Genomic DNA, 115,343 nt, shown 5'->3' with positions numbered 1-115,343 from the left:
GGCGATGTTGTCCTGCACCCAGCGCAGTACGGCGGCCTGGTCCTGGGCGCCGAGGTTGGCCGCGCCGATGTGCGGCAGGTAGAGGTAACCCAGCGGTCCCACACGGTAGTTGGCGGTGACGACCACGATGTCGCCCAGGGCGGCCAGGCGGGCGCCGTCGTACCAGTCCCAGCCGCCGGAACCGCTGGTGAAGCCGCCGCCGTGCCACCAGACCAGGACCGGGCGGGCCGCGCCGTCCGCCGGCGCCCGTCGCGGAGCGAAGACGTTGGCGGTCAGGCTGCCGTCCTCGTTCCAGTCCGGTACCCGCTTGCCCTGTACCTTCTCCAGCCGGGAGGCCGCCTGCGGCACGGACGGTCCGGCCTGCGCCGCGTCCCGCACGTCCGTCCAGCCCGGGTGCGACCGCGGCGGCGCGAACCGCAGCTCCCCCACCGGCGACGCGGCGTACGGGATGCCCCGGAAGGAGACCGCCCCGCCCTCCACGACTCCCCTGACCCTGCCCCGGTCGGTTTCCACGACCACGCGCTCGATACCGGTCACCGTGCTCACCTGCTCTCTCTCGTCTCGGTTGCTCCGGGACCTTTCTAGGCAGGCATCGAAATCTGAGCCAGAAACGCCCGCTCGAATCGAGAAAGAAAGACATAGAATCTCGAAACATGGAGAAAGCACGCCACCGATTGGATGAGACGGACAGCCGGATCGCCGCCGCGATGATGGCCGCCCCACGTGCCTCCTGGCGCACGGTCGGCCGCGTCCTCGGCATCTCGGAGCGCACCGTCGTACGCCGTGCGGCACCGCTGTTCGGCGACGGGTCCCTGCGGGCCACGGCCGTCCGCAACCCCGTGCACTTCCCCGACCTGATCCCGCTGGCCCTGCGCATCCGCTGCAAGCCCAACCGGATCAGCGCCATCGCCGCCACCCTCGCCCGCCGCCCCGACACCATCTGGGTGGACGTCCTCGGCGGCGGCGACGAGATCTGCACCATCCTCTTCCTGGACGGCCCGGACGCCCGCAACAACCTGCTGCTGCGCGACCTCCCCGCCACCCCCGCCGTCCAGTCCTGGACCTCACACGTGCTGCTGCGGGTCTTCCCGGCCGCCTTCGACTGGAGCGGCGGCCTGCTGACGGAGACCGAACTGGCCGCTCTGCGGCCCGACATGCCCCAGGCAGCCGCCCGGCCGTCCCTCCAGCCCCTCGACCACCAGCTGATCTCCGCACTCGTCGAGGACGGACGCGCCTCCTACACCGACCTCGCCCACCGCGCCGACACCACCGCCCTCACCGCCCGCCGCCGCCTCGAAGCACTGACCGCCGGCCAGATCCTGCGGCTCGCGACCGAGGTCGACCTCGCCCGGCTCGGCATCCGCGCCGAGGCAGTCCTGTGGATCACCGTCGCCCCCGGCGGCCTGGAGGACACCGGCCGGCAGCTCAGCCGCCACCCGCAGGTCCGCTTCGCCTCCGCCGTCACCGGGCCCGCCAACCTCCTCGTGGCCGTCGCCGCAGCCGACCTCGACGCGCTCTACCTCTTCCTGAGCGAGACCATCGGCGCCCTCCCTCACGTCACCACCATCGACGTCACCCCCATCCTGACCGGCGTCAAGAGAACCGGCCTGGTCCGCCCGGGCAGCCTCTGAGCCCGCCGCAAGCCGTACCGTGGCCCGGTGTCAGCAGGTGGCCCGGGCGGCGTCCTCGATGAGGCGGGTGGTGATGTCCGGGTGGCTGATCATGGCGACGTGGGACGAGGTCGGCACTTCGACGACCTCGCGGAAGTTCGCCCGGCTGTACATCCAGCGTTCGGCGGCGGGCGGGATCGCCTTGTCCTGGCCGGCGACCAGCCCCCACGACGGGATCGTCCGCCACGCGGCGGCCCGGGTCGGGTAGGTGAAGGAGTCGGCGTCGAAGGGCCGCTGGGTGGCCTGGAGGACGCGGAACGCGGCGGCGGGTATGTCGGCGGCGAAGGCGGCCTGGCCGTCCTTGCTCAGGTAGAGGTCGGTCCCGGTGGTGCCGTCGGGCTTCCTGTAGGAAACCGGCACGCTCACGGGCAGGACCTCGCTGCCCGGGAACTTGTCGATGAGTTCCCCCTGGGTCTCGCCCACGTCGGGCACGAACGCCGCGATGTAGACCAGCGCCTTGACGTTGCTCTTTCCGGCGGCGGCGTTGGTGATGACGGTTCCGCCCATGGAGTGCGCGACCAGCACGACAGGGCCGCTGACGGAGTCCAGCAGGCTCGCGATGTACGGGGCGTCGGTGGGGATGCCCCGCAGCGGGTTCGACCCGGCGATCGTGGTGTACCCCTTCCCCTGCAGCTTCTGGACGACTCCGTTCCAGCACGACGAATCGGCGTAGCCGCCGTGCACCAGCACGACGGTCGGCTTGGCCTCGGAGGTGTGGCGGCCGGCCGCGGACGCGGTCCGGGCGAACGGTCCGGTCAGCCCGGTCAGCGTGGCCGCGCCTGCGACGGCGGCACCGGTGGCGAGCACAGTGCGGCGGGTGGGACGGCGGGTGAGGTCGGAACTCATGGACGCTCCTGTGGTTGTCGGGTGTCGTGCGCGGGGTGATGGGGCGAACAGCCGGGCGGGGGGCCGGCCGTGGGGTGACGGGGCGCGGCGGCGCGACCTGCCCCGCGTGTCACGACTGCTCGTCGGGTCCTTGTGCCGCTTGGGCGATGACGGCGGCCACGACGGCCGGCCGGGACACGTAGACGGCGTGGCTGCCGGGTGTCTCGGAGACGGTCGCCCCGGCTCGCTGGGCCATGGCGCGCTGCGCGGCCGGGGGGATCATGTGGTCGTCGGTGGCGACCAGGTACCAGGACGGCCTGGTCTGCCAGGCGGGCTGGGTGACCGTGCCGTCGAGCGCGTCGACGCCCCACGGGACCTGGGAGTCGGCCATGAACGCCGCCTCCTGCCCGGGCACGTCGGCCGCGAAGGAGGCGGCGAACCTCTCGCGGTCCAGGAACAGGAACCCGTCCCGGGGAGGCAGGATCGGCGGGACCGGTGCGCCCGGCGGCGGGTCGGCGATCAGAGTGCTGACCGACTCGCCCTTGTCCGGGGCGAACGCCGTGATGTAGGCGAGTGCCGCGACGTTCGGGTGGTTGCCGGCCTCCGTGATGACGGCCCCGCCGTAGGAATGACCGACCAGCACGGCCGGGCCGTCGAGGGCGTCGAGGATCTGCCGGGTGGCGGCGACATCGCCGGCCAGCGACAGCGTGGGGTTCTGGACGACGGCCACCTGGTAACCGTCGGCGCTGAGGTGGTCGTAGACCCCCTGCCAGCCTGATCCGTCCACGAAACCGCCGTGCACGAGCACGACGTTCCTGATTGTCGTCATGGGCTCTCCTGACCGGATGGGCAGGCGTCGCACCTGCCCGGTGCGCCCATCAAAGTGATCCGCAGCGCGGGTGAACACGCAGAACAGCACGCAGAACCGGGGTCCGACCACGTCCCGGGCGGCGTCCGGCTCGGACGGCGCCCGGCCCAGGCGGCGCCCTGCCCAGACGGCGCCCTGCCCAGGCGGACGTACACTTCGCGGCATGCCGGGCATTCTGAGCTTCGAGGGCGTTGTCGCCGGTGACCGGGCCGAGTTCTGGCGCGATGCCTGCACCCGGACCTTCGTAGGTGTCGAGCCCTCGGGAAAGCCGGGCGCGGCGATCGGGGGCAGGGTCCGGGCCCATGAGGTCGGCGGACTGGCCGTGGGGGACATCGCGGCGACCGCGCAGTCGATGACGCGCACGCAGCGGCTCGTGGACGAAGCCGATGCCCACTACGTGCTGCTCGGCATGCAGGTGCAGGGGACGGGCGGGATCACGCAGGGCGACAGCCGGATCCGGCTCGATCCGGGTGACTGCGTGATCCTGGAGTCGCGCCGGGGATTCGAGTTGGACTTCACCGACTCCTTCAACCTGTGGGTGTTCGCGTTTCCGCAGCACCTGGTGCGGCTCGGCGAGCAGGATCAACGGCGGCTCGCCGCCCGGCGGGTGGACGGCCGCAGCGGGCTGGCCGGGGTCTCCCGCCGTGCGCTGCTGGATCTGGCCAGGAACGCCGACGACCTGAGCCGGTCGCCGGACTCCGGTGCACTCGCGCTGGCGAACGATCTGCTGGTCACGCTGCTCGGCGAGCCGCTGGCCGAGAGCCGGCAGCTGGCCGGCTCCCTGCAGCGGACCCTGCCGGTACGGATCAAGGACCACATCGACCGGAACCTGGCCGACCCGGGACTCGATCCGGTCCAGGTGGCGGCCACGTTCGGCATCTCCACCCGGTATCTGCACAAGCTCTTCCGACCCGAGCGGGAGACGGTGGCCCATTACATCCGCGACCGGCGGCTCGAACAGGTCAGGCTACGGCTGCTGGACGCGTGCTTCGCCGACCGGCCGATCTCGGCCCTCGCGTTCGACGCGGGCTTCGGCGACCTCAGCGGCTTCAACCGGGCGTTCAAGGCCAAGTACGGGGTCAGCCCCCGGGAACTGCGACAGGGCGGGTAGCCGCCGGGGTGCGCTCCGGTCCCGGCCGGGGTGCGCTGCCGTCCGTGTCCGCGCGGTTGTGGGCCTTCCATCATGGGAGCCCGTTGTCGCGCAGGTGCCCGGCAGGAGTGACCCATCACCACACAGAACGGCTTCGCCGCACTGCTCCGCGGCCATCGGCGTGCGGCGCGCCTGACGCTCGAACAACTGGCTGAGGCGTCGGGGGTGAGCGCCCGCACGCTGTCGGACATCGAGCGCGGCCGGAGCAGAGGACCACAGCACCGGACCGTCACCGCGCTGGCCGACGCCCTGGCACTCGACGGCGACACCCGTACCCGTTTCCTGGAGCTGGCCCGCGACGGCAGGCTCGAAGACCACTGGAACCGTCCGGCCTCCGGACTCCACGAACTGCCCTGCGGGGTGGCGGACTTCACCGGCCGCTCGCAGGAGCTGATCTGGATGAGCGATCTGGTCTACACGGAAAGCGCACCGGGCGTCGGCGTCGTCGGGCTGATCACCGGTTCCGCGGGCCTGGGCAAGACCACGCTGGCCGTCCGCGCGGCCCACACCTTACTGCCGAGCTTCCCCGACGGCGCCGTCCTCCTCGACCTGTTCGGCCTCTCGCCACACCCGCTGCCCGTCCCCGACGCCCTGCGTCGGCAGGGCATCGGTGCTCGCCTCATGGACGAACTACGCGCCTTGGCCGCCGCGGGCCCAGGATGCAGCCGGGTGGAATGGATGACTGACCGCGACAACCCGGGCACACGCGCCTTCCACGAGTCGCGCGGGTTCACCGAGTCCGACGGGAAGATCGTCTACCGGATCGACTCCGGCACCACGTGAGGGTAGGGCGAGACCAGGAGAAGAAGAGCACTACACAAATTGCGACAGCAACATCGCTATCAGGCCCGGACGTGGATGTCGGCCGGATTCGTCTGCGTCGGGATCCCCGCGCCTCGTGGACGTTTCCGTAAAGGGGCTGTGGCGTAAAGGAAGGGCCTTCGCACCCCATTGGGAGTCTGCACGAGTGGGGGCCAGTTGCTCCATGCTTGGAGGTCATTCACGTCAGCAACGGTATGCGCGATGGAGCCCGGGGCGTCGTGGTCCAGCCGCCGACAGAGGCCGAAGTGTCGCGTTACGGATATTCCGGAACTCTTGCGAGCGGCCCAGGCCGAGCAGTGTCTTGGCGTGCCTGGCGCGAGCGGCTGCGTACTCCTTGGAAAGTTCTTCCCGCAGCCCCTCGGGCAGCTTCAGCCGCAGCATGTTCGGCCTCTTCGCCGCGCTCCATAAGGACAGGAACTGCCCCTGTTGTCCAGCGCGATCGGCAGACCTCTGACGCAGGTTGGGCCCTCGCGAAGCATGACTCGGAAGTCCTAGGCGGCTTTGTTGTTCACCCGGAAGGCTACCTGTCTGCACGACGCGGCAGTCAGCGCCCGGTGCCCGCCAACCCCGTGAGCAGTGATCGAGTACACACTTGCACTTGACTTGTGCATGCGTATCTACTGACCCCCGAAGGTAAGAATTAGGTGAGAAAAACGGGGGGTGTGCGTATGTCGTGGCGTGCTGCATTCAGGGTAGACCGGCGAAGAACACGCTGGTGGACGACCGGAATTACGTCAATGGCTCTGCTCGTGTCGCTGCCGACGTTCGCAGCGACCGCCTCGGCGGCGACATCCGCAGACACGCCCTCCGCGTCCGTCTCCCCGGAGACGACGTACCGCACAGCAGCGGAGCGCGCGGCTGCCACTGGGGAGCAGGTCGAGGTCACCAGCGAGCGCACTGAGTACTCGACCACGATGGCCAACCCGGACAACACCTACACGCTCGTGCAGTCGGCAGTGCCGCAGCGGGTGAAGGGCGACGACGGTTCCTGGGAGTCGGTGGACGCCACCCTCGAACGTCGGGCTGACGGTGCCGTGGGCCCTAAATCCGCCGTAGTGGACCTGTCCTTCTCCGGGGGCGGCGAATCTCCGATGGTCACGCTGGGCAACGACAAGGGTGCCATGCAACTGAGTTGGCCGGGCACCTTGCCCGAGCCACGACTCGATGGTGCCAAGGCCGTCTACCCGGAGGTTCTCAAGGGCGTCGACCTGGAGCTCACCGCGACGGCCGAGGGTTACCGCGAGGTGCTCGTGGTCAAGTCCGCGGCCGCGGCGGCTGATCCGGCCCTCGAACGGATCGTGCTGCGGGCGTCGACTTCCGGCCTGGATGTCGTACCAGGTGCGGGCGGCGGCCTTCGCGCGGTCGATGCGGACGGCAACACGGTCTTCAAGGGCCCGGCGGGACAGATGTGGGACTCCGCCAGCCAGGTAGAGGGATCGGCAGCCGGTACGCGCACTCAGTTCGTGACGTCCGACGAGGCATCCGCTCCCGCCGAGGTCCCCGACCCGGTTGAGGAGGGCACCCAGCCGCGCGCCGGTGACACGAGTGCTGTGATGCCAGTGCAGGTCGACGGCGATACCGTCTCGGTCAAGCCGGACCTGCATCTGCTGCGCGGCCAGGACACCGTCTACCCCATCTACATCGACCCGTCGGTCGGCCTGGGCGTCTCTGAGCGGACCGTGCTCTCCTCCGACGGCGACAAGTTCTGGCAGTTCAACGGCGACTACGGTGTCGGCCGATGCAGCGTCTCCGGCCCGTACTACTGCGGCAACAACTACACCAACCGGATGTACTTCGAGTTCTCGCCCTCGAAACTGGCGGGCAAGTACGTTCTCGACGCGACTTTCCGTGCTTACGAGACCTGGTCGTTCAGCTGCGACGCCAAGTGGGTTGACTTGGAACGCACCGACAACATCTCCGAGGGCACCAGGTGGCCCGGCCCCACTCAGCTGGACCAGATGGGCGACCGATACGTCTCGGCAGGCCGCGGCACCCAGTGCTCGCCCGAACAGCCGGACTCGTGGGTCGAGTTCAATGACAACCCGGACGAGACAGACGAGAACCTCACCTCAACCGTGCGTAGCTTCGCCGACGGCAAGATCAGCCGTCTGACGTTGATGCTGCGGGCGAAGGACGAGTCCGACGCCGCGGCCTGGAAGCGCTTCGACGACAACGCCGAACTCAAGGTCAACTACGCCTTCAAGCCCGGCGTACCGACCGACGTCGGCCTCATCCCGGGCGACGGCACCACCGCCTACTGCAAGACGTCCTCCTCCGACCCGCTGATCGTCACCCGTGTCGACCCGATGGTCCAGGGTCGGGTGCAGACCAAGGTCGAGTCCAACATGGGCGACGAAGAGGGTGATCTCCAGGCCGAGTTCGTGGTCGAGCGCGGTGACGACGCCGCCTGGCACCAGGTGTGGACCGGCTACCGCCCGGACACCGGCTGGGACCCGGACGGCACCCTGGAGAAGATGCGCACCTCCAACCGGGCCGACGGCGGCCTGTACCGGCTGCGCTCACGCACCCAGTCGCACTGGTCGTACGGCGGCAAGAGCGGTGATCTGTTCTCCTCCTACTCCGGCTGGTGCTATTTCAAGATCGACTCGACGGCCCCGAAGGCCCCGACGATCACCTCGCTCAGCCCGTACACCGCGTGCACCGCCAACCTGTGTGACGGCAAGGGCGGTCCGGGCGTGGCCGGCAGCTTCACCTTCAAGCCCAACGCCGCCGACCCCGACATCAGCGGCTACCGCTGGCGGCTGCTGACCAGCTCCGCCGCGCAGACCAAGAGCGTGGCCGGATCCACGGTCACCGTCACCGACGTCACGCCATCGCTCGCCGGCACCCAGGTACTGTCGGTAGAAGCCAAGGACGTGCGCAGCCGCTGGGGCACGCCCGCCGAGTTCAGCTTCAAGGTCGCCCCGGCCCTCGGCCCGTCCGGTACCTGGCACTTCGACGACAGCGTGCCCGGCTCGGGCGCCACCGTCGCCAAGGACACCGCGACCGAGGGCACCCGGCACGACGCCACCCTCTACACGGACGGCGCCGGCTGGTCGTCGCTCGCCCGCCGCGGCGACGCGGACTACTCCCTGTGGATGGACAGCACCGACCCGGCAAAGCAGCAAGCTTACGCGGGCACCTCCGGCCCGGCCGTGAACACCAAGGACTCCTTCACCGTCTCGGCCTGGGTGTACCTGACGGACGCCTCGCAGACCCATGTGGTGATGGCTGCCCCGGGCACCTCCGGCTCGGCGTTCACGCTGTACTACTCGGCGTCGTACAAGAAGTGGGTGTTCAACCGTACTGCTGCCGACGTCAGCAGCGGCGCGGTATACATGCGTTCCCTGGGCGACGCGACGAGCCCGCCGCTGAAGGTGTGGACGCACCTGTCCGCCGTCTTCGACACCAAGAACGACACCGACAAGACGAACGACAGCATCCAGCTGTTCGTCAACGGCCGTCCCCAGGGCCAGCCCGTGGTGCTCAACTCCCTGTCGACCGCCTACACCCCGTGGGTCGCCACCAGCGGTCTGCAGTTCGGCCGTTCCCTGACCGGCGGTAACTACGGCGAGTTCTTCCGTGGTCGTCTGGACGAGATCAACGTGTGGCAGCGCGTGCTGACGCCTGGCGAGATCGCCCAGCAGGCCATGCTCCTGGAGAACGGAGTCCCCGCCAACGAACTGGTCGCCCAGTGGGACGCCGCGTCATCCACCGGCACCGAGATCAAGGAGCTCTCCTCCTACCCGGTGCCGAACATGGCACTGTCGTCCTCCGGCGCGACCCTGGACGCGGAGAACAACGCCCTGGTCCTCGACGGCACCTCCGGCTACGCCACCGCCACCGGACCGGTCACCGACGAGAGCGGCTCGTTCACCGTCACCGCCCGGGTCCGGCTGGACTCCGCGAAGCTGGCGGCCAAACCGGTCGGTTACCAGGCGCAGGTCGCGGCACAACAGGCGAGCACCGGTGAATCCTCATGGGCGCTGTGGGTGGTCAAGCCCGCCGACGGGATCTACCAGTGGAAGTTCACCCGCAGCGCCCTCGGCAGCGACGGCAAGGTCGCCCAAAGTGCCGAGGTGCCCGGCGGCGATGTCGCTGAGACCGACACCTGGGTGCAGGTCACCGGCGTCTTCGACGCCCAGGAGGCATGGGAGTGGACCGACCCCGCCGACGCGACCAAGACAGAGACCCGCTACGGCCGGCTCCACCTGTACGTGGGTGAGTTCGACCAGCCCTCCGACACCGCGTCCGGATTCACCGCCCCGCAGTACGGCAGCGGCGCCCTCACACTCGGGCGCGGCACCAAGGGCGGCACTACCGGTAACTACCTGCCCGGCTCACTGGAGGAGCTGCGCGTGTGGACCGGCGCGATGACTGCCGACCAGATCCGCTCGCAGGTCCTCGGCAGCGTCTGATCCAGACCGCCCGTCATGGGCGGAACTGCACTGATCCGGCCCGGAGCGCACCACACCGCGCCCGGGCCGGTTCGGCTCGCCCGCACGCCGGCCGGCGCGCCTCATGAACGTGCTGACTGCCGACCGCCGACCGCGGCCTTCGGCGGCCTGCGCTCTTTCCGACCATTCCCTCGCGTCCTTTCGGACTTCTCAGAAAAGGGACTCCATGCGACACCAACCCCGGGTCCGGCCTGCCCCGGACCGGACCGGACCAGCCCGGATGCCGTGGCTGCGGCGCGTCAGCGCCGTCGTCGGCCTCGGTATGCTGCCCGGCCTGCTCGCCCCCTCGACGGCGTTCGCCGCCGACCCACTTGGCCGGCCCGCACTGTCCAAGCCGCGCGCCCAGAAGGTTCAGCCCTTCACGGGCAAGCCCGACCCGAAGACCGCTGCCGTCGTGAAGGCGGCGGCCCAGGCCGACAAGAGGGCCGCCGAACGTGCCGTCAAGGACCGGGCCCGGACCACCACATGGCCGTCGAGTGGTTCGGCCCGCCTCACGCTGCCCGCCTCCGGCTCCGCGAAAGCCGAGCCGGGTAACCTGCCGGTCACCCTCACCCCGCCCGTGTCCGGCGCGCGCACCTCGACAGTCACTGTCGAGGTGCTGGACCAGAAGGCAACCAAGGCCCTCGGCGTCAAGGGCGTCGTCCTGAAGGTGTCCAGCCCCGAGACAGGCGGGCGGGCCAGGCTCGGCATCGACTACTCGGCCTTCGCCTCAGCCTATGGCGGCGACTGGGCCGGCCGGCTCACCGTCCTGCGCCTGCCGGACTGCGCCGCGCAGAGCCCGGAGAGTGCCAAGTGCCGGGTAGCGACGCCGATCGGCTTCACCAACTCCCGCGCCAAGGAACGCATCACCACGGACCTGACGTTCGCCAAGAAGCCGACGAAAATCAGGAATCCCGGCAGAACCGCGAAGCCCACGCCGACGGCTACCCCCACCTCGTCGACCACCACCAAGGCGACTTCCGGTCCGACCATGATGCTGGCCCTCGCGGCCGGCAGTGCCTCCGTCGACGGCGACTACAAGGCGACCTCGCTGGCTGCGTCGTCCACCTGGGAAGCGGGCACCAGCTCCGGCACCTTCACCTGGAGCTACCCGCTCAAAGCGCCCGAGCCCGCCGCGGGCCAAGCTCCGAAACTGGAGATCTCCTACGACTCCGGCAGCGTGGACGGCCGCACCGCCACCAGCAACAATCAGGGGTCCCAGGTCGGTGAGGGTTTCGACATCACCTCGTCGTACATCGAGCGCAAGTACGGCTCCTGCTCCGACGACGGCCACACCGAGCTCGACCTGTGCTGGAAGTACGACAACGCCTCGCTCGTCCTCAACGGCAAGGCCACCGAGCTGGTCAAGGACGACACCACCGGCGAGTGGCGGCTGAAGAACGACGACGCCTCCAAGGTCACCCTGGACACCGGGGCGGAGAACGGCGACGACAACGGCGAACACTGGACCGTCACCACCAATGACGGCACCACGTACGTCTTCGGCCTGAACAAGCTGCCGGGCGCCGGCACCGAGGACCGCACCAAGTCGGTCTGGACCGCGCCGGTCTTCGGCGACGACGAGGGAGAGCCCGGCTACTCCTCCGGCAGCAGCTTCGCCGAGCGCGCCAAGAAGCAGGCGTGGCGGTGGAACCTCGACTACGTCGTGGACACCCACGGTAACGCGATGAGCTACTGGTACGAGGACGAGACCAACAACTACGACAAGCTCGGCGACGACGACACCGGCACCCAGTACACCCGCGGCGGTTACCTCAAGGAGATCCGCTACGGGCAGCGCGTCGACGCCCTGTTCAGCGGCGCCCCGGCCGCCTCCCACAAGATCGCCTTCAGCTACTCCGAGCGCTGCCTGGCCTCCGGCACGGGCTGCGACTCGCTCACCGAGGACACCCGGGACAACTGGCCGGACGTACCGTTCGACCGGATTTGCAAGGACGGCGACAAGTGCCCGTACCTGGACAGCCCGACGTTCTTCACCCGCAAGCGGCTGACCGGGGTCACCACCTACGCCTGGGACGCGTCAGCGGCCACCCCTGCCTTCGCGCCGGTCGACGCCTGGACTCTCAAGCACCTCTACCTCGACCCGGGCGACACAGGCGACTCCACCGACCAGTCGCTCTGGCTGGACGAGATCCAGCACACCGGCAAACACGGGACCGATCTCTCCCTCGACCCGGTCAAGTTCTCACACGTCTTCCTTCCCAACCGTGTGGACAGCCCGAGTGACGACATCCTGTCCTTCGAGCGGCCGCGACTGAAGACGGTCGTGTCCGAGACCGGCGCGCAGACCATCGTCGACTACATGCCGGCCGACTGCGTAGCCGGACAGACCATGCCCAAGATCGACACGAACACCTCGCGCTGCTACCCGGTGTACTGGTCGCCCTACGGCGCCGAGGACCCGATCCTCGACTGGTTCCAGAAGTACCCGGTCAGCGCGGTGCGCACGACCGACCCGCTCGGCGGCTCGGAAGCGGTCCAGCACACCTACCAGTACTCCGGCGGGGGCGCCTGGCACTACAACGACGACCCCTTGACGCCGGCCAAGGAGCGCACCTGGTCCCAGTGGCGCGGCTACGAGAAGGTAACCCACCTAACCGGCCCCTCCGGCGGCACCCAGACGAAAACGGTCACGGTGTTCCTGCGAGGCATGAACGGTGACCGGGTCCTCGGCTCCGACGGCAAGACCCCAGACCCCGACAAGCGCAAGACAGTCACGGTCACCGGCGTCAAGGCCGCCGCGATCACCGATTCCGAGCCATTGGCCGGCTTCACCCGGGAAACCGTCTCCTACGACGGCACCACCGAGGCGTCCGGCACGGTCAACGACCCCTGGTCGCAGCGGACCGCCACTCAGCACAAGTCGTACGCCGACACCGAGGCTTACTACGTCCGCGTCGGCGCCTCGCACGCGCGCACCAATGTCACCAGCAAGCTCACGCCGTTCGACCGGGTCCGCACCACGAAGACCACCTACGACAGCTACGGCCTGCCCACCACCACGGAGGACCTCGGCGACGACTCCGTGACCGGTGACGAGAAGTGCACCCGCACCTGGTATGCCCGCAACGACGCGGTCAACGTGACCGCGCTGGTGTCGCGCACCCGGATCGTCGCCAGGGCGTGCTCCGTCGCGGACACCTCCCTGGACCTGCCGGCGGAATACACCCGCACCGGTGACGTGGTCTCCGACACGGCGACCGCGTACGACACCCTCACCTGGTCAGCCACCCAGACGCCCACCAAGGGCGACGCCCGCTGGAGTGGCCGCGCCAAGGGCTACGGCAGCGACGACCAGCCGCTGTGGCAGCAGACCGCGGTCACCGAGTACGACACGCTCGGCCGTCCCACCCAGGTGAAGAACACCAACAACGTCGTCACGTCCACCACGGACTACGTGCCGACGGCGGCCGGCCCGCTCACCCAGACCGTCGTCGGCAACGCCAAGAGCTACAAGACCACCACGGTCAAGGACTTCGCCACCGGCGTCGACTTGAAGGTCACCGACGTCAACGGCAAGGTCACGGAGTCCGAGTACGACAGCCTCGGCCGCGTCACCAGTGTCTGGCTACCCAACCGGCTGCGCGCGCTCGGCAAGACCGCGAACTACGTCTACGCCTACAGCGTCAAGTCGACCTCGCTGCCGTGGGTGTCGAGCGCCTCGATCAAGGGCGACGGCTCCGGCTACAACACCACCTACGAGATCTACGACTCGCTTCTGCGCACCCGCCAGGTGCAGGCGCCGTCCGCTGCGGGCGGCCGGGTCATCGCTCAGACCCTGTACGACGGCCGCGGCCTGCCCGTGACCGCACAGGCCGACATCTGGGACAACACGGCCGCGCCGTCCAGCACGATCGTGCAGATCGACGGCGGCCAGGCACCCAAGCAGACCGACAGCGTCTACGACGGCATGGGCCGGGTGAAGAAGGCCGTCACCAAGACCTACGGCGTCACCAAGTGGTCGGTCGACACCACCTACCAGGGCGACACGGTCCTTACCAGCGCCCCGGCCGGCGGCTCGGCCAACGCTGTGGTCAGCAACGTCGCGGGCAAGAGCGTCGAACGCCGCGAATACGCGGGCACGTTGCCGACCGGTACCACGTACACGACCACCCGCTACGCCTACGACGGTGCCGACCGGCAGAAGACGATCACCGCACACGACCAGTCCGCCTGGACGTACACGTACGACCTCTTCGGTCGTCAGGTGTCGGAGACCGACCCTGACAGGGGCAGCACCACCACCGAGTACAACGAGCTCGACCAGGCGATCAAGTCCACCGACAGCCGCAGCAAGGTGCTCCTGTTCGACTACGACGTCCTGGGACGCAAGACCGGCATGTGGCAGACGTCCAAGACCGACGCCAACAAGCTGGCGGCCTGGACGTTCGACACACTGGCCAAAGGTCAGCAGGACACGGCTGTGCGCTACGAAGGCGGTGCCGCCGGCAAGGCATACACCCAGAAGGTCACCGGCTACGACGCCCTGTACAAGGTCACCGGCAACCAGCTGATCCTGCCGACCGACGACCCGCTGGTCACCGCGGGCGTGCCCAGCACTATGTCCTTCTCCACAGGCTGGAACCTTGACGGCACGGTCAAGCAGGCGGCCTCACCCGCCGTGGCCGGGCTGGCCTCGGAGACCGTGTCGTACACCTATGACGCGCTGGGTCAGGTGCTGACCGCCAAGGGCACCGCCGGTTATCTGCAGGGAGCTGCCTACTCCCCGTTGGGTGATGTGCGCCAGCTGACTCTCGGCACCGATCCGGCCAGCACGAAGAAGGCGTATGTCAACTACGACTACGAGGCCGGCACACGCCGACTCACCCGGTCGTACGTCACCGACGACGTCCACGGCTACATGCTCCAGGAGCTGAAGTACACCCAGGACAACGCCGGCAACATCACCTCGATCCACGACGGCACCACCCTGGGCGGTACCGGCAAGGAGGACTACCAGTGCTTCGCCTACGACGGCTACCGCCGCCTGAGCGAGGCATGGACCCCGAAGACCGCTGACTGCGCCGCGTCCGGCCGCACCACCGCCAACCTCGGAGGGGCCGCGCCGTACTGGACGAGCTACCAGTACAACGACTCGGGTCTGCGCTCCCAGCAGATCGTCCACAGTACGACGGGGGATGTCACCACCGACTACCACTTCGGTACCGCCAAGGGCCAGCCACACGCACTGTCGTCCACGACATCCGGCTCGACGACCGTGTCGTACGGCTACGACAACACGGGCAACACCGAGACCCGGCCCGGCACCCAGGCCACCCAGACCCTGACCTGGAACAGCGAGGGGAAGCCCGCCACCGCGAGCGAACCCGCCGCAGGCACCAAGCCGGCCACCGGCACCGGATACATCTACGACGCCAGCGGTGAGCTGCTCATCCGGCGGGCCACCACCACCGACGGTGAGACCGTGCTCTATCTCGGTGTGACCGAGGTCCACCTCAAGGTCAGCGGCGGCGGCGCCACCAAGGCACTGTCCGGCACCCGCAACTACAAGGCGGGCGACACGGTCATCGGTGTCCGCACCTCCACCGCAGGCGTCACCGGCACGAAGCTGACCTTCCTCGCCGGTGACCACCACGGCACGTCGAGCCTGGCGATCGCCTCGGACACGCTGGCCTTCGTCAAGCGCTACACGTCACCCTTCGGCGCCCAGCGCGGCACGGCGTCCGGCACCTGGCCCGACGACAAGGGCTTCCTCGGCAAGACCGCGGACCAGACGACGGGGCTCACCCAGCTCGGCGCCCGCCTGTACGACCCGGGCCTCGGCCGGTTCCTGAGCGTCGACCCGATGCTCGAACCGGACAAACCGCAGACCCTGAACGGCTACGCGTACAGCAACAACAATCCGGCGACGTTCACCGACCCCACGGGCCTGTTCTTCCTGGACCCGCCCGTCGTCATCACCGGCATTTTGCATCAGTCCCCGGGTGGAACGGGCAGCGGCACCGGCACCGGAGGGACGGGCGGCACCGCATCCAGCGGCAGCAACGGCGCAGTACAGAGCAACGGTTGGGTGCCCGGGGCAACGTACAACTACATCACCAAGTCCTGGGACCTGCCGTTCAACCCGCCGTCCAAGAGCCTGGAGGAGATGCTGGCATCCCTGCCCGACTGGGGCATCGTCCAGGACCCGAAGGCGATGAACCAGTGGGAGACGTCACGTTCCCTGTTCTTCGGCTGGCTGTGGGGCGGCGGGTACCCGCTCAGCGACCACCAGGACTTCCGCGGTGGCGACGCCTTCACCTCGATCCTGGCCCAGGACGAAACCATCTCCGGGTGGCGGACCAAGATGGTCGGCCAGGCTCGCGAGGGCACCAAGGGGGTGTTCGCCAACGAAGTCGACATCCAGTACAAGGATCGGGGCCCGGAGCCGGGCAGCCCCTGGTGGAAGGCGAACTCGCTGCGCGGCGCGGCCAATGACGTCCTCGGCGTCCTGACCAACGGCGGTGTGGGCACGAAGAACTCGGCCGACGCCTACCTGGGCACCTGGTCCGGCAAGGCCAAGATCCAGTCGATCAACAAGAAGGAGGGTTCGGTCACCCTCAAGTTCACCGCCTGGAATCTGTCCGACTGGAATTCCGCTACCCACGTCATTCCGCGGTCGTGGAATCCCGCCTTCACCGACACGTTCGGAGCGGCGACCCGGCAGGACTTCTCGTGGGAGGAGAAGTGGCCGATCAACCAGTCTGTCAACTATTCGGCCTGGCTCGAATAGCCGAGACGCACCCATAGGGAACTGCGGGCCGGGTCCGGCACCGGACCCGGCCCGCAGTCCTGATCCCCTCACGCCACAGATAGGATCCCATCGTGTTCAAGACCCCACTGAAGCGAGGTCGGATACTCGCGATGTCGCTGGTGCCAGTCCTGGTGCTTACCGCATGCACCTCCGAGAACCCGAAGAGGACGAGGGTTTCGGCGGACCGGATCGTCGGCGACTGGACCGGGTCGAGCGGCGAACGACTGTCGTTCTCCGCCGACCGAGCGTTCACGTCCTCGGGACTCGACTCGAAGAACCTCGCGGACGAGAGATGCCCGGGCGAGAAGGCCACCGGAAGCTGGGCCTTCTTCGCCGATCAGGGCGACGGTCTGTACGGTACGTCGGAAAAGGCGGGCTCCGGCGACGAAATCGGTCTCGCCTTCGGCAAGGAGTCACAGGAAGACTGCACAATCAATCTCAGCGTAGTGGACGACGGCAAGACCCTCTGCGCATCCAACGACCCCGACCTCTCCTGCGGCCTCGACGTCCGGTTCACCCGGAAGAAGTGAGCTGGCGTCAACCGGCCGGTTCCAACTCCCGGGCGATCAGCAACCGCTGCACCTCGCCAGCGCCTTCGCCGATCTCTGACATCTCGGATTCACGCCGCATACCGACGGCCGGGTGCTCGTTTCATGTAGGTCTTCGGACGGGGCGTAGGCGGGCGTCCTTCCGCTCGCGCGGAGAGCGCTCATCAGTGCGGTTTCTCCCTCAATCAAAATCATTCCACCAGGATTTGCGGGTGCTCAGTCGGCGGCCACCACCGTAGGCGACCCGAGCCGACAGGCCGTGCGGTGCACTGACTGTGGGTCGAACCTCGCGCTGAACTGAACAGCGTTCCGGCGCCGCTCTGTTCGCGTTTCGGTGGCGCGGCCGCGACTGCCGCCGGCCGGGCGCGGCCTGCGTCAGTAGGCGATGACAATCCGCACGGACGGCCGGTCATTCACGGCTCCGTCGGCGAGGTCGCTGTCCGGTGTGTCCGCGGGGTAGGCGGTGACCGCGGGTTCGACGGTCCTGGCCGGGCTCCAGGCACGGATCTGCGCGCAGATCCGCTCGGCGAGTTCGGCGCCGGCCGGGCCGTAGCCGACGGCTCCCAGCCGGAACCGGGGTTCGGCGGCCTGAGGCTCGGCGGTGCGCTCCAGAGTGAGGTAGGCGATGGAGTCGGCCTCGACGAGGGCTGGGCTCAGGGCGGGTGAGGCGGGGCGGTGAAGGCCAGCCTCCATCGCCTCGGCCTTCGCGGTGATGCGGCAGGTCGCTCGTTCCGTGGCGCTCAGGCGCAGCCAGACGCCGTCGAAGGACTCGACGGAGCCGACCGTCGCGTCGGTCCAGACGACCGACTTCGGTTGGTTGAGGGCATCGCACAGCAGCTCTGGGGCGATGGGCTGGCCACGTCCCAGTAGAGCCTGACGAGCCGGTTGTCGTCGATGTAGCCGTTCCGCTCGCCATCCTGGCCGATCACCGAGAGGAAGCCGCACATCCTCACGGAGTCGGACCGCATCAGGTCCTTCTCCCGACGGAACGCCACGGACCTGGACAGCCCGCGCCATCGCAGCGGGGCCACGAGTCGTCCGCCGACCGCGAGCTGGTCCCATCAGGCCGTGGGGAGGTCCCACATGCCGACCGCCGCGATCATTCGGTCGTAGGGACCGAACTCCGGAGCGCCGAGCGCGCCGTCCCTCGTGACCACGCGAACGTCGGCGTGCCCGTTCGCGTCCAGCATCCGGCGTGCGTAGGCCGTCGCGTCGGGGGCGATGTCGCACATGGTGACCTGGCCGGACTTCCCGGTGAGGTGCTTGAGTAGGGCGGCGTTGTAGCCGGTGCCGGCCCCGATCTCAAAGACGTTGTCGCCTTCCCGGACCGCGAGCTGGACCAGCATGAAGTGCACGACGTCGGGCGGGGAGCCACAGCTCAGCGGGAGGGTGTCCTGGTCAGGGTTCTCCTTGATCGTCACCCTCTTGTTGGCGTACGCCTCCTCAAGAGGCGCGTCGGGGAGGAAGGCGTGGCGAGGTACGGCCCGCATGGCGGTTTCGACGCGTGCGTCGCGAGGGCCGGAGACGTCCTGCTGCAGGATGGCGTCGACAAGGCGGTTGCGCAGGTCCTCGGGGGAGGCGCCGGTGGTGGTGTTCATCGCGTCCTTCCGGAAGGTGCCCGGCCGTGCGTACGGCAGGGGCAGAGCGTACTCAGGTGATCTGGTGTGGGGTGCGGTTCACGAGCGTCATCCCGCCAGGAGCAGGCAGCGGTCCCAGGGGGCGGTGGTCGCCGTGTTGACGGGGTCGGTGAGACGGACCAGGTGAATGCCCGACGTGCCGTCCATCAGGCCGACACCGTCCGGCAGTCCGCTGTGGTCCAGGTGCTCATCGAGCCGGGCCCGTAGGCGGGGCATATGCGCCGCGAGTTCGTCGTCGACGGCGTCGGCGGCGGCCCGGGAGGCGGTCTGTATGAGCCCCGCCCAGCCGTGGCAGATGGATGCGTCGGTGAGTTGGGCGAGCTGCTGGTCGTCGGCCAGGCATCCGGCAAGGGCCTGTTCGGCCCGGCGTTGCCGGTCGCGGTCGCAGAGAGCGATGCCGGCGAGTTGTTGGGCGCGGGCGATGCCGGGAGTGCCGTAGCACCAGGACGGGCGTCCGGGTATCGGGTGTTGGAGAGCGCCGCGTCGGTGTTCGGCCCGGGTGACCAAGCCCGGCCACCAGGCGCGCGAGCCGGTGCCGTCACGCCATTGGTCGAGCCAGCCACATATCCGGATGATGGCTCGTTTCCGTCCGGGCACCGTGTGGCCGTGTCGCACGGCGGTGGCCAGCAGCGCGAGGGGTCCGCTCATGCCGTGGGCCAGACCGAGGTTGCCGTGTCCGCCGGGCCATCGCGGCGACGGGCGCAGGTCGGGGCTGTCGCTGGTCCACCAGCCGGGCAGGAGCTGGGACTCGATGGTGATCGGTTCAGTCAGGCGTACCAGGTAGGCGAGGACGTCTCGTAGTTCCGTCCGGTGACCGCGGTGCAGGTGGTAGGCCCCCAGGCCGGTCAGTCCGCTGATGAGGTCGTACTCGCCCAGGTTGGGCGGCGCGCCGCGGTCGATGCGGACGTTCGCCCGCTTGAGGCGGTCGCGGGTGACGTCGGCGAGGTGTGCGTCCAGGGTCGCCAGAGCGCGGGTGGCGGTGTCCGTGTGCGTGAAGCTGAGGACGTACGCGACGGCTGGCGCGCCCTCGTACAGGCCGCATGCCTCCGGGGCGGCCTGTATCGGGCCCTTGACCATGGCGGCGGCCCACGGCCGGAGCGCGTCCGTGTCGTCTTCGCCGGTGTGGGTCCTGACGGCGTGCAGCAGGGCGGCTCCCGCCGCGCCGGAGTACAGGGACTGGCCCCAGCCGGGCCTGGTGGGTGTGGGTGACGCGTCGTGGTTCATGAGTGGCTCTCCCCCGCCCGGGCGGCCCACGCGAGAGCTGACTGACGGACCGAGCGACGACAGATCCGCTCGTCCTCCCGGTCCAGGCCGCGCAGTCGGTTGTGGTGCATGTGCAGCAGGGATTCCAGAACCGAGTCGAGGTCCATGTCCTCGGCGAGGTGCTCGCGATACAGCGTCAGGGACACGGCGCGGCGGTGCCACGCATGTGCGAGCGCTTCGCCCCAGCCGCGGGCGCGGGGCGTGGTGTTGCGAACGAGTTCGACGGTCTGGTTTCTGACGCCTCGCTCGACTCGGGCCGGAGGCGCGGGACGGTTGGCCAGCCAACGCATGCCCTCGTCCGGACCGAGCAGACCGCAGGCGATGTCCGCCATGCCGACCGCGGCCAGCGCGCGTCCGTCGACGCCGTCGGCTCCCAGACCCCACAGGACGGCGAGGGAGTCGGCCGAGTCGGCCGTGAACACCGCTTCCGCCCCACGCAGGGCGGCGCCGGGGCCGGGGCCGGGGCCGATCTCCGGGGTGTATGTGTCGAACAACCCCGGAGAGCGTCATTTCAGCGTCAAGATATCGCCCGTAACGCCCACACCGCACACCACTCGAACCCGCAGGTCAGACGGCTTTTCCGGCCGGTTCGAGGATGGCGACGCATTCCACGTGGTGCGTCATCGGAAACAGGTCGAACGCGCGCAGGGTGCGGACCCGGTATCCGCCGTCGCGGAAGTAGGCGATGTCGCGGGCGAGGGCTGCAGGGTCGCAGGCGACGTAGGCGATGCGGCGGGCGCCGAGGGAGGACAGGTGGGCGACCGTCTGGCGGCCCGCGCCCGCGCGGGGCGGGTCGAGGACGATGAGGTCGACCTCCGTGATGCCCGTGCGCGGGAGGACCGACTCGACCTTGCCCTGTTCGACACGGACCCGGGGGAAGTCGGCGAGGTTGTGGCGGGCGTCCTCCACCGCGCGCTTGCCGGACTCGATGCCGAGGACCGCGCCCTTCTCACCGAGGCGGTCGGCGAGGGCGCCGGCGAAGAGGCCGACCCCGCAGTAGAGGTCCAGGGCCATCTCGCCCTTGCGCGGGAGAAGGCCCTGCATGACGGCCTTCACCAGGGTGTCCGCCGCCATCGGGTGGACCTGCCAGAAGCCGCCGCTGCCGACCCGGTGGGTGCGGCCGTCGGCGCGTTCGCGGACGAAGGCGCGGCCGTGGACGCGGTGGATGCCGCCGTCGTGCTCGTCGACGCGCATGACCGAGACGGGCCGGTCGAGTTCGACCAGGGGGAGGCGGGCGCCCGGGCGCGGCTCCAGGATGACCATGCGGTCCTGGGAGCCCGTCGCGGCGATCGCGTCGATCGAGACCATGCCCGACCAGTCCCGCTCCTCGATGCCCAGCTCGCTGACGCCCGGCGCCGCGATCATGCAGTGCTCGATCGGCTCCACCTCGTGCGAGCGGTGCCGGCGAAGTCCCGCGTTGCCGTCGGCGTCGACGGCGTACTGCACGCGCGTGCGCCATTGCGGCACCTCGCCCGCCGGCAGCTTGTCGCCCTCGGCGGGCATCACCGTGCCGTCCCAGCCGGCCTCCTCGGGAGTGAGGCCCGCGAGCCGCTGGAGCTGTTCGGCGATGACCTCGCCCTTGAGCCGGCGCTGGGCGCCCGGCTTGGCGTGCTGCCAGTCGCAGCCGCCGCAGCGGCCGGGGCCGGCGTAGGGGCAGGGGGCCTCGACCCGGTCCTTGGACGCGTCGAGGATGTCGACGGCGTCGGCGCGCAGGAAGCGGGCTCCTTCCTCGCCCTCGGTCACCCGGGCCACGACCCGCTCGCCGGGCAGCGCGTGCCGGACGAACAGCACCTGGCCCTCGGCGGTCCTGGCGATGCAGTGCCCGCCGTGCGCGACCGGGCCGACCTCGACCTCGTACTCCGTCCCCACCAGCGATTTCTTCGGTTCTGCCTGCATGGCGGGGTGACTCCAGATCAAGGGGGAGGGAAACGGCCCGCACGAGGGCCGACGACAGCCCACCAGTCTACGTGGTCACCAAGGCCTGCCGCGTCCACAGAGGAGTCCGTAGGGAAGGCCGTACGGGAGGCCGCACGGCAGTCCATACGGGACCACGGGACCACGGCAGCAGGGCAGGAGGCGGGGGCCGGCGGCGTCCGGCCGTGCGCACGCGGTCTTCCGGCCGTGCGCGCACGGCCGGAAGGACGTGCGCTCGCGCTCGCCCGCCCCGTCAGCCCCCGCTGTGCTCCTTCGGCCGGTGCTCCGCAGGACCCCGCCGGACCGCACCCGGCGCGTTCCACTCCTGGCGCTTGCGGGCGCGGATCTTGGCCGCCTCGGAGGACGCCAGCTGGTAGGGCACCGACGTCACCATCACGCCGGGGGTGAACAGCAGCCGGCCCTTGAGGCGCAGCGCGCTCTGGTTGTGCAGGATGTGCTCGTACCAGCGGCCGACGACGTACTCGGGGATGATCACGGAGACCGCGTCGCGCGGCGACTGGGCGCGCAGGCCCTTGACGTACTCGATGACCGGCCGGGTGATCTCGCGGTAGGGCGAGTCGAGGACCTTCAGGGGTACGTCTATGCCGCGCCGCTCCCACTCCTCGCGCAGCGCCTTCGTCTCGGCCGGGTCGACGTTGACGGTGAGCGCCTCCAGGGTGTCCGAGCGCATCAGCTTGGCGTAGGCCAGCGCGCGCAGGGTGGGGCGGTGGATCTTGGAGATGAGGACGACGGAGTGGACCCGGGAGGGGCGGACGAGGTCGTCGTCGGGCTCCTCGGGGGCCGAGATCTCCTCGGAGACCCGGTCGTAGTGCTTACGGATCGCGGTCATCGTGGCGTAGAAGATGCACATGCCGAGCAGCGCCACCCAGGCGCCGTGGGTGAACTTCGTGACGAGGACGACGACCAGCACCAGGCCGGTGAAGAAGGCGCCGAAGGCGTTGATCGCGCGGGAGCGGATCATGTGGCTGCGCTTGGCCGGGTCCTTCTCCACCGCGAGGTGGCGGTTCCAGTGCCGGACCATGCCGGTCTGGCTGAGCGTGAAGGACACGAACACGCCGACGATGTAGAGCTGGATCAGGCGGGTCGAGTCGGCGCCGTAGATGACCACCAGCAGGGCGGCGGCGCCGGCGAGCAGGACGATGCCGTTGGAGAAGGCGAGGCGGTCGCCGCGGGTGTGCAGCTGGCGCGGCAGGTAGCGGTCCTGGGCAAGGATCGAGCCGAGCAGCGGGAAGCCGTTGTAGGCCGTGTTCGCGGCCAGGAAGAGGACCAGGGCGGTCGCGGCGGCGAGCAGCACGAACAGGAAGCTGCCCTTGCCGAAGACGGCCTCGGCGACCTGGGAGATGACCGGGTTCTGGACGTAGCCGGAGCCGATCGGGACGCCGTTGTGGATCAGGTCGGTCGCCGGGTTCTCGGCCATGCGGACCTTGGTGACCGCGGCGAGCGCGATGATCCCGCAGAACATGGTGACCGCCAGCAGGCCCATCATGGCCAGCGTGGTCGCCGCGTTCTTCGACTTCGGCTTGCGGAAGGCCGGGACGCCGTTGGAGATGGCCTCGACGCCGGTGAGCGCGGCACAGCCGGAGGAGAAGGCCCGCAGCAGGAGGAAGACCAGGGCGAAGCCGGCCAGGCCCTGGTGCTCGGCCTTGATGTGGTAGTCCGCGGTCGGGGCGCGCATCGTGTCCCCGAGGACCAGCCCCCGGAACGCACCCCACGCGATCATGATGAAGACGCCGCCGACGAACACGTACGTCGGGATCGCGAAGAGCTTGCCCGACTCCTTCACGCCGCGCAGGTTCATCAGGGTCAGCAGCACGATCACGGTGACCGCGCAGAACACCTTGTGCTCGACGACGAAGGGGATCGCGGAGCCGAGGTTCTCGATGCCGGAGGCGATGGAGACGGCGACGGTCAGGACGTAGTCGACGAGCAGCGCGCTCGCGACGGTCAGGCCCGCCTTGGGGCCGAGGTTGGTGGTGGCGACCTCGTAGTCGCCGCCGCCGCTCGGGTAGGCGTGCACGTTCTGCCGGTAGGAGGCGACCACCGTGAACATCAGCACGACGACCGCGACGGCGATCCAGGGGCTGAAGTGGTACGCCGACACGCCCGCGATGGACAGGACCAGCAGGACCTCCCCCGGCGCGTAGGCGACGGAGGACAGCGGGTCGGAGGCGAAGACGGGCAGCGCGATGCGCTTCGGCAGGAGCGTTTCACCCAGTCTGTCGCTGCGCAGTGCGCGCCCGATCAGGATCCGTTTGGGCACGTCGGTCAGTTTGGACACGAGAGAGGATCGTAGGCCTTCCACCTGGCAGGTCTCCAGCCGCAGTACGGGATCTGCCTCCCGAGTGAAAAAGGTGACGGCTGGAACTGCGGATTCCGCAGCTTACGCCCGATCCGTGCCTAGATGGCAGACCCCGCCTGTCTTCGCACTTCGGAGGTCCCATGCCCGCGACCGCAGAGCTCATCGGTGCCACGGTCGCCCTCGTCGGCCTCGGAATCCTCACCGCCTGGAGCGTGCGCAGCATCACTCGGCGCTGAGCGCCGGTGAGCGGCGATGAGCATGGCACGGGGGTGCCCGGCCGGGACGGTGCGTGTGTAGCTTGGGCCTCGGTCTGAGAACCTGATGGGGCTGAGCAGTAACTTTTGGACACCGGAAGGACGGTCGTGCACATCGTCATCATGGGCTGCGGCAGAGTGGGTTCCGCTCTCGCCCAGACCCTGGAGCAACAGGGGCACACGGTCGCCGTGATCGACCAGGACCCCACCGCCTTCCGCAGGCTGGGCCCCGGATTCGGGGGCCGGCGGGTCACCGGAGTCGGCTTCGACCAGGACACCCTGCGCGAGGCCGGCATCGAGGAGGCGGGCGCCTTCGCCGCCGTCTCCAGCGGTGACAACTCGAACATCATCTCCGCTCGGGTCGCCCGCGAGATGTTCGGGGTGGAGAACGTCGCGGCCCGGATCTACGACCCCCGGCGCGCCGAGGTCTACCAGCGCCTGGGCATCCCGACCGTCGCCACGGTCCGCTGGACCGCCGACCAGATGCTGCGCCGGCTGCTGCCCTCGGGCGCCGAGCCGCTGTGGCGCGACCCCACCGGCGGGGTCCAGCTCGCCGAGGTGCACGCCTCCCCCAAGTGGGTCGGCCACAAGATCAGCAAGCTCCAGGAGGAGACCGGGGTCCGGGTCGCGTTCCTGACCCGGCTCGGCGAGGCGATGCTGCCCACCTCGCAGACGGTCCTCCAGGAGGGCGACCTGGTGCACGTGATGATGCGGACGGACGACGTCGACAAGGTCGAGGCCGCCTTCGCCGGGGGTCCGGAAGAGGAGGGCGGTCACTGATGAGGGTCGCCATTGCCGGGGCCGGTGCCGTCGGCCGCTCGATCGCGGGCGAGCTGCTGGAGAACGGCCACGAGGTCCTGCTGATCGACAAGGCCCCGACCGCCATCTCGGTGGAGCGGGTCCCGCAGGCGGAGTGGCTGCTGGCCGACGCCTGTGAGATCACCTCTCTCGACGAGGCGGCGCTGCAGCGCTGCAACGTCGTGATCGCCGCGACCGGCGACGACAAGGTGAACCTGGTCGTCTCGCTGCTCGCGAAGACGGAGTACGGCGTTCCGCGGGTCGTCGCCCGGGTCAACAACCCCAAGAACGAGTGGCTCTTCAACGAGTCCTGGGGCGTGGACGTCGCCGTCTCGACGCCGCGTCTGATGTCGGCCCTGGTGGAGGAGGCGGTGAGCGTCGGCGACCTGGTCCGGCTGCTGCGCTTCAGCCACGGCGACGCGAACCTGGTGGAGCTGACCCTGCCCGAGGAGTCGGCGCTGGCCGGCACCCAGGTCGGCGACGTGGAGTGGCCCGAGGACACCTCGCTGGTCACGATCATCCGCGGCACCCGGGTGCTCACCCCTTCCAAGGAGGACTCCCTGGAGGCGGGCGACGAGCTGCTGTTCGTGGCGGCCCAGGCCCGGGAGGAGCAGCTGGAGGACCTGCTGTCGGTCCGGCGCGAGGACATCTGACGCGAACAGCTGACGTACGACGGGAACGGAGAAGGGCGCCCCCCGCTGCGGAGGGCGCCCTTCTCTCGTGCCTACTTGCGGTGGCGTCCGCCGGAGATCTCACCGCTCTCCGCGGCCGTCGCGGCCCTGCGCTCCTCCTCGGCCTTCTCGGCCTGCTCCGCCGCCTCCATCTCCGCGAACACGTCGATCGGCGCCGGTGCCTTCGCCAGGAAGACCCAGGTGAGCCAGACCGCGAGCAGGAACGGCGGGATCTTCAGCGCGACGAGCACCCAGCCGAGCTGGGCGGTGTTGGCCCACCAGTACAGCGGGAAGAGGATCGCGCACTTGGCGAGCAGGATCAGGCCCCACGCCCAGCTGGCCTTGGCGTACGCCTTCTTGCGGCCGGGGTTGCGGGTGCGCCAGGAGAGGTTCTCCTTGAAGACCGGGCCGAGGATCAGGCCGATCAGCGGGACCCCGCACAGGGTCGTGACGATGTACGCCAGCGCCAGGCCCAGCGTGTAGAGCATGCCGGGGAGGTAGAAGTCCTTGGCGTTGCCGGTCATCATCGCGAAGACGACGCCGAAGGCGACGCCGAAGACCCCGCTGAAGGCGTGCTTGACGGTGTCCCGCATGGCGAGGCGGACCACGACCAGCACCACGGAGACCGCGAGGGCGGCGATCGCCGACCAGTGCAGGTCCTTGTTGATGGTGAAGATCGTGACGAAGAGCAGGCCGGGCAGGACCGTCTCGACCATGCCCCGGACACCGCCGAACGCCTCGAAGAGCGCGGCCTCGGTCACCGCCCGCGCGTCCTCCGCCCGGGCGTCCTCCGCCTGTGTGTCTTCGGTCGGCTTGTCGAGCGACGTCACCGGCTACTCCCTACCGAGGGGTCTCAGTTCGTACTTGGGATTGAACAGCACCCGGCGGCCCCGGCTCAGCGAGATCCGGCCCGATGCGATCAGCCTGCGTCCCGGTTCTATGCCGACGATGGAACGCCTGCCGAGCCACACCACGTCCAGCGCGGCGGACCCGTCGAACAGCTCGGCCTCCAGGGCCGGGACTCCGGCGCGCGGTCGCAGGGTGACCGTGCGCAAGGTACCAGTAACGGTGACGATCTGCCGGTCCTGACAGTCGCCGATCCGGGTGCAGCCCGCCGTGTCGGCGTCCTCGCGCAGCTCCTCCGACTCCAGGTCCTCCTGGGACGAGGAGAGCCGGTCGAGCATGCGCCGGAACCGGCCGGCCGGCTTTTCGGAACGAGGAACAGCACTCATGTCTGAAGCGTACCGGGGCACACCGACACCGCCGTAGTCCAGCTCACGTCCTGCCCGACGGCCCAGCTCATTTCTCGAACCGGTACCCCATCCCCGGCTCCGTGATGAAGTGCTTCGGGTGGGACGGGTCGGTCTCCAGCTTCCGGCGCAGTTGCGCCATGTACACGCGCAGGTAGTTGGTCTCCGTGCCGTACGACGGCCCCCACACCTCCTGCAACAGCTGCTTCTGGCTGACCAGACGGCCGGTGTTGCGGACCAGCACCTCCAGGAGGTGCCACTCGGTCGGGGTGAGCCGGACGTCCCGGCCGGCCCGGTTGACCTTCTTCGCGGCCAGGTCGACGGTGAACCCCTCGGTCTCCACCAGGACGTCGTCCTCGCCGCCCCCGGCGACGGGTTCGGCGCGGCGTACGGCGGCCCGCAGCCGGGCCAGCAGCTCGTCCATGCCGAAGGGCTTGGTGACGTAGTCGTCGGCGCCCGCGTCGAGCGCCTCGACCTTCTCGTCGGAGGAGTGCCGGGCGGACAGGACCAGGATCGGCACCCGGGTCCAGCCGCGCAGCCCCTTGATCACCTCGACGCCGTCCATGTCGGGCAGGCCGAGGTCGAGGACGACCACGTCGGGGTGGCGGGAGGCGGCCAGTTCGAGGGCGCTGCGGCCGTCGGGGGCCGCGTCGACCTCGTACTTGCGCGCCTTGAGGTTGATCACGAGGGCGCGCACGATCTGCGGCTCGTCGTCGACCACGAGCACACGGGTCATGAGGCCTGCCTTTCCGGTTCTGCCAAGGGTTGTGCCACGGCTCGCGCCGCTTCGTTTCGGGGCGCTTCGTTTCCGGCCGCTTCGGTTCGCGCCGCTTCGGTGACCGATCCTGCCGCGCGGAGAGTGAGGACCATGGTGAGTCCGCCGCCGGGCGTGTCCTCCGCGTTCAGGGTGCCGCCCATCGCCTCCGCGAAGCCCCGCGCGACCGCGAGCCCGAGTCCGACCCCGGCGCCGCGCGGAGCGTCACCGTAGCGCTGGAAGGGCTCGAAGATGCGTTCCTTGGCCTCGTCGGGCACGCCGGGTCCGCGGTCCACGATCCGTACCTCCACCCGGTCGGCGATGGCGCTGGCGGAGACCAGCACGGGCCGGTCGGACGGGCTGTACTTGACGGCGTTCTCGACCAGGTTGGCCACCGACCGCTCCAGGAGCCCGGCGTCGGCCGCCACCATCGGCAGGGTCTCGGGGACGTCGAGGTCCACGCTGCCGTCCGGTACGCCGACCAGCGCCATCGGGACCACCTCGTCGAGGTCGGTGTCGTGGACGATCGGGGTGACGGTGCCGGTCTGCAGGCGGGACATGTCGAGCAGGTTGCCGACGAGGTGGTCCAGGCGGTCGGCGCCCTCCTCGATGCCTTCGAGCAGCTCGGCCCGGTCCTCCTCGGACCAGTCCACGTCGTCCGAGCGCAGCGACGTGACCGCCGCCTTGATACCGGCCAGCGGGGTGCGCAGATCGTGGCTGACGGCGGCCAGCAGGGCGGTGCGGATCCGGTTGCCCTCGGCGAGCGCGCGGGCCTGCTCGGCCTCCTCCTGGAGGCGTCTGCGGTCCAGGACGACGACCGCCTGGGCGGCGAAGGCGGCGAGCACCCGGCGGTCCTCGGCGGGCAGCACCCGGCCGGTCAGCGCGAGGGCCATGTGGTCGCCTATCGGCATGTCGACGTCGCCGTCCTCGGGGCGCTCCAGGGCGGGTCCGAAGCCGGCGCGCCCGGCGCAGCTCCACGGCTCGACGTCGCTCGCCCGCTCCAGGAGGGCGGCGGACTCCATGCCGAAGGTCTCCCGGACCCGCTCCAGCAGTTCCTCCAGGCTGGTCTCGCCGCGCAGCACGTTGCCGGCGAGGAAGGAGAGGATCTCCGACTCGGCGCGCAGCCGGGCCGCCTGGTGGGTACGGCGGGCGGCGAGGTCGACGACCGAGGCGACGGACAGCGCGACCCCGAAGAAGATCACGATGGCCACGATGTTCTTCGGGTCGGCGACGGTCAGCCGGTGCAGGGGCGGGGTGTAGAAGTAGTTCAGGAGCAGCGAGCCGAAGGCCGCGGAGGCCAGCGCCGGGAAGAGCCCGCCGAGCAGCGCGGCTGCGACCGTGAAGGTCAGGAAGAGCAGCATGTCGTTGGCGAGGCCGAGGGCGACGGTGTTGAGCAGCACCGCCATGACCGCCGGGCCGACCAGGCCGACCAGCCAGCCGGCGATGATCCGGCCGCGGCCGAGCCGGGCGCCGCGGGCCACCGGCAGCCCGCGGCCCTTGCCTGCCTCGCCGTGGGTGACGATGTGGACGTCCAGGTCGGGTCCGGACTCGCGGGCGACGGTGGCGCCGACGCCGGGTCCGAGGACGTACTGCCAGGCCTTGCGGCGCGAGGAGCCGAGGACGATCTGGGTGGCGTTGACCCCGCGCGCGAAGTCGAGCAGGGCCGCGGGGATGTCCTCGCCGACGACGTGGTGGAAGGTGCCGCCGAGGTCCTCGACGAGGGTGCGCTGGACGGCGAGTTCCTTCGGGGAGGCGGAGGTCAGGCCGTCGCTGCGGGAGATGTAGACGGCGAGCACCTCGCCGCCCGCGCCCTTCTCGGCGAGCCGTGCGGCCCGCCGGATCAGCGTCCGGCCCTCCGGTCCGCCGGTGAGGCCGACGACGATCCGCTCCCGGGAGCCCCAGATCGCCGAGACCTGGTGCTCGCTGCGGTACTGCTTCAGGTACTCGTCGACCCGGTCCGCCACCCACAGCAGCGCCAGCTCGCGCAGGGCGGTGAGGTTGCCGGGGCGGAAGTAGTTGGACAGGGCCGCGTCGACCTTGTCGGACTGGTAGATGTTGCCGTGCGCCATGCGCCGGCGCAGCGCCTGGGGCGACATGTCGACCAGCTCGATCTGGTCCGCGCGCCGTACCACCTCGTCGGGCACCGTCTCGCGCTGGCGCACGCCGGTGATGGACTCGACGACGTCGCCGAGGGACTCCAGGTGCTGGATGTTGACGGTCGAGATCACGTCGATCCCGGCGGCGAGCAGTTCCTCGACGTCCTGCCAGCGCTTGGCGTTGCGGGAGCCGGGGACGTTGGTGTGGGCGAGTTCGTCCACCAGGGCGACGGCGGGGGCCCGGCGCAGGACGGCGTCCACGTCCATCTCCGTGAACGTGGCGCCCCGGTACTCCAGTTCCCTGCGCCGGACCTGCTCCAGACCGTGCAGCATCACCTCGGTGCGCGGTCGCTCGTGGTGTTCCACGAAGGCGACCACGCAGTCGGTGCCCCGCTCCACCCGCCGGTGCGCCTCGGAGAGCATGGCGTAGGTCTTGCCCACGCCCGGTGCCGCACCGAGATAGATCCGAAGCCTGCCGCGTCCCATGGTCCTATTGTCTTCCTGCAACTGCCGTCAACGCAGCGTCGACCTTACGGCCAACAATCCCGGCGAATCGTGCAGGACCCCCGGCAGCGGGCATCTTTGACACAACCCTGATGGGCGCCGGTGCCGCGGCTCCGGCGCCCGTGCCGCCCGCTCAGTTGGGGTTGTCACCGTGGGTGAGGGTCTCCCAGGCGACGAAGAGGTTGTTGCTGCCCGCGGGACGGTTGTTCAGGGTGAGCGTCTGGGTGTTGGTCATGGCGATGCCGAGTCGGTTGTGCAGGGCGTTGTAGCCGACCTCGGTGACGGGACCGAGCCCCAGGTTCAGGGAGCCGCCGCAGAGCCAACTGGGGACGGCGGTGCCCAGCTGGTACTTGGCCTGGAAGCCGAGCGCCTGCCGCAGCCGCTCGCCGACGTCCGTGCCGTACAGGTCCTGGCCCTGGATCCGGCTGGTCTCGGCGATGTGCGAGATCGCGGAGATGCCGTACCCGGTGTGCGTGAGGTCCCGGCAGGTCTCCTGGGTGAGGCCGGTGACGAAGGTGGACTGGCCCTGCCAGTAGGAGACGATCTTGGCGGTGGTGTCCAGGTTCTGGCTGGGCACGGTCTTGGGCACCGACCCGTCGGAGGCCAGGTAGACGTAGGCGGCGGCGCGGGTGCGGAACTTCGCCATGGCCGTGTCGTACGACGTCTTGTCCTCCAGGAAGACGGAGATGCCGACGGCGGCCTCCATCATCGACAGCTCCCAGTTGCCGTTGGAGTTGGAGCCCTTGATGACGGTGGGGAGGTAGACGTTGCGCAGCATGGTGGCGAAGCGGGCCTCGTTCGCCCAGGTGCCGGTGTAGGTGTACCTGATGATCTCGGCGGCCTTCGGCCAGGAGGAGCCCGCCCAGCCGGTCTGCAGGGGCGCGTTGCTGTTGGTGTGGGCGGTGATGGTGGCCGACCAGGCGTCCATGATCTGGATGGCCTTCTGGGCGTAGCGGGCGTCCTTGGTGATGTACCAGGCGAGAGCGTCGGTGTAGGCGGCGATCGCGTCCTCGCGCTCGTCGGTGCAGCCGTAGTTCGGGTTCGAGTACGACCCGCACTCGACCGTCGCCCGGGGCGCGGGCGTGCGGTTCAGGTCGGCGTACTTGCTCGCCATCATCTGGTCGTAGGCCGCCTTCCAGGGCTGGGCCCCGGCGAGCACCTCGGTGCGGGCGAAGTCCAGCTGGCTCCTGGAGACGGTGACGCCGGGGTGCACGAAGGTGCTGGGGGCGGCCTGCGCCGGCCAGGAGAGGGCTCCGGCGAGGAGGGCGACGACGGCCACGAGGAGTCCGGTTCTGCGCATACCTGAAGGCCTTTCGTTCATATATCTGAACGTGAGGCGCCTTTATGAACGGCGCGTTGAGCCGTGACCGTAGGTACAGACCAATTCGCCGTCAAGGGGTCGCGCACGCAGAAGAGCCGCACCCCGAAGGGTGCGGCTCTCGAACGGTTCTGCTCGCGGAGCGCCTAGCGGACCTCGGTGATCTCCGGTCCGCGCTGGAGCTGGCCCATGCCGCCGGAGAAGCGCGAGGACTCCTCCTGTTGGACGCCCTCGGGAACCATCTGGGCGTCGTTGGGCAGCTTCAGGACGATCGGGTCGCGGGGCGCCATCGGGCCCTCGCCACGGACCACGACGGTGTCCCGGAAGATCTGCTCCAGGAGGCCGGCCGCCTGCGGCTGCACCGCGCCCTGCCCGGAGATCACCCCGCGCAGGAACCAGCGGGGGCCGTCCACGCCGACGAAGCGCACGACCTGGAAACCGCCCGTGCCGTCCGGCAGCTGCACCGGCACCTGGGCGCGCAGCTCCCAGCCCAGCGGACCCTCGACCTCGTCGACGATGCCGCCCTGCTGGGTGATGCCGGTCGCGATCTCCTCGCGGACCTCGCCCCAGATGCCCTCGCGCTTGGGCGCGGCGAAGGCCTGCAGCTGGATGGCGCTGTCGCGCAGTACGACGGTCGCCGCGACGATCGCGTCGCCCGCGACCTCGACCCGGAGCTCCATGCCGTCCACGCCGGGCACGAACAGACCGCCCAGGTCCACCCGGCCCTCGCCGGCCTCGCGCACCTCGGTGTCGTCCCACGGCCCGTCGGGCCGGGGCTCCGGCTCCAGACGAACGCGCTCGCGCTCGCCCTCTTCCTCGTCCGCCTCGGTGTCGACGCTGTCGACGACCTGCTCGGCCTCGCCGGCCGCGTCCTCGGCGGCACCCTTCTTGTTGCGACGTCCGAACACGTCACTGTCCTTCCCGGTCGGATACGACCGAAGCGTATCGATTCCCACCCGTCCGACCGCCCTCGGCGGCCTGACCGCTTGTGCCGCTCTCGTCGCCCACCGAGGCATGACCCCCGGTGGACCCGAAGCCCCCCTCGGCCCGCGCCGAATCGGGAAGCTCCGCCACCTCCTGGAAGCGGACCCTCTCGACCTGCTGGACGACCAGTTGGGCGATCCGGTCGAAGCGCTCGAACCGCACCGCCTCGCGCGGGTCGAGATTCACCACGATCACCTTGATCTCCCCACGGTACCCGGCATCAATCGTCCCCGGGGCATTCACGAGGGCCACACCGCACCGGGCGGCGAGCCCCGAACGGGGGTGCACGAAGGCCGCGTACCCCTCCGGGAGGGCGATCGACACCCCCGTGGGCAGTACGGCCCGTTCGCCGGGCTTCAGCTCGCACGCCTCGGTGGTGCGCAGGTCGGCTCCCGCGTCACCGGGGTGCTCGTACGCCGGAAGCGGTACGCCGGGGTCGACACGGCGCACGAGGACGCCGAGCGGGCTCGCGGTGCGGGCCGGCGTCAGGGGGTCTGCGGGGGTCACGGGTTCACCTCGAAGGCGCGGGCGCGCCGGGCCTGGTCGGGGTCCTTCATGGCGGCCTGGATCTCTTCCTGGCGGCCGTTGTCGACGAAGTGCTCGACCGGGACCTCGATGAAGAGGGCGTCGGCTCGGACGGCGACGGGTCCCGTGGGACCGCCCACGCGTCCGGTGGCGGTCGAGTAGATCTTCCGGCCGGCCACGGCGACCACCTCGGCCGCCAGGTGGAGCGTGGTGCCCACCGGCACGGGCCTGACGAAGTCGGTCTCCAGCCGACCGGTCACGGCGATCTTCCGCAGCAGCCAGTTGAGCGAGCCGAGCGTCTCGTCCAGGGCGGTGGCGAGCACCCCTCCGTGCGCGAGGCCCGGGGCGCCCTGGTGGGCGGGGCGCACGGCGAACTCGGCGGTGAGGGAGACTCCCTCACCGGCCCGTACCTCCAGGTGCAGGCCGCTGGCCTGCTCGTGCCCACACCCGAAACAGTGTTCGTAGTGTGCACCGATGAGCTCACCGGGCGCGGGCGCGTCGGGGTGCCGCTCCGGTTTCCGGGCACTGGCAGGGGGCTGAAGAGCTGCGGAACTACCACTCACAGCCGCAGACCTTACCCGCGCGTCCGGTGAATCCGGACACCGTGCCAAGCTTGGCTCCATGCAGCTCTCCGCCACCCCGTACGAAGAACGCCTCACCGCCCCCCGGTCGTGGTGGTTCATCAGCTTCCTGGTCGGCGTCTCGTTCGCCCTGATCCTGCTGCCGTTCGGCACCCTGCCGATGCTGGGCGGCCTGGCCGGCGGCACCGCGGCGGCGGCTGTGGTGGCCAGCTCGTACGGCTCCCCGCGGATCCGGGTCGTCGGCGACTCGCTGATCGCGGGCGAGGCGAAGATCCCGGTGTCGGCCCTGGGCCCGGCGGAGATCCTGGACCCGGACGAGGCGCGCGCCTGGCGCACGTACAAGGCCGACGTCCGCGCCTTCCTCCTGCTGCGCTCCTACATCCCGAGGGCCCTGCGCGTGGAAGTCACGGACCCGGAGGACCCGACCCCGTACCTGTACCTGTCGACCCGGGAGCCGGAAGCCCTGGCGGCGGCGATCGAGGCGGCGAAGAGCAGCACGAAGGCGTAGCTCCCCGGCACGGGGCGCCCTTCCCTGCGGCGCCTGCACGGGGGCCCTGCGGCGCACGGGACGGCCGTCAGCCCCCGGCCGTCAGCCTCCGAAGTCCTCCGGCAGCTCGGCGATCGGCAGCGGTTCCGCCGGCTCCTCCAGCGGCGGCAGCTCGGGCAGCTCCTCCCAGGGCACCTGGATCTTTCTCAGGTCCGTCCGGATCCGTGCCGCGAGCCTCCTGGTGTCCCGGCGGTTCATGACCGCCCCCACCGCGGCGCCCACCATGAACGGCATCAGGTTGGGCAGGTCCCGCACCATCCGCTTCATGATCTGCTGGCGCAGCTCGCGCTTCATGTGCCCGCCGAGGGCGTTGTTGATCGTCGACGGCTTCATCACGTCGATGCCGCGCTCCCCCGACCAGGAGGAGAGATACGCGGTGCTGCGGGTCTTCAGGTTCCCCGGCGGTCGCACCCCGTACACCTCGTGGAGCTCGGCGATCATCTTCAGCTCGATCGCCGCGACCCCGGTGATCTCCGCGGCCAGCTCGGTCGGCATCGCCGGCGGCACCGGCAGCATCGCCGCCGCCCCGACTCCGGCCCCGACCGCCGAGGTCGCGCCCGCCGCGCCCGCCACCAGCTTGTCGGCGAGCTGCTCGGGCCCGAGACCCGGGAACTGCCGGCGCAGGGCCGCGAGGTCACGTACGGGGACACGCGGGGCGATCTCGATGATCCGGTCCGCCAGGTACCCCAGCCCCGCTTTCGCCCGGCTGCCGCCCTTACGGGCGCCTTCCCGGGCCATGTCCACGGCCTTGTCGCGGATGGCCGCGGCCCGTCGCCTTGCGACGGGCGCGGGCCGGTCCGTCGGCGCCGGGAGGTCACCCCGGCCGGCCGCCGGTTCGAGCGAGGCTCCCGGATCGGATGAGCCTCGCCCGTCATCACGCGCGCGTGGGCCGTCGGACGGCCCCGAGTCCGCTCCCCCCAGGGGGAAGCGGCGCTTCCGAGGTGGGGTCGAGCCGGTCATGCCCGACCCGTCCTCAGTCGCAGTCGCGGCAGATCGGCTGACCGTTCTTCTCCCGGGCCAGCTGGCTGCGGTGGTGCACCAGGAAGCAGCTCATGCAGGTGAACTCGTCCTGCTGCTTGGGCAGCACCCGGACGGCCAGCTCCTCGTTCGAGAGGTCCGCGCCGGGCAGCTCCAGGCCTTCCGCGGCCTCGAATTCGTCGACGTCCACCGAGGACGTTGACTTGTCGTTCCGCCGGGCCTTCAGCTCTTCAAGACTGTCCGAGTCGACGTCGTCGTCGGTCTTGCGTGGAGTGTCGTAATCGGTTGCCATGTCGCTCTCCCCCTCTGGGTGTCTGCGGTGTCTCCAGCGCACGTAACGCGTGAGAGGCCGGACTTGTGCCCGACCCGAGGCGGAGATTTTGCCTCACATCAAGGTCTGTTACTCAATCGACACCCAACCGGACCCCTCGAGAGTGATCGGGTTGAATGGCGATGGGGACCGTACACGGTCCTGTCGGGGCAGTTCAAAGGCGCCTCACCCTGTACTTCCCGTGATCAAGACCCCTGAAAACAGGGATTTTCCCGGCTTTATTCCCCTACTCATGATCACGGAGAGTAGATGGCCGGAAATCCGCCCTTGTGATCGATCACACAGAGGGGAATGTGCCGCGCCGCCGGAAAATTCAGCGCAAAGCGAACATCCCCCGCGTGTGTCGCGATCTTGTAACGGCGTCACACCGGCAACGTGACCCGCATCACGAGTCCGCCGCCCTCCCGCGGCTGGGCCACGATGTGCCCGCCGTGCGCCCGGGCCACCGACCGCACGATGGACAGGCCGAGGCCCACCCCCTTGTCGCTGTTCGTCCGCTCGGTACGGAGCCGTCTGAAGGGCTCGAAGAGGTTGTCGATCTCGTACGCCGGGACCACCGGCCCGGTGTTCGCCACGTAGAGCACCGCCTGCCCGTGCTGGATCTCGGTGTTGACCTCGACCCAGCCGTCCTCGGCCACGTTGTAGCGCACGGCGTTCTGCAGGAGGTTCAGGGCGATCCGCTCCAGCAGTACGCCGTTGCCCTGGACCACCGCCGGCTTCCGGGTGCCCCGGAGCTCCACGCCCTTGGCCTCCGCCTCGGCGTGCACCTGGTCGACGGCCTGGGAGGCCACCTCGGCCAGGTCGACCGGTTTGCGCTCGACGATCTGGTTGTCGCTGCGGGCGAGCAGCAGCAGGCCCTCCACGAGCTGCTCGCTGCGCTCGTTGGTGGCCAGCAGCGTCTTGCCGAGCTGCTGGAGCTCCACGGGCGCGCCGGGGTCCGAGAGGTGCACCTCCAGGAGCGTGCGGTTGATCGCCAGGGGCGTGCGCAGTTCGTGCGAGGCGTTGCCGACGAAGCGCTGCTGGGCGGTGAAGGCCCGCTGCAGTCGCTCCAGCATGTCGTCGAACGTGTCCGCGAGTTCCTTGAGTTCGTCGTCCGGGCCGTCCAGCTCGATCCGGCGGGACAGGTCCGAGCCGGCCACCGCGCGGGCGGTGCGGGTGATCCGGCCGAGCGGGGACAGCACCCGGCCGGCCATCGCGTAGCCGAACGCGAAGGCGATCAGGGCCAGGCCCAGCAGGGCGAGGAGCGAACGGCTGAGCAGGTTGTCCAGGGCCGCCTGGCGCTGGTGGTCCACGCACTGGGCGATCGCGTTGTTGAAGTCCCCCAGCGACAGGGAGCTGGTCGTGCCCGCCACCATGTTGATCGCGGGGCAGTTGCCGCTGGAGATCGACAGCTTGTCGTAACCGACGATCTTGAACAGCGGCTGGTTGCCGGTGCTGATCGCCTGGGCGGCGAGCAGGTAGATGATCGACAGCAGCAGGATGCCGGCGATCAGGAACATGCCGCCGTAGAGCAGGGTGAGCCGTATCCGGATGGTCGGGCGCAGCCACGGCAGGACCGGCTGCGGCCTTCTCGGGTCCCAGGTCGGCTTGGGGGGTGCCTGCGGGGGTGCGGGAGTCGTGGCCACGGCCATCAGATCCGGTAACCCGAGCCGGGAACGGTGACGATCACCGGAGGCTCGCCCAGCTTGCGGCGCAGGGTCATCACGGTCACCCGCACGACGTTGGTGAAGGGGTCGGTGTTCTCGTCCCACGCCTTCTCCAGGAGCTGCTCGGCGGAGACCACGGCGCCCTCGCTGCGCATCAGCACCTCCAGCACCGCGAACTCCTTCGGCGCGAGCTGGACCTCCTTGCCGTCCCGGAAGACCTCGCGGCGGTTCGGGTCCAGCTTGATGCCGGCGCGCTCCAGGACGGGCGGCAGCGGCACGCTGGTGCGACGCCCGAGGGCACGCACGCGCGCGATGAGCTCGCTGAAGGCGAAGGGCTTGGGGAGGTAGTCGTCGGCGCCGATCTCCAGGCCCTCGACGCGGTCGCTGACGTCACCGGAGGCGGTCAGCATCAGCACGCGGGTGGGCATGCCGAGCTCGACGATCCTGCGGCAGACGTCGTCGCCGTGCACGAGGGGGAGGTCACGGTCGAGGACGACCACGTCGTAGTCGTTGACGCCGATGCGCTCCAGGGCTGCCGCACCGTCGTACACGACGTCGACGGCCATGGCCTCCCGGCGCAGTCCGGTGGCCACCGCATCGGCGAGCAGTTGCTCGTCCTCGACGACGAGTACGCGCACGTCGCTTGTCCTTCCTCTGTCCACCCGCGCAGCGCGCACCGGCGCACCCGGGCAGGGGGTCTCCTTGGGATGTGTGACCTCCATCCTGCCCTTTTCGGCCATAAGTCGGCAGTAAGACGGGGGCCGGGGCAGCCGGATCGGAGGCCGCCGGGCGGGAATGCGAGATTTTCTCCTGCGGTTGAGGTTTCCACGGAGAGGAGCGGGGGGAGGACGGCATGTACACCCCGCGATCACGCTCTGCATGTGCCGCAGCACCATGCGGTACGTACATCGCCGCTACAGCAGAGTGGACGATGGGGGTGTCCAGGCACCGTCGCCGCCCAGCAGGGCAGCGCTGGGCACCCGCGAGAGACGTGATCGCCCCTTCCGACGGCACACCCCCGTGCCACCGACCCACGACCCAGGACGAGGGGGCGCAGCATGGACGCATTCACCGCAGGACTTCTGCAGCGCATAAAGGCGACCGAGTCCGACATCACCCGGGCTCGTGACGAGGGTGACGACTTCCTCGTCGAAGTGGAGCAGGCCGAGCTCGACGACCTGCGCCGCCTCGCAGCCGAACACGGTGTGGAAGTCGGCGCGACCAGCGTCTGACAGTCCCGCAGCACCGCACCCGCGAGAACAGGGCCCCGGCGAATCCAGCGCCGGGGCCCTGCTCGTACCTGATCCCTTCCCACGCAACGGCGTTCGATTCCTGCCGCGGGCGGGGAACGGGATCTTTTCCGCTCAGTCGTGCCACGCTCCGAAGTCCTCCAGGAGGCGCTGGAGGGGCTCGAAGACGCCCGGGGTGCCGGCGACCGTCAGGTCGCGTGCGGGGCGCTCTCCGGGACGGCCACCGGTCAGGGCGCCTGCCTCACGGGCGACGAGGTCGCCCGCGCCCCAGTCCCAGGCGTTGAGGCCGCGCTCGTAGTAGCCGTCCAGCCGGCCGCAGGCCACGTCGCACAGGTCGATCGCGGCCGAGCCGCTGCGCCGGATGTCGCGGAGCAGCGGGATCAGCCGGGCCGCGACCTCGGCCTGGTGGGTGCGGACGGCGGTGACGTAGTTGAAGCCGGTCGACACCAGCGCCTGGTCCAGCGGCGGCGCGGGCCGGCAGCGCAGCTCCCGCTCGCCCTCCCAGGCCCCGGTCGCCCAGGCACCGCCGCCGCGTACCGCATGGTACGTCTCGCCGCGCATCGGGGCGGCCACGACGCCGACCACGGTCTCCCCGTCCTGCTCGGCGGCGATGGAGACCGCCCAGGTGGGCAGCCCGTACAGGTAGTTGACCGTGCCGTCGAGCGGGTCGATCACCCAGCGGACGCCGCTGGTGCCCTCCGACGACGCGCCCTCCTCGCCGAGGAAGCCGTCGTCGGGGCGGTGCCCGGCGATCAGGTCGGTGATCAGTTTCTCCGCCGCGATGTCCATCTCGGTCACGACGTCGATCGGGCTGGACTTGGTCCGGGCCACGGCGAGGTCGGCCGGGCGGCCGTCCCGCAGCAGCTCGCCCGCGCGGGCGGCTGCCTCCCGGGCGAGGTCCAGCAGGTCGGTGTGCAGGGCGTCGGTCACGGGGTTCCTCACGCGTAGGGGCTGTCGGCGCCGGCCGCTGCCGGGCGCGGGGCGCGGGCCGGGCAGCAGCCGACCGGGCAGAGGTCGTGGCTGGCGCCGAGGGCGCCCAGGGCGCACGGGGTGACGTCCCGCCCGCTCTCCGCGGCGGCGCGCTCCAGGACCAGCTCGCGGATCGCGGCGGCGAACCGCGGGTCGTCCCCGACGGTCGCCGACCGCCGGACCGGCAGGCCCAGCTCGGCGGCCTTGGCCGTGGCCTCCGTGTCGAGGTCGTAGCGGACCTCCATGTGGTCGGAGACGAAGCCGATGGGGGCCATGACGACGGCGGGGACCCCGGCGCCGTGCAGCGCCTCCAGGTGGTCGCAGATGTCGGGCTCCAGCCACGGGACGGTCGGGGCACCGGAGCGGGACTGGTAGACGAGCCTCCAGGGGTGGTCGACGCCGGTGCGCTCGCGGACCGCGGCGGCGATCAGCTCGGCCACGTCCAGGTGCTCCTCGACGTACGCGCCGCCCTCGCCGTGCGTCCCGACCGGGCCGGAGGTGTCGGCGGACGCGGTCGGGATGGAGTGGGTGGTGAAGGCGAGATGGGCGCCCGCGCGGACGTCCTCGGGGAGGTCGGCGAGGGATGCCAGCACCCCGTCGATCATCGGGTCCAGGAAGCCGGGGTGGTTGAAGTAGTGCCGCAGCTTGTCGACCCTGGGGAGTTCGAGGCCCTCGGCCGCCAGCTCGGCCAGCGAGTCCGCGAGGTTCTCGCGGTACTGGCGGCAGCCCGAGTAGGAGGCGTAGGCGCTGGTGGTGAGCACCAGGACGCGGCGGCGGCCGTCGGCGACCAGCTCGCGCAGGGTGTCCGTCAGGTACGGCGCCCAGTTGCGGTTGCCCCAGTAGACCGGCAGGTCCAGGCCGTGCTCGGCGAAGTCCTTGCGCAGGGCGTCCAGCAGGGCGCGGTTCTGGTCGTTGATCGGGCTGACCCCGCCGAACAGGAAGTAGTGCTGCCCGACCTCCTTGAGACGTTCCTTCGGGATACCGCGCCCGCGGGTCACGTTCTCCAGGAACGGGACCACGTCGTCCGGGCCTTCCGGGCCGCCGAAGGAGAGCAGGAGCAGGGCGTCGTAGGGGGTGGCATCGAGCGCGTCTGACATGTGCCGATCCTGCCACCCGGCACTGACGGCCCGGAAACAGGAGCGTGAAGAGTCGGATTCGGGAGGTTTATCCCCGGCGCCGGGCGGGTGCGGGACGGCGCCACCGCTCGTAAGCTGTATCAGCCGCCATCACGCCTTACTCGCACATCTGTCGGAGACCCCCGTGCCCAGCCCCTATCGCGCCCTGTTCGCCGCCCCCGGCAGCAAGGGCTTCTCCGCCGCGGGCTTCGTCGGCCGGATGCCGCTGTCCATGATGGGCATCGGCGTGGTCACGATGATCTCCCAGATCAGCGGTCGGTACGGGCTCGCGGGCGCGCTGTCGGCCACCATGGCGCTGTCCGCCGCCGCGCTCGGGCCGCAGGTGTCCCGGCTGGTCGACCGGCACGGCCAGCGCCGTGTCCTGCGCCCCGCGACCCTGCTCGCGCTCGCCGCGGCGGCCGGGCTGCTGCTCGCCGCCCGCTACGGGGGCCCGGACTGGGTGCTGTTCGTGTGCGCCGCCGGGATCGGCGCGGTGCCGAGCCTGGGCGCGATGATCCGGGCCCGCTGGGCCGCCCTCTACCGGGGCACCCCGCAGCTGCACACCGCCTACTCGTTCGAGTCCGTCGTCGACGAGGTGTGCTTCATCTTCGGGCCGATCCTCTCCATCGGCCTGTCCACGACCTGGTTCCCGGAGGCCGGGCCGCTGCTGGCCGCCTGCTTCCTCGCCGCCGGTGTCTTCTGGCTGACCGCCCAGCGGGCCACCGAGCCCGAGCCGCACCCGCGCGACCACCACGCCGACGGCTCGGCGCTGCGCGCGCCCGGCCTCCAGGTACTCGTGGCGACCTTCGTGGCCACCGGAGCGATCTTCGGGGCGGTCGACGTGGTGACCGTCGCCTTCGCCGACGAACGCGGCCACAAGGCCGCCTCCAGCGTCGTCCTCGCGCTGTACGCGGCGGGTTCCTGCGTCGCCGGAGCGGTCTTCGGGCTCCTGCGGTTCGGGGGAAAGCCGGAACGCAGGTGGCTGCTGGGCATATGCGCGATGGCCGTGAGTATGATCCCCCTCCTACTGGTCGGAAACTTGCCGCTTCTGGCCGTGGCGCTGTTCGTTGCGGGACTGTCCATCGCACCGACGATGATCACGACGATGTCCCTCATCGAAAAGCACGTACCTCGCGCGAAACTCACCGAGGGCATGACCTGGGTGAGTACCGGCCTCGCGGTCGGGGTGGCGCTCGGCTCCTCGGTCGCCGGCTGGGTGATCGACGCTGCCGGGGCCCGTGCCGGGTACGGGGTTCCGGCCGTGTCCGGGGCCGTCGCGGTCGCGGTCGGTTTCCTCGGGTACCGCCGGCTCAACAGGCCGGTCACGGGTCGGGGAGGCACCGTTGAGCAGTACAGCGAGCGGGAAGAGCGGCACGTGGCGTAACTGGGGAGGGAATGTCACCGTCCGCCCCGCGCGGGAGGTCGTGCCCGCCTCCGTGGACGAGCTCGCGGCGGCCGTACGGCAGGCGGCCGAGGACGGCCTGAAGGTGAAGGCGGTCGGCAGCGGCCACTCCTTCACCTCGATCGCCGCGACCGACGGCGTCTCGATCCGCCCTCAGCTGTTGACCGGCATACGCAACATCGACCGCAAGGCCATGACCGTCACGGTCGAGGCCGGCACCCCGCTCAAGCGACTCAATCTGGCCCTGGCCCGTGAGGGCCTGTCGCTGACCAACATGGGCGACATCATGGAGCAGACGGTCTCCGGGGCCACCAGCACCGGCACCCACGGCACCGGCCGCGAGTCGGCCTCGCTCGCCGCGCAGATCAGGGAACTCGAACTGGTCACCGCCGACGGGTCGGTGCTCACCTGCTCCGAGAAGGAGAACCCGGAAGTCTTCGCGGCGGCGCGCGTCGGGCTCGGCGCGCTGGGCATCGTCACCGCGATCACCTTCGCCGTGGAGCCGGTCTTCCTGCTCGCCGCGCGCGAGGAGCCGATGCCCCTGGACCGGGTGCTCGCCGAGTTCGACCAGCTCTGGACCGAGAACGAGCACTTCGAGTTCTACTGGTTCCCGCACACCGGCAACACCAACACCAAGCGCAACAACCGCAGCGCGGGCCCGCCGCAGCCGGTGGGGCAGCTGGCCGGCTGGTTCGAGGACGAGTTCCTCTCCAACGGGGTCTTCCACGGCGCGCAGCTGCTCGGCCGCGCGGTGCCCGCCGTCGTCCCGACGGTCGCCCGGATCTCCAGCACGGCGCTGTCCGCGCGGTCGTACACGGACATCCCCTACAAGGTCTTCACATCGCCGCGCCGGGTGCGGTTCGTGGAGATGGAGTACGCGGTGCCGCGCGAGGCGCTCGTGGACACGCTGCGGGAACTCAGGGCGATGGTCGACCGTTCCGGTCTCAGGGTGAACTTCCCGGTGGAGGTCCGCACCGCCCCCGCCGACGACATCGCCCTGTCCACCGCCTCCGCCCGGGACAGCGCCTACGTCGCCGTGCACATGTTCCGGGGCACGCCGTACCAGGCGTACTTCACCGCCGCCGAGCGCATCTTCACCGCGCACGAGGGCCGTCCGCACTGGGGCAAGGTGCACACCAGGGACGCGGACTACTTCGCCGAGGTCTACCCGCGCTTCGGCGAGTTCACCGCGCTGCGGGACCGGCTCGATCCTGACCGGCTGTTCCAGAACGACTATCTGCGGAGGGTGCTGGGGCAGTAGCGGAGGAGCCGTCGGGCGTGGGGGTCGCACTCGGCTCCCCGTCCGCGGACCCGCCCGTGGACCCGTCCGCGGATCCGCTCGGGGACGGTGCCGGTGTCGCGGTCCCGTCGCTCCCGGAGGCACCGGACGTGCCCGAGGAGGACGACGGCGACGGAGTGGGCGAAGCGGCCGTGCCGTCACCGGAGTTGGCGCCGGAGGAGCCCGAAGTGTCCGGAGAGCCCGTGGCGTCGGAGGAGCCGGGCGAGCCAGATGAACTCGACGAGCCCGACGACGTGGTGTCGCCGGTGACCGCACTCCCGACCGTCGTACCGGAGCCGCCGCCGAAGGCGTCGCCGGAGACCAGCTCGTAGGCCGTGATGCCGGCCATGGTCACCGTGAACACCAGGGTGGCCGCGACCAGCGGGCGGCGCCGGGTCCGCACCCGGGCGCGGTAGACGGTGCCCTCGGTGAACTCCCCCGACTCCCCGAACTCCCCGAAGGCCGGGGGCGCTTGCTCCCGGGGACGCGGGGTTCCGGACCCGGTCGCCGCCGCGTCGCGGAACTGTTCGCCGGTGCGCCTGAAGAAGTGCTGGAACACCGAGCCGCCGCAGGTGGCGACCACGCTGACGAGTCCGGCGCCGAGGATCGTCCCGTACACCCCGAAGTAGGAGGCCAGTTTGGCGGCCACCACCGCGGCCACCGCGCTGCCCGCGACCTGGGGCACGCTGAGGTCGATCCGCTTCGCACGTCCCTTCACCTCCTCCCCCGCACTCGTCTCGTCACCGGAACCGGGCCTTTCACGCATTACCGAACCTTGCCTGCCCTTCCCGTACTTGTTCGATCGACTGCATGAGAAAGGGACGTACGGACGAAACCATTAGTTCCGTTTCTGGTGATTGCGTGAAATACGCCACGTTCAAGATCGCCCGATACGGGCAAACAACGGCCGGGGAGCGGTTGTTGCCGGAAGTTGGGCGGCGCGCCAATCCACGCACGTGGCCCGAATGGAGTACTGTTGCGAGCCCTGGGTCCGGTCTCCCGCCAGGGCGTCCGAGGCCTTGCAGGACCGCCGGGAGGGGGCTAGTTGCACAGGGTGACGGAGTTGGTCACTTAGCGTTGCGAATAGGTAACCGTGCCATAACGGCGGTGCAGGGCCCGTGCCCGACACGCCGGGCAACTCGGCAAGGTTGTGGCAGGCTGCACCCGGGCAGGCCACACTCGACTAGCGGAAGCAGCGACGCACGTGACGTCGGCAGGCACCACCCGGGAGGTCCCCATGCCCGAACTGCGTGTCGTGGCCGTCTCCAATGACGGCACACGGCTGGTGCTCAAGGCTGCCGACTCTACGGAGTACACCCTTCCGATCGACGAACGGCTCCGTGCCGCCGTACGCGGCGACCGGCCCCGGCTCGGGCAGATCGAGATCGAGGTCGAGAGCCATCTCCGGCCCCGAGACATCCAGGCGCGGATACGAGCGGGCGCGACGGCCGAAGAGGTCGCCCAGCTCGCCGGGATCCCCGTCGACCGGGTGCGGCGCTTCGAGGGTCCGGTACTGGCCGAGCGCGCCTTCATGGCCGAGCGGGCCCGCAAGACGCCGGTCCGCCGGCCCGGCGAGAACTCCGGACCGCCGCTCGGCGAGGCCGTACAGGAGCGGCTGGTGCTGCGCGGTGCCGAGAAGGACACCGTGCAGTGGGACTCCTGGCGCCGCGACGACGGCACCTGGGAGGTCCTGCTCGTCTACCTGGTCGCGGGCGAACCACACTCGGCGAGCTGGACCTACGACCCGCCGCGGCGGCTCGTCCAGGCGGTCGACGACGAGGCGCGCTCGCTGATCGGCGAGTCCGAGGACCTCGCCGTACCGGAGCCCAGCTTTCCGTTCGTGCCGCGGATCGCGCGGCTGCCGCGCGACCGTCCGCTGGACCGTTCCGGCGACCGGGACCGCGAGCGGCCGGCCCTGCCCGCGCAGTCGTCCGATCCGGTCGAGGAGACGGTCGGCGAACGGGACTCCCTGACCAGCCTGCTGGAGGCGGTACCGAGCTTCCGGGGCGACATGGTGGTCCCGGAGCGCCCGGCGGAGGTACCGGAGGAACCCGCTCCGGAACCGGCCGCGGAGGAGCCCCCGGCTCCGGCCGCCTCGGCCGGCTCCGCCTACGCGGACGTCCTCATGCCCCGCTCGGTGGGCAGCCACCGCGACCGGCTGATCGGTGCCACCGACCGCCAGGCCGAGGCCGACGGCGTCCGCCCCGGCCGCCGTGCCGCCGTGCCGAGCTGGGACGAGATCGTCTTCGGGACGCGGCGCAAGAAGCAGGAGTAAGAGGCCGAAGCAGGAAGGAGGGGGCACGCACGCGTGCCCCCTCCTTTCGCTGCCCTACTGCGGGTCGGCGCCGACCGCCACCGGACGGGACGGGTCGGCGGACCACTCCGACCACGAACCGACGTACAGCGCCGCCGGAATGCCCGCGACGGCCAGCGCCAGCACCTCGTGGGCGCCGGAGACGCCCGAGCCGCAGTACACGCCCACCTCGGCCCCCTCCGGGGCGCCCAGGACCTTGAAGCGGTCACGGAGTTCGGCGGCGGGCAGGAAGCGGCCGTCCGGGCCGACGTTCTCGGTGGTCGGCGCCGACACGGCGCCCGGGATGTGGCCGCCGACCCGGTCGATCGGCTCCACGTCACCCCGGTACCGCTCGCCCGCGCGGGCGTCGAACAGCACACCCGAGCGGGCCAGCGCCGCCGCCCCGTCCGCGTCGAGCAACTGCCCCACGCCCGGGGCCGGTTCGAAGTCACCCTCGGCCGGCTCGGGCACGTCGGCCGAAAGGGCGCCGGTCCAGGACGGCAACCCGCCGTCGAGGACCCGCACGTCCGGGTGACCCGTCCAGCGCAGCAGCCACCAGGCGCGCGCCGCCGCCCAGCCCTGTCCGCCGTCGTACACGACGACCGGCCGGCCCGCCGAGACCCCCGCCCGGCGCATCGCCGCGCCGAAGACGGCCAGGTCGGGCAGTGGATGACGGCCGTTCCCGCCGGGCGGCGAGGCGAGTTCGCCGTCCAGGTGCACATACACGGCACCCGGCAGGTGCCCGGCCGCGTAGGCCGCCCGGCCGTCGAAGGGCGGGGTCCCGGGCGGGGTCAGCTGCCAGCGGACGTCCAGCAGGACGGGCGGATTCGGCCCGGTCAGCTCGTCGGCGAGTTCGGTTGCGTCGATGATGGCTTCCATGGCCCCATCCTTACGCCAGGGGTGGCCGCATCGTCCAGGTACGACTACTCTGCTCGGCCGGACAGGCTCGATCACCGGGCGTACGGGATCGAGCACATGCTGTACAGCTGATGGACACCCGACGGCAATCGACCGGAAACGGGCGAGAAACGGCAGACCAGGCATCCTCGCGGCGGAGCCGCCCCACGGCCGTGGCCGCAGGTCGCCACGGAGGGTGCGAGCATCGGCACGGGGTGTGCCCGCGGCTGCGGCACAGCCGGTCCGGACAGCGGAAGCGACACGGCCACCGCGAGGGGCCGAGGAGAGAGTGACGATGACCGAGGTACGGGGATCGGCGGGCGCGAACGGCGGCACGCACACTCGGCGCGCACCCGGCACCCCCTGCTGGGTGAGTCTGATGGTGCACGGCTTGACGGCGACCGAGGAGTTCTACGGCACCCTGTTCGGCTGGGAGTTCGAGCCCGGCCCGCAGCAGCTCGGCCCGTATGTCCGGGCGCTGCTCGACGGGCGGGAGGTCGCGGGCATCGGCCAGCTGTCGCCGGACCTGCATCTGCCGATCGCGTGGACGCCGTACTTCGCCTCGGACGACGTGGACCTGACGGCCGAGACGGCGCGGTTGTGCGGCGGCACGGTGGGCGTCGGCCCGCTGGACGCGGCCGAGGCCGGACGGATGGCCATCGCCTCCGACCCGTCCGGTGCGGTGTTCGGCATCTGGCAGGGCTCGGCCCACCTCGGCACCGCCCTGACCGGCGTCCCGGGCACACCGGTCTGGGACGAGCTGCTCACCTTCGAGACGTCGAATGTCGCCAAGTTCTACGGGACGGTTTTCGGTTACGAGGAGGAGCCGCTGGTCTCCGCCGGCTTCGACTACGTGACCCTGCACGTCGGGGGCCGCCCGGTGGCCGGCATCCACGGCGTCGGTCTCTCGCTGCCCCGGGACCGGGGGCCGCACTGGCTGACGTACTTCGAGGTGGCCGACGCGGACGCGACCCTGCGGGAGGTCGCCGAACTGGGCGGGCGGGTGCTGAAGCCGGCCCGGGACAGCGCGCACGGGCGGGTCGCCACGGTGGCCGACCCGGAGGGCGCGGTCTTCTCGGTGGTCGAGAGCCCGCACTGAGCCGGGTGCCGGCTCGGGCGCCGGCGTGGGACGGTGCGTGCCCGCCCGTCCCACGCCTCGGTGCGGTCGGTCAGTGCTTACGGCACTTGTCGACGTCGATCCGAACGATCTGCGGGTCGTGGTCGCTCGCCTGGTCGGCGAACTCGGCGTTGATGTGCACCACGTCGTAGTCGACGTGGGTCACCGCCGGGCTGGTCAGGATGTGGTCCAGGGTCTGCGAGTTGCCGTCGTACACGTAGGTGTAGCGCTCGGCGGCCGGCAGGGTGGTGATCAGCGGGGTCAGGACGCCGCCGTCCGTCAGGGCGGCGACCGTCCGCGAGAACTCGTAGTCGTTCAGGTCGCCGAGGACGACCGCCTTGGCGTCCTTGTCCGCCTTGAGCAGGGACTTGACGAAGGTGTTGACCTCGGTGGCCTGGGCCGCGCGCTGGGTCTCCGAGCTGCGGGCCGGCGGCTGGTAGCGGCCGTGCAGGGGCTGGTCGCCGCCCTTGGAGACGAAGTGGTTGGCGACGACGAAGACGGTCTGGCCGTGGAAGACGAACTCGCCCACCAGCGGCTTGCGGCTGCTGTCCCAGGCGTCGCTGGTCGGGTCGATCCGGCCCGGGGAGTACGTCAGCTGCGCGCCCTTGCGGGTCTTGACCACGCTGGTGCCCGTGGTGGCGTCGCCGCCGGCACGGTCGGTGAAGGAGACCCGCTTGGGGTTGAAGAGGAAGACCTGGCGGATGTTGCCGCCGGGCTCGCCGCCGTCCTGGTCGTTCTCCGGCGAGATGTAGCGCCAGGAGTAACGCGGGCCGCCGGCCGCGCGGATGGCGTCCGTGAACCGCTTGAGGGTCGCCTCGGCGGTGACGGTGCCGTCGTCCGTGGCGCCGTTGTCGTCCTGGATCTCCTCCAGGGCCACGATGTCGGGCGAGTTGAGGTTGACCGCGACGCCTTCGGCGAGCCGGTCGAACTTCTCCTGGTCGTCCAGCGCGTCCAGGTTCTCCACGTTGTAGGTGGCGACCGCCAGTTCGTCGCCCTTCTGCCGCCGGGTCACCTCCCGCTTCAGGCCGTTGTCGACGAGGGTGCCGAGCTGGGTGGCCTGGACGTTGTAGCCGCCGTAGGTGGAGTAGTCGAGCGGCCCGGTGGTGGTGCCGGACAGCTCGTCGCCGACGTTCGCCGCCGGGAAGGCGGTGGTGGTGTCCAGGGACATCACCTCGATACGGCCGGTGTTGGGCTGGTCGTAGGAGGAGTAGAGGGTGCCGCCGCGGGGGGTCGGGTTCTCGTCGGGCTTGACGGTCACCCACAGTTCGCCGTAGGCGTCGCTCGCGCCGACCACCCGGGCGTCGGCGAACGTCGTCCGCATGCCCTCCAGGGACTCGTAGAAGTCCTGGGCGTAGACGTCCGGCTGCAGGGCGAGGGACTCGATGCTGCCGCCGTCGGCGGTGGGGATGTACCCGTCCGGTACGGAGGCCGCGTCCAGGGTGACGGCGGCGGGCAGCGCGTTGCCGCTGGAGAGCACGGTCGCGGTCGGCCCGTCGATCTCGGTGACCGACTGGCTGGTGCTGCTCGGGTAGTACTCGCTGACCTTGCCGCTGACCAGCACCGAGTCGCCGACCGCCACGGTGGGGACGGCCGAGCCGGTGTAGACGAAGACGCCCTCGCTGGTGCGCGGGTCGGCGTCCGGCGTCGGGTCCTGGATCCAGTAGCCCTTCGAGCCGGTCGTACGGACGCCGGTGACGATGCCCGGCACCTTGGCGACGGTCTGCCCGGCCAGCGGGGACTTGCGGGTGGTGCCCTGGATGTCGTGGATGCGGACGGTGCCCGGCTGGGTCGGGTCGCCGTCGCCTCCTCCGTCGCCGCCGCCCGAACCCGGCGTCTCACCGGCCGAGTTGACCGGCGAGGGGGTGCCGGCGGTGAGGTCCGCCGCGTTGTCGTCGGTGTCGGCCAGGGTGTCGGCCCGGGACACGGAGGCGGTGTTGGAGGCGCCGGTGACCGGGCCGCTGCCCTCGCGGACCACCGCGGTGCCGTAGCCGACCACGTCGACGATGCGGCTGTCGGCCGCGCAGTCGGCGGCGGTCTTGCAGGTCAGCGCGGTGGTGCCGGAGACGAGGGCGATGGTGCCGGTGGTCGCGCTCATCGCGATGGTGCCGGTCGCGTCGGGGGTCGGCAGGGCCGTGGTGCCGCCGCTGCCCTGGGACTCGGCGACCAGGAAACGGCCGCCGGGCGCGACCGCCCCGCTGAGGGCGGTCACCTGCCACTGCGAGGACGCCGACGGCGACCCGGGCAGGTACTGCACGCTGTAGCCGGCCAGGCTGTAGGCCGCGGACCCGGCGTTGCCGAGTTCCACGAAGTCCCGGGTCAGGGTCGCGCCGGAGTTGCCGCCACCGCCGTACACCTCGGCGATCACCGCCGTGGCGGACGGCGTGGCGTAGGCGGCGGGAAGTGCGGTCATCGCGAAAGCGCTCGCCACGCTCACGGAAATCAGCGGGTAGGCGGCGCGGCGCATGCGGGATCTGCTCGCTGCGGGTCTGGACACGCTTGCGGTCTCCTCGGACGTCGGATGCTGCAACACGCCGCGGACGGGCGGCGCTTGAACCGGGCGTGTGGGGGGAGGCCGACTCAAGTTACGCGTGTAGATGCGGAATCGCCAAGGTGTCCTGGGTTAAATCCAGGGAACGGAGGGGTGGTTGACGGGATCTGCCGGCGGGGTCAGCTGGTGACGCCGCCGTCGACTACGAGGTAGTGACCGACGACGGGTGGTCCTCGGCGCATGTCGTGGCGGGCGGGAATTCGGGGTGGCGTCCCGGCGCGGCACCGGCGTCAGTCGGAGGTCACCGGGAGCACGTCCGGCGAGAGCGCGCCCGCGTGGGCGGAGGCGCTCGTCACGCGGCGGCGGTGGTGGCGTCGGCACAGCACCTCGTAGCCGACCTCCGCCGCCGGGTTGCTCACGTCGCCGACGACGACCTGCTCGCCCTCCACCACCATCTCGCCGCCCACCGTGCGGGCGTTGTGCGTGGCCCGTGCCCCGCACCAGCACATCGCCTCCACCTGGAGCGTCTCCAGGCGGTCCGCCAGCTCGATCAGCCGCCGCGAGCCGGGGAAGAGCTTGGTGCGGAAGTCGGTGGTGATGCCGAAGGAGAAGACGTCCAGACCCAGGTCGTCCACGACCCGCGCCAGTTGGTCGATCTGCTCCGGCTCCAGGAACTGCGCCTCGTCCACGATCAGGTAGTCGACCCGGCCGCCCTGCGACACCCGGTCGACGACATGGGCGTACAGGTCCATGCCCGGCACCGCCTCGACCGCGTCGGTCACCAGCCCGAGCCGCGAGGAGAGCTTCCCCTCCCCCGCCCGGTCGTCCCGGGTGAAGATCAGCCCCTGCAGCCCCCGCGCCGACCGGTTGTGCGCGATCTGCAGCGCCAGCGTCGACTTCCCGCAGTCCATCGTTCCGGAGAAGAACACCAGCTCGGGCATGAGGAGTTGAGCACCTTTCGGCGAGTCGTGGGGGCAGGGTGTCAGGAGCGTACTTCGAGCAGCGGCACGAGCTGCTCGGCGGGGGTCATCGAGCCGTGGTTGCCGACCATCGCCGACTCCTTGGGCTCCCGCTCGGAGGCGATGATCAGGACGTCGTCGTGCGCGGCCGCGACCACGTCGCCGATCCGGTCGTACACCCGCTCCTCGAACCGGTCCGGCGGGCCGAACCAGCCGGCCGCGATCGCCTCGTCCCGCGAGGCCACCCAGAACTGCTCGCCGAGCACCTCGCGCCAGCAGGTCAGGACGTCGTTCGCGGCGCCGGGCACGGCGTAGACGTGCCGGGCCCGGCCCTCGCCGCCGAGCAGGGCGACGCCCGCCTTCAGCTCCCAGTCCTCGTCGAAGTCGATGCGGTGCTGTTCGTCGAACGGGATGTCGACCATGCCGTGGTCCGCGGTGACGTACAGCGCGCTGCGCGCCGGAAGCTGCTCGGCGAGCCGCTGCACGAGCCGGTCGACGTGCATGAGCTGGCCGCGCCAGGTGTCGGAGTCCACGCCGTAGCGGTGCCCGGCGCCGTCCAGTTCGGCGTAGTACGTGTACACGAGGGCGCGGTCGGCGGCGGCGAGCTGCTCGGCCGCGAGGTCCATCCGCTCCTCGCCGGTCAGCCGTCCGTGAAACGTTCCGCCGCTGAGCGCGACCTTGGTGAGCGGGGTGTGCTCGAAGTGCGGGGAGGAGACCTGGGCCGCGTGCACGCCGGCGTCGTGGGCGAGCTGGAAGACGGTGGGGTACGGCTGCCAGGCGGCCGGGTCGGTCCAGGGCTGCCAGCGGAGCTGGTTCATCAGCTCCCGGGTCTGCGGGTTGCGGACCGTGTAACCGGGCAGGCCGTGCGCGCCCGGGGGCAGGCCGGTGCCGACGGAGGCGAGGGAGGTCGCGGTGGTGGCCGGGTAGCCGGCGGTGAGGGGCCGTCCCGTGCCGCCGCGTGAGCTGCCGAGCAGCGAGGTCAGGTAGGGCGCCTCGTCCGGGTGGGCCTTGATCTGCTCCCAGCCGAGCCCGTCGACCAGGAAGACGCAGTTGCGGTCGGCGGGCGTCAGCTCCGTGATCGACGCGGTCGTCCCGGGTACGGCCATGCCCGCGGCCAGGGTGGGCAGCAGGTCGGCGAGGGAACCGCTGCCGTACTCGGGCAGCGGCGCGGAGCCGAGGGCGAGGGGTTCGGGATGGTCCCAGGCGGCGTACGCCATCAGCGGGTGACGTCCGCTGTCGCCTCGGAGATGGCCTGCGCGAAGGCGAGCGCCTGGCGCACCGTCTCCGGGCCGTCCCCGGCCTCGCTCACCCGCAGGCTGAGGTCGTCCGCCGTGGAGTTGCCGGTGTAGCCGTGGTCGGCCTCGCAGTTGGGGTCGCCGCAGGCGGCGGGCTCCAGGTCGATGCGGGAGACGGCGCCCCAGCCGATGGTCAGCACGATCTCGCGGGGCAGGGTGCCCGGCGTGTACTGCTCCGGGTTGGCCACGACCCGGCTCACCACGACCGACGAGATCCGGCCGAGCTTGACCGACTCGGTGGAGGTGGTCGCGTACGGCGTCGGGGAGGTGCTGTCGGCGGCCTGCTCGTCGGTGTGGCTGACGATGAAGCGGTTGCCGGTGAGGACCAGCACGGTCACGTGCCGCCGCACCTCGTTCTGGTCGAACGTCGTCTCCTGGTGGACCAGGTACGACCGGATCGGCTCGCCGCCGATGGCGGCCTCCACCGCCTCGGCCACGAGGGCCGGGTAGTAGCCGCTGCGCTCGATCGCGACACGCAGCCCCTGGGTCGTCGTACTGGTCTTGGCCATGGCGTCCATCTTAATCCGTGGGCAAGGGGACCCGGGCCAGTCGTGCGCGGCCGGGTCCGGCGTCGCCGCCGTCCCGTGCGAACGCCGCTGGGGCGTGCGGGCGTTCGACTCGGGTGCGCGTCCCGGGTCGGTGGGCGGGTCAGTAGGCGGGCAGGGTGCGGGGGCCCAGATCGTCACGGGCCGGTGGTGGCGCGAGACGCACGGTGGCACCCAGGACGCTCACGCCCTGCCGGGCGACCACGACCGGCTCCAGGGTGACCGCGACGACCTCGGGATGGTCGTCGACCAACCGGGAGACCCGGAGCAGCAGCTCCTCCAGGGCGGGCGTGTCGACGGGGGCGGAGCCGCGCCAGCCGAACAGCAGGGGCGCGGTCCGGATCGAACGCACCAGTGAGGTGGCGTCCCGGTCGGTGACCGGAACCAGCCGGTGCGCCATGTCCCCGAGCAGCTGCGAGGCGGCCCCGGCGAGCCCGAAGGACACCACGGCCCCGGCGGCCGGGTCGATCACGGCACGTACGACGGTGTCGACACCCCGGGGTGCCATCCGCTGCACCACCGGCCGCAGCTCCTCGGGCGGCCCGTACAGCTCGCTCAACTCGTCGTACGCCCGCCGCAGTTGCTCCTCGTCCGCCAGGTCGAGGCGGACGCCCCCGAGGTCGGCGCGGTGGCGCAGGTGGGGGGCGGTGGCCTTGAGGGCCACGGGGTAGCCGAGGTCGCGGGCGGCGTCGACGGCGGCGCCGGGGCTGGGGGCGGGCAGCGCGCGGTGCACGCCGATGCCGTACTTGCCGAGGAGCCGGCAGGTCTCCTCGACCCCGATGGTGAGCCCCTCACCGCGCTCCAGCAGCCCGCCGATCAGCTCGGCGGCACCCCGCTCGTCGACGTCGTCGTACTCGGGCACCTTCCCGGGCTCGGCGGCCTCCCGCCGCCACTGCGCGTACTTCACCGCCTCGGCGAGCGCCCGAACGGCCCGCTCGGCGGCGGGGTAGGCGGGGATGAGGCGGGAGTAGAGGTGGGGGGTGGGGGTCTTCGGGGGCCGCGGCGGCGTGACAGACGAAGCCTCCGCTCCTGCCGTTACCGCGGCGGGCAGGCGTTCCGATCCCGCGGTGGGCAGGCGTTCCGATTCCGCGGTGGGCAGGCGTTCCGCAGGGCGATGGGGGTCCCCCCGCTCGAGCGAAGCCGAGAGTGGGGGAGGGTGGGCACCGCTACCAGTGACGGGTGCCGTTGCGCCGGCCGAAGGTGCGGTACGGCCCGCGGCCGACAGCGCCTCCGCCAGCCCTCCGAGTTCCACGTGCACCACGAGCACCGGCTTGCCCGGCACTTCCTCGGCCGCCGACCTGAGCGCCTCCGCCAGCTCCGCGTCCCCCACCGCCCCCTCCCCGATCGTCGGGATCGCGGTCACGACCACCGCGTCGCACGACTCGTCCGCCAGCGCCTGCGACAGCGCCCGGTGGAAGTCCCCCGCGGTCGCCCGCGTGGTCAGGTCCAGCGGCCGGGCAGGCCGCAGCCCCTCGGCCAGGCACCGGTCGTACGTCAGCAGCCCGAGCGACTCCGAGTTGCCGAGGATCGTCACCCGCGGCCCGGCCGGCAGCGGCTGCCGGGCGAGCAGCAGCCCCGCGTCGACCAGTTCGGTGATCGTGTCGACGCGGATCACCCCGGCCTGCCTGAGCAGCGCGGACACCGTGGCGTGCGGCAGCCGCGTCGCCCGTACCGCGTGGCCCGGCGGCGCCTGCCCCGCGCCCTGCACCACGACCAGCGGCTTCGCCGCCCCCGTGCGCCGCGCGAGGCGCGTGAACTTGCGCGGGTTGCCGATGGACTCCAGGTACATGAGGACGACGTCGGTCTCGGGGTCGTCGTACCAGTACTGGAGGACGTCGTTGCCGGAGACGTCCGCGCGGTTGCCGGACGACACGAAGGTGGAGACGCCCGTGGTGCCGGTGACGCCGCCGCCGCGCCGGTGCAGCCGGGAGAGCAGGGCGATGCCGATGGCGCCGGACTGGGCGAAGAGGCCGATGCGGCCGGGGCGGGGCATCTCGGGTGCGAGGGAGGCGTTCAGCCGGACGTCGTCGGCGGTGTTGATGATCCCGAAGGCGTTGGGGCCGATGATGCGCATGCCGTAGGTGCGGGCCTGCCGGACGAGCGCGCGCTGGCGCTCGCGGCCGTCGGGGCCGCTCTCCGCGTATCCGGCGGCGAGGACGACGAGCCCCTGGACGCCGTGTTCGCCGCACTCGGTGACGACCTCGGGCACGCGCTCGGCGGGTACGGCGACCACCGCGAGGTCGACGGGGCCGTCGATGTCCCGCACGGAGCGGTGCGCGGGCACCCCGTCGACCTCCTTGAGGTCGTCCGGGAAGGCCCGGTTCACGGCGTGCAGGCGGCCGGTGAACCCGGCCTCCCTGAGGTTGCCGAGGACGCTGCGGCCGACCCCGCCGGGCGTGCGGCCGACGCCGATCACGGCCACCGAGCCGGGGGCGAGGAGCCGTCGTACCGAGCGGGCCTCCGCGCGCTGCTCGCGGGCGCGCTGCACGGCGAGGGAGCGGTCCGTGGGCTCCAGGTCGAACTCCAGGCGGACGACGCCGTCCTCGAAGCTGCGCTTCTGGGTGTAGCCGGCGTCCATGAACACCTTGATCATCTTGGTGTTGGCGGGCAGCACCTCGGCGGCGAAGCGGCGGATCCCGCGCTCGCGGGCGACGGCCGCGATGTGTTCGAGGAGGGCGGAGGCCACACCCCGCCCCTGGTGGGCGTCCTGGACGAGGAAGGCGACCTCGGCCTCGTCGGCGGGCGCGGAGGCGGGCGTCCCGGCGGGGCCAATGCGGTCATAGCGTACGGTTGCGATGAACTCGCCGCCGATGGTGGCCGCGAGTCCCACCCTGTCCACAAAGTCGTGGTGCGTGAAGCGGTGGACGTCCTTGGCGGAGAGCCTGGGGTAGGGCGCGAAGAAGCGGTAGTACTTCGACTCGTCCGAGACCTGCTCGTAGAAGCTGACCAGGCGATCGGCGTCATCAACGGTGATGGGCCGGATGCGCGCGGTACCCCCGTCGCGCAGCACCACGTCAGCCTCCCAGTGGGACGGGTACTCGTGCCGGTCCTGCGGGTCCGCCGGGGTCTGCATGGGCCCCAGAGTACGGCTCGCGTCCGACAACGGCGCGAGGCAGTCTGTGGAGGACGGACGCCGGACCGAGGCCGCGGTCCGGCGACACATCCGGAGGGGGCTCCCGCCCGCTCCGGGGATGCTTCACGATATGGGAAACTGGTCTAGACAACCCTGAACACCGAAGGGCAGCATCACATGGCTGAGCGCCGCGTCAACGTCGGCTGGGCCGAGGGTCTCCACGCCCGCCCCGCTTCCATCTTCGTCCGGGCCGCCACGGCCGCAGGTATCCCGGTGACGATCGCCAAGGCCGACGGCAACCCCGTCAACGCGGCCTCCATGCTGGCTGTCCTGGGGCTGGGCGCCCAGGGCGGCGAGGAGATCGTCCTCGCCTCCGAGGCCGAGGGCGCGGACGCCGCTCTCGACCGCCTGGCCAAGCTGGTCGCCGAGGGCCTCGAGGAACTCCCCGAGACCGTCTGAGCGACCCGCGCCCGCACGTCCGGGGCCGCGCCACTCCCACGGGGGGTCGGCGCGGCCCCGCCGTTTCCCCGCCGCCCGTACCGGGCCCGCGTCATGTGCCGCAATTCCATGACGGCCGCACATGACTTCCCGACCGGGCCGCGTACGACATTACGAGGGCCCGCCCCGCAGTTTGTGAAGGCCCCGGCGCCCGGCTTTACCGCGGGCACACACGGGGAGCGCGACGGTGAATTCCCGACGCGCGTGAATTCGGGCAGCAAAAACACGCCCCGCCGAATAACACCTCTTTGTATACGGCGTGCGTGTTAATGCCGCAGGCCCGACATGTTTACGGGATGTTGCGAAGTCCTCACACCGTTCGCCCGTTCGGTGGCGCCGGGAAATCGCAGCCGGTGGGAGACCGTCGAGCGCTCGGTGTGCAGGGCCGTGACGGCCCGGGCGCGGTCGGCGTCGCCGCGCGCCACCGCGTCCACGATGGCGCCGTGCTCCGTCCAGGACTCCGCGGGGTTGGCGGGCGTCTCCACGGTGTACATCCAGGCGATCTTGTGGCGCAGCTGGGTGAGCGTCGAGGTCAGGGCGTGGCTGCCGGAGGCCTGCGCAAGGGTCTCGTGGAACCAGCCGCCCAGGGAGCGCAGGTCCTCGCTGTTGCCGCGCCTGGCCCGCTCCTGCCCCAGCCTGACCAGCCCGCGCAGCACCTTGAGGTGGGCCTCGGTGCGGCGCTGGGCGGCCCGGGAGGCACCGAGCGGCTCCAGGAGCATGCGCATCTCCAGCAGGTCGGCGGCCTCCTGCTCGGTCGGTTCGGCCACACACGCGCCCGCGTGCCGACGGGTCACCACGAAGCCCTCGGCCTCCAGGGTGCGCAGGGCCTCACGGACGGGGACGCGTGAGACCCCGTAGCGGCGGGCCAGGAGTTCCTCGGTGAGCCGGCTGCCGCGCTCGTAGACACCTGCGACGATGTCGTCCCGGATCGCCGTGCATACCGAGTGCGCCGGAATACGCATGACCGACCTCCGCCTTAATCCCCGTGAAACGCCGCCGAGTGGCGTCCGTTCCGTGACTCTATTGCAATGGGCCGCAATTTCCGACGGGGGGCCGGAATCCAGGGATATATTTTGGACACCGGGGGCACGAAAACGACGAAAGCCCCGGCGCGGGGGCCGGGGCTCCGGAACATCTCAGAAGTTGTTGTCGCGCGGTGGTCGGGTGCGGGTGCGTCGTGGCCGGTCGCGCAGTTCCCCGCGCCCCTTTCAGGGGCGTCAGCGCAGCGCCCCTTCAGGGGCGCGGGGAACTGCGCGAGCAACCCCCGCGCACCCGCACCCGACCACCGAGGCCACGCCGACCCCTGCGCGGGTCAGACGTTCACGCCGTGCTTGCGGAGGTAGGCGACCGGGTCCACGTCGGAGCCGTACTCGGCGGTCGTACGGGCCTCGAAGTGGAGGTGGGGTCCGGTCGTGTTGCCGGTCGAGCCGGAGAGGCCTATCTGCTGGCCCGGGGTGACCTGCTGGCCCACCGAGACGCCGATGGACGAGAGGTGGCCGTACTGGGTGTACATGCCGTCGGCCATCTTGATGACGATCTCGTTGCCGTACGCCCCGCCCCAACCGGTGGAGACGACCGTGCCGGTGCCGACCGCGTGCACGACCGTGCCGCTCGCGGCGTGGAAGTCGATGCCGGTGTGGGCGCCGGAGGACCACAGGGAGCCGCCGGTCTTGTAGCCGGTGGACACGTAGGAGTCGCTGATCGGCGCGACGAAGGTGTTGAGGCGCTTGCGCTCGGCCGCACGGGCGGCGCGCACCTCGGCCGCGCGCTCCTTCTTGGCCTGCTCCGCGGCCTTCTTGCGGGCCGCCTCCTCGGCCGCCTTGCGCTCGGCGACGGCCTTCTGGGCAGCGGCCTGGGCGTCGATCTGCTCGGCGACGGAGTCGCTGATCGTGATGACGGGGGTGAGGCCGGTCTGCTCGACGGAGTTCTCGGCGGCGAGCGCCGGGGCGGCGGAGACGGTGCTGATGACACCGGTGGTGGTGAGGGCCGCGATACCGGCGGCCTGCGCGGTGGTGCGCTTCACCCGGCCGGGACGACGGTGCTTCCCGGAGGCGCACATGAACGCCATGTAGAGGCTGGTCCTTTCCTTCCCTCTCGCCTACCGGGTTAGCTGACGGGTTCGGAGCAGGAAGGTCTCCTACGGGCCCCCTCGCGACACGCGCGGGCACCCGATTCACCCCAGGGACTTCGTGGGTCCCCGGCTCCCCTGGCTCGCGCCGTAGGGGGACTCGGCGATGGCTGTCCGGTGCCGCGGACGCGGCGCGATGCCTGACGGACAGCCCGGAAGAACCTACGAGGGCACGCCTTCCATGCTCAAACGGATCACTGCTTTTGTCGCGTATCCCACAGGGCAGACAGGCAACCTCCGCCCCAATTCGGACATTCCAGAGCCCTGGTGGCCGGGGGTCACCAGGGCTCCGCACACGCGCGTACCGCTACTCGGCGGTGACGACCGTGACTTCGCCGATCCCGAGCGCCTCCACGGGCTCCTTGATCTGCGCCGCGTCCCCGACGAGGACGGTCACCAGGTGGTCCACCGGGAAGGCGTTCACGACCGCCGCGGTGGCCTCCACGGTGCCGGTGCCCGCGAGTTGACGGTAGAGCGTGGCCTGGAAGTCGTCGGGCAGGTACTGCTCGACCTGGTCGGCCAGGGTGCCGGCGACCGCCGCGGCCGTCTCGTACTTGAGCGGCGCCACCCCGACGAGGTTCTGCACGGCCACGTCGCGCTCGGCGTCCGTGAGGCCCTCGGCGGCGAGCGTGCGCAGCACCGTCCACAGGTCCGACAGGGCCGGGCCGGTGTTCGGGGTGTCCACGGAGCCGCTGATGGCGAGCATCGAGGCCCCGGTGCCGTCGGGGGCGGACCGCAGGACCTGCCCGAAGGAGCGGACGCCGTAGGTGTAGCCCTTCTCCTCGCGCAGGACGCGGTCCAGGCGGGAGGTGAGGGTGCCGCCCAGGCAGTAGGTGCCGAGCACCTGGGCGGGCCAGACGCGGTCGTGCCGGTCGGGGCCGACGCGGCCGATGAGCAGCTGGGTCTGGACGGCGCCGGGGCGGTCCACGATGACGACCCGGCCGGTGTCGTCGGCGGACACCGACGGGACCGGGCGGGGCTGCGCGGTGGAGCCGTGCCAGGCGCCCAGGGTCTCGCCGAGCAGCTCGTCCAGGTCGATGCCGGTCAGGTCGCCGACGACGACCGCGGTGGCCGTGGCGGGGCGCACGTGCCGGTCGTAGAAGGCGCGGACGGCGACGGCGTCGATCTTCTCGACGGTGTCCTCGGTGCCCTGGCGCGGACGGGACATCCGCGCGGTGGACGGGAACAGCTGCCGGTAGAGCTCCTTGGCGGCCCGGCGGCTCGGGTTGGCCAGCTCGTGCGGGATCTCGTCGAGGCGGTTGCGGACCAGCCGCTCGATCTCGCTCTCGGCGAACGCGGGGGCCCGCAGGGCGTCGGAGAGCAGCCCGAGGCCCTTGGCGAGCCGGGAGGCCGGGACCTCCAGGCTGACGCGGACGCCGGGGTGGTCGGCATGCGCGTCGAGGGTGGCGCCGGCCCGCTCCAGCTCGGCGGCGTACTCCTCGGCGGCGTGCTTGTCGGTGCCCTCGGAGAAGGCGCGCGCCATGATGGTGGCGACGCCGTCCAGGCCGGCCGGTTCGGCGTCCAGGGGCGCGTCCAGGAGCACCTCGACGGCGACGACCTGCTGGCCGGGGCGGTGGCAGCGCAGCACGGTCAGGCCGTTGTCCAGGGTGGCGCGCTCTGGGGCCGGGAAGGCCCAGGGCTTTGCCTCGCCCGGCTGCGGCTGGGGGTGGAAGTCCATGGTGGCGAGCTCGGTCACTTGGCCGTCTCCTCGTCGTTGTCGCCGGCTTCGACCGTGGCCTCGGCCTCGGGGTCCTCGGGTACGTCGGCGTCCGCGACGGTCTCCGGGGACTTGGGTTCGTAGACGAGCACCGCGCGGTTGTCGGGGCGCAGGCGGGCCTTGGCGACCTCCTGGACCTCCTCCGAGGTGACCGTCAGGACCCGCTGGACGGCGGTCAGGGCGAGCTGCGGGTCGCCGAACAGGACGGCGAAACGGCACAGTTCGTCGGCGCGGCCCGCGACGGTGCCGAGCCGGTCCAGCCACTCGCGCTCCAACTGGGCCTGGGCGCGCTCCATCTCCTCGGGCGTCGGGCCCTCCTCGGCGAACCGGGCGAGCTCCTCGTCGATGGCGGCCTCGATGACCGGCACCTCGACGTCACCGGAGGTCTTCACGTCCAGCCAGCCCAGGGACGGCGCCCCGGCGAGCCGCAGCAGGCCGAAGCCGGCCGCGACGGCCGTACGGTCGCGCCGGACCAGGCGGTTGTAGAGGCGGGAGGACTCGCCGCCGCCGAGGACGGTGAGGGCCAGGTCGGCCGCGTCGGACACGCGCGTGCCGTCCTCCGGGAGCCGGTAGGCGGCCATCAGCGCCCGCGCGGGGACCTCCTCGACGACGACCTCGCGCAGCTGTGCGCCCATGATCTCGGGCAGCGCGCCGTCGCGCGGGGTGGGCTTGCCGTCGTGCGCCGGGATGGAACCGAAGTACTTCTCGATCCAGGCGAGGGTCTGCTCCGGGTCGATGTCGCCGACCACGGAGAGCACCGCGTTGTTCGGCGCGTAGTAGGTGCGGAAGAACGCGCGCGCGTCCTCCAGGGTGGCCGCGTCCAGGTCGGCCATCGAGCCGATCGGCGTGTGGTGGTAGGGGTGGCCCTCCGGGTAGGCGAGCGCGGTCAGCTTCTCGAAGGCCGTGCCGTAGGGGACGTTGTCGTAGCGCTGGCGGCGCTCGTTCTTGACGACGTCGCGCTGGTTCTCCATCGACTCGTCGTCCAGGGCGGCGAGCAGCGAGCCCATGCGGTCGGCCTCCAGCCAGAGCGCGAGCTCCAGCTGGTGGGCGGGCATGGTCTCGAAGTAGTTGGTGCGCTCGAAGCTCGTGGTGCCGTTGAGCGAGCCGCCGGCGCCCTGGACCAGCTCGAAGTGGCCGTTGCCCTTCACCTGGGCGGAGCCCTGGAACATCAGGTGCTCGAAAAGGTGAGCCAGGCCGGTACGGCCCTTGACTTCGTGCCGGGAACCGACGTCGTACCAGAGGCAGACCGCCGCGACCGGGGTCAGGTGGTCCTCGGAGAGCACCACGCGCAGACCGTTGGCCAAGCGGTGCTCGGTCGCTGCCAGGCCCCCGGAGCCTGTCTCGGCCGTGGTCGTGTGACCCATGGGCATGTACGTCCCTTCGCTCGCGGAAGCGGTCCCGAACCGCGGTTTTCCTGCCGGTCCTGCCACTGTATGCAAGCGTGCGGGGGCCGGGCGAAGTTCCCGCACGACGTACGCCCACAGCGGATCGCGCGGGTGGATCGCGTAGCCTGCGTCCGACCCGCCTCGAATGTCTCCGGGCCGCGCTCCGGGCGGCTTCCGGGCACCGGGGCGGGCCGCGGAGACCGGGTCCTGGCCCGGGTTGTCAGTGCCGCGGTCCACAATGGTCCGCGTCAGATCCCGTTCACGCATGAGCAAGGAGCCGGCAGCGATGGCCCGCCGCAGCACGAAGACCCCGCCGCCCGACGACTCGTTCGAGGAGAGGATCCTCGACATCGACGTCGTGGACGAGATGCGCGGCTCCTACCTCGAGTACGCGTACTCGGTCATCTACTCGCGCGCCCTGCCGGACGCCCGCGACGGCCTCAAGCCGGTGCACCGCCGGATCGTCTACCAGATGAACGAGATGGGTGTGCGCCCCGACCGCGCCTACGTGAAGTGCGCGCGTGTCGTCGGCGAGGTGATGGGCAAGCTGCACCCGCACGGCGACTCGTCGATCTACGACGCGCTGGTGCGCATGGCCCAGCCGTTCTCGATGCGCGTCCCGCTGGTCGACGGCCACGGCAACTTCGGCTCGCTGGGCAACGACGACCCGCCGGCCGCCATGCGGTACACCGAGTGCCGGATGGCCGAGGCGACCAGCCTGATGACCGAGTCGATCGACGAGGACACGGTCGACTTCGCGCCCAACTACGACGGCCAGGAGCAGGAGCCGGTGGCCCTGCCCGCCGCCTTCCCGAACCTCCTGGTCAACGGCTCCTCCGGAATCGCCGTCGGCATGGCGACGAACATGCCGCCGCACAACCTCGGCGAGGTCATCTCCGCCGCCCGGCACCTGATCCGCTACCCGAACGCGGACCTGGACACGCTGATGAAGCACGTCCCCGGTCCCGACCTGCCCACCGGCGGCCGGATCGTCGGCCTGGAGGGCGTCCGGGACGCGTACGAGACGGGCCGCGGCACCTTCAAGATCCGGGCCACGGTGGCGGTGGAGACGGTGACGGCCCGCCGCAAGGGCCTGGTCATCACCGAACTGCCCTTCACGGTCGGCCCCGAGAAGGTCGTCGCCAAGATCAAGGACCTGGTCAACGCCAAGAAGCTGCAGGGCATCGCCGACGTCAAGGACCTCACCGACCGCGAGCACGGGCTGCGTCTGGTCGTCGAGATCAAGAACGGCTTCGTGCCGGAGGCGGTCCTGGAGCAGCTCTACAAGCTGACGCCGATGGAGGAGTCCTTCGGCATCAACAACGTGGCCCTGGTGGACGGTCAGCCGCTCACCCTGGGCCTCAAGGAGCTGCTGGAGGTCTACCTCGACCACCGCTTCGAGGTGGTCCGCCGGCGCAGCGAGTTCCGCCGCACCAAGCGCCGCGACCGCCTGCACCTGGTGGAGGGCCTGCTCACCGCCCTGGTCGACATCGACGAGGTCATCCGGCTGATCCGCTCCAGCGAGAACAGCGCGGACGCCAAGCAGCGTCTGATGGAGCGCTTCTCGCTGTCGGAGATCCAGACGCAGTACATCCTGGACACGCCCCTGCGCCGCCTGACCAAGTACGACCGCATCGAGCTGGAGTCGGAGAAGGAGAAGCTCACCGCGGAGATCGCCGAGCTGACCCGGATCCTGGACTCGGACGCGGAGCTGCGCAAGCTGGTCTCGGCGGAACTGGCCGCGGTGGCCAAGAAGTTCGGCACCGAGCGGCGCACCGTCCTGCTGGAGGCCTCGGGTGCCCCGGCGACCGTGGTGGAGCTCCAGGTGGCCGACGACCCGTGCCGGGTCCTGCTGTCCTCGACGGGCCTGCTGGCCCGCACGATGAACGGCGAGCCGTTCGCGGAGGACACCGACGGCAAGCGCGCCAAGCACGACGTGATCGTCTCGGCGGTCCCCGCGACCGCGCGGGGTGAGATCGGCGCGGTCACCTCGACGGGCCGCCTGCTGCGCGTCAACGTCGTCGACCTCCCCCAGCTCCCCGACACGGCTGCCGCCCCGAGCCTCGCCGGCGGCGCCCCCCTCTCCGAGTTCCTGTCGCTGCAGGACGGCGAGACGGCGGTCTGCCTGACCACCCTGGACGAGTCCTCGCCGGGTCTCGCGCTCGGCACCGAGCAGGGCGTGGTCAAGCGCGTGGTCCCCGACTACCCGTCCAACAAGGACGAGTTGGAGGTCATCACCCTCAAGGAGGGCGACCGGATCGTCGGCGGTATGGAACTGCGCACCGGCGAGGAGGACCTGGTCTTCATCACGGACGACGCGCAGTTGCTGCGCTACCAGGCCTCCCAGGTGCGTCCGCAGGGCCGTCCGGCGGGCGGTATGGCGGGCGTCAAGCTCACCGAGGGTGCGAAGGTCATCTCCTTCACCGCGGTCGACCCGGCGGCCGACGCGGTGGTCTTCACGGTGGCCGGCTCGCGCGGCACCCTCGACGACTCGGTGCAGACGACGGCCAAGCTGACCCCGTTCGACCAGTACCCGCGCAAGGGCCGGGCCACCGGCGGCGTGCGCTGCCAGCGGTTCCTGAAGGGCGAGGACTGCCTGTCCTTCGCCTGGGCGGGCCCGGTCCCGGCGAAGGCGGCCCAGAAGAACGGCACCCCGGTCGACCTCCCGGAGATCGACCCGCGCCGCGACGGCTCCGGTGTGTCGCTGGCGAAGACGGTGTCGGTGGTGGCCGGCCCGGTCTAGGCCTCGTACCGGTCGTACCCGCCGCCGTCGGGGCCTTCCGCGAGGCCCTGGACGTAGCGCAGGACGCCCCACATGCCGTGCTCGTCGGCGTGTGGGGCGTCGTTCGTGCACGCCTCCAGCTCCTTGCGGAGCGCGGTCGCGTCGATGCCGGAGCCGATCAGGACGAGCTGCGTGAGGCGTTCCTCGCCGTGCCCCCAGGCCTCCGGGTAGAACCGCAGGAACCGCCCCACGGCATGCACGGCGTACCGGTTGCCCGGGTCGTACGGCCCGAAGTCGACGTACCCCTTGATCCGGTAGAGCCCCTCGGGACGGCTGTCGAGGAAGGCCATCAGCCGACGGGGGTCGAGGGGCCGCGCGGAGGCGAAGGACAGGCTGTCGTAGGCGGTGTGCAGATGTCCGTCGTGCGCGCGGTCGCCACCCTCGCCGCTGTCGTGGTCGTCGTCGTGGTGGGCGCCGTCGTGGTGATCGCCGTCGTCGTGGTGGTCGTGCAGGTCGTCGAAGGACAGCTGTCCGATGCGTTCCTCTCCGGGCCGGCAGTCGAACAGGAACTCGGGGTCGATACGACCGTAGGTGGCCGGTACGACGGCGGCGGCCGGGTCGGTGAGCGACCGGACGAGCCCGAGGACACGTTCGCCGCCCTGCTCGGCACGGTCGAGCTTGTTGACGACGACCAGGTCGGCGAGGGCGAGGTGCCGGTCGATCTCGGGGTGCCTGGCACGCGTGTCGTCGAACTCGGCGGCGTCGACGACCTCGACGAGGCCGCCGTAGACGATGCCGGGATGCTCGCTGGCGAGCAGCATCCGGACGAGTTCCTGGGGTTCGGCGAGGCCGCTGGCCTCGATGACGACGACGTCGACGCCGGTGCCGGGGTTGGCGAGGCGCTCCAGGTAGACGTCCAGTTCGCCGGCGTCGACGGCGCAGCACAGGCACCCGTTGCCGAGCGAGACGGTCGAGTCGCCGAGGGCTCCGGCCACGGCCATGGCGTCGATCTCGATGGCCCCGAAGTCGTTGACGATCGCCCCGATCCGGCTGCCTCCGCTGCGGTGCAGCAGGTGGTTCAGGAGCGTGGTCTTCCCGGACCCCAGGAATCCGGCGAGGACGACCATCGGGATCTGCCGGGAGGTGGGGCGGTGCTCCAAGGGGGGCCTCTTTCGCGCGGGCGGGGGGTGGCGGGCCGGTCCAGGATAGGAAATCCCACCGGACCGGACACCGCGCCCCGTTCCCGTCCGGCTACCCGGTGACGGCGCCGGCCGCCTCCGGCTTCGGTCCCACGTAGCGTGCCACCGGCCGGATGATCTTCGAGTCCGTCGCCTGTTCCAGGATGTTGGCGCTCCAGCCGACCGCGCGGGCCGCCGCGAACGTGGGGGTGAACATCTCCCGGGGCAGGCCGCACAGTTCCATGACCACGCCCGCGTAGAACTCGACGTTGGTGTGGAGTTCGCGGCCGGGCTTCAGCTCGGCGAGGATCCGCTCGACGTGGCGTTCGACCTCCACGGCGAACTCGACGCGGGGGCCGCCGAAGTCCTGGGCGATCTCGCGGAGCATGCGGGACCGGGGGTCCTCCGTGCGGTAGACGGCATGTCCGAAACCCATCACCCGGTCGCCGGCGAGGACCCGTTCACGGATCCACGGGTCGATCCGGTCCGGCGTCCCGATCGCGTCCAGGGTGTCCAGCGCACGGCTGGGCGCACCCCCGTGCAGCGGTCCGGACAAGGCCCCGACCGCGCCCACGAGGCAGGCCGCGACGTCCGCGCCGGTCGACGCGATGACGCGTGCGGTGAACGTTGATGCATTGAATCCGTGATCAATGGTTGAGATCAGGTATTGCTCGACCGCACGCGCCCGCCGCGGATCCGGTTCCGCGCCCGTCAGCATGTACAGGTAGTTGGCCGCGTACGACAGGTCCTCGCGCGGTTCCACCGGGTCGAGCCCCTGCCCCAGCCGGTACAGCGCGGTGAGCAACGTCGGTACGGCCGCGCAGGCGGCGACCGTGTCGTCCCGGCGCCGGTCCGCGTCGATGTCGTACACCGGCCGGAACCCCTTGGCCGCGCCGAGCAGCGAGAGGGCGGTGCGCAGGCCGGCCAGCGGGCCGGAGGTGCGGCTCGCCGCGGCCACCGCGGGCAGGGCCGCCCGGACCTCTGCGGGCAGGCGCCGGAGCGCGGCGGTCTCGGCGGCGAAGGCCGCCGCGCGCTCCGGGTCCGGCAGCCGACCGTGGACCAGGAGGTGCCAGACGTCCTCGAAGCCGCGGGTGCGGGCGAGTTCGACCGCCGAGTACTGGCGGTAGTGGTAGAAGCCCTCGCTCCCCCGGACGTCACCGACCTCGGTGTCCGTGACGACGACCCCGGCGAGCCCGCGCGGCACCTCGACAAGGGCCGACGCGCTCCTGTTGACGGTCATGACCTGCCTCCGTTTTCCTCCCTGAAGATGATTCGACTATCCATGATTGATTGCATCCCTGTCCATATTGATTAAATCAACATGGACAGGGCGGACTCACTGTGCGCTCACTGGTTGCTGAACGCCGAGTCGAACGACGCCTTCGGCAGTGGCCACAGGGCGGCGCGGATCCGGCCGACGGCCTCGGCCGCGCCGTGCAGGCGGTCCATGCCCGCGTCCTCCCACTCCACCGAGACGGGGCCGTCGTAGCCGATGGCGGCCAGGGCGCGGAAGGCGTCCTCCCAGGGCATGTCGCCGTGGCCGACGGAGACGAAGTCCCAGCGCCGGCGCGGGTCGCCCCAGGGCAGGTGGGAGCCGAGGATCCCGGCGCGTCCGGACGGGGGGCGCACGCGGGTGTCCTTGCAGTCGACGTGGTAGATGCGGTCGGCGAAGTCCGTGATGAAGCCGACGGGGTCGACGCCCTGCCAGATCATGTGCGAGGGGTCCCAGTTGAAGCCGAAGGCCGGGCGGCGGCCGATGGCTTCGAGGGTGCGCTCGCTCGTCCAGTAGTCGTAGGCGATCTCGGACGGGTGGACCTCGTGGGCGAAGCGCACGCCCTCGGCGTCGAAGACGTCGAGGATCGGGTTCCAGCGGCGCGCGAAGTCCTCGTACCCCTCGTCGATCACCGCCTGGGGGACCGGCGGGAACATCGCCACGTACTTCCAGATCTTCGATCCGGTGAACCCGACGACGGTGTCGGCGCCGAGCCTGCGGGCGACGCGGGCGGCGCGCTTCATGTCCTCGGCCGCGCGCTGCCGGACACCCTCCGGGTCGCCGTCGCCCCAGATCTCCGGCCGCAGGATCGCCTGGTGGCGGAAGTCGATCGGGTCGTCGCACACCGCCTGGCCGCCGAGGTGGTGGGAGATCGCCCAGACCTTGAGCCCGTGGCGCTCCAGGATCGCCTGCCGGTGCGGCAGGTAGTCGGGGTCGGCCTCGGCGCGGGCCAGGTCCAGATGGTCACCCGAGGCCGCGATCTCCAGACCGTCGTAGCCCCACTCGCCCGCCAGCCGCGCCACCTCCTCGAACGGCAGATCCGCCCATTGACCGGTGAAGAGGGTGACCGGCTGCCGGGCCGGTTCCGGGCTCTGTGCCTGGCTCTGGTTCATGCGCGACCTCCTTGGCGTTCCCGCCACTTTAGCTTACGGTGATCAAAAGTTGACCTTGCGAGAGTCGTCACTCTCCGTTTTTTCGATCTGTTCACGCGTTAGCCCCTCAGAGAGAAGAGGTGCGTGTCATGCGCGTCGGTGTCATCGGTACCGGCTTCATGGGGGCCGTGCACACCCGGTCCGCACTCGTGGCCGGCGGCGATGTGGTGGGCGTGGTGGGGTCGACGCCCGCGAAGGGCCGCCGCGCCGCCGCGGAGTTCCGGGCCGGCCAGGGCTTCGACTCGGTCGAGGACCTGCTGCGGCACGGGGTGGACGTACTGCACGTGTGCACGCCCAACGCCACGCACGCCCGCTTCTGCCGCGCGGCCCTCGCCGTCGGCGTGCCGGTCGTCTGCGAGAAGCCGCTGGCCACCGACGCCGCGACCGCACGGGAGCTCACCGACCTCGCGGCGGAGCGCGGCCTGGTCACCGCCGTGCCCTTCGTGTACCGGTACTACGCCTCCGTGCGGGAGGCACGGACGCGGATCCGGCGGCCGGGGCACCGGCCGCCCTGGCTGATCCACGGCAGCTATCTCCAGGACTGGCTGGCCGACAGCGCGGCGACCGACTGGCGGGTCGACCCGGCGGACGGCGGTGCCACGCGCGCGTTCGGGGACATCGGGGTCCACTGGTGCGACCTCGCCGAGTTCGTGACCGGGCAGCGGATCACCAGGGTGAGCGCCTCCTTCGCCCGCGCGGTCCCGGCCCGGCCCGCCGCGGACGGCACCCCGCGCCCGGTCGAGACCGAGGACGGTGCGGTCGTCCTGCTCGAAACCGACGCGGGCGCGATCGGATCGGTGGTGGTCAGCCAGGTCTCCGCCGGGTACAAGAACGCGCTGTCGTTCTCCTTCGACGGGCCGGACGCCAGCTACGCGTTCCGCCAGGAGACCCCCGAGTCGCTGTGGATCGGCGGCCGGAACGCCAACGAGGTGCTGCTGCGCGACCCGAACCGGGCCGGGGCCCCCACCGGCCGTGCGGCCGGTCTGCCGTCCGGGCATCCGCAGGGCTACTACGAGGCCTTCGCCGACTTCGTGGCCGACGCCTACGCGGCGATCCGCGGCGAACAGGCCACCGGGCTGCCGACCTTCGCCGACGGGCTGCGCGCGGCGGAACTGGCCCGGGCGGTCGTCGACTCGGCGCGCGGCGGCGGCTGGGTCGACGTTCCCGCGGTGGCGACGGGACGGGCGGAGGGACGCGGCTGAGCCGCTACCGCGCGCCCGCCAGCGGCACGTCGAGCGGCAGCGGCCCGGCGAGGTCGTCGGTACCCGCGCGGATCCCGCGCGGGCTGCCGCGCCGGAGCCACCGGTCGAGCAGGTCCGGGTAGAGCAGCTCGTCGACGGCCAGGGTCGCCGCTCCGACGACCCCCTCGGCGCGGCCGAGGTCGACCCGGGCGATGACGAGTTCGTCGGTGGCCAGCGGCAGGGAGCGCCTGGCCACGACCTCCGCGACGGGGTCCCGGAACACGTCGCCGGCCTGCGCCAGCACACCGGCGAGGTAGACCGTCGAGGGGTTGAAGACGCTGACGAGCGTCGCCAGTTGACCGCCGACCAGCTCGCCCGCCCTGGTGACGAGCTCGGTGCTGACCCGGTCGCCCGCCCGGCAGCCGTCGAGCACGTCGGTGACGGCCAGCGGCGCGTCCCGGCGCTCCAGCCGCTCCAGGCGCTCGGCCAGGAAGGCGCTGCGCCCCTCCAGGGCCGCGGCGCGGGCGTCACGGGTGAGGGCCCAGCCGCCCGCGAACGCTTCGAGGCACCCGAACTTGCCGCACCGGCACCGGTGCCGGGACTCCTCGGCGACGATGGTGTGCCCGAGGTCGCCCGCCGCGCCGCGCGCTCCCCGGTGCAGCCGGCCCCTGGACATCAGGCCCAGGCCGATCCCGGTGCTCGCCTTGACGAGCAGGAGGTTGTCGCCCGCGACCGCCCGGGTCCGGCTCCAGGCGCCGAGCGCCATCAGGTTGGCGTCGTTGTCGACCCAGGCCGGCACGTCGTAGTGGGCTTCGAGCCGGTCCCGGAGCGGGAAGCCGTGCCAGCCGGCCATGATCGGCGGCCGTACCGGCATCCCGCGCGCGAAGTCGACCGGTCCGGGGACGCCCACGCACACCCCCCACAGGCGTTCCCGCAGCTCCGGACCGAGCAGTTCCTCCGCCGTCCGGACCAGCGTGGCCAGGGACGCCTCGGGGCCCGACTCGATGTCCCACGCCACCCGGCGGTCCGCGAGCAGGGTCCCGTCGAGGTCGGTCACCGCGGCGTGCAGATGGGTGGCGCCGAACACCGCGCCGAGGACGGCACCGCGGCCGGACGCGATCCGCAGGATGCGGGAGGGCCGTCCGCCGGTGGAGGGGGCCGGCTCGCCCTCGGCCACCAGGCCGACCCGGATCGCGTGGTCCACCCGCTGCGTGATGATCGTCCGGCCCAGCCCGGTCTGCCGGCCGAGGTCGGGCCTGGTCACGGCCGCTCCGCTCCGGATCAGCCCCAGGACCAGGGAGAGCGTACGGGTGTGGTCGGTCATGCAGTGAGCTTATGGTCCCGGCGACCGCCGTCGTCACCGACGGCGAGGCCGGGAGGCCCCACGGCGCAACACAGCCTCGTCAACCTCCATCAGCCTCCATCCATCTCCATCAACATTGATCGAGTCAATCCATGCCGAAGCGGCTACGGTGACGCCCATGCGCGATCAACACCCCGCTCCCGGCAGTCCCGCGCGGCGGCTGAGCACCAGGGAGACCGCCGAGCTGCTCGGCGTGAAACCCGAGACCGTGTACGCCTATGTGAGCCGGGGTCAGCTCAGCAGCAGACGCGAGCCCGGGGGCCGTGCCAGCACCTTCGACGCCGGGGAGGTGGCGGCGCTCGCCCGGCGCAACAGGCGGGAGGCCGCCGGGAGTCCGGGCTCCGGCGGTGACCTGTCGGTGCGCACCCGGATCACGCTGATCAACGAGGACCGGTACTTCTACCGGGGCGTCGACGCCACCGAGCTCGCCGCGCGCCACTCCTACGAGGAGGTGGCCGAATGGCTGTGGACGGGGCGCATGACCCGGGGCATGGCCTTCAGCGCCCCGGAGGCCACCGTCACGGCCGCCCGCCGGGCCGTCGACGCGCTGCCCGAGCACACCTCGCCCACGGACCGGCTGCGGGTCGCCACGATCGCCGCGGCGGCCGAGGACCCGCTGCGCTTCGACCTGTCCGAGGAGTCCGTCCTGGGCACCGCACGCGTGCTGATCCCCACGCTCGTCGCCGCGCTCCCGGTGCAGCGCCGGCGGGGGCACGACGACGGCCCGCTGGCCCACCGTCTGTGGCGCCGGCTGGCCGGTACCGACCCCGGCGACGCCGAACTGCGCGTCCTGGACACCGCGCTCGCACTGCTCGTCGACCACGACCTGGCCGCCTCCACCCTCGCCGTCCGGGTCGCCGCCTCCGCCCGCGCGCACGCGTACGCGGCCGTGTCGGCGGGGCTCGGCGTGCTCGAAGGCCCCCTGCACGGCGCCTCCAGCGGACTCGCCCACCGGCTGCTGCTCGACGTCCTCGACCAGGGCACCGCCGTCACGGTGATCGCGGACGAGCTCCGCGCGGGCCGCCGCATCCCCGGCCTCGGCCACCGCCTCTACCAGGGCGAGGACCCACGCGCGCGTGCGCTGTTCGCGCTGCTGGAGGACGTTCCCCGCGCGGAGCCCGCCCTGCTCGCGGCCCGGGACATCGTCGCCACGACCGCCCGGCACACCCCGCTGCACGCCAACGTCGACCTGGCGCTCGCCGTGTTCACGGCCTCCTGCGGCATGCCGGCCACCGCGGGCGAGACGATCTTCGCCGTCGCCCGGACGGCGGGCTGGATCGCGCACGCCCTGGAGGAGTACGGCGAACGCCCGCTGCGCATGCGGCCCAGCGGTCACTACGTCGGCCCCAGACCACCGCAGCCCCTGCCGGAATAGCCCCTGCGGTGACCCCGCGGAATCCCGAACGGACGAGGCCGGAAGTCACCCGGGGCAAAGTCAGGTTAGGCTCACCTCTGTGAGTAGGTGCGCAACCGTCTCCCGGATGCTCGACGAGCCCGTTTCGGGTACCGCAGCCACCGCGACGACGTGGCTGCTGCTGGAACAACCCGGCCCGTGGGGTCCCAAGGCGCTCACTTCGAGCCATCTGGACCCCGCACTGGGCCGCGCCCTGGAGACGGCCGCCCAGGGGACCGGCGTACGGATCGCGCTCATCCGCCGCCCTGGCCGCCACGCCGACCCCGGCACCCCCGCCGTACGCCAGGTGTACGTCGCCCACACCGTCCCCGGGAACGTCTGGCTGCACAGCGCCACCACTCGCGACCCGGGCCGCCTGCTCGACCTCGACTTCGCCGCGCTCGGCGCGGGCGACCACCGTTCGTTCGGCGCGGCGCTCGACGGCCGGCCGCACCAGGGCAGCCCGCTCGCGCTCGTCTGCACCAACGGCAGGCGGGACCGCTGCTGCGCCCTGCTGGGCCGCCCGCTCGCCGCCGAGCTGGTCGCGTCCGGTGCGACGGGCACCTGGGAGGTCACCCATCTGGGTGGTCATCGCTTCTCGCCGACGGTGCTCGTCCTGCCGTACGGCTACGCGTACGGCCGCGCCGAGGCACACGCCGTCAAGGAGGTCCTGCACGGCATCCACGAGGGCCGTGTGGTGCTGGACGGGTGCCGCGGCTGCTCCGCCTGGGAACGCCCCGGCCAGGCGGCCGAACTGGCCGTGCGCGAGGCGGCGGACGAGTACACGGCGGGCGTGCTGAGCGTCGTACGGACCGAGGGCGCGGCCCCGCGCTGGGAGGTCACCGTCACCCACGCCGACGGCCGCCGCTGGCGGGTGTGCGTGGCCCAGGGCGCCTCGCTGCCGCCGCGCCCGGAGAGCTGCGGGGCGTCGGTGCTGGGGTCGCCGGCCCGGATGGACGTGGTGTCGGTGCGGGAGCTGCGCGCGACGACGGCACTGGCGAGCTGACCCGGACTTTCCCAAGATTTGGTCAAGAGATCCACGCCACACCCCCTTAAGGACGGCGTACCCGCGCACGTACCGTCGTGGGTATGAGCCCCACGCCCCCCGTGCGCCGTCTGCGCCCCCGGCTGCCCCGGAAGGTGTTCTCCCAGGTCCTGCTGATGCAGCTGGCCATCGCCGCCGGGGTCGCGGTGCTCGCGACCGGGCTCTTCCTCGCCCCGCTGAGCAAGCAGCTGGACCAGGAGGCGATGCGCAGGGCGCTGGCGATCGCCGAGACCACGGCCCAGGACCCGGAGATCGCCGAGGGGGTGCTGACCACCCCGCCGACCGTGAACGGACCGGTGCAGCAGGAGGCGGAGCGCATCCGCAAGGCCACCAACGCCGAGTACATCGTGGTGATGGACCGGGGCGGCTTCCGCTGGTCGCACACCACGCCCTCGGAGATCGGCCGGCATGTGTCGACCGACCCCACGGAGGCGCTGGACGGCAAGGAGGTCATGCAGATCGACGACGGCACCCTGGGCCGCTCCGCGCGCGGCAAGGTGCCGCTGTACGACTCGAAGCACCGGATCATCGGGGCGGTCTCGGTCGGCATCGCCTACGACAGCGTGCGGGCGCGGCTGCTCAGCACGATCCCCGGGCTGTTCGCCTACGCCGGCGGTGCCCTCGCGGTCGGCGCGCTGGCCGCCTGGCTGATCTCCCGGAGGGTCCAGCGGCAGACCCGCGACCTGGCCTTCTCCGACATCTCGGCGCTGCTCGCGGAGCGCGAGGCGATGCTGCACGGCATCCGCGAGGGGGTCGTCGCCCTCGACCGCGGCGGCCGTATCCGGCTCCTGAACGACGAGGCGAGACGGCTCCTGGGCATCGGTGACGAGGCCGTCGGCCGCTCCCCCGACGAGGCGCTCGGCGCGGGCCGTACGACCGACGTGCTGGCCGGCCGGGTCACCGGCACCGATCTGCTCACCGTGCGCGGCCAGCGGGTCCTGGTCGCCAACCGGATGCCCACCGACGACGGCGGTGCGGTCGCCACCCTGCGCGACCGCACCGAGCTGGAGCAGCTCGGCCGCGAACTCGACTCCACGCGCGGCCTGATCGACGCCCTGCGCGCCCAGGACCACGAGCACGCCAACCGCATGCACACCCTGCTCGGGCTGCTGGAGCTGGAGATGTTCGACGACGCCGTGGAGTTCGTCGGCGAGGTGGTCGGCGACCACCGGGTCACCGCCGAGCAGGTCACGGAGAAGATCCAGGATCCGCTGCTGGCCGCCCTGCTGGTCGGCAAGGCGACCGTCGCGGCGGAGCGCGGGGTCGCCCTGTGGGTGTCGGACCGCACCTGGCTCCCGGACCGGCTGATCGACCCGAGGGGGCTGGTCACGGTCGTGGGCAACCTGGTGGACAACGCACTGGACGCGGTCGCCGGTACGCCGCACGCGCGCGTGGAGGTCGAGTTGTGCGCGGAGGGCCGCGCGGTCGTGCTCAGGGTGCGCGACACGGGGCCCGGGATCCCGGCGGCGCAGCGGGAGCTGGTCTTCACGGAGGGCTGGTCCACCAAGAAGCCGCCCGCGCACGGCAAGCGCGGCATCGGGCTCTCCCTGGTGCGCCGGCTCGCCGAGCGGCAGGGCGGCAGCGCGACCGTGGGCGAACCGGATGGCGGGGGCGCGCAGTTCACGGTCGTGCTCCCCGAGGCGCTGACCGAGCCGGCGCCGGAACCGGGGGCGGCCCTGGAGCCGGAACCGGCGCTCGAACCGGCACTCGCCCCGGCCGAGGAGGAGACCCGATGATCGAGGTCCTGGTCGTGGACGACGACACCCGGGTCGCCCGGGTCAACGCCGCCTACGTCGAGAAGGTGCCCGGCTTCCACGTGGCCGGCGCCGCGCACAACGCGGCCGAGGCCCTGCACCAGTTGGAGACCCTGCCGCGCCTGGACCTCGTCCTGATGGACCACTACCTCCCCGACGACACGGGGCTCGCGGTGGTCCAGGAGATGCGCAGGCGCGGCCACCAGACCGACGTGATCATGGTGACGGCGGCCCGGGACGTGTCGACCGTCCAGGCGGCCATGCGTCACGGCGCCCTGCAGTACCTGGTCAAGCCGTTCGCGTTCGCGGGGCTGCGCGCCAAACTGGAGGCCTACGCGCGGCTGCGGCGCACCCTGGACGGCGGCGGCGAGGCCGAACAGGCCGAGGTGGACCGCATCTTCGGCGCCCTGTCCGCGCCGTCCGAACCGGGGCTGCCCAAGGGGCACTCCCCCACCACGGCCGAGCTGGTGCGCCAGTCCCTGATGAGCGCCGAGGGCCCGCTGTCGGCCCAGGAGATCGCCGAGCGGACGGGGGTGAGCCGCCAGACCGCCCAGCGCTATCTGAAACTCCTGGAACGCACCGGACGGGCCCGGCTGACGCTCAAGTACGGCGACGCGGGCCGCCCCGAACACCGTTACGTGTGGGCGACCCGCGGCTGAGGCGTGTTACTTGGCGGCCTCGACGAACTCCGTGGTGTACGTCTTGCTGAGGTCGACGTCGGCGTTCTGGATGTTGGTGTTGAACGCCTTGAGCACCTTCTCCACGGTCTCCGGGCCGTTCTCGGGCATCACCCCGTCGTCCGTGAACATCGGCAGCGTGCTCTTGATGGACTGCGTGTAGAGGGCCTTGTCGCCCTGGGCGTAGTCGGCGGGCATCTTGGCCGCGATCTCGGCGGCGCTGTGCGTGGACATCCACTTGAGCGTCTTGACGAATGCATTGACCAGCTTCTGGACGGTGTCCTTGTGACCGTTGACCCAGTCCGTCTGCATGTACAGGCTCGACGACGGGTACGGCCCGCCGAGCGCCTTCTCGGATCCTTCCGGCGTCCGCATGTCCACCAGGACCTTGCCCGCCTTCTTGTCCAGGATCGTCGCGACGGTCGGGTCGGTCGTCATGCCGCCGTCGATGGAGCCCTGCTGGAGCGCCGAGATGAAGGTCGCACCGGCGCCGACGGCGACCGGCGAGAAGTCGCTGACCTTCACCCCGTTCTTGACGGCGAGGTACTTGGTGAGGAAGTCCGTCGACGAGCCGAGGCTGGTGATGCCGAGCTTCTTGCCCTTGAAGTCCTTGGGCGAGGTGATGTCGCCGGCCGCCTTGGTGGAGACGACCTCCACCTCGCCGGGAGCGCGTGAGAACTGCACGACGGACTCCACGGCCTTGCCCTTGGTCTGGAGGTCCAGCGTGTGGTCGTAGAAGCCGACCGTCCCCTGGACCTGCCCGGCGACGAGCGCCGTCTCGGCCTGCACACCGGCCGGTTCGGTCAGCAGCTCCACGTTCAGGCCCTCGGCGTCGAAGTAGCCGAGCCGCTGGGTGAGCATGGCGGGCATGTAGATGACCTTGTCCAGGCCACCGACCATGATCTTGACCTTCGTACCGCTGCCGTCACCCTTGCCGCCGGAGCCGGTGGAGGCGGTGCTGGCCGCGTCGTTGGCGCAGGCGGTGAGGGAGGAGAGGGCGAGCAGGCCGGCGGCGGCCAGGGTGCTGTATCTGGCGGACTTGCGCATGCGGGGTCACGTCCTTGTGAGAGGCGGTGCGGGGTGGAGAGGAGGCCTGGCTCAGCTGTCGGAGTCCGACGGCTTCCACCGGAAGATGCGGCGCTCGGCGAAGGTGAGCAGCCCTTCGGCGGCGAGCGCGACGACGGCGAGGATGACCATGGCGGCATACACGCCGGCCGCGTTGAAGGTGCCCTGCGACTGCGCGACGAGCAGGCCGATGCCCTTGGTGGCGCCGATGTACTCGCCGACGATGGCGCCGATCAGGGCGAAGCCGAAGCTGACGTGGAGGCTGGTGAAGATCCACGAGGTGGCGGACGGGATGACGACCTGGAGGGTCACCCTGCGGTCGCTCGCGCCGAGGATCCGGGCGTTGGCGACCAGGTTGCGGTCGACCTCGCGGGCGCCCTGGAAGGCGTTGAAGAACACCGGGAAGAACACCAGCACGACGGCCGAGGCGACCTTGGAGGACGCGCCGAGCCCGAACCAGATCACGAAGATCGGGGCGAGCACGATCCTGGGGATCGAGTTGAGCACCTTGATGTATGGACCAAGGACATCGGCCAGGAAGGCGATCCGGCCGAGGGCGATACCGAAGACCACACCGGCGATGACGCCGATGATCCAGCCCAGCAGCGCCTCGTAGAGCGTGTACCAGATCTGCTCGCCCAGGGAGCCGAGCGCGGTGCCGTGGGTCACCCAGGTCCAGATCTGGTCCCAGATCTTCGACGGCATCGAGAAGTTGAACGGGTCGACGACCTCGGCCCGGGACAGGACCTCCCACAGGCCGAGGACGGCCACCAGGAGCAGCGCGCGCACGGCGAACACGATCACCTTGCGTCTGCGGGCGGCCTGTGCCCTGGAGCGGGCCCGGTCCGGGGCGGTCTTCACCGCGTCGGCGACGGGCGTGGTGAGCACCTCAGGCGACATGGGCGGCACCCCTCTCGCGGGTGATGCGGACCTCTTCGCCGAGGGACTCCCAGATCTCGCGGTAGATCTCGATGAACCGCGGCTCCAGACGCACCGACTCGACCTTGCGGGGGCGGGGCAGGTCGATCTCGAAGACCTGCTTCACCGTGGCCGGTCCGGCGGTCATGACGACGACCTTGTCGGCGAGCGCGATGGACTCCTCCAGGTCGTGGGTGACGAAGACGACCGAGGCGCCCGTGCCCTCCCACAGGTCGAGGAGTTCGTCCGACATCAGGGCCCGGGTCTGCACGTCGAGCGCGGAGAACGGCTCGTCCATGAGCAGGATCTCGGGGTCGTTGACGAAGGTCGCGGCGAGCGCCACGCGCTTGCGCTGCCCGCCGGAGAGCTGGTGGGGATAGCGGTCCTCGAACGCGGCGAGCCCGACCTTGGCCAGCCAGGCACGGGCCTTCTCCCTGGCCTCCGCCTTGGGCACGCCCCGGAAGCGGGGTCCGGCCATCACGTTGGAGAGCACGGTCCGCCAGGGGAAGGTGGCGTCCTGCTGGAAGACGAAGCCGACCTTGTCGCCGACGCCGGCGACCGGCGCGCCGGCCACCAGCACCTCGCCCTCACTGGGCTCCTCCAGGCCGCTGACCAGGGTCAGCGTGGTGGACTTGCCGCAACCCGTCGGCCCCACGACGGCCACGAACTCACCGCGCCCGACGGTGAGGTCGAGGTCGCGGACGGCCGTGTGCAGACCCCCCGACGGGGTCTTGAAGATCTTGCTCGCGCCCCGCAGCTCGATGGCGGGGCTGGTGTCTGCGTTCATGGGCCGCGACGGTAGGTGTGACCCGGACCACGGCAGCAGTCTTCTGGGCGCAAGCCGTTCTTTTGCTCGCAAGGGCCTGTTGTGCTCGTTTTGCTCGCGCTACAACTGCGCAGACGAAACACGGGCTTAACGCTCGCCGGCCTTGAAGGAGAGGCCTGATGATTGACGTCCTGGTGGTCGACGACGACTTCCGCGTCGCTGAGATAAACGCCAAGTACGTGGGGAAGGTTCCCGGCTTCCGGGTGGCCGCCCGCGCGCACAGTGCCGCCCAGGCACTGGCCGCCGTGGACCGCGGCACCATCGACCTGGTTCTGCTGGACCACTACCTGCCGGACCAGACCGGCCTCGAACTCGTCCACCGCATGCGGGAACAGGGGCACCGCACCGACGTCATCATGATCACGGCGGCCAGCGATGTGACCACCGTCCAGAAGGCGATGCGGCTGGGCGCCCTGCACTATCTGGTCAAGCCGTTCACCTTCGCCGCCCTGCGCGCCCGCCTGGACTCCTACGCGGCCCTGCGCCGTACCGTCGACCGGGTCGGCGGCCGGGGGCTGACGGGCCAGGAGCAGGTCGACCGGATCTTCGGCGCACTGCGCACCTCACCGGCGCCGTCCGCGCCCGGCCTGCCCAGCGGCCACTCCGAGCCCACCACGGACCTCATCTGCGGCGTCCTGCACCGCGCCGACCATCCGCTCTCCGCGCACGAGGTCGCCGCCGAGACCGGCCTCAGCCGCTCCACGGCCCAGCGCTACCTCCGCCACCTGGAGCAGGCCGGCCGCCTCCGCCTCTCCCTCAAGTACGGCGACACGGGCCGCCCGGAGCACCGCTACGCCTGGGTGGCGCCGTAGCCGTCCCGGACGCTCTAGACGGCCCCCGCCCCTGTCAGCGAGCGCACCTCGGTCTCCGCGTGCCTGCCCTCGTCCGGGACCTCGTCCGAGGTGACCGTGCCGAGCCAGCCGGCCAGGAAACCGAGCGGGACGGAGACGATCCCCGGGTTCTGCAACGGGAAGTACTGGAAGTCCACCCCCGGGAACAACGCGCCCGGGCTCCCGGACACCACCGGGGACAGCACGACCAGCCCCAGCGCCGGCACGAGCCCGCCGTATACGGCCCACACCGCGCCGCGTGTCGTGAAGTTCCGCCAGAACAGCGAATACAGCAGCACCGGCAGGTTCGCCGAGGCCGCCACGGCGAAGGCGAGCCCCACGAGGAAGGCGACGTTCATGTTCCGGGCCAGCAGGCCGAGGGCGATCGCCACGACACCGATGCCGACCGCTGCCACGCGCGCCACCCCGACCTCGCTGCGGGGCTTGCCGTGCGGCCTGCGCAGGGTGGCGTAGAGGTCGTGGGCGACGGACGCCGAGGAGGCCAGGGTGATCCCCGCGACCACGGCGAGGATCGTCGCGAAGGCAACGGCGGCGACGACGGCGAACAGGATCGTTCCCCCCGTGGAGCCCGCGCCGCCGCCCAGGTCGAGCGCCAGCAGCGGAACCGCCGTGTTCCCCGACTCGTTCGAGGCACGGACCACGTCGGGCCCCACCACGGCCGCCGCCCCGAAGCCGAGCACGAACGTCATCAGGTAGAAGCTCCCGATCAGCCCGATCGACCAGACCACCGAACGCCGGGCCGCCCGCGCGGTCGGCACCGTGTAGAAGCGGGACAGGATGTGCGGCAGGCCCGCCGTGCCCAGCACCAGTGCCAGTCCCAGGCTGATGAAGTCCAGCCGCGCGCTCCAGCTCCCGCCGTACCTGAGTCCCGGCGCCAGGAACGACTTCCCGTGCCCGCTGCGCTCGGCGGCCGTGAGCAGCAGCCGGTCGACGTCGCCGTGGAAGCGCAGCAGCACCAGCACGGTCAGCGCCACCGTCCCGCCCATCAGCAGCACCGCCTTCACGATCTGGATCCAGGTGGTGGCCCGCATCCCGCCCAGCGACACATAGATCACCATCAGCGCGCCGACCCCGATGACCGTCCACACCTGCGCCGCCTCGCTGGTCCGCCCGAGCAGCAGCGCGACCAGGCTGCCCGCCCCCACCATTTGCGCGACCAAATAGAAAACGGACACGGTGACCGACGACGTCCCCACCGCGATCCGCACCGGCCGCTCGCTCATCCGCGCCGCGACCACGTCGGCCAGGGTGAACCGTCCGCAGTTGCGCACCAGTTCGGCCACCAGGAAGAGCACGACCAGCCACGCCACCAGGAACCCGACCGCATACAGCAGCCCGTCGTAGCCGAACAGCGCGACGAGTCCGGTCACGCCCAGGAACGAGGCCGCCGACATGTAGTCGCCCGCAATGGCAAAACCATTCTCCATCGGGGAGAAAAGTCGCCCACCGGCATAGAACTCCTCTGCCGAACCATGCCGCTTCCTGCTCACCCACGTCGTGATCCCGAGCGTCACGGCGACGAACGCGCTGAACAGCAGCAGCGCGAGCGTCTGGTGCTGGCCCGTCATGACGCACCGCCCCGGGCGCCACGCGTCAGCTCCTGGGTGTCCCAGCGCAGCTCCAGCGCGGCGCGGTCCCTGCGCAACCGCGCGTGCCGGGCGTAGGCCCAGGTGAGCAGGAACGTGCTGAGGAACTGCCCGAGCCCCGCCACCATCGCCACGTTCACCGCTCCGGCTACGGGCCGCGCCATCAGCCCGGGCGCCGTCGTCGCGGTCACCACGTACCCCACGTACCAGGTGAGGAAGGCAGCGACCCCCGGCACCACGAATCTCCGGTAGCGGCTGCGCACCTCCTGAAAGGCCGCGCTGCGCTGCACCTCCAGGTAGACGTCCCGGGCCCGGACTGCCGCCCCGTCCGCCTCCGTTCGCGCGCCGGGCACGGTCGGCGCCGGCTCCCCGGTGCCGGCCGGCTCGCCCCAGCCGGACGCCAGCGCGTCGTACCAGGGATCCTCGTACCTGACTTCCCGGGAGGCCGCGCCGTACTCGCCCTGGTCCTCGTGCCGCCCGGCCGAACTCTCGGAGCCGCCCCCGCCGTCGCGGTGACGCCCGTTACTTGACTGCATGCCCAAGGATGGACAGATCGGGAAGATCCCTGACTCTTCTTCCAGCAGCTCTTCACCCCATCAGGTGACTCAATCCCCTGGTGGCCGCACCAATCCCTTGCCATAGGCGTAACGCACCGCCTGCGCCCGGTCCTTGAGACCCGTCTTGGCGAACAGGTTGTTGATGTGCGTCTTCACGGTCGCGGTGGACACGTGCAGCTTCCGGGCGATCTCCTGGTTGGTGAACCCCTCTGCGATCAGCACCAGGACCTCGGTCTCCCGCGCGGTCAGCCCGTCGGGCGCCTCGGCGGCCACGGGCGCAGGTTCAGGCTGCGACAGCCGCTCCAGCAACCGCCGCTGGATGCTGGGCGACAGTCCCGCGTCTCCCGACAGCACGCTCTCCACGGCTCGCACGATCTCGTCGCCGCCCGCGTCCTTGGTCAGGTAACCACGGGCGCCGGCCCGCAGCGCCGGGAACAGCGACTCGTCGTCCGCGAACGTCGTCAGCACCACCACCTGGGTCCCGGGGTACTCCGACCGGATCCGCCGGGTCGCCTCCACCCCGTCGCACCGCGGCATCCTCAGGTCCATCAGCACCACGTCCGGGGAGAGCTCGGCGACCAGCCGGACCGCCTCCTCCCCGTCGCCCGCGGCTCCGACGACCTCCACGCCGGGCAGCAGCCCGAGGAGCATCACGATCCCCTCCCTGACCACCGTCTGGTCGTCGGCGACCACGACCCGCGCGGGCTTCTTCTCCCCCTCCGTCTCCGTCATACGGGCACCCTCAACCTCACCTCGAACCCCTCGCCTTCAGGCCCTGCCTCCAGCGACCCGCCCAGCAGTTCGGCCCGCTCCCGCATACCCAGCAGACCGTACCCGCCGCCCGCGCCGCTGAGTTCGCCCGCACGACCACCCGAGTCGCGTACGTTCAGCCCCACTTCGTGCTCGCTGTAGTCCAGCCGCACCTGGACCTTGGCGCCGTAGGCGTGCTTGCGGACATTCGTCAACGCCTCCTGGGCGACACGTCGTACGGTCTGCGACGCCTCCGCGGGCAGAGATCTGCGTTCACCCGTCACGGTGACCTCGGCGCCGTCGGTGGAGCCGACCAGTTCGGTCAGGAAATCCTCCAGCGGAGTGAGCTCCCCGCGCAGGGCGGACAGGGCCTGCCGGGTCTCGGCGAGCCCGTCGCGGGCCATTCCCCGGGCGGCCACCACCCGTTCAAGGATCTGCTCCCGGTCGGCTCCGCGCTCGATCAGCAGCCGCGCGGCCTCCAGGTGCACCATCTGGGCGGAGAGGCTGTGCGCCAGCACGTCGTGGATCTCCCGTGCGATCCTGGCCCGCTCTGTCAGCGCCGCCGACTCGGCCTCGGCCGCTCTCGCGGCCCGCTCCTGGGCGAGCAGCCGCTGGGCACCTCCCCGGGCCTCGGCGTCGAGCCGCAGGACATAGCCGGCGAGAGCCATGCCCACGGCGGTGGCCGCGGTGGTCAGCCACACGTCGTTGTTGAACGCGGAGTAGGCGGCCAGGGCCACGGACGTGACGGGCAGCGCGATCGCGATCGGCAGCCGCTCCAGGGCGGAGATGCCGCAGCCGCACCAGATCACGAGCGCCGGTCCCTGGAAGCCGGTGATCTCCGCGAGGACCGCGATCCCCAGGAGGACGACGACGAGCACCAGGGAGGGCACGAGCCGGTGGGCATAGGTGGTCCGGAAGAATCCCCAGGAGACCACGCCGGTCACGACCACCCCCGCCACCGCCGCCGCCATGCCCCAGCCGTGGACGTGCGACTGGTTGAAGGCACTCCACAGCAGCAGAGCGAGGACGAACAGTCTCACCCCCCAGGCGAGGGCGCGCCGGGACCAGGTGAGCCCCGCGCGGCTCAGCGCCTCCCGTGAGGGCCAGCGTGTCCAGGCGTTCTCCGTCACACGCCTTCCTTCCTGGTGACCCGGGCCATGGCGTCACCGTACGCCCGGGTGGGGCCGCCCACGGGCGCCGTGGAGGGAAGCGACTGGGCACGCCAGACGAGGATGCCCGCGCGGACCAACAGGGTGACCGCCAGGCCGAGCATGAGAGCCGCGCTGTCCTGATGGACGCCGACGGCGGCTCCGAGGGCGTAGAGACCGACACGCACGGCGATGCCGCCGAACCAGACGAGTGCGCTGGCCTTGGTGCTCCTGGTCCACACGACGCCGTCGGCTTCCGTCCACACCCGGGTGGTCCAGGCCCAGGCCGCACCCATCACCAGTCCCACCAGCAATTCCGTGCCGAGCAGCACGGCGGAAGCGGTGTGGTGGTGGGCGTCGAGTATGCCGGGTTCGCGCAGTGCGACGACCGCGAGGATCACGGGCACCAGCCACCAGCGCCTGCCCGTGTCGATCGGGCGGGCGCGGAACTGGCGCACGATCACCACGACGACGACGGCCGCGATCAGCAACGCGTTGACGAGCCCGGACATCAGAGCCTCCGTGAGCGGGAAGGGACGGTGCCGGGAGCGGGAGCTGCCGACGCCTTCGACGCTACGGAATTGCGCAGGTCAGCAGATCGGAGCGGGGGTGGATCACGGGTGGATTCCGACGAAGGGAATCTCTCCACCCCCGGGTGGAGAACCATGCGGGGGGCGTCGTGGCGTCGTCGGCCGACGGGCTCGGGTGCGCTGAACCCTCTCGGACGGATCGACAGGGCCCCGGCCGGACCGACGACGGAACCCGGCGGAACGGCCGACCGGCGCTTCACCGGGGCAACCGGCAGGTCCTCGCGGAAACGACCCACCGGCGGTCGGACGGCGACCGACCGGCGACCGACCGGACCGGCGGCCGTGCCCTTGCCGGAGAGACCGGCCGGGCAGCGCACGCCTCACCGCCGCCCGGTCCGCCTCGTCCCGTACCGCCCTGGTCCTCCGCCGCCGGCCCCTGCTTCGGACAGAGCCCAGCCCCGCGGCTACGCGTCGATCCGCGACCGGTCCAGCGTCGCCGCCGAGCCGGAGATGAACTCCTTCCGGGGAGCCACGTCGTTGCCCATCAGAAGGTCGAAGACCTGTTCGGCCGCCTCCAGGTCGGAGAGGTTGATGCGGCGCAGCGTGCGGTGGCGCGGGTCCATCGTCGTCTCGGCCAGCTGGTCGGCGTCCATCTCGCCGAGACCCTTGTAGCGCTGGATGGAGTCCTTGTACCGGACACCCTTGCTCTGGAACTCCATGAGCTTGTCGCGCAGCTCGCGGTCCGAGTACGTGTACACGTACTTGTCCTGGCCCTTCTTGGGCTGGGTGATCTCGATGCGGTGCAGCGGCGGCACCGCGGCGAAGACCCGGCCGGCCTCGACCATGGGCCGCATGTAGCGCTGGAACAGCGTCAGCAGCAGGCAGCGGATGTGCGAGCCGTCGACGTCGGCGTCGGTCATCATGATGATCTTGCCGTAGCGGGCCGCGTCGATGTCGAAGGTGCGGCCCGAGCCCGCCCCTATGACCTGGATGATCGCCCCGCACTCGGCGTTCTTCAGCATGTCCGTCACCGAGGACCGCTGGACGTTGAGGATCTTGCCGCGGATCGGCAGCAGCGCCTGGAACTCGGAGTTCCGGGCGAGCTTCGCCGTACCGAGCGCGGAGTCTCCCTCGACGATGAACAGCTCGCTGCGCTCGACGTCGTCGCTGCGGCAGTCGGCGAGCTTGGCGGGGAGCGACGAGGACTCCAGGGCCGTCTTGCGGCGCTGCGCGTCCTTGTGCTGGCGGGCCGCGATGCGGGTCCGCGCGGCGGCGACCACCTTCTCCATGACCACGCGGGCCTGGGCCGCGGCGTCGCGCTTGGTGGAGGTGAGGAACGCCTTCAGTTCCTTGGTGATCACGTTGTTCACGATCCGGCGGGCCGCCGAGGTGCCGAGGACCTCCTTGGTCTGGCCCTCGAACTGGGGCTCGGCGAGCCGGACGGTGACGACGGCCGTGAGGCCCTCCAGGGCGTCGTCCTTGACGATGTCGTCCTCGGCGACGCGCAGCAGCTTCTTGGCCCGCAGCGCCTCGTTGAGAGTCTCGCGGACGGCCTGCTCGAAGCCGGCCACGTGGGTGCCGCCCTTGGGCGTGGCGATGATGTTGACGAACGACCTGACGTTCTGGTCGTAACCGGTGCCCCAGCGCATCGCCACGTCGACGCCGAGTTCACGGGTGACCTCGGTCGGGGTCATCTGGCCGTGCTCGTCCAGGACCGGGACGGTCTCCTTGAAGGTGCCCTGCCCGGAGAAGCGGAGGACGTCGCAGACCGGCTTGTCGGTGGCCAGGTACTCGCAGAACTCGCTGATGCCGCCGTCGAAGCGGAACGACTCCTCGCCCTTGCTGCCGCCCTCGCCGAGGCCGTACTCGTCACGGACGACGATGGTCAGGCCGGGCACCAGGAACGCGGTCTGGCGGGCGCGCTGGTGCAGCGTGTCCAGGGAGAGCTTGGCGTCCTTGAGGAAGATCTGCCGGTCGGCCCAGTAGCGCACGCGCGTGCCGCTGCGGGTCTTGGGCACCCTCTTGGTCTTGCGCAGCCCGCTCCCGGCGTCGAACCTGCCGTCCGGACCGGCGCCCGTGAAGGCCCCCGGCACACCGCGCCGGAAGCTGATGGCGTGCACGCTGCCGCCGCGGTCGACCTCGACGTCGAGACGCGCGGAGAGGGCGTTGACCACGGAGGCGCCGACGCCGTGCAGACCGCCGGAGGCGGCATAGGAGCCGCCGCCGAACTTGCCGCCGGCGTGCAGCTTGGTCATCACGACCTCGACACCGGAGAGGCCGGTCTTGGGCTCGACGTCCACGGGGATGCCTCGGCCGTTGTCCCGGACCTCGACGGAGCCGTCGTCGTGGAGGATGACGTCGATGTGGTCGCAGTAGCCGCCTAGGGCCTCGTCCACGGCGTTGTCGATGATCTCCCACAGGCAGTGCATCAGACCGCGGCTGTCGGTCGAGCCGATGTACATGCCAGGGCGCTTGCGCACGGCTTCGAGGCCCTCAAGGACGAGCAGGTGCCGCGCGGTGTAGTTGGAGCCGTCCCGGTCTGCTCCTGCCAGCAGCGCTGTGGACGGCACGGACGTATCGGCGGTCACGCGGTTCGCTCCTCGCTGAATTTCAATGGGGCCCCTTTGGGGTAAGGGGTCGGCTTCGGTCGCCGCTCAGAGGGTACCGAGGCCTGGTAGAGCCGTTGTAACGCCACCCTCGTCATGAACTCACACTAGTCCAGCGTCGTATGCGTGTTCGATCCCTCGATGGAGTGAAGTACATATCACGTTCCCTTCGAGGCATGAACCATTTAGGCTCCGGGCACGTCCTCACAAACAACCGGCAACCCGGCCGGGAGGATGAGACCGATGAACCGCGCGAACCCGTAAGCACCTAAGACGACGCAATACGGCACATTCGCCGCCAACCGGCAGCAGACGGCCACCTCGAAAGATTTTTTTTCGAGGAGAAGCCCCGAGCGGGAACGTTTTCGGGCTGGTTGGATGTTGACCCTGGTACGACAGCTCGTCGAGCTAGAGAAGAGGCGACGTGACTACTGTTCTGACCCCCGCGAGCCACCTGACGGCCGCCGATCGCTGCGACCGCTGCGGCGCCCAGGCATACCTGCGCGTCGTGCTGCTCAGCGGCGGAGAACTGCTCTTCTGCGCCCACCACGGTCGCAAGTTCGAGCCGGAACTCAAGAAGATCGCCGCTGAGATACAGGACGAGACGGAGCGGCTGACCTCCGCCCCGGCCACCGCCTCCGAAGATGAGCGCTGACCTCTCGCATCCACGACGAGCCAGCTCCGGCACAGGCCGGTGAAGGGCGGTCGCTCCTCAGGGAGCGACCGCCCTCGTCGTATCCGCACCGCACCAGAGGCCCTCAGGGGCGCTTGTGCGGCCCGCGTGAACCACTGAGGGCACCACGGGGTCCAAGCGCCCGTACGACCTCCGAGACGCGCGTGTAGACGCCTGGACTGCCCGGTCGGCCGCAGCCGCTTCCCCACGACACGAGCCCGATCAGCTTCCCGCCGGCGACCAGCGGCCCGCCGCTGTCGCCCTGGCAGGCGTCCGGGCCGCCCCGGGTCTCGCCCGCACACACCATCGAGTCCGCCCGGTAGGTGCCGTCGGCGCCGCCGGGATAGGCCCGCTCGCACGTCTGGTCGGGCAGCACATGGAGCCGCGCCGCGTACAGCCGGCGCGAGTAGTCGCCGCCGCCCGTGACGTCGCCCCAGCCCGAGACCAGGGCACTGGTGCCGGCCTTGTAGGCGGTGTCCCCCCTAGGGGCCATCGCGATGACCGCGCGGGCCGGCAGCGGCTCGGCAAGGGTGAGGACGGCGAAGTCACCGGTGTTCGTGTCCGGGTCGTAGCCGGGATTGACGCGGGCCGCGGTCACGGGGATCTCCTGGCCCTGCGTCCCGAGCAGATCCGTACGGCCCGCGATGACCTTGAGGTCGCGGACCGGGTCGGACGGCCCGCCGACGACCTCGTCGGCCAGGCAGTGGGCCGCGGTCAGGACGGTGGTCCGGCCGATCGCCACCCCGCCGCAGAACTGACCGGCCCGCGTACCTCCGAACCGGTCACGGCTGGACAGTGCGACCGTCCACGGGGCCTGGGAGACGTCGACGGGGAAGCCCCCGACCACGACACTGCCGGCGACTGCGGGAGACGTGGTGGCCAGCGGTATGGCCGTGCTGACGGCCGCCAGGATCAGCGGCCGGATCAGGGCCGGGGCAACAGAACGGCGCATGCACGTTCCTCACTCTGGGTGGGACTGGGACACCCAGAGTCATTCAGCGCACCGCGGCCCGCAGCACGAAGGCCCGGCCTCCACGGTGGGAGGCCGGGCCTTCGACGCCGTACGAACGCGACCTAGTCGAGGTAGTCGCGCAGCACCTGGGAACGCGACGGGTGGCGTAGCTTCGACATGGTCTTGGACTCGATCTGGCGGATGCGCTCGCGCGTGACGCCGTACACCTTGCCGATCTCGTCGAGGGTCTTCGGCTGACCGTCGGTGAGACCGAACCGCATGGAGACGACGCCGGCCTCGCGCTCGGACAGGGTGTCCAGCACCGAGTGCAGCTGCTCCTGGAGGAGCGTGAAGCTGACGGCGTCGGCCGGTACGACGGCCTCGGAGTCCTCGATGAGGTCACCGAACTCGCTGTCGCCGTCCTCGCCCAGCGGGGTGTGCAGGGAGATGGGCTCACGGCCGTACTTCTGGACCTCGATGACCTTCTCCGGGGTCATGTCGAGTTCCTTGGCCAGCTCCTCCGGGGTGGGCTCGCGGCCCAGGTCCTGGAGCATCTGGCGCTGCACGCGCGCGAGCTTGTTGATGACCTCGACCATGTGCACCGGGATACGGATGGTGCGGGCCTGGTCGGCCATGGCGCGGGTGATCGCCTGGCGGATCCACCAGGTGGCGTACGTGGAGAACTTGTAGCCCTTGGTGTAGTCGAACTTCTCGACCGCGCGGATCAGACCGAGGTTGCCCTCCTGGATGAGGTCCAGGAAGAGCATGCCGCGGCCGGTGTAGCGCTTGGCCAGGGAGACCACCAGACGGAGGTTGGCCTCCAGGAGGTGGTTCTTGGCGCGGCGGCCGTCCTCGGCGATGATCTCCAGCTCGCGCTTGAGCTTCGGGGCCAGCTTGTCGGCGTTGGCCAGCTTGTCCTCGGCGAACAGACCGGCCTCGATGCGCTTGGCGAGCTCGACCTCCTGCTCGGCGTTGAGCAGGGGGACCTTGCCGATCTGCTTGAGGTAGTCCTTGACCGGGTCGGCGGTGGCACCGGCGGCGGCGACCTGCTGCGCCGGCGCGTCGTCCTCGTCCTCGTCGGACAGGACGAAGCCCGCGCTCTCGGTGCCCTCGGGCTCCTCGGCGCCCGCCTTGACCTCCTCGAGAACCTCGTCCTCGAGAATCTCGGCGTCGTCCTTCTTGGCGGCGGTCTTCTTGGCCACCGTCTTCTTGGCTGCGGCGGTCGCGGTCTTCTTCGCGGCCACCTTCTTGGCGGCGGGGGCGGCCTTCTTGGCAACTGCCTTCTTCACGGGCGCCGCCTCCTCGGCCGCGTCGTCGGCGACAGCGGCGGCGGACGCCACGGCGGGGGCGGCCGTGGCGGTGGCCTTCCTGGTGGTCACCGTCTTCGCCGCGACCGTCTTGGTGGCGGTGCGCTTGGCCGGACTCTTCGCTGCGACGCTTTTGCGGGTGCGCTTGGGCTCCGCGGCACTGACCATCAGCGTCACACCCTCTTCCTCAAGGATCTGGTTGAGGCTGCGCAGTACGTTCTTCCACTGAGTGGCCGGAATCTGGTCAGCTTCGAAGGCCCGACGCACATCGTCGCCGGCGATCTGCCCCTCAGCCTTTCCCCGCTCAATGAGAGCCATGACAGAGACGGACTCGGCGATCTCCGGCGGGAGCGTACGGGATGTGCTGGCCGACACGAACAACCTCTCGGAACGTTGAAAAACGGCTTCCGGCCCCGTCCGGGACGGACTGGAGCCGACCGCCGGCTTGGGGATGGGCCGACGGCGCGGGCGGGGGCCGGGAAGATGCACAGCGCCATGAATGGCGTCCGTATTCCCTCCGCGGCTGTCACCTCTTAGGTCATCGCGTTGTTCGCAAGAGCGTTACGCCCAATCTACGTGGCCCGAGTCACACCCCGTAAGCGCTCAAAAACGGTCAGATATGGGCAGAGGCTGACGTTGATGATCTCTCCGGACCGTTTGGATCACTGCGGAGCCTGCCCCGTACGGCTCCGGTGCAACCGGTCCTGCGACCACTCCCGCGACCGCGAAGGAATCTGTCGTGCGACCGGCCATCGCACGCCGCGCCGATCCCGCCGCACCGCCGGGCCCCGCCGGAGCCCCGAGGGATCCGGCAGGGTCCGGCGGCGGCCGGCGGAAGCGATTCCCCGGGCCGACGGCGCCCCGAGAACGCGGCACTGACCGAGCGCACCGCTGTCGACGCGGGTCAGTGCTCGCGCGGGGCGGGCACCACGCGCTCCACCTCGGGGTGGACGGTCAGCAGCTGACGCATCGCCGACTCGGCCGCGGTGCCGTCTCCGGTGCCGAGCGCGTCGACGATCCGCGCGTGCTGGGCCAGGGACGCCTCGTTCGGCCGCTCACAGCCGGTGACCGGGCCGCCGGACACCTGGAGAGCCGCGGACACGATGCCGGACAGGTGTTCCAGCATGCGGTTGCCCGCGACCTGGATGAGCAGCGAGTGGAACTCGGCGTCGGCGCGCGAGAACGTCAGCGCGTCGCCCTGCGCCATGGCGTGGCTCATGATCTCGACCATGTCGCACAGCCGCTGCTGGACGTCCTCGCGCCCGTGTCCGGCAGCGAGGCGGGCGGCGAGCGGCTCGATCGTCCAACGCAGCTCGCTGAGCTCGCGGCGCTGGTCGTCGCGCTGCGGCCCGAAGGCCCGCCACTCGATGATGTCCGGGTCGAGGAGGTTCCAGTCGCTGACGGGACGTACCCGCGTGCCGACATTCGGGCGGGCGCTGACCAGGCCCTTGGCCTCCAGGACCCGGAGGGACTCCCGGACGACGGTGCGGGAGACCTCGAAACGCTGGCCGATCTCCTCGGGCACCAGCGGGCGGTCCGCGCCCAGGTCGCCGGAGACGATCATCTGCCCCAGTTGTTGGACGAGTTGACCGTGCAGTCCACGGCCGCGGCTGCCCGCGGCGCGCCGGCCCACACGGCCCAGCTCCGGATCCGCACCCTCCCAGGCGGGCGTGCCGACCCGATCGGTGACGGGGACCTCCGCATACGGGTAGCGGTCGAGTTCGCCCGGGCCGACCAGACCAGAGTCTGCGGAGCGGGCGGCGGTCATCATGGTGTGCGCAAGGGTACTCACGGATCCTTTGTCGGCGCTGCCTCCAACTCCCTTGAGGTCTTTGGTGAAAAGCACACGAAAGGGTGATCGCTCACCCCGTCGCAATTGACGCCTTATCGGAAAGAAATGGCCGTTCTGCGGGGAGTTGTGCGCACGGCGGGACCGCAACCGCCCGGTCCGTGGTCATCGGGCCCTGGTTCGCAGGGTGCTGAACAGATACGCGCAGACCAGCGCCACCAGCGACAACGCCAGCGCACCGCCCACGGGTTGGGCGATCACCCGGGCCGCGCCGACCAGATACCGCTCTCCTCCGAAGGGCCACTTCAGCAGGAACATCTCGCGCATCCGCATCGGAAGTCCGGCGGCCATCCGTACCCCTGTCCCTTGCACAGCACTGTGTACGACGGGCACGACGAGCACGGGTACGGCGAGCACCGCGGCGAGACCGGCCGTGGTGGACCGGAAGACACCGGCCGCCAGTACGCCGGCCCAGGCACAGCCGACGACCAGTGCGAACCAACTCGCGGTCAGTGAGATCCAGTCGGCGGGAACCTGTGCGAGCTCCCGACCGTAGACGAGGTAGAGCACTTCGGCGTCGCAGCCCAGCGTGAGGAACGAGAGCAGTACCGCGGTCGCCCCGGAGACCAGCAGCTTGGCGGTGAGCAGCCCCAGTCGGCGCGGCACGGTACCGCGGTCCGACGCCAGCGCGGGGTGACGGAACTCGTCTCCGAAGGCCAGCGCCCCGAGCAGTCCCGCGCCGAGCGCCGCCGGGGGCAGCGGCAGCTCCCGCGGCCAGGCCGCGAACAGCCGGGCCTGCGGGGTGTGTCCCACCCTGGCCAGCAGTACCGCGGTGAGGGCGGACACCAGCAGTACGGCACCGCAGGTGACGAAGCCGGTACCGATCCCGGCGGCGCGGCGGAGTTCGTAGCGCAGGGGGCGGAGAGGGCTGGGCACCGGGCGGACGGAGATGGGAGGCGGAAGCGGGGAGAGCGGGTCCGGTGCGTCGGCGGCTCCGGCGCCCGCGGGGTCGGTCGGCGCCGAGGCGGAGTCACCGCCGCCTGCGGATGCCTTCCGGAGTTCCGGCTGCGGCTGCGGCTGTGGCTGTGGCTGTGGCTGTGGCTGTGGCTGTGGCTGTGGCTCCCGGGCGGGCCGTGGGGCCGCGGGGGTCTCAACGGCTCCCGAGCCGGTGGCGGGCCGGATCGCGGGAGTGCCGAAGGACGCGGTACGCATCGGCGCCTCATCGTTGACGGCCTCGACGGACAGGGCGTCCGCCGAGGACTGGGCCGCGGGGGTGTCGGCGGGTACCGCGCGGATGGCCGACTGTGCCGTGGCGGCTTCGGCGTGGCTGACCTGGCCGAGCGGCTGGGATGCCGGGGCTTCGGCGACCGCCGGGCGGCTCGATGGCTGGGCGGTGGAAGTGGCGGCCGGGGGCTGGGCGGGCACGGCGGGCGCCGTCCTGGTCGCCCCGGCATGACCGGAGGGTTCGGCGGAGCCGAAGGAGGCCGAGGACTTGGCGAGCGAGGAGGCGGTCGACGGCTTGGCCGCTGCCGGAGCGGGCAACTCTCCAGGGGTACGCATGCGGGTGGAGCGCTCCGTGTCCGGGATCGCGGGCACCGACGTGACGGCCGGACAGTCGGTGCGGCCCGCGTCGGTGGTGTGGTGGAGCTGGGGTTCAGCGGCGTCGTCGGGGTCCGTGGCGGCCGGTGGCCGATTCCGGCCCGGCTCCTGGCCGGGGGTGCGCGGCTGCTGCGTGAGGCCCGGGGCGACCGAGGGGTGCGGGGCGACCAGCTCCGTCCTCGGCTGCGGTGCGACCGCGGGCGTGTCGGTGTCCTTGCGCCCTTCGGCGTCCGGTGCGTCCTGACGGCCGGGGGCCGGTGCCTCCCCGGCCCGCTGTGGGTGCGCCTGCCGGGTACCGTGCACCGCGGCCTGCTCCCCCGCGCTCTCGGCACCTGGCCGCTCGCGCGCCGGCCACCCCTCGTCGGCCGCAGTCAGCGCGTCGCCGTCCGGTTCCTGCCACTCCGGCTCCGGCGCCGCCCCTGCCTCCCACGCCTCCAGCGTCAGCCGCTCCACTCCGGCGCCCGGTCCCATGTCACCGGTCTCGTCAGCGAGTTGGTGGACGAGGATGCCGTGGCGGAACGCCGTCTCGCCGACCTCGGCGGTCGTACTGCCGTACACGGAGAGACGGTTGCCGCCTTCTCGTACGACCTCCACCGAGCGGTGGGTGGTGCGGGCTTCTTTGCTGAGGGCGGCGGCGAGCCGGTCGGCGTGGGGGCTGCGGACGGCCACGCGTGGGCGCAGCCGGGTGCGGGCGAACGCGCCGGCCTCCTGGTCCGCGACGAGCCTGCCGGTCTTCAGGGTGACGACCCGGTCGGCGGCGCGGGCGGCCTCCTTGGGGTCGGCGGTGGTGAACAGAACCGTGCCGCCCTGCGCCGCGTGCGCCCGGAGCATGCGGTGCAGCCAGTGGGCTTCACGGGTGGGGAGACCGTCCGCCGGTTCGTCCAGGACGAGGGTGTGCGGGTCCGCGAGGAGCGCGCAGGCCAGGCCGAGTCGGCGGTCCGTGCCGTGCGACAGCGTGCCGAGGCGTTCCTCGCGGAGGCTGACGAGCCCGACCGCTTCGAGCACTTCGTCGGCGCGCCGGGCCGGCACTCCGGTCGCCGCGCACAGCATGCGCAGATGACCGCGGACGGAGCGGGCCGGATGACCGGCCACGTCACCGAGGACCACACCGACCTCACGCGAGGGGTGGGCGATGCGGTGCAGGGGGCGGCCCCTGAAGTAGGTGAGGCCGCGCCCCTGTTGGAGTTCGAGCATCAGTCGGAGCGTCGTGGTCTTGCCCGCGCCCGCCTCGCCCAGGAGTGCGGTGACGCGGCCCGCGCCCGCTTCGAAGGTCACGTCGTCGACGGCGGGCGGGTGCGCCTTGCGGGGGTTGCTGGTCAGTCCGAAGGCCTGGATCACCTTAGGGAAGATAGCGTGGAATGACCGTTTTTCCGGGTATAGAAGGTTTTAACCCGGCCCAAGTTCGCGCTGTCGGACGGTCACACCTCGGGCCGGAGCATCGGCGGGTTGAGCAGAGTGGCCCCGCCGGCCCGGAAAAGCTGGGCCGGGCGACCGCCCTGACGGGTCGTCGTGCCACCGGTGGGGACAAGGAAGCCGGGGGTTCCGGTCACCTTGCGGTGGAAGTTGCGCGGGTCGAGTGCCACCCCCCACACCGCCTCGTAGACGCGGCGCAGTTCACCGACCGTGAACTCGGGCGGGCAGAAGGCGGTGGCCAGGGACGAATACTCGATCTTGGACCGGGCCCGTTCCACCCCGTCGGACAGAATCTGGGCGTGGTCGAAGGCAAGCGGGGCGACGGGTTCGCCGTCGCGGCCGTAGCCGCCCTGCGCGAGCAGTTCCTCCACCGGCGCCCAGCGTGCGTTGCTGGCGTCACCGCCCGCGCGCGGTGCGGGGAGGTCGGGGGCGAGCGCCAGGTGGGCGACGCTGACCACGCGCATCCGGGGGTCGCGCTTGGGGTCGCCGTAGGTCGCCAACTGCTCGAGGTGGGCTCCGCCCTCCTGGGCGGGGGCGTCGGGGTCGTGGGCCCGCAGCCCGGTCTCCTCCGCGAGTTCCCGCGCCGCGGCCTGGGACAGGTCCTCGTCGGCCCTCACGAAGCCGCCCGGCAGCGCCCAGCGTCCCTGGAACGGCGACTCGCCTCTGCGCACCGCCAGCGCGCACAGGGCATGTCGGCGCACGGTCAGCACGACCAGGTCCACGGTGACGGCGAACGGCGGAAAGGCTGACGGGTCGTAGGGCATGCGGTGATCATAGTCGTCTGCCTGACGATAAACACTCCCTTCGGCACTCGCTCCGACAGCTGATCCACTTCGCGCCGGTGCGCATCCTCCCGTTCGTTCCGGCACGGGTTCCCGGCTCGGTCGTCCTCTCGTGGCGGCCCTGCCGCCGAAGTGCCTCCTTTTCGGCCGTGCCGCCTCAACGCCTCAAGGGCCGCCTCTCCCGGCAGGAACTCACGCCCGCAGCTGAAGGCCGTCCGCGGCCTCCTCGACCATGGCCATGCCGAGCCGGCTGACCCGCACCGCGAAAGGCGCACCGGCCACCCGCAGCCCGGTCAGGCCGAGTTCGCCCAGGGGCGCGCTGTGGACCGGGCGGAGGGTGACGGTACCTGCCGGGGCATCGGGGCGGATGCCGGCGAGCGTGGTGAGGAGCAGGACCCCGGCAGCGGCGGCCGTGGCCGCCGGGCGGCAGGCCGCAGGGTGCGGAAGGGGGGCACTTCCCTCGCAGCGCTGCTCTCCGGCGAACATCTCCGGCAGCCGGTGGCCGAAGTGCTCGGCCGCCGCCAGCAGGCCGCGCAGCAGCCCGCCCGCCTCCTTCTCGTAGCCCGCGGCGGCCAGCCAGGCGACGGCGAGTGCCGTCTCCTGGACCCGCACGGCACCGGACCGATGTCCGAACGGACTGTGTCCCGGCTCCTTGGCTCCCAGGCCGCGCAGCCCCCACCCCGAGTCCATGGCCGGTCCGCCGAGCAGCCTGGCGAGCTGCTCGGTCTGCACCCTGTCGAGCAGGCCCTCGGCGAGTTCGCCCGCACCGAGCAGGCCGGTGTCGAGAAGGTGCACGGCGGTGGAGCCGAGGTGGGTCAGGGGCTGGCCGTCCGGGGTCAGGGCCGCCGCGGGACGGCCGCCGCCGCGGTCGTCGACCCAGAATTCCCTCCGGAACGCCGTCCTCAGCCCCGCGGCCCACTCCCGCAGCCCGGCGCTCCCGGGCCGGCCACAGGCGTCGAGGAGGTCGGCACCGAGCAGGGCGGCCCGGTGGGCATGGGCCTGGGTCTCGGCACGCGCGGGGCCGCCGGGCTGCGGGTCGCGGAGGTAGGTCCGGTCCCCCACCGTGGTGCGCAGCCAGGTCAGGCAGCGCTCGGCGGCGGGCAGCAGCTCCCGCGTCTCCTGTTCCGGGAGTCCCCAGCGACGGGCCTCCGCCAGCAGGACGGGGAAGAGCAGGGTGGCCTCCGTCCCCGTGCAGCCCGGTGGCAGGTGCGCTCCGGCGTCGCGGCGCGGGCCGGGGATCATGCCGGTCAGCGGTCCCGGACCGCGGAGTTGGGTGCGGGCAAGGGTGCGCAGGGTGCCGGCGGCGAGGCGGGTGCCGAGGGGCAGGGTCATCCGGGCGGCGGCGAGTGCCTCTGCCGGGGCCGGACCACAGCGCCACGGCGCCCCGGCGGCGAGGTAGCAGTCGGAGGGGTGCGCGGGGTCGCGGAGCAGCAACGCCTGGAGGTCGTCGATGCTCGCCCTCAGCAGGGCCGTGACCCTCGGATCGTCGCCCGTGGCTCTGACCGGTGCCAGCGGGCTGGTCGCGGCGCGTCCCACGGCGCGCAAGGGGCTCGCGCCGTCCTGGCGTACCCGCAGCTCCACGCTCGCCGTTCCGCCCGGCGGCAGCTCGAACTCCCAGCGCAGCAGTCCCGCCGAGGCCAGCGCATCGCACGGTGGGGGGTCCGCCGTGACCGAGGCATTGCCGGTGGGGGTGGTCCAGCGGAGACCGGCGTCGTGGACGCTGGCCGGGAGTTCGGGCCCCGGGGTGCCGGAGGCGATGGCGCCCAGGTCGGCCAGGTCCGTGCCGAGGGACACCTCCAGAGGCAGGCGCAGGGGGTGCGGGGCGCAGTTGCGCAAGGTGATGCGCTCCGTGCCGTCCGCGTGCCGGATCCGCTCCACGACGACGTCCGGATCCGGTCCCGCCGCCGGGGAGGCCCGGAGCGTGCCCACGAAGCGGGCGGAGTCCGCCCCCGTCATCCGGGCCTGCACGGCGAGTGGTTCGCGGCCCGCGACACGGACCTGGCAGCGCGCGAGCAGCCGCCGGCCCGCGCGGTAGAACCCTTCCAGGCCCTGGCCGGTGAGCTGACCGTGTTCCGTGGAGATGGCGAGGCCGGGCAGCGCGACGCAGATCAGCGCGGTGTGCGTGGGCGGCAGCCCGCCGACGTGCCCCGGGCCCGGGGGAACCGGCCGGGCGGGGGTGGGCCGGGGTGCGCGACCGCGCTGTCGCTCGGGGCCCTGGCCGCCTTGGGCCGGCGGTGGCCAGGGAGGGCCGTCCCGCAGACGGCGGTTGTCGGTGGCGGTGGGAGGCGGACTCGGCTGATGCATGGGGACGCTTCTTCTGTGCGCTGTGCGCCTGCGATGTGCCGGGCACCGGACGGCGGGCTCCGGGCGGACGGGGGACGGGCGGCGGCACGGCCCGTCCAGGCGTTCCGCCACTCAGGTGAACGGAGACGGACTCCTCCTGGTCACGCCCCCGCCTGCCGAAGCCGGTCCGAAGTCGACGCGGCGCCGCGTCGTCCGGACCGGTCGGGCCGCGCCTGTGGCTGCGAACACCCTGGTCAGGCAGGTCGGTGCGACGCCTGCTTGAGCGCGGGTGGTCCCGGCGGCGCGTCCCTCCGACGAGGTTCCGGGCCCAGCGGACGGCATCACGGGCCCAGATCCGGCCGACTGCCGTCACGGCCCGTCCCTCGCTCATTCCTCCCCCTCGTCGCGGCCGGTCGCGGCTCGCCTGCCTTCCCGCCCGGCCCGGCCGTCTGTCCCGCCCCGCTCCGCCTTCTCCGCCGCGCGCGTGCGGGTGCGGCCCGGGCCGGCGGCGTCGGGGCGGGTGCGCCCCGAGCGCAGCTGCCCCGACCGGGTTCCGGTCGGCCGCGCCCGTCGGTCGGCGGCGGTGTCTCCGCTGCGTCCGGTACGGCCACGGCGGGTGCCGGAACGGGCGGGCGCCGGGTCGCCGACATCGCGGAGCGGCGGGCCAGCGTCGCCAGCTGCTCCGGTCCCGTCCGCCGGCACGTGACCGGCGCGGTCCGTGAGTTCCGTCCGTCCAGCGTGTCCCGTGTTCTCCGTGCGCTCCGTGTTCTCCGTGCGTCCCGTGCTCTCCGTGCGTCCCTTCCGCAGGCAGCGGCGGATCGCCTCCGGGTCCAGGCCTTCGTTGCAGGCCTGGTGGAGCAGGTTGGCGAAGAGGTAGTCGGGGTCCGCGCCCAAGGCCATCGCGAAGGCCTCCCGCGCCTCCAGATCGTCACCGGTGGACCAGGCCACCCAACCGGCCAGCGTGAGGGGAGCGGCGGCGTGTTCGCCGTAGGGGCCGACGCAGCGGCGGGCCAGGGCCCGCCACAGCCGCAGGGCCGGGCCCGCCTCGTCTCCCTCCATCCAGGCGGCTGCGTGGTCGCGGGTCGTGCGGTCCTGCAGTCCGAGAATCAGGGTCGCGGCCTCGTCGTGGGAGAGCAGGGTGTCGTCACGGACGTCCGCCTGGTGTGTGCCGGACACCGGGGCGGCAGCGGCGTACCGGTCGATGACCCGCCGGGCGAGCGCGAGGGTCTCCTCGGCCACGTCCGCACGGAACGCGTCGTCGAGGATGCGGGGGACCAGTGCCATGCCGGCGCTGTCCAGGGCGATCTCCTGCTCCAGCACGCCGCCGGCCTCCCGGGGAAGCAGCCTGGCCCGCAGCTCGCGGAGACTGCCGCGGACCTGGATCCCGGCGTAGGCGGCTGCGGCTGCGAGCACGGAGGTGCCGGGCAGGCCCATGGGGACGCCGTCGGGCGGACAGCACTCCTCGGTCGGGCAGCAGTACGACCAGAAACGGCCGTCCGAGACGCACAGCGCCTCGATCACGGGCACGTCGAGCCGACCGCACTCGATCCGCAGCAACCGGGTCAGTGGCGCGAGCCTCCGCATCACGTCCCGGCCCGATTCGCCGGGCGCCGGTTCCTGGCAGACGTAGGCGACCATCTGCTCGGGCCGGGCTCCCCGCCGCTCGCCGCCGGTCACCAGGCCCTGCGCGAGCTGGCGTGCGGCCGACTCCCAGTCGTCCTCGTGGGCGGGGATGCCGAGCCGGGCCCGTCCGCCGAAGCGGCCACGGCCGGCGCGGTCGTGAAGGGCCACCAGCACCATGCTGTCCTCGGGGCGGTACCCCAGCAGATAGGGCAGCGCGTCGGCCAGTTCGGCCGGTGTGCGCAGGGTGACCTGGGTGTCGTGGGCGGACGGTCCGAGCGGGACCGCACCTCGGGTGAGGTCGCCGTTTTCGGAGGGTCCGGTGGTTTCGCTGTGATTCGTCATGCGCAGACGATCTCGCGGATCCCGTGATTCCGGTTTGGCCTGTGGATAAGTGAAATCAGGGACACGACAAGGCCGCCTCCGCCATCCACAGGCCCGCCCGGCTGTCGGTCCCGTCCTGTTGTATGGGACGCATGGAACACACGAGCAACGCGGAACTGCGGGCCCGGGCGGACACCGTCCTCGCCCGTCTCGTCGGGGACGACACGGGCGCCGCCCGGCTGCGCGAGGACCAGTGGCGGGCGATCGAGGCGCTGGTCGCGGACCGGCGCCGGGCCCTGGTCGTCCAGCGCACCGGCTGGGGCAAGTCCGCGGTGTACTTCGTGGCGACCTCGCTGCTGCGCGCCTCCGGCGCGGGACCGACGGTGATCGTCTCCCCGCTGCTCGCGCTCATGCGCAACCAGGTGGAGTCCGCGGCCCGGGCCGGCATCCACGCCCGCAGCATCAACTCCTCCAACACGGAGGAGTGGGAGTCGATCCAGGCGGAGATCGCGGCCGGTGAGGTGGACGTCCTCCTCGTGTCCCCGGAGCGGCTCAACAACCCCGACTTCCGCGACCAGGTGCTGCCCAAGCTGGCCGCGACGACCGGGCTGCTCGTGGTGGACGAGGCCCACTGCATCTCCGACTGGGGTCACGACTTCCGGCCCGACTACCGGCGGCTGCGCACCATGCTGGCCGACCTGCCGCCGGGCGTACCGGTGCTGGCGACCACCGCCACGGCCAACGCACGCGTGACCGCGGACGTGGCCGAGCAGCTCGGCACGGGTGGCACCTCGGACGCGCTCGTGCTGCGCGGCCCGCTGGACCGCGAGAGCCTCAGCCTGAACGTGCTGCGGCTCCCGGACGCCGCGCACCGGATGGCCTGGCTCGCGGACCACCTGGACGAACTGCCGGGTTCCGGCATCGTCTACACGCTCACCGTGGCCGCCGCCGAGGAGGTCACCGCGTTCCTCGGGCAGCGCGGGCACACCGTGGCCTCGTACACGGGGAAGACGGAGAACGCCGACCGGCAGCAGGCCGAGGACGACCTGCTCGGCAACCGGGTCAAGGCGCTGATCGCCACCTCCGCGCTCGGTATGGGCTTCGACAAGCCCGACCTGGGGTTCGTGGTGCACCTCGGCTCGCCCTCCTCCCCCATCGCCTACTACCAGCAGGTGGGCCGCGCGGGCCGCGGTGTCGAGCACGCCGAGGTGCTGCTGCTGCCTGGCAGGGAGGACGAGGCGATCTGGGACTACTTCGCCTCGCTCGCCTTCCCGTCGGAGGATCTGGTGCGCCGCACGCTGGACGTCCTCTCCCGGGCCGGCGGCCCCGTGTCGCTGCCCGCTCTGGAGCCGCAGGTGGAGCTGCGCCGGTCCCGGCTGGAGTCCATGCTGAAAGTCCTCGACGTGGACGGCGCGGTCAGACGGGTCAAGGGCGGCTGGGTCGCGACCGGGCAGCCGTGGGCGTACGACGCCGACCGGTACGCCTGGGTGGCCAGGCAGCGCGAGGCCGAACAGCAGGCGATGCGCGAGTACGCGGCCACGGCGGACTGCCGGATGGAGTTTCTGCAGCGCCAACTGGACGACGAGGGGGCGAAGCCCTGCGGTCGCTGCGACAACTGTGCGCGACCCCGCTTCACGGCCGACACCACCTCGGCCGCGCTGGACGCCGCGCGGGTCGACCTGGGGCGCGCAGGCGTCGAGGTGGAGCCCCGCCGGATGTGGCCGACCGGGCTGCCGGCGATCGGCATCGATCTCAAGGGGCGCATTCCGGCCGGTGAACAGGCATCGGCGGGGCGGGCCTTGGGACGGTTGTCGGACATCGGCTGGGGCAACCGGCTGCGACCGCTGCTCGCTCCGCAGGCCCCGGATCTGTCAGTGCCGGACGATGTCGCCCGAGCCGTGGTGGAGGTGCTGGCCGACTGGGCGAAGGGTCCCGGCGGCTGGGCCCCGGGCGCGGCCGACGCCCAGCCGCGCCCGGTGGGTGTCGTCACCGTCGCCTCGCGCTCCAGGCCCCGGCTGGTCCACTCCCTGGGCGCGCGCATCGCGGAAGTCGGCAGGCTGCCCCTGCTGGGTTCCCTCGAGTACGCGAGCGAGGCGGCCCGGGTCTCGCGCAGCAACAGTGCCCAGCGTCTGAAGGCTCTCGACGGTGCACTGACCGTGCCGCCCGGCCTCGCCGCCGCCCTCGCCGAGGCCCAGGGGACGGTCCTGCTGGTGGACGACTTCACCGAGACCGGCTGGACCCTGGCGGTGGCGGCGCGCATGCTCCGCAGGTCCGGGGCGCGGGGGGTGTTGCCGCTGGTCCTCGCCGTGCAAGGCTGACCGGCCCGTGCTGTTCGATTTCAGCGCCGGTGCGACGCACGAACGTGCCGCGCTCGAACGTCCCAGGGGTCTCCGGGCACCTCATCGGGTAGGGATATAAGCCACGCACCACCAGATAACAGTCGGTGGCCCCATTTGCTCGTTGCCGCATCCAAGTTCGACAGCAAGAATTGAGGTCCGCTCCCCGCACGGCTCGTCCGTGATCCGGTTGGGCTTTGCTGCGGTGCGCGCGGCCCCGAATCCGATCTCGCCCGCAGTGTGGGCGCGTAGCCGAAGGGAGGAACGTGACCTTCGGATTCGCTCCGTCCTCGGCGGCATCGTTGTCGACGTCCGCGTCCGCCGCGTCCGCCAGTCGTCTGCTCGAGCCCGCGGAATGGGCCGACGCCGGAATACCGCTGCTGCGCAACCCACGCGAGGTCGTCAGTGGTCTGCACACCCGGCATCGCCCCCGGCCGGGCACCGCGGTCGTCGCCGTTCTCGATCCGGAGGAGCGGCTGTGTGCCAGCGCCTCCTTCGGCCGGCGCTCGGCTCCGGCCGACGGCTGGATGTTCCGCAACGCGCTGCTGGCGCAGTTGCGCCGGGTCATCCCGCACGACCTGCGCCGCCGTACCCCGGTACGGACCGCCGTCCTGCTCTACTGCCGCGAGGGGGACGCGCGTTGGACGGAGGAGGACGGCGCCTGGATGTGGGGGCTGCGGGACGCGTGCACTCTGCACGGGCTGCGCTGCGGGGCGTACATCACGCTGACGCACGACGGCTGGCAGGTGCTCGGCGAGGGCCGCGGCGGACGGCGCCCGCACGCCGACTCGCCTCCCGAGCCCTTCGCCCTGTCCGAGGCGCCGCCACTGTCACCGCGCACCGGCGGCGCCGTCTCCGAGGTGCTGCGCCGCGCGGCGGCCCGCTGAACCCGGTCCCCCGCAAGGAAGTACGCACCGGGCACGCGCCCGCCGGGGGCGGCGCCGTGAAGGGGCCCTACGGGGTGCTCGGCGGTGTCAGGCCGCGCTCCGAACCGGCGCGGACGTCCGCCGTCCCACGGTCCCGTCCGCCCGAGGGACCGGCCCGGTGCCGCACTCCGGATCCTTGTCCGGCCGGATTCTCTGTCCGGCCGGATTCTCTGTCCGCCGAACGGCCACCGCCGCGACGGACAGCGGCCCGCACCCGTCGTCCGGGCATGCCGGAGACACCACCGTGCAGTGTCACCACCGCGGCTCCTTCGGTACCTCCGGAGTCCCAGAGGTGCCGGAGGCAGCTCAGACGCCTGCGCCCAGCACCGAGTTGATGCGCTGCGGGTCGCCGCAGACGATCAGCAGGGCACCGGCCCGGGAGAGGGCCAGCGGCAGGGCGGTGGCGGCAGTGGTGTCGGGTCCGCCGTTGACGGCGACGACGACCACGGCGCGGGTCACGGCACGGGAGGCGACGGCGGCGTCCGCGTAGAAGACGTCGTCGCCCGCGTCGTGCTGGGCCCAGTAGGAGGCTTCGCCGAAGGACAGCTCGTGGTCGGCCCACGGATGCTGCGCGCCGGTGGTGATCACCAGCACGTCGCCGGGGGCACGGCCCGACTCGAGGAGCAGGTCCACTGCTTCCTCGGCCGCGTCGAGAGCACTCTCGACCGTGGCCGGGATCAGCTGGATCTGCGGGGCCGCCGCTGCCGCGGCGGGAACGGCCGGGCCGGACGGCCCTGGCTTGGCCACGTCACGCGACGTGCGCTGCACCGGCGGCGTGGGCCGCACAGGGCCGGGACGACCGGGACGCGACGGAGCCGCGGGGCGGGGGCCGGGTACGGGACGAGGGGTCGGCGCGGTACGGCCACTGGCCGGAGTGGCGCGGGGACCCTGGGCACTCTCGTGAATCTGAGGCTCCTCGGGAATGAGAGGCATGAGCTGATTTTTATCAAACATTGGTGCAGGTCACGTGAACTGGGTGGCACAACAGTGCGACTGGAAGGTCAGAAGTCGAAGCCGAGCTGACCCTCGATCTCCGGAACGCTTCCCTCCGCCCAGCTGCGGACCTTCTTGAGGTGCCGCCACTGGGGCAGCGCATCAAGATACGCCCACGTCAACCGGTGGTACGGGGTGGGGCCCCGCTCCTCCAGTGCGGCCTTGTGCACGGGCGACGGGTACCCGGCATTGGCCGCAAATCCGAAGTCTGCATGGTCGATACCCAGTTCGGCCATCATTTTGTCGCGCTGAACTTTGGCGATCACCGAGGCGGCGGCCACAGCCACACACGATCGGTCACCCTTGATGACCGTGCGCACCCGCCACGGAGTACCGAGGTAGTCGTGCTTCCCGTCGAGGATGACCGCGTCGGGACGGACCGGCAAGGCCTCCAGGGCCCGGACCGCCGCAAGTCGCAATGCGGCCGTCATCCCCAAGGCGTCGATCTCCTCCGGCGAGGCATGCCCCAGGGCGTAGGACGTCACCCACTCCCGCAGCGCCTCGGCAAGTTCCGTACGTCGCTTGACGGTCAGCAGCTTGGAGTCGGTGAGGCCCTCGGGCGGTCGGCGAAGACCGGTGACCGCGGCGCAGACGGTGACGGGCCCGGCCCAGGCGCCGCGTCCCACCTCGTCGACACCGGCAATGACCTTGGCTCCGGTCGTGGCGCGAAGGGAGCGCTCGACGGTGTGAGTAGGCGGTTCGTACGGCATGGCGCCCTTAGGGTACGCCGCACTGATCCCCGAGCGACAGCCCGGCCTCCCGGAACGCGCCGGGAGCCGCCGGAGCCATGGCTCACGCCCCGCGCGACAGCAGCAGCGGAAGCATGAACCGGTCGATCATCTCCTCGATCTCCTGGTCGTTCCATTCGCTTCCAGAAATCTTGTTGCGGTACATCATCATCGCCGGAATGGCGTCGATGACATAGCCGTTGGCCGCGTCGGCGCGCACCTCGCCCCGCTCAATCCCACGGGTGACGATGTCGCCGATGAGCCGGATCGTCGGTCCCACGACCCCGTCGAAGATCACCCCATGGAACCGCTCGACCTGCAGGGGATCGCATTCGTGAATCACGGACCGCAGCGCGAAGCCGGGGCGCGAGAACATCGCGTCCCGGGCCTGCCGGCACAGGGCCAACAGGTCTTCGCGCACACTTCCGAGGTCGGGGGCCTCCTCCAGGCGTGGCAGGCCGGCCTGGAGCGCGTCGGCGACCAGTTCCTCCTTGGAGGGCCAGCGGCGGTAGACCGCCGCCTTCCCGGTCTGGGCACCGGCGGCGACGCCCTCCATGGTGAGGCCGTTCCAGCCGACCGTGCTGAGCTGTTCCAGGGCGGCGTCCAGGATCGCGCGTTCGAGGACCGCACCGCGCCGACGAGGGGAGGCCGCCTGGGGGGCAGCGGCAGTCCAGCGCGAGGTAACCATCTGATGTTTCTCCAGCGAGCGAGGGGAGCGGGATTTCCTGAGCCGGGGGGGGCGCGGCGCGTGACGGCAAAGGGGGACGCGGCACACGACGCGCGATTAAGTGAACGCTTGCGTTCTCTACCGAGGACTCACTACCGTTGGCACGACAGTGAACGCTGGCGTTCACTAACACCTTCGTGGGGGATCCATAGTGACAACCTCTCAGCTGATACCGGACCAGAAACCGGGTGCCGCCCGCCGGCAGGGGCGCCCCGGCATCGCGCTCACCGTGATTGCCGCCTGCCAGCTCATGGTGGTACTTGACGCGACGATTGTGAATATCGCGCTCCCGCACATTCAAGAGGCGCTCAGCTTCAGCACCACGGACCTCACGTGGGTGGTCAGCGCCTACACGCTCACCTTCGGCGGTCTGCTGCTCCTCGGCGCGCGGGCCGGCGACATCCTCGGCCGGCGCCGGGTGTTCATGACCGGCATCCTGCTGTTCACCTTCGCCTCGCTGCTCGGCGGTCTCGCCCAGGAACCCTGGCAGCTGCTCGCCGCCCGCGCCCTCCAGGGTGTCGGCGGCGCGATCGCGTCGCCGACCTCGCTGGCACTGATCACCACGACCTTCCCCGAAGGTCCCGAGCGGAACCGGGCGTTCGGCGTGTTCGCCGCCGTCTCCGCAGGCGGCGGCGCCATCGGCCTGCTGGCCGGCGGCATGCTCACCGACTGGCTCGACTGGCGCTGGGTGCTCTTCGTCAACGTACCGATCGGACTGCTGATCGCCGCTCTGGCCCCGCGGTACATCAACGAGTCCGAACGGCACCCCGGACGGTTCGACATCGCGGGGGCGATGACCTCCACGCTGGGCATGGCCGCCCTCGTCTACGGCTTCATCCGGGCCTCGGAGGAGGGCTGGCGCGACAGTCTGACACTCGGGTCGTTCACCGCCGCGGTGGTCCTGCTGCTCGCCTTCGTCTTCATCGAGACCAGGGCGAAGGAACCGATCACGCCGCTGCGGATGTTCGCCGACCGCAACCGCTCCGGCACCTACGTGATCATGCTCAGTCTGGCCGCCGCGATGTTCGGGATGTTCTTCTACATCGTGCTGTTCGTGCAGAACGTGCTGGGCTACAGCCCGATCAGGGCCGGTCTGGCCTTCCTGCCCGTGACGGCGGCCATCGCCGTCGGCGCCGGGCTCTCGCAGCGCTTCCTGCCCGTCCTGGGACCGAAGCCGTTCATGATGACCGGTTCGGCGCTCGTGGTCGTCGGACTCACCTGGCAGACGTTCATCAGGCCCGACAGCTCCTATCTCGGCGGAATCCTCGGGCCCATGCTGGTCTTCGGCTTCGGTATGGGGCTGAACTTCGTGACGGCGACCGTCACCGCGGTCTCCGGTGTCGCCCAGCACGAGGCCGGAGCGGCTTCCGGTCTGCTCAACGCCATGCAGCAGGTCGGCGGTTCGCTGGGTCTGTCCATCCTGACCACGGTGTTCGGTTCGGCCAGCAAGGACGAGGCGAAGAAGCAACTGCCGAAGTTCCTCGCCGATGGTTCGCCGGAGCAGAAGGCGGAGTTCGCCAAGACCCGTCAGCTGCCCGCACCGTGGGGGCACGAGGTGCTCGCACACGGCATCTCGACCGCGTTCGTCCCCGCCGCCGTCATGGCCGGGCTCGGACTGCTCACCGCCTGGCTGGTGATCAAGGTCCGCAAGAGCGACCTCGAAGCGCTCGCCGGCACGGCCGGCCCTGGGGTGGGCTGAGCCCACCGGGACCGCGCGGAGCCGCGGACGGCCGGACCTCCGCCAGGGGACAGACGGCAGAGGCCGAGGTCCGGCCGTCCGCATCCCGACCGCCGACGCCGCGATCACGAGCACGGCGCACAGCATCGCAAGCGGCGACCCGACCCACACGACCGACACCTCCCCCGCGACTACGCCTTCCGCCCTCCGTCGGCACATGCGCCTGGTGGCACGGCTACCGGGAAAACGCCAGGCAGTCACGCAGAGTTCCCGCCAGGTACGGAGCGTTTCCGATGCGGATCGCGGGATTCAGCTTGGGCCGCGGAGGACGGGAACGGCCTCGGAGTGACGAGGACGAGGCTTCACCACGGCACGCTTCGACGGTCCTCGGACACGGAGCCCGCCACAGGACGGCAGACCCGGCCTCCTCGCACGTCCCCGACGTCTCCGGGGCGGCGCGGCCTCACGGCTTTCCACACGAACCGGCTCGGCTTTCCACCCGAACCGACGCAGCTCTGCACGCGAGCCGGCTCGGCCTTCCGCGCGAACCGGCTCCGAAGGGGCTCGCACCGCGTCGTCGTCGCCGCACGCGGTGCGAGCGCGGTCTCAACCGGTCATCCGCCGACGCCGGTGCCGGTGCCGGTGCCGACCCCCGCCGGCACCCATTCCGGCAGGGCCTCTGTCCGCTCCGCCCACGCGGCCGACGGCGCTCCCGCCCCGGCACCCGCGAGCACGCCGCCCACGATGGCGCAGGTGGTGTCCACGTCGCCGCCCACCTGGGCGGTGGCCCAGAACCCCGTCTCGTAGTCCCCGAGGGCGCGTGCCGCCGACCAGAGCGCGAAGGGAACGGTGTCATGGGCGGTCGTACGGCGTCCGCAGCCCAGGACGGCCGCGACGGTGCCCGCGTCGCCGTAGTCGAGCATGTCGCGGGCGCGCCGCAGGCCCTGGCCGACGGCGCTCCTGGGGACGAGCGCGACGACCCCGTCGAGGAGCGCCTCGGGGCTCGGCGGGCCGCCGGGCGCGGCGACCAGCGCCGCGGCGGCTGCCACGGCCATGGCACCGGCCACGGCCTCCCGGTGCTGGTGTGTGGGGTAGGCGGAGATCTCGGCCTGGTGGGTGGCCTGCTCCGGGTCGTCCGCGTACCAGGCACCCAGGGGCGCGATCCGCATCGCCGCGCCGTTGCCCCAGGACCCTCGCCCGTCGAAGAGACCGGCGGCCAGCTCGCGCCAGTCGCCGCCTTCCCGGACGAGGCGCAGCAGGCGGTTCACCGCGGGGCCGTAGCCCCGGTCGAAGTCGTGGTGCGCGGCGAAGGAGTGGGCCAGCGCGTCCTGGTCGACGCGGTGGTGGGCGGCCAGGACGGCGACGACGGAGCAGGCCATCTCGGTGTCGTCGGTCCACTGCCAGGGGGCCGGAGGCAGCTCCCGCCGCTTCAGCAGCGGGTAGTTCACCGGCACGAAGAACTGCGAGCCCAGCGCGTCGCCGACAGCGAGTCCGCGCAGGCTGGCCAGGGCGCGCTCCAGGCGCCCCGGGATCGGGGTTTCGGAGGAGGAGGTCATCGCGGCCAGCCTAGCCGCTCATCCAGTGCGGCTCGGGGTCCCGCCAGCGGTCGAAGGGCTGGTTGAGCGTGTACTTGCCGTCGTCCCCGAGAACGAGCATCCGCATCTCGGCGTTCCCGGGGTTGGAGAGCGACTCGAACTCCGCGACCGTCCAGTGGAACCAGCGCATGCAGAACAGCCGCATCGCCAGGCCGTGGGTCACCAGGAGCACGTTGGGCGGGTGGTCCGGCGCCTCGAAGCTGCGGAACAGGCTCTCCAGGAAGCCGCCGACGCGGTCGTAGACGTCGGCCCCCGACTCGCCCTGCGGGAAGCGGAAGAAGAAGTGCCCGTAGGCGTCCCGGTACGTCTTCTGCAGCCGTACGTCGTCGCGGTCCTGCCAGTTTCCCCAGTCCTGCTCACGCAGCCGGGGCTCCTCGCGGACGCGTATGAGATCCGGGTCGAGGTGGAAGGCGCGGAGGGTGTCGTGCGTACGCCGGTAGGGCGAGACGTACACGCTGACGCGCTCCTGGCCGAAGATCTCCCGAACGCGCTTTCCGGTCTCTTCGGCCTGCCGCCAGCCCCGCTCGGTGAGGGCCAGTGCGTGGTCTGGTTCCCGCTCGTACACGGAGTCGTCGACATTGCCGGTTGACTCGCCGTGCCGGACAAGGACGATGCGCCGTGGTCGTGCCATGCCAAAACCCTAGATCGAGTGACGAAAAATCGAGCACTCGAATGGGCCCCATACAGCGCAGGTCACACAAATCAAGGGTTGGATATTCAAACGATCCAGCTCGGCTCGAGCTCCACGATGTCACCCGTGAGGGCCGCGATGTCGGCCTCCGTCTGGGCGCGCAGCGCCAGCCGCTCCACCCGCTCGGTGCGGTACTTGCCGTGCTCGGCGGCCGACCGCCACATCGAGAGGATCATGAACTCGTGCTCCGGCGCCTCCGCGAACATGCCGCGGATCATGCCCGGCGAGCCGGCCATGGCCGGGTTCCAGACCTTCTCCTGCATCAGCGTGAAGTGTTCGACGCGCTCCTCGTGCACCCGGCAGAGGGCCACCCGGACCAGGTCGCTGTCCGTGAACCTCGGTTCGAAGCCGGTCTTCACGTCGAACCGGTACTCGAACAGCTTGACCTGCTGGTCCTTGTACGTGCCGACCTGGGACGCGGCCAGGCGGTCGTGCGAACGCGCCATGAAGGAGTCGTAGAAGGCACGGCTCTCCCAGAAGGCGAAGATGTGCGCCACTCCAGGTCGCTGTCGACTCCATCCCCCGCCCTGTCCCCGAAATCCCGGCTCCCCCGGAAGCCCCGCCCATTTCCGCTGCCCCCGCTCGAAGCCCCGGCGGTCAACCACGGTGCAGCGAATCCACTTGACCAGCACCGCGCCATCGTAAGGCCATGGGGCGTGGCGCCGGTCACGCTCCGGCGGAGATCACCCGCGCATACGCCCCCGCGCGCGTGGCACGATGGACAAAGAGCCTTGGCAAACCATCAGTTGGGGTAAGTGACCTCTAGGGGGAAGGGGACGCGTGGTGAGCGGTTTCAGCAAGGCGATCCGCAAGGTCGAGGTCGCGGTGAAGTGGGATCCGAGCCCTTCCGGGCAGCCGCCCACCGATCTCGACGTCGTCGCCGGGACGTTCACGGCGGCTGACCCGTACGGAACTCCGGCCTATCTGGTGCACTTCGACAGCCGTTCGCCCGACGGCACGATCTTTCTCAACCGGGACAGCCAGGACGGCAAGGGCTTCGGCTGGGACGAGGTGATGACCCTCGAACTGGACCGGCTCGGCAGCCGGTACGCGCGCGTGGTCGTCGGAGTCGTCATCCAGCAGCGCTCCACCCACCGGACGTTCGTGAACGTCCTGAACCCGGCCGTCCGCGTCCGGGAGGGCTACACCGTGCTGGCCGAGGACGACTTCGGCTCGGTCCTCGGGGCGACGGCCGCCACCGTCGCGGAGTTCGTGCGCGACGGCTCCGGCGACTGGAGCCTCCGGCCCGGGCTGCACGGCTTCGAGGACGACCCGGTGGTCTTCAGCCGGGAGATGGGCGGACTCGGCCGCCCCTGACACGGGACGGCCACCCGCCCGCGACAGGCGAACGGTAAGGGGCGTCGGCCATGGCCGACGCCCCTTACTTCACGTCACACCGACCCGTCAGCTGCAGCCGCTGGTCGAGCCGCAGCCCTCGCAGATGTAGCAGGAACCGGCTCGCTGCATCTTCGTTCCGCAGGAGAAGCAGAGCGGGGCGTCGGCCTGGATGCCCAGTTGCATCTCCACCAGCTCGGCGCTGGTGTGCGCCTGCTTCAAAGCCGGCTTGGCCACCTCGATCTTCGGGGCGGCGACGGCCTTCAGCTCCTGGGCCCGCGGTGCCGACTGGGCCAGGCCCTCGACGTCGACCTCGTCGTCGTCGAGAGACGGCTCGTACGAACCGGTCTCCAGGTGCCGCTGGCGCTCCTCGGCGGAGTGGATGCCGAGCGCGGAGCGGGTCTCGAAGGGCAGGAAGTCCAGCGCCAGGCGGCGGAAGATGTAGTCGACGATCGACTGCGCCATCCGCACGTCCGGGTCGTCCGTCATACCGGCCGGCTCGAAGCGCATGTTGGTGAACTTCGAGACGTAGGTCTCCAGCGGCACGCCGTACTGAAGGCCGACGGAGACCGCGATGGAGAAGGCGTCCATCATGCCCGCGAGGGTCGAGCCCTGCTTGGACATCTTCAGGAAGACCTCGCCCAGGCCGTCGTCCGGGTAGGAGTTGGCCGTCATGTAGCCCTCGGCGCCGCCGACGGTGAAGGACGTGGTGATGCCGGGACGACCCTTCGGGAGGCGCTTGCGGACCGGGCGGTACTCGATGACCTTCTCGACCGTCTCGCGGATGGTCGCCTCGGTCTTCGCGGTGACCTCCTCCTTCTCCTTCTCCTTGGTCTTGGCGGAGAGCGGCTGGCCGACCTTGCAGTTGTCCCGGTAGATCGCGAGCGCCTTGACGCCGAGCTTCCAGGCCTCGTAGTAAATCTCCTCGACCTCCTCGACGGTCGCCGTCTCCGGCATGTTGACCGTCTTGGAGATGGCACCGGAGATCCACGGCTGGATCGCGGCCATCATGCGGACGTGGCCCATCGGGGAGATGGCGCGCTCGCCCATGGCGCAGTCGAAGACCTCGTAGTGCTCCTGCTTGAGACCGGGGGCGTCGATCACATTGCCGTTCTCGGCGATGTGGGCGACGATCGCCTCGATCTGCTCCTCCTGGTAGCCCAGGCGGCGCAGGGCCTGCGGGACCGTGCCGTTGACGATCTGCATCGAGCCGCCGCCGACCAGCTTCTTGAACTTGACCAGGGCGAGGTCGGGCTCGACGCCGGTGGTGTCGCAGGACATCGCCAGACCGATGGTGCCGGTCGGGGCGAGGACGGACGCCTGGGAGTTACGGAAACCGTTCTTCTCACCGAGACGCAGCACGTCCTGCCAGGCCTCCGTCGCGGCGGCCCAGACCGGGGTGTCCAGGTCGTCCATGCGGACGGCCACGGTGTTGGCGTCGGCGTGCTGCTGCATGACGCGGTTGTGGGCGTCGGCGTTGCGGGCGTAGCCGTCGTACGGGCCGACGACCGCGGCGAGCTCGGACGAGCGCCTGTACGCCGTGCCGGTCATCAGGGAGGTGATGGCACCGGCGAGCGAGCGACCGCCGTCGGAGTCGTAGGCGTGGCCGGTCGCCATCAGCAGGGCGCCGAGGTTGGCGTAGCCGATGCCGAGCTGGCGGAAGGCGCGGGTGTTCTCGCCGATCTTCTGGGTCGGGAAGTCCGCGAAGCAGATGGAGATGTCCATCGCGGTGATGACGAGCTCGACGACCTTGGCGAAGCGCTCGACCTCGAAGGACTGGCTGCCCTTGCCGTCGTCCTTCAGGAACTTCATCAGGTTCAGCGAGGCGAGGTTGCAGGACGTGTTGTCCAGGTGCATGTACTCGCTGCAGGGGTTCGAGCCGTTGATCCGGCCGGACTCCGGGCAGGTGTGCCAGTGGTTGATCGTGTCGTCGTACTGGATGCCCGGGTCGGCGCAGGCCCAGGCGGCCTCGGCCATCTTGCGGAAGAGGGACTTGGCGCCGATCTCCTCGATGACCTCACCGGTCATGCGGGCGCGCAGACCGAACTGGCCGCCCTGCTCGACCGCCTTCATGAACTCGTCGTTCACGCGGACCGAGTTGTTGGCGTTCTGGTACTGGACGGACGTGATGTCGTCGCCGCCCAGGTCCATGTCGAAGCCCGCGTCACGGAGGGCGCGGATCTTCTCCTCCTCCTTGACCTTGGTCTCGATGAAGTCCTCGATGTCGGGGTGGTCGACGTCGAGGATGACCATCTTGGCGGCGCGGCGGGTGGCACCGCCGGACTTGATGGTGCCCGCGGAGGCGTCGGCGCCGCGCATGAAGGAGACCGGTCCCGAGGCGTTGCCGCCGGAGGAGAGCAGTTCCTTGGAGGAGCGGATGCGGGACAGGTTCAGGCCGGCACCGGAGCCGCCCTTGAAGATCATGCCCTCTTCCTTGTACCAGTCGAGGATCGACTCCATGGAGTCGTCGACGGACAGGATGAAGCAGGCGGACACCTGCTGGGGCTGCGGGGTGCCCACGTTGAACCAGACGGGGCTGTTGAAGCTGAAGATCTGGTGCAGGAGGGCGTACGCCAGCTCGTGCTCGAAGATCTCGGCGTCGGCGGGCGAGGCGAAGTACCTGTAGTCCTCGCCGGCCTTCCGGTACGTCTTCACGATGCGGTCGATCAGCTGCCTGAGGCCGGTCTCGCGCTGCGGGGTGCCGACGGCACCGCGGAAGTACTTGCTGGTGACGATGTTGACCGCGTTCACCGACCAGAAGTCGGGGAACTCGACGCCACGCTGCTCGAAGTTGACCGAGCCGTCGCGCCAGTTGGTCATGACGACGTCACGGCGCTCCCAGCTCACCTCGTCGTACGGATGCACGCCCGGGGTGGTGTGGATGCGCTCGATACGCAGTCCCTTGGTGGCCTTGGTGCCCTTCGCGCGGGAACTCCGTGCCGGACCGCTCGCCGTCTCTGTCATGCCGCCTCCCTCTACGGGCTAAAACGCCCTGAAATGCCACGATGTTCCCGTGACACGCTGTTCTGTTTTCACGTCCCGGGCGCCCTCAACTGCCACCCGCGACAAGTCCTGGATCGCCGTCCGACAACCGGATCCGGGCCCTCCGCCCTGTTCCGGTCCTCCCGTCAGCCGGCGACGTGAACGGGTGCGGGCACCTGTGCGCCCCCGCCTGGCCCGTGATCGTCCTCCTGGCCCCCCGCTGCCGCGTCTTCGTCGTCCACGACGGGGTCCTTGGCCGCCTGCCTGAGCTCCGCGATCGCGGCCTCGAAGTCCTCGAGCGAGTCGAACGCCCGGTAGACGGAGGCGAATCGCAGGTAGGCGACCAGGTCGAGCTCCTGCAACGGGCCGAGTATGGCCAGCCCCACGTCATGGGTGGTCAGCTCGGCGCTTCCCGTGGCCCGCACCGCCTCCTCGACCCGCTGGCCGAGCTGGGCGAGTGCGTCCTCGGTGACAGGCCGCCCCTGGCATGCCTTGCGCACGCCGTTGATGACCTTGATACGGCTGAACGGCTCGGTGACTCCGGACCGCTTGACCACCATGAGCGAGCACGTCTCCACGGTCGTGAAACGACGGGAGCAGTCCGGACACTGGCGGCGCCTGCGGATCGACGTGCCGTCGTCGGTCGTACGACTGTCGACCACACGGCTGTCGGGGTGCCTGCAGAAGGGGCAGTGCATGATCTCCAACCCTCCTCACAGCAGACTCAACAGCCTCGCTGGGCCACATGGACCCCTCGAAGCAGCCCCAAGCATAGGCGATCTCAGAGAGACCGGAGACCCGGGGGACCACAACTTGTGGGCTGCGGTAGCAATCCAACCACTAGATGTGGTGATTGGCCGTTACATCACCAGGTTGCGCGTGTCGCACACGTACCGCTACGGCGGATACGGAGATACCGTGGGCGCCGCACGGAGGTCACGTGCGACTCCGGCGCAGATGGGGACGGACATCCCGGTCGGCGGCGGTCCGGATGGCAGACTGGGCACACCCACAAGGCCGTCCCCCGGCGGTGAAGAGTACAACAATGGGCCCTTTTGCCCGCCGGGTACCGCGTGAGCCATACACCCAGACATGCGATCACGTACGGTGAACCGCGTTTTTTCACTCGAACGTGTGTTTGGCGCAACCTTTCGAAAGCAACTACCGTTGTCCAGCAGGGAGACCATCGAGAGGGGCCGACGTGACCACGACCGCAGACAGTGCCACCATCACCGCCCAGGACCGCTCCCAGGGCCGACTCGACCCGGTGCATGCCATGAACGAAGCCGTGAATCCCGAGGGACACAAGCGTTCCCTGCCGGGCCGACCTCCAGGCATCCGGGCGGACAGCTCGGGCCTCACCGACCGGCAGCGCCGGGTGATCGAGGTGATCCGGGACTCGGTGCAGCGGCGGGGCTACCCGCCGTCGATGCGGGAGATCGGGCAGGCCGTCGGCCTGTCCAGCACGTCCTCGGTGGCGCACCAGCTGATGGCACTGGAGCGCAAGGGCTTCCTGCGCCGCGACCCGCACCGCCCGCGCGCGTACGAGGTGCGCGGGTCCGACCAGGCCGTCACCGTGCAGCCCACGGACACCGCGGGCAAACCCGCCGCGTCGTACGTCCCGCTGGTCGGCCGGATCGCCGCCGGTGGGCCGATCCTCGCCGAGGAGTCGGTCGAGGACGTCTTCCCCCTCCCCCGGCAGCTGGTCGGCGACGGCGAGCTGTTCGTGCTCAAGGTCGTCGGTGACTCCATGATCGAGGCCGCGATCTGCGACGGCGACTGGGTCACCGTCCGCCGCCAGCCGGTCGCCGAGAACGGCGACATCGTCGCCGCCATGCTCGACGGCGAGGCCACCGTCAAGCGCTTCAAGCGCGAGGACGGCCATGTCTGGCTCCTCCCTCACAACGCGGCCTACGAGCCGATCCCCGGCGACGACGCGACCATCCTGGGCAAGGTCGTCGCGGTCCTGCGGCGCGTGTGACGCCTGCGGCGGGCGGTCATCCCGCCCGCCCTCCGATCGGGCCCCGGGACCCCTGCGCCGGTTCCGGGGCCCTGCTCTGTCCGGCCCCCGGAACCGCCTGCCCCGAACCGTGGGTCGGCCTGACCGAGCCGCCGAGAACCAGAAGCTGGGCGGCGCCAGGGACATCGGCACCGCCGCCCG

90 protein-coding genes and 1 riboswitch (1 of these 91 running past the window's edge) are annotated in these 115,343 nt (G+C 71.1%); of the genes, 28 read left to right on the top strand and 62 right to left on the bottom strand.

What is annotated here, in order from left to right; genetic code table 11:
* Positions 1–546 carry the beginning of a carboxylesterase family protein gene (locus AB0D74_RS20730; RefSeq protein WP_362588622.1) on the bottom strand. Its footprint begins 840 nt before the window's first position, so only the first 546 of its 1,386 coding nucleotides appear in the window; it begins with the start codon at positions 544–546; its stop codon lies off the left edge, out of view.
* Positions 547–653: 107 nt separating this feature from the next.
* Here AB0D74_RS20730 and AB0D74_RS20725 point away from each other — a divergent pair, with 107 nt between their 5' ends.
* Entirely contained in the window at positions 654–1,631 is a 978-nt protein-coding gene (locus AB0D74_RS20725; RefSeq protein WP_362588619.1) for an Lrp/AsnC family transcriptional regulator, read from the top strand.
* Positions 1,632–1,661: 30 nt separating this feature from the next.
* Here the strand turns inward: AB0D74_RS20725 and AB0D74_RS20720 are convergent, their stop codons facing one another.
* Both AB0D74_RS20720 and AB0D74_RS20715 read right to left on the bottom strand, forming a co-directional pair.
* Positions 1,662–2,516, bottom strand: coding sequence for an alpha/beta hydrolase (locus AB0D74_RS20720; protein ID WP_362588616.1), 855 nt, complete (start codon positions 2,514–2,516; stop codon positions 1,662–1,664).
* A 109-nt stretch (positions 2,517–2,625) separates the two neighbouring features.
* Positions 2,626–3,324, bottom strand: coding sequence for an alpha/beta hydrolase (locus AB0D74_RS20715; RefSeq protein WP_362588613.1), 699 nt, complete (start codon positions 3,322–3,324; stop codon positions 2,626–2,628).
* A gap of 202 nt (positions 3,325–3,526) precedes the next feature.
* Here AB0D74_RS20715 and AB0D74_RS20710 point away from each other — a divergent pair, with 202 nt between their 5' ends.
* The 5 genes from AB0D74_RS20710 to AB0D74_RS20690 all read left to right on the top strand — a co-directional run bounded on the left by AB0D74_RS20710 (position 3,527) and on the right by AB0D74_RS20690 (position 17,076).
* Entirely contained in the window at positions 3,527–4,474 is a 948-nt protein-coding gene (locus tag AB0D74_RS20710; protein ID WP_362588610.1) for a helix-turn-helix domain-containing protein, read from the top strand.
* Positions 4,475–4,588: 114 nt separating this feature from the next.
* Entirely contained in the window at positions 4,589–5,296 is a 708-nt protein-coding gene (locus AB0D74_RS20705; RefSeq protein WP_362589065.1) for a GNAT family N-acetyltransferase, read from the top strand.
* Positions 5,297–6,072: 776 nt separating this feature from the next.
* On the top strand, positions 6,073–9,753 hold the full coding sequence (locus AB0D74_RS20700) for a LamG domain-containing protein (protein WP_362588607.1): 3,681 nt from the start codon (positions 6,073–6,075) through the stop codon (positions 9,751–9,753).
* A gap of 205 nt (positions 9,754–9,958) precedes the next feature.
* On the top strand, positions 9,959–16,525 hold the full coding sequence (locus tag AB0D74_RS20695; RefSeq protein WP_362588604.1) for an RHS repeat-associated core domain-containing protein: 6,567 nt from the start codon (positions 9,959–9,961) through the stop codon (positions 16,523–16,525).
* A gap of 92 nt (positions 16,526–16,617) precedes the next feature.
* Complete coding sequence (locus AB0D74_RS20690) at positions 16,618–17,076, top strand: hypothetical protein (protein ID WP_362588601.1); 459 nt, start codon at positions 16,618–16,620, stop codon at positions 17,074–17,076.
* Between the two features lie 393 nt (positions 17,077–17,469).
* Here the strand turns inward: AB0D74_RS20690 and AB0D74_RS20685 are convergent, their stop codons facing one another.
* From AB0D74_RS20685 to AB0D74_RS20660, 6 genes are all read right to left on the bottom strand, one after another.
* Positions 17,470–17,787, bottom strand: coding sequence for a hypothetical protein (locus tag AB0D74_RS20685; protein WP_362588598.1), 318 nt, complete (start codon positions 17,785–17,787; stop codon positions 17,470–17,472).
* Positions 17,788–18,155: 368 nt separating this feature from the next.
* The gene (locus tag AB0D74_RS20680; protein ID WP_362588595.1) at positions 18,156–18,692 is read right to left on the bottom strand and encodes a methyltransferase domain-containing protein; all 537 of its coding nucleotides are present in this window, start codon (positions 18,690–18,692) and stop codon (positions 18,156–18,158) included.
* Positions 18,693–18,779: 87 nt separating this feature from the next.
* The gene (locus AB0D74_RS20675; RefSeq protein ID WP_362588593.1) at positions 18,780–19,955 is read right to left on the bottom strand and encodes a lanthionine synthetase C family protein; all 1,176 of its coding nucleotides are present in this window, start codon (positions 19,953–19,955) and stop codon (positions 18,780–18,782) included.
* Complete coding sequence (locus AB0D74_RS20670) at positions 19,952–20,488, bottom strand: thiopeptide-type bacteriocin biosynthesis protein (protein WP_362588590.1); 537 nt, start codon at positions 20,486–20,488, stop codon at positions 19,952–19,954. Before AB0D74_RS20670 ends, AB0D74_RS20675 begins: the two co-directional genes overlap by 4 nt.
* A gap of 73 nt (positions 20,489–20,561) precedes the next feature.
* The gene (locus tag AB0D74_RS20665; RefSeq protein WP_362588587.1) at positions 20,562–21,890 is read right to left on the bottom strand and encodes a TRAM domain-containing protein; all 1,329 of its coding nucleotides are present in this window, start codon (positions 21,888–21,890) and stop codon (positions 20,562–20,564) included.
* Positions 21,891–22,161: 271 nt separating this feature from the next.
* Complete coding sequence (locus tag AB0D74_RS20660; RefSeq protein ID WP_362588585.1) at positions 22,162–24,207, bottom strand: APC family permease; 2,046 nt, start codon at positions 24,205–24,207, stop codon at positions 22,162–22,164.
* A 383-nt stretch (positions 24,208–24,590) separates the two neighbouring features.
* Here AB0D74_RS20660 and AB0D74_RS20655 point away from each other — a divergent pair, with 383 nt between their 5' ends.
* A complete protein-coding gene (locus AB0D74_RS20655; RefSeq protein ID WP_089104280.1) occupies positions 24,591–25,262 on the top strand; it encodes a TrkA family potassium uptake protein in 672 nt (223 codons plus the stop codon).
* Positions 25,262–25,933, top strand: a complete 672-nt coding sequence (locus AB0D74_RS20650; protein WP_362588581.1) for a TrkA family potassium uptake protein — start codon at positions 25,262–25,264, stop codon at positions 25,931–25,933. Before AB0D74_RS20655 ends, AB0D74_RS20650 begins: the two co-directional genes overlap by 1 nt.
* A 71-nt stretch (positions 25,934–26,004) precedes the next feature.
* On the opposite strand, the gene AB0D74_RS20645 is transcribed toward AB0D74_RS20650, so the two are convergent.
* The 8 genes from AB0D74_RS20645 to AB0D74_RS20610 all read right to left on the bottom strand — a co-directional run bounded on the left by AB0D74_RS20645 (position 26,005) and on the right by AB0D74_RS20610 (position 33,945).
* Entirely contained in the window at positions 26,005–26,781 is a 777-nt protein-coding gene (locus tag AB0D74_RS20645; RefSeq protein ID WP_362588579.1) for a DUF3159 domain-containing protein, read from the bottom strand.
* A 3-nt stretch (positions 26,782–26,784) separates the two neighbouring features.
* Complete coding sequence (locus AB0D74_RS20640; RefSeq protein WP_181802759.1) at positions 26,785–27,183, bottom strand: OB-fold nucleic acid binding domain-containing protein; 399 nt, start codon at positions 27,181–27,183, stop codon at positions 26,785–26,787.
* A 67-nt stretch (positions 27,184–27,250) separates the two neighbouring features.
* The gene (locus AB0D74_RS20635; protein WP_362588575.1) at positions 27,251–27,937 is read right to left on the bottom strand and encodes a response regulator; all 687 of its coding nucleotides are present in this window, start codon (positions 27,935–27,937) and stop codon (positions 27,251–27,253) included.
* Positions 27,934–30,537, bottom strand: coding sequence for a sensor histidine kinase KdpD (locus tag AB0D74_RS20630; protein WP_362588572.1), 2,604 nt, complete (start codon positions 30,535–30,537; stop codon positions 27,934–27,936). Before AB0D74_RS20630 ends, AB0D74_RS20635 begins: the two co-directional genes overlap by 4 nt.
* 151 nt (positions 30,538–30,688) lie before the next feature.
* Complete coding sequence (locus tag AB0D74_RS20625; protein ID WP_362588569.1) at positions 30,689–31,855, bottom strand: alginate lyase family protein; 1,167 nt, start codon at positions 31,853–31,855, stop codon at positions 30,689–30,691.
* Between the two features lie 164 nt (positions 31,856–32,019).
* On the bottom strand, positions 32,020–32,781 hold the full coding sequence (locus tag AB0D74_RS20620; RefSeq protein WP_362588566.1) for a DUF3710 domain-containing protein: 762 nt from the start codon (positions 32,779–32,781) through the stop codon (positions 32,020–32,022).
* Position 32,782: 1 nt separating this feature from the next.
* Positions 32,783–33,364: a dUTP diphosphatase gene (dut, locus tag AB0D74_RS20615; protein WP_362588563.1), complete on the bottom strand. Its 582-nt coding sequence runs from the start codon at positions 33,362–33,364 to the stop codon at positions 32,783–32,785.
* Complete coding sequence (locus AB0D74_RS20610) at positions 33,361–33,945, bottom strand: PaaI family thioesterase (protein ID WP_362588560.1); 585 nt, start codon at positions 33,943–33,945, stop codon at positions 33,361–33,363. The genes dut and AB0D74_RS20610 overlap by 4 nt, the downstream gene beginning before the upstream one ends.
* Positions 33,946–34,003: 58 nt before the next feature.
* Here AB0D74_RS20610 and AB0D74_RS20605 point away from each other — a divergent pair, with 58 nt between their 5' ends.
* Complete coding sequence (locus tag AB0D74_RS20605) at positions 34,004–34,471, top strand: DUF3093 domain-containing protein (protein ID WP_351491955.1); 468 nt, start codon at positions 34,004–34,006, stop codon at positions 34,469–34,471.
* Positions 34,472–34,552: 81 nt separating this feature from the next.
* On the opposite strand, the gene AB0D74_RS20600 is transcribed toward AB0D74_RS20605, so the two are convergent.
* The 4 genes from AB0D74_RS20600 to AB0D74_RS20585 all read right to left on the bottom strand — a co-directional run bounded on the left by AB0D74_RS20600 (position 34,553) and on the right by AB0D74_RS20585 (position 38,103).
* Positions 34,553–35,470 (bottom strand): hypothetical protein, encoded by a 918-nt coding sequence (locus AB0D74_RS20600; RefSeq protein ID WP_362588556.1) that lies wholly within the window; start codon positions 35,468–35,470, stop codon positions 34,553–34,555.
* Positions 35,471–35,483: 13 nt separating this feature from the next.
* On the bottom strand, positions 35,484–35,780 hold the full coding sequence (locus tag AB0D74_RS20595) for a DUF4193 domain-containing protein (RefSeq protein ID WP_003997302.1): 297 nt from the start codon (positions 35,778–35,780) through the stop codon (positions 35,484–35,486).
* A gap of 401 nt (positions 35,781–36,181) precedes the next feature.
* Positions 36,182–37,444, bottom strand: a complete 1,263-nt coding sequence (locus tag AB0D74_RS20590; RefSeq protein WP_362588553.1) for a HAMP domain-containing sensor histidine kinase — start codon at positions 37,442–37,444, stop codon at positions 36,182–36,184.
* A 5-nt stretch (positions 37,445–37,449) separates the two neighbouring features.
* Positions 37,450–38,103 (bottom strand): response regulator transcription factor, encoded by a 654-nt coding sequence (locus AB0D74_RS20585; protein WP_007387794.1) that lies wholly within the window; start codon positions 38,101–38,103, stop codon positions 37,450–37,452.
* 420 nt (positions 38,104–38,523) lie between these two features.
* Between AB0D74_RS20585 and AB0D74_RS20580 the strand changes: the two genes are divergently transcribed.
* A complete protein-coding gene (locus tag AB0D74_RS20580; RefSeq protein ID WP_167450044.1) occupies positions 38,524–38,697 on the top strand; it encodes a hypothetical protein in 174 nt (57 codons plus the stop codon).
* A 132-nt stretch (positions 38,698–38,829) separates the two neighbouring features.
* On the opposite strand, the gene AB0D74_RS20575 is transcribed toward AB0D74_RS20580, so the two are convergent.
* Positions 38,830–39,645, bottom strand: coding sequence for an inositol monophosphatase family protein (locus AB0D74_RS20575; protein ID WP_362588548.1), 816 nt, complete (start codon positions 39,643–39,645; stop codon positions 38,830–38,832).
* 8 nt (positions 39,646–39,653) lie between these two features.
* Complete coding sequence (locus AB0D74_RS20570; RefSeq protein ID WP_362588545.1) at positions 39,654–40,781, bottom strand: ferrochelatase; 1,128 nt, start codon at positions 40,779–40,781, stop codon at positions 39,654–39,656.
* Between the two features lie 163 nt (positions 40,782–40,944).
* On the opposite strand from AB0D74_RS20570, the gene AB0D74_RS20565 reads away from it, so the two are divergent.
* Both AB0D74_RS20565 and AB0D74_RS20560 read left to right on the top strand, forming a co-directional pair.
* The gene (locus tag AB0D74_RS20565) at positions 40,945–42,183 is read left to right on the top strand and encodes an MFS transporter (protein ID WP_362588542.1); all 1,239 of its coding nucleotides are present in this window, start codon (positions 40,945–40,947) and stop codon (positions 42,181–42,183) included.
* The gene (locus AB0D74_RS20560) at positions 42,143–43,462 is read left to right on the top strand and encodes a D-arabinono-1,4-lactone oxidase (protein WP_362588539.1); all 1,320 of its coding nucleotides are present in this window, start codon (positions 42,143–42,145) and stop codon (positions 43,460–43,462) included. The genes AB0D74_RS20565 and AB0D74_RS20560 overlap by 41 nt, the downstream gene beginning before the upstream one ends.
* Here AB0D74_RS20560 and AB0D74_RS20555 read toward each other — a convergent pair.
* Complete coding sequence (locus AB0D74_RS20555) at positions 43,386–44,246, bottom strand: hypothetical protein (protein WP_362588536.1); 861 nt, start codon at positions 44,244–44,246, stop codon at positions 43,386–43,388. The genes AB0D74_RS20560 and AB0D74_RS20555 overlap by 77 nt on opposite strands.
* Before the next feature lie 471 nt (positions 44,247–44,717).
* On the opposite strand from AB0D74_RS20555, the gene sepH reads away from it, so the two are divergent.
* Positions 44,718–45,755 carry a septation protein SepH gene (gene sepH / locus AB0D74_RS20550; RefSeq protein WP_362588532.1) on the top strand — a complete coding sequence of 346 codons (1,038 nt, stop codon included), beginning with the start codon at positions 44,718–44,720 and terminating at the stop codon, positions 45,753–45,755.
* 54 nt (positions 45,756–45,809) lie between these two features.
* On the opposite strand, the gene AB0D74_RS20545 is transcribed toward sepH, so the two are convergent.
* Positions 45,810–46,652 carry a sulfurtransferase gene (locus tag AB0D74_RS20545; protein WP_362588529.1) on the bottom strand — a complete coding sequence of 281 codons (843 nt, stop codon included), beginning with the start codon at positions 46,650–46,652 and terminating at the stop codon, positions 45,810–45,812.
* Between the two features lie 313 nt (positions 46,653–46,965).
* Here AB0D74_RS20545 and AB0D74_RS20540 point away from each other — a divergent pair, with 313 nt between their 5' ends.
* A complete protein-coding gene (locus AB0D74_RS20540; RefSeq protein ID WP_362588526.1) occupies positions 46,966–47,769 on the top strand; it encodes a VOC family protein in 804 nt (267 codons plus the stop codon).
* Between the two features lie 70 nt (positions 47,770–47,839).
* Here the strand turns inward: AB0D74_RS20540 and AB0D74_RS20535 are convergent, their stop codons facing one another.
* The 5 genes from AB0D74_RS20535 to AB0D74_RS20515 all read right to left on the bottom strand — a co-directional run bounded on the left by AB0D74_RS20535 (position 47,840) and on the right by AB0D74_RS20515 (position 56,147).
* The gene (locus tag AB0D74_RS20535; protein WP_362589062.1) at positions 47,840–50,251 is read right to left on the bottom strand and encodes an endonuclease/exonuclease/phosphatase family protein; all 2,412 of its coding nucleotides are present in this window, start codon (positions 50,249–50,251) and stop codon (positions 47,840–47,842) included.
* A gap of 314 nt (positions 50,252–50,565) precedes the next feature.
* Positions 50,566–51,216, bottom strand: a complete 651-nt coding sequence (locus tag AB0D74_RS20530; RefSeq protein WP_362588523.1) for a thymidine kinase — start codon at positions 51,214–51,216, stop codon at positions 50,566–50,568.
* A 41-nt stretch (positions 51,217–51,257) separates the two neighbouring features.
* Positions 51,258–52,451 carry a nucleotide pyrophosphatase/phosphodiesterase family protein gene (locus AB0D74_RS20525; RefSeq protein ID WP_362588520.1) on the bottom strand — a complete coding sequence of 398 codons (1,194 nt, stop codon included), beginning with the start codon at positions 52,449–52,451 and terminating at the stop codon, positions 51,258–51,260.
* Entirely contained in the window at positions 52,451–53,047 is a 597-nt protein-coding gene (locus AB0D74_RS20520; RefSeq protein WP_093498645.1) for a DUF5998 family protein, read from the bottom strand. Before AB0D74_RS20520 ends, AB0D74_RS20525 begins: the two co-directional genes overlap by 1 nt.
* 130 nt (positions 53,048–53,177) lie before the next feature.
* Positions 53,178–56,147, bottom strand: coding sequence for a GNAT family N-acetyltransferase (locus AB0D74_RS20515; protein WP_362588516.1), 2,970 nt, complete (start codon positions 56,145–56,147; stop codon positions 53,178–53,180).
* A 177-nt stretch (positions 56,148–56,324) separates the two neighbouring features.
* Between AB0D74_RS20515 and AB0D74_RS20510 the strand changes: the two genes are divergently transcribed.
* Positions 56,325–56,606 carry an HPr family phosphocarrier protein gene (locus tag AB0D74_RS20510; protein ID WP_189262368.1) on the top strand — a complete coding sequence of 94 codons (282 nt, stop codon included), beginning with the start codon at positions 56,325–56,327 and terminating at the stop codon, positions 56,604–56,606.
* A gap of 305 nt (positions 56,607–56,911) precedes the next feature.
* On the opposite strand, the gene AB0D74_RS20505 is transcribed toward AB0D74_RS20510, so the two are convergent.
* From AB0D74_RS20505 to AB0D74_RS20490, 4 genes are all read right to left on the bottom strand, one after another.
* Positions 56,912–57,607 carry a GntR family transcriptional regulator gene (locus AB0D74_RS20505; RefSeq protein WP_362588513.1) on the bottom strand — a complete coding sequence of 232 codons (696 nt, stop codon included), beginning with the start codon at positions 57,605–57,607 and terminating at the stop codon, positions 56,912–56,914.
* Between the two features lie 350 nt (positions 57,608–57,957).
* Positions 57,958–58,713 (bottom strand): M23 family metallopeptidase, encoded by a 756-nt coding sequence (locus AB0D74_RS20500; RefSeq protein ID WP_362588510.1) that lies wholly within the window; start codon positions 58,711–58,713, stop codon positions 57,958–57,960.
* A 12-nt stretch (positions 58,714–58,725) separates the two neighbouring features.
* Positions 58,726–58,889, bottom strand: a riboswitch (cyclic di-AMP (ydaO/yuaA leader).
* Positions 58,890–59,080: 191 nt separating this feature from the next.
* Positions 59,081–60,469 (bottom strand): pitrilysin family protein, encoded by a 1,389-nt coding sequence (locus AB0D74_RS20495; protein ID WP_362588507.1) that lies wholly within the window; start codon positions 60,467–60,469, stop codon positions 59,081–59,083.
* Complete coding sequence (locus AB0D74_RS20490; RefSeq protein WP_362588504.1) at positions 60,466–61,860, bottom strand: pitrilysin family protein; 1,395 nt, start codon at positions 61,858–61,860, stop codon at positions 60,466–60,468. Before AB0D74_RS20490 ends, AB0D74_RS20495 begins: the two co-directional genes overlap by 4 nt.
* Before the next feature lie 301 nt (positions 61,861–62,161).
* Between AB0D74_RS20490 and AB0D74_RS20485 the strand changes: the two genes are divergently transcribed.
* Positions 62,162–64,618: a DNA topoisomerase IV subunit A gene (locus tag AB0D74_RS20485; RefSeq protein ID WP_362589059.1), complete on the top strand. Its 2,457-nt coding sequence runs from the start codon at positions 62,162–62,164 to the stop codon at positions 64,616–64,618.
* Here AB0D74_RS20485 and AB0D74_RS20480 read toward each other — a convergent pair.
* The 3 genes from AB0D74_RS20480 to AB0D74_RS20470 all read right to left on the bottom strand — a co-directional run bounded on the left by AB0D74_RS20480 (position 64,615) and on the right by AB0D74_RS20470 (position 68,160).
* Complete coding sequence (locus AB0D74_RS20480; protein WP_362589056.1) at positions 64,615–65,724, bottom strand: CobW family GTP-binding protein; 1,110 nt, start codon at positions 65,722–65,724, stop codon at positions 64,615–64,617. The genes AB0D74_RS20485 and AB0D74_RS20480 overlap by 4 nt on opposite strands.
* A 124-nt stretch (positions 65,725–65,848) precedes the next feature.
* The gene (locus tag AB0D74_RS20475; RefSeq protein ID WP_362588501.1) at positions 65,849–67,015 is read right to left on the bottom strand and encodes a citrate synthase/methylcitrate synthase; all 1,167 of its coding nucleotides are present in this window, start codon (positions 67,013–67,015) and stop codon (positions 65,849–65,851) included.
* 107 nt (positions 67,016–67,122) lie between these two features.
* Positions 67,123–68,160 carry a sugar phosphate isomerase/epimerase family protein gene (locus AB0D74_RS20470; RefSeq protein WP_362588498.1) on the bottom strand — a complete coding sequence of 346 codons (1,038 nt, stop codon included), beginning with the start codon at positions 68,158–68,160 and terminating at the stop codon, positions 67,123–67,125.
* 128 nt (positions 68,161–68,288) lie between these two features.
* On the opposite strand from AB0D74_RS20470, the gene AB0D74_RS20465 reads away from it, so the two are divergent.
* A complete protein-coding gene (locus AB0D74_RS20465; protein WP_362588495.1) occupies positions 68,289–69,401 on the top strand; it encodes a Gfo/Idh/MocA family oxidoreductase in 1,113 nt (370 codons plus the stop codon).
* 4 nt (positions 69,402–69,405) lie between these two features.
* Here AB0D74_RS20465 and AB0D74_RS20460 read toward each other — a convergent pair whose 3' ends face one another.
* Positions 69,406–70,704 carry an ROK family protein gene (locus AB0D74_RS20460; protein WP_362588492.1) on the bottom strand — a complete coding sequence of 433 codons (1,299 nt, stop codon included), beginning with the start codon at positions 70,702–70,704 and terminating at the stop codon, positions 69,406–69,408.
* Positions 70,705–70,861: 157 nt separating this feature from the next.
* On the opposite strand from AB0D74_RS20460, the gene AB0D74_RS20455 reads away from it, so the two are divergent.
* The 4 genes from AB0D74_RS20455 to AB0D74_RS20440 all read left to right on the top strand — a co-directional run bounded on the left by AB0D74_RS20455 (position 70,862) and on the right by AB0D74_RS20440 (position 75,594).
* Entirely contained in the window at positions 70,862–72,118 is a 1,257-nt protein-coding gene (locus tag AB0D74_RS20455; protein WP_362588489.1) for a citrate synthase, read from the top strand.
* 79 nt (positions 72,119–72,197) lie between these two features.
* The gene (locus tag AB0D74_RS20450) at positions 72,198–73,142 is read left to right on the top strand and encodes a sucrase/ferredoxin-like family protein (protein ID WP_362588486.1); all 945 of its coding nucleotides are present in this window, start codon (positions 72,198–72,200) and stop codon (positions 73,140–73,142) included.
* A gap of 83 nt (positions 73,143–73,225) precedes the next feature.
* The gene (locus AB0D74_RS20445; protein ID WP_362588483.1) at positions 73,226–74,917 is read left to right on the top strand and encodes a sensor histidine kinase; all 1,692 of its coding nucleotides are present in this window, start codon (positions 73,226–73,228) and stop codon (positions 74,915–74,917) included.
* Positions 74,914–75,594: a response regulator gene (locus AB0D74_RS20440; RefSeq protein ID WP_362588480.1), complete on the top strand. Its 681-nt coding sequence runs from the start codon at positions 74,914–74,916 to the stop codon at positions 75,592–75,594. The genes AB0D74_RS20445 and AB0D74_RS20440 overlap by 4 nt, the downstream gene beginning before the upstream one ends.
* Before the next feature lie 6 nt (positions 75,595–75,600).
* Here the strand turns inward: AB0D74_RS20440 and AB0D74_RS20435 are convergent, their stop codons facing one another.
* Genes AB0D74_RS20435 through AB0D74_RS20425 form a run of 3 tightly spaced genes read right to left on the bottom strand, consistent with a single transcriptional unit; the run spans position 75,601 to position 78,382 of the window.
* A complete protein-coding gene (locus AB0D74_RS20435) occupies positions 75,601–76,659 on the bottom strand; it encodes an ABC transporter substrate-binding protein (RefSeq protein ID WP_362588477.1) in 1,059 nt (352 codons plus the stop codon).
* Positions 76,660–76,710: 51 nt separating this feature from the next.
* Complete coding sequence (locus AB0D74_RS20430) at positions 76,711–77,577, bottom strand: ABC transporter permease (RefSeq protein ID WP_362588473.1); 867 nt, start codon at positions 77,575–77,577, stop codon at positions 76,711–76,713.
* Entirely contained in the window at positions 77,567–78,382 is an 816-nt protein-coding gene (locus AB0D74_RS20425; RefSeq protein ID WP_362588470.1) for an ABC transporter ATP-binding protein, read from the bottom strand. Before AB0D74_RS20425 ends, AB0D74_RS20430 begins: the two co-directional genes overlap by 11 nt.
* A gap of 158 nt (positions 78,383–78,540) precedes the next feature.
* On the opposite strand from AB0D74_RS20425, the gene AB0D74_RS20420 reads away from it, so the two are divergent.
* Positions 78,541–79,233, top strand: a complete 693-nt coding sequence (locus AB0D74_RS20420; protein WP_362588467.1) for a response regulator — start codon at positions 78,541–78,543, stop codon at positions 79,231–79,233.
* A 14-nt stretch (positions 79,234–79,247) separates the two neighbouring features.
* Here the strand turns inward: AB0D74_RS20420 and AB0D74_RS20415 are convergent, their stop codons facing one another.
* From AB0D74_RS20415 to AB0D74_RS20390, 6 genes are all read right to left on the bottom strand, one after another.
* Positions 79,248–80,840 (bottom strand): cation acetate symporter, encoded by a 1,593-nt coding sequence (locus tag AB0D74_RS20415; protein WP_362588464.1) that lies wholly within the window; start codon positions 80,838–80,840, stop codon positions 79,248–79,250.
* Complete coding sequence (locus tag AB0D74_RS20410) at positions 80,837–81,394, bottom strand: DUF485 domain-containing protein (protein WP_362588461.1); 558 nt, start codon at positions 81,392–81,394, stop codon at positions 80,837–80,839. The genes AB0D74_RS20415 and AB0D74_RS20410 overlap by 4 nt, the downstream gene beginning before the upstream one ends.
* Positions 81,395–81,463: 69 nt before the next feature.
* Positions 81,464–82,147, bottom strand: coding sequence for a response regulator transcription factor (locus AB0D74_RS20405; protein ID WP_362588458.1), 684 nt, complete (start codon positions 82,145–82,147; stop codon positions 81,464–81,466).
* Positions 82,144–83,295 (bottom strand): histidine kinase, encoded by a 1,152-nt coding sequence (locus AB0D74_RS20400; RefSeq protein WP_362588455.1) that lies wholly within the window; start codon positions 83,293–83,295, stop codon positions 82,144–82,146. The genes AB0D74_RS20405 and AB0D74_RS20400 overlap by 4 nt, the downstream gene beginning before the upstream one ends.
* Positions 83,292–83,825 carry a DUF1453 domain-containing protein gene (locus AB0D74_RS20395; RefSeq protein ID WP_362588452.1) on the bottom strand — a complete coding sequence of 178 codons (534 nt, stop codon included), beginning with the start codon at positions 83,823–83,825 and terminating at the stop codon, positions 83,292–83,294. Before AB0D74_RS20395 ends, AB0D74_RS20400 begins: the two co-directional genes overlap by 4 nt.
* A 482-nt stretch (positions 83,826–84,307) precedes the next feature.
* Positions 84,308–86,431, bottom strand: a complete 2,124-nt coding sequence (locus AB0D74_RS20390) for a DNA topoisomerase IV subunit B (protein ID WP_362588448.1) — start codon at positions 86,429–86,431, stop codon at positions 84,308–84,310.
* A gap of 442 nt (positions 86,432–86,873) precedes the next feature.
* Between AB0D74_RS20390 and AB0D74_RS20385 the strand changes: the two genes are divergently transcribed.
* Positions 86,874–87,104, top strand: a complete 231-nt coding sequence (locus tag AB0D74_RS20385) for a hypothetical protein (RefSeq protein WP_181803130.1) — start codon at positions 86,874–86,876, stop codon at positions 87,102–87,104.
* A gap of 103 nt (positions 87,105–87,207) precedes the next feature.
* On the opposite strand, the gene AB0D74_RS20380 is transcribed toward AB0D74_RS20385, so the two are convergent.
* From AB0D74_RS20380 to AB0D74_RS20350, 7 genes are all read right to left on the bottom strand, one after another.
* Complete coding sequence (locus tag AB0D74_RS20380; protein ID WP_362588444.1) at positions 87,208–88,074, bottom strand: serine protease; 867 nt, start codon at positions 88,072–88,074, stop codon at positions 87,208–87,210.
* Between the two features lie 122 nt (positions 88,075–88,196).
* Positions 88,197–89,756, bottom strand: a complete 1,560-nt coding sequence (locus tag AB0D74_RS20375; protein ID WP_362588441.1) for an RNA polymerase sigma factor — start codon at positions 89,754–89,756, stop codon at positions 88,197–88,199.
* A gap of 529 nt (positions 89,757–90,285) precedes the next feature.
* A complete protein-coding gene (locus AB0D74_RS20370) occupies positions 90,286–91,173 on the bottom strand; it encodes a FadR/GntR family transcriptional regulator (RefSeq protein WP_362588438.1) in 888 nt (295 codons plus the stop codon).
* Positions 91,174–91,335: 162 nt separating this feature from the next.
* Positions 91,336–94,107 (bottom strand): ATP-binding cassette domain-containing protein, encoded by a 2,772-nt coding sequence (locus AB0D74_RS20365; protein ID WP_362588435.1) that lies wholly within the window; start codon positions 94,105–94,107, stop codon positions 91,336–91,338.
* Positions 94,108–94,187: 80 nt separating this feature from the next.
* Positions 94,188–94,946 (bottom strand): NUDIX hydrolase, encoded by a 759-nt coding sequence (locus AB0D74_RS20360; RefSeq protein ID WP_093498678.1) that lies wholly within the window; start codon positions 94,944–94,946, stop codon positions 94,188–94,190.
* A 210-nt stretch (positions 94,947–95,156) separates the two neighbouring features.
* Positions 95,157–97,268, bottom strand: coding sequence for a glycogen debranching N-terminal domain-containing protein (locus AB0D74_RS20355; protein ID WP_362588431.1), 2,112 nt, complete (start codon positions 97,266–97,268; stop codon positions 95,157–95,159).
* A gap of 366 nt (positions 97,269–97,634) precedes the next feature.
* Positions 97,635–99,212, bottom strand: a complete 1,578-nt coding sequence (locus tag AB0D74_RS20350; RefSeq protein ID WP_362588428.1) for a DUF4192 family protein — start codon at positions 99,210–99,212, stop codon at positions 97,635–97,637.
* Positions 99,213–99,343: 131 nt separating this feature from the next.
* Here AB0D74_RS20350 and AB0D74_RS20345 point away from each other — a divergent pair, with 131 nt between their 5' ends.
* Both AB0D74_RS20345 and AB0D74_RS20340 read left to right on the top strand, forming a co-directional pair.
* A complete protein-coding gene (locus AB0D74_RS20345) occupies positions 99,344–101,509 on the top strand; it encodes a RecQ family ATP-dependent DNA helicase (protein ID WP_362588425.1) in 2,166 nt (721 codons plus the stop codon).
* Between the two features lie 284 nt (positions 101,510–101,793).
* The gene (locus AB0D74_RS20340) at positions 101,794–102,414 is read left to right on the top strand and encodes a hypothetical protein (protein WP_362588422.1); all 621 of its coding nucleotides are present in this window, start codon (positions 101,794–101,796) and stop codon (positions 102,412–102,414) included.
* Positions 102,415–102,759: 345 nt separating this feature from the next.
* Here AB0D74_RS20340 and AB0D74_RS20335 read toward each other — a convergent pair whose 3' ends face one another.
* From AB0D74_RS20335 to AB0D74_RS20325, 3 genes are all read right to left on the bottom strand, one after another.
* The gene (locus AB0D74_RS20335) at positions 102,760–103,386 is read right to left on the bottom strand and encodes a hypothetical protein (RefSeq protein ID WP_362588419.1); all 627 of its coding nucleotides are present in this window, start codon (positions 103,384–103,386) and stop codon (positions 102,760–102,762) included.
* A gap of 68 nt (positions 103,387–103,454) precedes the next feature.
* A complete protein-coding gene (locus tag AB0D74_RS20330; RefSeq protein ID WP_362588417.1) occupies positions 103,455–104,156 on the bottom strand; it encodes a ribonuclease HII in 702 nt (233 codons plus the stop codon).
* A gap of 82 nt (positions 104,157–104,238) precedes the next feature.
* Positions 104,239–104,862, bottom strand: a complete 624-nt coding sequence (locus AB0D74_RS20325; RefSeq protein WP_362588415.1) for a TetR/AcrR family transcriptional regulator — start codon at positions 104,860–104,862, stop codon at positions 104,239–104,241.
* Between the two features lie 190 nt (positions 104,863–105,052).
* Here AB0D74_RS20325 and AB0D74_RS20320 point away from each other — a divergent pair, with 190 nt between their 5' ends.
* Positions 105,053–106,600 (top strand): MFS transporter, encoded by a 1,548-nt coding sequence (locus AB0D74_RS20320; protein ID WP_362588413.1) that lies wholly within the window; start codon positions 105,053–105,055, stop codon positions 106,598–106,600.
* A gap of 593 nt (positions 106,601–107,193) precedes the next feature.
* On the opposite strand, the gene AB0D74_RS20315 is transcribed toward AB0D74_RS20320, so the two are convergent.
* From AB0D74_RS20315 to AB0D74_RS20305, 3 genes are all read right to left on the bottom strand, one after another.
* Entirely contained in the window at positions 107,194–108,135 is a 942-nt protein-coding gene (locus AB0D74_RS20315) for an ADP-ribosylglycohydrolase family protein (RefSeq protein WP_362588410.1), read from the bottom strand.
* A gap of 10 nt (positions 108,136–108,145) precedes the next feature.
* Entirely contained in the window at positions 108,146–108,805 is a 660-nt protein-coding gene (locus AB0D74_RS20310; RefSeq protein WP_362588407.1) for a histidine phosphatase family protein, read from the bottom strand.
* 86 nt (positions 108,806–108,891) lie between these two features.
* A complete protein-coding gene (locus AB0D74_RS20305; RefSeq protein WP_362588404.1) occupies positions 108,892–109,497 on the bottom strand; it encodes a YdbC family protein in 606 nt (201 codons plus the stop codon).
* Between the two features lie 151 nt (positions 109,498–109,648).
* On the opposite strand from AB0D74_RS20305, the gene AB0D74_RS20300 reads away from it, so the two are divergent.
* Positions 109,649–110,182 carry a TerD family protein gene (locus AB0D74_RS20300; RefSeq protein ID WP_362588402.1) on the top strand — a complete coding sequence of 178 codons (534 nt, stop codon included), beginning with the start codon at positions 109,649–109,651 and terminating at the stop codon, positions 110,180–110,182.
* Positions 110,183–110,269: 87 nt separating this feature from the next.
* Here AB0D74_RS20300 and AB0D74_RS20295 read toward each other — a convergent pair whose 3' ends face one another.
* Both AB0D74_RS20295 and nrdR read right to left on the bottom strand, forming a co-directional pair.
* Positions 110,270–113,164: a vitamin B12-dependent ribonucleotide reductase gene (locus tag AB0D74_RS20295; protein ID WP_362588399.1), complete on the bottom strand. Its 2,895-nt coding sequence runs from the start codon at positions 113,162–113,164 to the stop codon at positions 110,270–110,272.
* Positions 113,165–113,328: 164 nt separating this feature from the next.
* On the bottom strand, positions 113,329–113,880 hold the full coding sequence (nrdR, locus tag AB0D74_RS20290) for a transcriptional regulator NrdR (RefSeq protein WP_362588396.1): 552 nt from the start codon (positions 113,878–113,880) through the stop codon (positions 113,329–113,331).
* A 503-nt stretch (positions 113,881–114,383) separates the two neighbouring features.
* Between nrdR and lexA the strand changes: the two genes are divergently transcribed.
* Positions 114,384–115,163: a transcriptional repressor LexA gene (gene lexA, locus AB0D74_RS20285; RefSeq protein ID WP_133028126.1), complete on the top strand. Its 780-nt coding sequence runs from the start codon at positions 114,384–114,386 to the stop codon at positions 115,161–115,163.
* Positions 115,164–115,343: the final 180 nt, after the last annotated feature.

This window comes from Streptomyces sp. NPDC048278, from assembly GCF_040652195.1.
In the GTDB taxonomy this organism is placed as follows: Bacteria; Actinomycetota; Actinomycetes; order Streptomycetales; family Streptomycetaceae; genus Streptomyces.
This window is presented reverse-complemented; position numbering and strand designations above follow the sequence as displayed.

Bases quoted from the DNA above. Each gene is read 5' to 3' on its own strand.
- AB0D74_RS20725 (WP_362588619.1), top strand. From the start codon at position 654: ATGGAGAAAGCACGCCACCGATTGGATGAGACGGACAGCCGGATCGCC.
- AB0D74_RS20720 (WP_362588616.1), bottom strand. From the start codon at position 2,516: ATGAGTTCCGACCTCACCCGCCGTCCCACCCGCCGCACTGTGCTCGCC.
- AB0D74_RS20715 (WP_362588613.1), bottom strand. From the start codon at position 3,324: ATGACGACAATCAGGAACGTCGTGCTCGTGCACGGCGGTTTCGTGGAC.
- AB0D74_RS20710 (WP_362588610.1), top strand. From the start codon at position 3,527: ATGCCGGGCATTCTGAGCTTCGAGGGCGTTGTCGCCGGTGACCGGGCC.
- AB0D74_RS20700 (WP_362588607.1), top strand. From the start codon at position 6,073: ATGGCTCTGCTCGTGTCGCTGCCGACGTTCGCAGCGACCGCCTCGGCG.
- AB0D74_RS20695 (WP_362588604.1), top strand. From the start codon at position 9,959: ATGCGACACCAACCCCGGGTCCGGCCTGCCCCGGACCGGACCGGACCA.
- AB0D74_RS20685 (WP_362588598.1), bottom strand. From the start codon at position 17,787: ATGGAGGCTGGCCTTCACCGCCCCGCCTCACCCGCCCTGAGCCCAGCC.
- AB0D74_RS20680 (WP_362588595.1), bottom strand. From the start codon at position 18,692: ATGAACACCACCACCGGCGCCTCCCCCGAGGACCTGCGCAACCGCCTT.
- AB0D74_RS20675 (WP_362588593.1), bottom strand. From the start codon at position 19,955: ATGAACCACGACGCGTCACCCACACCCACCAGGCCCGGCTGGGGCCAG.
- AB0D74_RS20665 (WP_362588587.1), bottom strand. From the start codon at position 21,890: ATGCAGGCAGAACCGAAGAAATCGCTGGTGGGGACGGAGTACGAGGTC.
- AB0D74_RS20650 (WP_362588581.1), top strand. From the start codon at position 25,262: ATGAGGGTCGCCATTGCCGGGGCCGGTGCCGTCGGCCGCTCGATCGCG.
- AB0D74_RS20640 (WP_181802759.1), bottom strand. From the start codon at position 27,183: ATGAGTGCTGTTCCTCGTTCCGAAAAGCCGGCCGGCCGGTTCCGGCGC.
- AB0D74_RS20635 (WP_362588575.1), bottom strand. From the start codon at position 27,937: ATGACCCGTGTGCTCGTGGTCGACGACGAGCCGCAGATCGTGCGCGCC.
- AB0D74_RS20630 (WP_362588572.1), bottom strand. From the start codon at position 30,537: ATGGGACGCGGCAGGCTTCGGATCTATCTCGGTGCGGCACCGGGCGTG.
- AB0D74_RS20625 (WP_362588569.1), bottom strand. From the start codon at position 31,855: ATGCGCAGAACCGGACTCCTCGTGGCCGTCGTCGCCCTCCTCGCCGGA.
- AB0D74_RS20605 (WP_351491955.1), top strand. From the start codon at position 34,004: ATGCAGCTCTCCGCCACCCCGTACGAAGAACGCCTCACCGCCCCCCGG.
- AB0D74_RS20600 (WP_362588556.1), bottom strand. From the start codon at position 35,470: ATGACCGGCTCGACCCCACCTCGGAAGCGCCGCTTCCCCCTGGGGGGA.
- AB0D74_RS20595 (WP_003997302.1), bottom strand. From the start codon at position 35,780: ATGGCAACCGATTACGACACTCCACGCAAGACCGACGACGACGTCGAC.
- AB0D74_RS20580 (WP_167450044.1), top strand. From the start codon at position 38,524: ATGGACGCATTCACCGCAGGACTTCTGCAGCGCATAAAGGCGACCGAG.
- AB0D74_RS20570 (WP_362588545.1), bottom strand. From the start codon at position 40,781: ATGTCAGACGCGCTCGATGCCACCCCCTACGACGCCCTGCTCCTGCTC.
- AB0D74_RS20555 (WP_362588536.1), bottom strand. From the start codon at position 44,246: ATGCGTGAAAGGCCCGGTTCCGGTGACGAGACGAGTGCGGGGGAGGAG.
- sepH (WP_362588532.1), top strand. From the start codon at position 44,718: ATGCCCGAACTGCGTGTCGTGGCCGTCTCCAATGACGGCACACGGCTG.
- AB0D74_RS20545 (WP_362588529.1), bottom strand. From the start codon at position 46,652: ATGGAAGCCATCATCGACGCAACCGAACTCGCCGACGAGCTGACCGGG.
- AB0D74_RS20540 (WP_362588526.1), top strand. From the start codon at position 46,966: ATGACCGAGGTACGGGGATCGGCGGGCGCGAACGGCGGCACGCACACT.
- AB0D74_RS20535 (WP_362589062.1), bottom strand. From the start codon at position 50,251: ATGCGCCGCGCCGCCTACCCGCTGATTTCCGTGAGCGTGGCGAGCGCT.
- AB0D74_RS20530 (WP_362588523.1), bottom strand. From the start codon at position 51,216: ATGCCCGAGCTGGTGTTCTTCTCCGGAACGATGGACTGCGGGAAGTCG.
- AB0D74_RS20525 (WP_362588520.1), bottom strand. From the start codon at position 52,451: ATGGCGTACGCCGCCTGGGACCATCCCGAACCCCTCGCCCTCGGCTCC.
- AB0D74_RS20520 (WP_093498645.1), bottom strand. From the start codon at position 53,047: ATGGACGCCATGGCCAAGACCAGTACGACGACCCAGGGGCTGCGTGTC.
- AB0D74_RS20515 (WP_362588516.1), bottom strand. From the start codon at position 56,147: ATGCAGACCCCGGCGGACCCGCAGGACCGGCACGAGTACCCGTCCCAC.
- AB0D74_RS20510 (WP_189262368.1), top strand. From the start codon at position 56,325: ATGGCTGAGCGCCGCGTCAACGTCGGCTGGGCCGAGGGTCTCCACGCC.
- AB0D74_RS20505 (WP_362588513.1), bottom strand. From the start codon at position 57,607: ATGCGTATTCCGGCGCACTCGGTATGCACGGCGATCCGGGACGACATC.
- AB0D74_RS20500 (WP_362588510.1), bottom strand. From the start codon at position 58,713: ATGGCGTTCATGTGCGCCTCCGGGAAGCACCGTCGTCCCGGCCGGGTG.
- AB0D74_RS20490 (WP_362588504.1), bottom strand. From the start codon at position 61,860: ATGCCCATGGGTCACACGACCACGGCCGAGACAGGCTCCGGGGGCCTG.
- AB0D74_RS20485 (WP_362589059.1), top strand. From the start codon at position 62,162: ATGGCCCGCCGCAGCACGAAGACCCCGCCGCCCGACGACTCGTTCGAG.
- AB0D74_RS20480 (WP_362589056.1), bottom strand. From the start codon at position 65,724: ATGGTCGTCCTCGCCGGATTCCTGGGGTCCGGGAAGACCACGCTCCTG.
- AB0D74_RS20475 (WP_362588501.1), bottom strand. From the start codon at position 67,015: ATGACCGTCAACAGGAGCGCGTCGGCCCTTGTCGAGGTGCCGCGCGGG.
- AB0D74_RS20470 (WP_362588498.1), bottom strand. From the start codon at position 68,160: ATGAACCAGAGCCAGGCACAGAGCCCGGAACCGGCCCGGCAGCCGGTC.
- AB0D74_RS20465 (WP_362588495.1), top strand. From the start codon at position 68,289: ATGCGCGTCGGTGTCATCGGTACCGGCTTCATGGGGGCCGTGCACACC.
- AB0D74_RS20460 (WP_362588492.1), bottom strand. From the start codon at position 70,704: ATGACCGACCACACCCGTACGCTCTCCCTGGTCCTGGGGCTGATCCGG.
- AB0D74_RS20455 (WP_362588489.1), top strand. From the start codon at position 70,862: ATGCGCGATCAACACCCCGCTCCCGGCAGTCCCGCGCGGCGGCTGAGC.
- AB0D74_RS20445 (WP_362588483.1), top strand. From the start codon at position 73,226: ATGAGCCCCACGCCCCCCGTGCGCCGTCTGCGCCCCCGGCTGCCCCGG.
- AB0D74_RS20440 (WP_362588480.1), top strand. From the start codon at position 74,914: ATGATCGAGGTCCTGGTCGTGGACGACGACACCCGGGTCGCCCGGGTC.
- AB0D74_RS20435 (WP_362588477.1), bottom strand. From the start codon at position 76,659: ATGCGCAAGTCCGCCAGATACAGCACCCTGGCCGCCGCCGGCCTGCTC.
- AB0D74_RS20430 (WP_362588473.1), bottom strand. From the start codon at position 77,577: ATGTCGCCTGAGGTGCTCACCACGCCCGTCGCCGACGCGGTGAAGACC.
- AB0D74_RS20425 (WP_362588470.1), bottom strand. From the start codon at position 78,382: ATGAACGCAGACACCAGCCCCGCCATCGAGCTGCGGGGCGCGAGCAAG.
- AB0D74_RS20420 (WP_362588467.1), top strand. From the start codon at position 78,541: ATGATTGACGTCCTGGTGGTCGACGACGACTTCCGCGTCGCTGAGATA.
- AB0D74_RS20415 (WP_362588464.1), bottom strand. From the start codon at position 80,840: ATGACGGGCCAGCACCAGACGCTCGCGCTGCTGCTGTTCAGCGCGTTC.
- AB0D74_RS20410 (WP_362588461.1), bottom strand. From the start codon at position 81,394: ATGCAGTCAAGTAACGGGCGTCACCGCGACGGCGGGGGCGGCTCCGAG.
- AB0D74_RS20405 (WP_362588458.1), bottom strand. From the start codon at position 82,147: ATGACGGAGACGGAGGGGGAGAAGAAGCCCGCGCGGGTCGTGGTCGCC.
- AB0D74_RS20395 (WP_362588452.1), bottom strand. From the start codon at position 83,825: ATGTCCGGGCTCGTCAACGCGTTGCTGATCGCGGCCGTCGTCGTCGTG.
- AB0D74_RS20380 (WP_362588444.1), bottom strand. From the start codon at position 88,074: ATGCGCCGTTCTGTTGCCCCGGCCCTGATCCGGCCGCTGATCCTGGCG.
- AB0D74_RS20360 (WP_093498678.1), bottom strand. From the start codon at position 94,946: ATGCCCTACGACCCGTCAGCCTTTCCGCCGTTCGCCGTCACCGTGGAC.
- AB0D74_RS20355 (WP_362588431.1), bottom strand. From the start codon at position 97,268: ATGCATCAGCCGAGTCCGCCTCCCACCGCCACCGACAACCGCCGTCTG.
- AB0D74_RS20350 (WP_362588428.1), bottom strand. From the start codon at position 99,212: ATGACGAATCACAGCGAAACCACCGGACCCTCCGAAAACGGCGACCTC.
- AB0D74_RS20345 (WP_362588425.1), top strand. From the start codon at position 99,344: ATGGAACACACGAGCAACGCGGAACTGCGGGCCCGGGCGGACACCGTC.
- AB0D74_RS20335 (WP_362588419.1), bottom strand. From the start codon at position 103,386: ATGCCTCTCATTCCCGAGGAGCCTCAGATTCACGAGAGTGCCCAGGGT.
- AB0D74_RS20330 (WP_362588417.1), bottom strand. From the start codon at position 104,156: ATGCCGTACGAACCGCCTACTCACACCGTCGAGCGCTCCCTTCGCGCC.
- AB0D74_RS20325 (WP_362588415.1), bottom strand. From the start codon at position 104,862: ATGGTTACCTCGCGCTGGACTGCCGCTGCCCCCCAGGCGGCCTCCCCT.
- AB0D74_RS20315 (WP_362588410.1), bottom strand. From the start codon at position 108,135: ATGACCTCCTCCTCCGAAACCCCGATCCCGGGGCGCCTGGAGCGCGCC.
- AB0D74_RS20310 (WP_362588407.1), bottom strand. From the start codon at position 108,805: ATGGCACGACCACGGCGCATCGTCCTTGTCCGGCACGGCGAGTCAACC.
- AB0D74_RS20295 (WP_362588399.1), bottom strand. From the start codon at position 113,164: ATGACAGAGACGGCGAGCGGTCCGGCACGGAGTTCCCGCGCGAAGGGC.
- nrdR (WP_362588396.1), bottom strand. From the start codon at position 113,880: ATGCACTGCCCCTTCTGCAGGCACCCCGACAGCCGTGTGGTCGACAGT.